We start from the raw sequence: 114706 nt of genomic DNA on the forward strand, positions 1-114706 counted from the left end.
GCGCCAGGGCCTGGGCAAATGGTTCGCCTCCACCGGGTGGCGCCACCTGATCGGCGTGGCCCTGTGCATCTATGCGGCCTTCCCGCTGCTCTACGTGCTCTCGGCCTCGCTGAACCCCAATGGAACCCTGCTGTCTTCCAATGGATTGTTCACCACCATCGGCTTCAACAGCTACGTGGAGCTGTTCCAGAATCAGCAGCGTCCCTTCGGCGCCTGGTTCATCAACACCTTGGTGATCGGCCTGACCACGGCGGCCGCTTCGGTGTTCCTCGGCGCCTTGGCTGCCTACAGCTTCTCGCGGATGCGCTTCACCGGCCGCCGCGTGGGCCTGGTCAGCTTGCTGATTGTGCAGATCTTCCCGCAGCTGCTGGCCGTGGTGGCGATCTTCATCCTGCTCACCTCGCTGGGAGATGTCTTCCCGGTCTTGGGCATCGATAACCAGATCGCATTGATCATGGTGTACCTGGGCGGGGCACTGGGTGTGAACACCTATCTGATGTACGGCTTCTTCAACACCATTCCGGTGGAAATCGATGAAGCGGCGAAGATCGATGGTGCTGGCCATGCCCGCATCTTCTTCACCATGATCCTGCGCCTGGTGGCACCGATCCTGGCCGTCGTGGGCCTGCTGTCCTTCATTTCCAGCACCTCGGACTTCGTGATCGCCTCGGTCATCCTGGTCTCCCCGGAGAACCAGACGTTGGCTGTGGGCCTGTACTCCTACGTCTCGGAGGAGTTCACCTCCAACTGGTCGGTCTTCGCCGCCGGTGCGGTACTGGCAGCGATCCCGGTGATGGCATTGTTCCTGTTCTTGCAGAAGTACATTGTCGGCGGCCTGACCGCCGGCGCAGGCAAGTAGCCGGCAGCAGCTGACCGCTTCGGGCAGATGGGGCAACGCCACTGGCGTTGCCCCATTTTGCCTGCGTCAGCCCATGGGCCGGAGCACGTAGAGTAAAAGGCATGAAGCCCTACTTGCCGCGCGCCGCCCGCAACTACCTGGAGCAACTTCGCCGTGCGCTGGATTTCTTGTCTTTGCAAGAACGCAACGAAGTCATTGAAACCACCAAGCAGGAGATTCTCCGCCTGCCTGGCGGCGGACGCCGCAAGAGCGATTTGATCCGCTTGCTCGGCGAGCCTGCCTCGCGTGCGCTCAAATTCGAACGCCATGAGCCCGAAGCCCTGGAAGTGGGCAGCGGCAAGTACTTCCTGACGCGTATTCTGGCGTGGCCAATATTCGCTCTCGCACTGCTGACCCTGATGGTGGTGCTTTTCGCCCCGCCGCAAGCCGCCTTGGCCAACGAACAGAGCTTCGGCTTTGTTGCCGGGGGAGTCGGCGGCCTGCTGGGGCAACTCGAATTGCTGATCGGATCCCAGCTGATTTGGCTGGCGTTCATTCCGGTCATCCTCAGCCTGGTTCCGTTGTGGCTGCCCAATAGTGCCGGCACTACCATCCACATCCTCGGGGCTGTGATCATGACCGTTATCTGCGCGGCCGGTGGCGGACAGCTCTCGCTCTTCTTCATTCCGGTGACCGTGCTGCTCTGGGCACAGGTTTTCACCCCGCTGCTGATGATGCGCGGTTCCATGGCAAGCCCCGGGCCCGGCTGGCTGGTGTGCGCGGCGGTGCTGCTGATCCTGGTCCTGGGGTTTGCCAGCTACCAAGGCTTGGCCAGCTTCAGCGCTGCGCCATGGCTGATCCTGGCTCCGGCCGCGCTGCTGGCCGTGCTGGCGATGCTGCTGCCCTTCCGCTGGAAGCTGGCTCATCTTGCTCTGGTCGCAGCCGGCCTGCTGGTGATGGCCGCTGGATTCGTCGCTGCGCTGCCAGGAACCTACGGGGCGGTCCTGGCGTGGCCGTGGCTGGCTGGCGGCATGAGCTTCGCCGTAGGACATCTTGCGCTAGCTGCCGGCATGTGGCACGAGCGAGCCAGGAAATTGCTGGCCCTGTTTTAGGAGTTTTAATACTTGTAGGCGCTTAATGGGAATTTACAGAGAAAATGCGTATATCCTCGTGACATGGCCGAGAATAAGGAAAATTCCTCTCCTGAACCGACAAAACGTGGTCGCGGGCGCCCGCGCAAGGACTCTGAGTTCCAGTCCCTGAGCAAAGAGCAGCTGGCCCAGAAGGCTCTGGAAATCGCCGGTGCCGAGGGCTACGACGCGCTGACCATGCACCGTCTTGCGGCCGAATTCAATGTCACCCCGCGGGCGTTGTACAACTACGTGGCGGATCGCCAAGAAGTCATCAACCTGGCGGTAGGGCGCTTCATCTCGATCAATCCGCTGATCGAGTTCGACTGCAACGACTGGAAGCTCGGGGTGACCGAAGCGTACAACGCGACGCGCCGGGCCTACCGGGCCTACCCCCGGGCCTCGCAATTGACGCTCGACGAAAAGCTCAAGGTGGAGCCCGGCCCGTTCCGCAATGAATTGATGGAACGGATCCTCGCCTTCTTCGTGGATATCGGCCTGACGCTCAAGCAGGCAGTGGCCATGGTCCGCGCCCTGGAACGGGATGTCCTGGGTTTCGTGATGCATGTGGATTACTACTATGACCGCCGCTCGAAGGACAGCCCGGACTACGTGAGCTCGCTGGTGCCGGTCCAATTGCTTGACGCCTACCCGGAAGTTCCGGCACCGCTGGCACGCCAAGCGCTCGAGCTGCCGCAGCAGGACAGCGATGACCTTTTCGGGGAAGTCGTCGAGTTGCGGTTGCTGGCTATTGCGCAGATGCTCGAGCTCAACCGGGCCGCCGAAGACCACAAAGAGTGAAATAAGCACTTCGACAGGGAATATTAGCCAGCTGGCCAACGCTGTAGGTTGAAGGACCGCAGGATTGTGCGGCCTGGAATTCGTTTGAAAGTTGGCCCATGTCCCAGAGCAAGCCGCATCCGGTACCAGTTGCTGAAGAACTCTCGGCCGGAGCACGATGGCGATTGCTGGGCGTGCTGCTGGCAGCGATGTTCATGTCGCTGGTTTCGGTCAGCATCGTCAACGTGGTTCTTCCTGCCATCGGTTCCACCCTGCACGCCACCGAAGCGGACCTGCAGTGGGTCTTGGCAGGATATGCGCTGACCTTCGGCGTGGTGCTGGTTGCTGCCGGACGCGCCGGCGACCTGCTGGGCCGTGGCGTGATGTTCGTGGCAGGCCTGGCGATCTTCACAGCCGCCAGCATCCTCGCAGGGCTGGCCGCGGATCCACTGGTATTGAACATTGCCCGCTTCATCATGGGCGTTGGCTCGGGCCTGCTCAACCCCCAAGTGATGGGCATGATCCAGCAGCACTTCCGTGGCGCGGCCCGCGGCCGGGCCTACGGGCTGCTGGGCACCGCCGTCGGCTTCTCGGTAGCTATTGGGCCGGTGCTGGGCGGATTGCTGATCAACTGGTTTGGCGAAGACGCCGGCTGGCGCGCCACGTTCTTGATCAACGTCCCGGTCGGCGTGCTGGCCATTGTCCTGGCGCTGCTGTGGCTGCCCAAGCCGCTGTTCAACAAGCCAGCGGGCAAGGTGGATCTGGACCCGGTTGGCGGCCTCCTGCTGGCGGTTGGCATTTTCGCCCTGCTCCTGCCATTCGTCCAGGGCCGCGAAACCCCATGGCTCTGGTCGCTGCTGGCCTTGGCAGTGCTGGTCATGGTGCTCTGGGTCTGGTGGGAGAAGAAGTACAAGAAGCTCGGGCGCGAACCAATGGTGGAATTGGCCCTGTTCAAGATCCGCAGCTTCACCAACGGCACGCTCATCGCTGGCCTGTACTTCATGGGTGTTTCCAGCGTCTGGGTGCTGGTGGCCATTTACGTCCAGCAATCCCAGGGCTTCAGTGCCCTGCAGGCAGGGCTGATCTGCCTTCCCGCGGCCCTGCTCTCCGCCTTCAGCTCCGACATCGCCGGACGCTATGTCATGACCGTGGGGCGAAAAATGGTCATTGGCGGCATTCTCAGCGCCCTGTTCGGCCTGCTGGCCACCATTGCCGTGGTGGTCCTGGAGGATCGCGGGCTGCTGAGCATCTGGTGGATGCTGCTTTCGCTGGCCTTCATCGGCGTAGCCCAGGGCTTCATCATTTCGCCTAACCAGGCGCTGACCCTCATGGAAGTTCCCGTGGCCAACTCCGGCAGCGCTGGCGGCTTGATGCAGACTTCCCAGCGCGTGGGCACCGCGGTGGGCATTGCGGTGATTACCGCTGTCTTCTACGGCATGAACCACGTAGCCGGGTACTCGATCGCCATGGCGCTCTCATTCGCTGCCATTTCCCTCTTGGTCCTGGCCACCTTGCTGGTCGGTATCCTCGATCTGCGCCATAGCCATGCTGCCCGCAGCAAGCCAGTTGCCGAAGAAGTCGTTCACGTCAGCACCGGCGTGCAGCGTACGGTGACCGGGGCAATCGAGGTTGTCGGGCCGAAGGAGCCTACCCAGCCAGTAGACTCCCAGCCGTAATCCGGTGCTGGCCAGCGGGTGGGCCGAAGACCTAGGCTGGGGGATATGAAGCGATTCTTCCTGCGCACCGCGGCACTGTCTTTGGCTTTTGGCGTTGCCGCCTGCGGGGCGACCCCGGGCGAGCCGGGCGCCAGCCAGCCAACTGAAAGCGAGACCAGCGTGATACTCCAGGATCCGGTCGGCTTGTGGGGCAGCAAGGATCAGGGCCAGCCGTGGCTGGAGCTGTCCGAGGATGGCAAGGTCACCGGCAGCGATGGCTGCAACCGCCTCGCCGGTACCTGGAGTGCATCCGAGGACCTGGAATTCGCCACGCTGGCTTCGACCAAGATGTTCTGCGAAGGCGTGGATGACTGGCTCTCGCGCGCTGCCTCCGCCAAGCTGGAGGACGGCGGAAAGATGCTTGTTCTTGACGCAGACGGGAAAGAGCTAGGATCCCTTGCCTTTGGTGGCAAGGGATCCTAGCTCTTTGCTGCTTCAGCCTGAACTATGCGCTGACGCGGTATCCGGAGATCATCGGGCACTCGAAAGGATCCCGGGCCGATAGCCCGACCTTGTTCAGGTAGGTGATCACCTGTGCGTAGGATTCGCGGACACTGGCCACGGTGTACGGCACCTGGTGCTCGTCGCAGTACTGGCGCACGATGCGCGAGACGCCGGCCAGGTTGGCGCGCGGCATGGACGGGAACAGGTGGTGCTCCACCTGGTAGTTCAATCCGCCGTAGACGTGGGAGAGCACGCGGTTTCCCCAGCTGGACTTGGCCATGACATTGCGTCCGGTGAGTACCTGGCGGGAGAAGAAGTCGATGCGGGCGTCCTGGGGAACCATCGGCATGCCCTTGTGGTTCGGGGCGAAGGAGGCACCCATGTAGATGCCGAAGACTGCCAGCTGCACGCCGAGGAAGGCGAAAGCCATGCCCACTGGCAGGAAGTAGAACACGATCGCCAGGTAGATGGCGATGCGCAGTGCAATGCCGGTCATTTCGCGCTTGCGGTTTTTGACCCGGCCGGCCTTGAACAGGTACTTGATCGAATGCATATGCAGGTTCAAGCCCTCAAGGGTGAGCAGCGGGAAGAACAGGTAGCCCTGGCGGTTGGTGATCCACTTGAGCAGGCCGCGCTGGCGCTTGGCGTCCTCGGTCTGGAAGGAGATGGTGTCCCACTCGATGTCCGGATCCTTGCCCACGGTATTGGGGGTGGCGTGGTGCTTGTTGTGCTTGTTCATCCACCACTGGTAGCTGATGCCCACGACGATATTGGCCAGGAACTGGCCCAGCTTGTCATTGCGCTTGTGCGAAGCCAGGATTTGGCGGTGTGCCGCCTCGTGTGCCAGGAACGCGAATTGGGTGAGCAGCAGGCCCAAGGCTGCGGCCATCAGCAACTGGAACCAGCTGTCGCCTAGGAGGATGAAACCGGTAACGGTGCCGGCTAGCAGCACCGTCAGCACGATGCCCAACCCGAGATAGTGCCCGCGGCGGCGTCCGACCAGTCCAGCTTCGGTGACCAACTTCTTGACGTGGAAGAAGCTCTTGGGATCGCCCGGCTTGACCGTTGGCCCTTGGGGATGGAGTGTTGCAGTGCTGCTCAAGAAAATATCCTTGGGTACTAGGCGTCGACCTCGCAGTCGAAAGAACTGAAAAACTCGGCTCCCATAGTGCCAATCCTACGTTGGATAGCTGTGAACTTGCCAGTGCAATAAGTGCCCAAGTGAGGCCCTAGAAATGGGCCGTTAGTTGACCCTGTGCAACTTCCCATCGGGCGTCCAGTCGCACATTCTCCAGCAAGCGCCGATCATGGGTGACCAGCAGCAGTGCTCCGGTGTACGCTTCCAGGGCTTCTTCGAGCTGTTCGATGGCCGGCACGTCCAGGTGGTTGGTCGGCTCATCGAGCACCAGCAGGTTCACCCCGCGGGCCTGGAGCAGCGCCATGGATGCGCGGGTTCGCTCGCCGGGGGAGAGCGAATCCACCAGGGCCGAGGACTGGTCGGCCTTCAAGCCGAACTTGGCAAGCAGGGTGCGCACCTCCGCTGCGGAGTACTCGGGCACTTCCAATTCGAAGGCTTCGCCCAGTGGCAGGTCGCCGGGCAGCTGGGTGCGCGCCTGGTCGATTTCTCCGATATTCACCGAACTGCCCAGGGATGCCGAGCCGCTGTGCGGGGCCAGCTTGCCCAGCAGCAGGTTCAGCAAGGTCGACTTGCCTGCTCCGTTCGGGCCGGTGATGCCAATCCGGTCCCCGGCGTTGACCTGCACCGAAACCGGTCCGAAAGCGTAGTCCCCGTGGGATACCGAGGCCTCGTTGAGCGTGCACATCACCGAGGACCCGCGTTCAGCCGCGGCGATGGAGAACTGCAGGACCCATTCCTTGCGCGGTTCGGCCACTTCGTCGAGCCGGGCGATGCGCGATTCCATCTGGCGCACCTTGGCGGCCTGCTTTTCCGAGGACTCGGAGTTGGCCCGGCGGCGGATCTTGTCGTTGTCCGGCGCCTTGCGCATGGCGTTGCGCACGCCTTGCGAGGACCATTCGCGCTGGGTGCGGGCGCGGGAGACCAGATCGGCTTTCTGGTTCTCGAACTGCTCGTAGGCCTCACGGGCATGGGTGCGGTTGATGGCCCGTTCGGCAAGGTACGAGTCGTAGCCGCCTTCATAGGTGGCTACCTGGTTCTGGGCCAGGTCCAATTCGATGATGCCGGTGGTGCAGCGGGAGAGGAACTCGCGGTCATGCGATACCAGGATCACCGGTGCGCGCAGGGAATTGATGAAATGCTCCAAATGCTCCAGGCCCTCGAGATCGAGATCATTGGTCGGTTCATCGAGCAGCACCGCATCGAAGCGGGAGAGCAGCAGGGCTGCCAGAGCCACGCGGGCTACCTGGCCGCCGGACAGGGCAGTCATCTCGGTTTCTACCGGGAGGGTGAAGCCGAGCTTGGCCAGCACCTCGGGGATGCGGTCTTCCAGATCCATGGCGCCACAGGCCATCCAGTGGTCGAATGCAGCGGTGTAGGCGTCATCCGCACCGGGCTTGCCGCTGCCAAGTTCTTCGGCGGTGGATTCCATGGCGGTGGTGGCGGCGGCGCAACCGGTGCGGCGGGACAAATACGCGGTGATGGTTTCACCTGGAATGCGGTCGTGTTCCTGGGGCATCCAGCCGATGAACGCAGAATCCGGGGCGGTGCTCACCGTTCCGGCCTGCGGGGCCGCGGCCCCGGCAAGCAGCGAGAGCAATGTGGACTTGCCAGCGCCGTTGGCACCCACTACGCCGTAGACATCACCGGGTGCGGCGGTGAAGTTCAGATTCGAGAAGAGGGTTCGGTGGGCGTGGCCGCCAGTCAGGTCCTTGGCCACGAGCGTTGCAGTCATGGCTCCAATTCTAGTTCCAGTCGGACGCGGAATATTTCCGGTGTGCCCTAGGCAATACCGGGCGAGAGCATTAGTCTATTAGCATGCATGCAGATAATAAGATTTATGCTCCGGATCCTTCCTCGGATTTCGTGGAGCTGGCCGCGGAAGTCTTCGGCTTGCTGTCCGATGCCACCCGGATCCGGATTGTGCTGCATCTGCGCCGTGCCGGTGAGCTCTCGGTCAACGCGCTCGCAGAGCTGGTCGAGAAGAGCCCTTCGGGGGTATCCCAGCACCTGGCCCGTTTGCGCATGGCGCGCATGGTGACCACGCGCCAGGACGGAACCAAGGTCCTGTACAGCCTCACCGATGAGCACCCGGTGCGTCTGGTCAGCGAAGCGATCAAGCAGGCGGAGCATTCGGTATCCAACGGACAGCTGCCGTTGCACCACGAAGCCCCGCAAGGCTAGCGGCAAAAGATACGGGAGTCGGCAAAGATGCTCGCAGTACTCAGGGACCAGGCGTACGCCAAGCTCTTCAGCGCCCAGATGATTGCGCTGCTGGGTACCGGCCTGCTTACCGTTGCCCTGGGCCTGCTGGCTTTCGATATTGCCGGCAGCAACGCGGGATTAGTGCTTGGGCTGGCCTTGACTGTGAAGATGGTCGCCTATGTGGCCGTTGCGCCTTTGGCCAATGCCCTGGTTTCCCATATTCCGCGCAAACCCGTGCTCATCGGGTCCAACATCATTCGTGGACTAGTGGCGCTCTGCCTCCCATTCGCCAGCGAAGCGTGGCAGATCTATGTGCTGATTTTCGTACTGCAATCAGCATCGGCGACCTTCACCCCCGCGTTCCAGGCGGTCATTCCCTCGATCCTGCCCGATGAGCGGGATTACACCCGGGCCTTGTCGCTGTCGCGGCTGGCCTATGACATGGAGGCGTTGGCCAGCCCGATGCTGGCGGCCGCGCTGCTGACCGTCACCAGCTACCACAACCTCTTCGCCGGGACCGTGCTCGGCTTTGCCGCGTCTGCTCTGCTTGTTGCCGCGACGCGCTTCCCGGCGATCCCGCCGCCCCAGAAGTCGCTCTTCTTCCATCGCCTCACCGGGGGAACCCGGGCATTCTGGGCGGCACGGGAACTGCGCAGCCTGATGGCGCTGAATCTGGTGGTCGCCGCGATCTCCGCCATGGTCATCGTCAACACAGTGGTGCTGGTGAAGGGGGATCTGGGCCGTTCGCAGGTGGATGTGGCGCTGCTGCTCGGAGCCTACGGTGCAGGTTCGATGGCGGTGGCACTGGGCATGCCGGGGTTGCTGGAGCGATTCGAAGACCGCAGCGTGATGCTCGCCGGCGCCGTGATGATGCCGCTGCTGCTGTTCATCGGTGCCGCTGTGATCGGCTGGGGCGAGGGTTCTGGCCAATGGGCCGGGCTCCTTGGCCTGTGGCTGGCCCTGGGTGCGGCGACCGCAACCATCCTCACGCCCTCGTCGAGACTGCTGCGCCGCAACAGCACCGAGCAAAACCGCCCCGGTGTTTTTGCCGCGCAATTTTCCTTGTCCCATGCATGCTTCTTGCTGACCTATCCGGTGGCCGGCGTCCTGGGCGCTTCGATCGGCCTGTGGGGTGCGGCTCTGGTCCTGGTCGGCATCGGAGTGGTCGGTACGGTGCTGGCATTTGCCTCGTGGCGCCCGGAAACGGTTTCGGCGCACCGTGCTGATCCGATACCCAACGCCAATTCTTGAGCTGTCGTCTTCGGGATTTATGCGCGGCTGCACGGCAACAGGCCGGTGGATCGTGTTCCAAGTACCGAACAGCGGCGGAGCGGTGCGCCCATCCTGCCACCGCCGGTCGGCCAATTACTAGCTGGCGAGGCACGGGCGCCGATGACACGGTGGTTGCCGTGTCTCGCGGGACGGTGAGATGAATCCGCTTATTTCAAAAATTTCTTGCTGTGTTGTGGCTCACTTGCTACAGTCTTACCGCTGAAAGGGATTCCGATCCCATTCAGTGGGAACACTTACCTTCAGATTAACATGAAAAGGGATCATTCTGATGGACGATCAGCTGAACCTCGGCGAGAACAACCTTCCGTTAGCAGGCGTGCGCGTGCTGGAACTTGGAAACTTCATTGCTGCTCCCTTCGCTGCCCGGATCTTTGGCGATTTCGGCGCGGAAGTAATCAAGATCGAGCGGCCTGATGGGGGAGATGAACTGCGCGACTGGCGCAAGGCCCGCGGTGAAACCTCCATGCTCTTCCGCACTATCGCGCGCAACAAGAAATCTGTCGAGCTCGATTTGCGCAGCGAGCTAGGTGCGAGGGCAATTAAGGAAATCATCAGGACCACAGATGTGCTGATCGAGAATTTCCGTCCTGGCACTTTGGAAAAGTGGGGGCTTGGCCCCGAGGTGCTCAGTGAAATCAACCCTGAACTGGTGATCGTGCGTATCTCGGGCTACGGTCAGACTGGACCCTATAAGGACCGCGCCGGATTCGGCAGTTCTGCTGAATCATTTGCCGGATTGCGCTACATCACCGGCGAACCCGACCGTCCCGCAGGACGGGCCGCCGCCTCCTTGGGTGATACCGTCGCAGGTCTCTACGGAGTCATCGGCGCCTTGATGCTGATGCTCAACAAGGCCAAGGGAGGGAGCAACCAGGAGCAGAACGTCGTCGATGTGGCACTGTATGAAGGTGTCTTCTCGCTGCTCGAATCACTGGTCCCGGACTACGACGCCTACGGCATGGTCCGCGAGCGTACCGGCGGCCGGCTTCCAGGAGTGGTGCCTACCGGCTCCTATACTTGCCAGGATGGCCTGGAGGTGGTTATCGGCGGGAACTCCAACTCGGTATTCACCAGGTTGATGCGCGCTGTCGGGCGCGAGGACCTGGCCAGCGACCAGTCGTTTTTAACCACCGAGGCTCGCGGTTCCCGCGAGGCAGAGCTCAACGGAGCCATCGAGGCATTCACCGGATACCTGCCGCTGCCGCAGGTGCTCGACGCGTTGGATGCGGCCGGGGTTCCGGCGGCTCCGGTCTACGACGCTGCCTCCATCGCCCAGGACGAGCACTACCTTGCCCGCGGCATGATCGAGACCCACGAAGTGAAGGTCGACCAGAAGCCCGAACTGATCCGCTTCCCGGGCGTGGTGCCAAGGATTCCCGGCCACCAGGGCGAGGTCAAGTGGGTCGGCCCGGACCTGGGGGAGCATACAGAGGAAGTCCTCAAGGACCTGGCTGGCTTCGATGAAGGGCAGATCCGGGCCATGGGCAACAAGGCGGTGAAATGATGCGGATCGAAATCACCGACGTGTTCTTGCGTGACGGATTGCAGGACGAACCGGTCATCGTTTCCACGGCCGGCAAGGTGAAGATCGCCCGAGCCACCATGGACGCAGGTGTCGAGCGCATGGAGATCGCGTCATTCGTCAACCCGAAGCGCGTGCCGCAAATGGCCGACGCCAGCGACGTGTTGTCCGCGCTGTCCATGGAATCCAGGGTGCGTTTCACGGTCCTGGCCCTGAACGGCCAGGGCATCGCCCGGGCGGCAGCTGCCGGAGCGCGCGAAGTCCAGGTGGTGGCGTCGGCCAGCCAGGCGCACAGCAATGCCAACGCCGGTGCTGGCATCGAGAAGTCACTGGCCTCGCTCGCGGGCGATGTCGCAGCCCACCCGGAAACCGGATTCCACGCCGGGATCTCCACCGCCTTCACCTGCCCCTACGAGGGCGAGATCGACCCCTCTCGTCTCCTGCAACTGGTACGCGCCTTCAAGTCCATGGGCATCACGGACATCGGGCTGGCTGACACCCTCGGAACCACGCCACCGCAACGCCTGATCGACAGCGTGAAGCACATCCAGGACGCTGAACCCGACCTGGCCTACTCGTTGCACCTGCACAATGCCCACGGCCTGGCCCTGGACACGGTGAAATTGGCCATCGATGCGGGCATTACCCGCTTCGATGCCGCACTGGGCGGTTATGGGGGCTGCCCATTCGCTCCGGGCGCGGCAGGAAACCTGTCCACAGAAGAGCTCGTGGATTTTCTGCACGCCGAAGGGCACATCACAGGAATTGATCCTTCAGGGCTCGCAAAGGCCACCGATCTGGCCCGCGCAACGATCTCCAACGCACCACCTGTCCAAACAGATTCCCTCTCCATCCACTAGGCAACCAGGCCTGCCTTCACGGCTGGCCATGCAACGGCCTTCCGCGCAAAGACGCCGGTAGCCTTGCAAGCCACGAAACATCGGGAGAATACGATGTCAAAGACCAACCAGGAAGCCCAGCTTCCGCGTTCCATCCAGGGTGAAGACCAAGACCTTCTGCGGCGGCTGAACGAAAAGGCCCAGCTGCCCAAGGGCGCCCACCACGCCAACCCCCGGCACTTCGCCATCTCGGGCCTGCCGATCTGGCTTTACCTGACCATGGCCGCAGTAGTGCTCATCGCAGCCGTGACCGGCAAGCTTCCCGGCGGCATGTTGCCAGGCTTCGCCGTCGCGATGCTGCTGGGCGGCCTGCTGATCTGGTTCGGCAACCTGTTCCCGATAGTCCGTGACTTCGGGCTGCCGACGATCCTGTGCACCTTCGTCCCGGCGCTGGTGATGTTCTACGGGTTCATGCCGGAGGCGATCGTTACCGTGGTCACTGACTTCATCACCACCCACGGGTTCCTTGACTTCTTCGTGGCCGCGGTGATCGCCGGCTCGATCCTCGGCGCGCCGCGCGCCCTGCTGCTCAAGGCAGGTCCGCGCTTTGCGATCCCGCTGGTTTCCTGCATCCTGATCTCCTTTGCTGCAATCGGACTGATCGGAGCCGTAGCAGGATTCGGTTTCTGGAACGCGATGCTCACCGTAGCGGCCCCGATCATGGCTGGCGGCCTGGGCCTGGGGGCGGTGCCGATGAGCGAAATGTACGGCGCCCAGACCGGGCAGGATTCCTCGGCATTCATGGGCGACCTGATGTCGGCTGTGGTCGTCGCCAATGTCTTCTGCATCCTCTTCGCCGGAATCCTCAACGGACTGGGCAAGCGCAAGCAGCTGTTTATCGGCTTCAGCGGCGACGGCGACCTGATGCGCGTGAAGGGAACCAGCAAGGAGCTGTCCAACCCGCCCAAGCGCACCATGGCGAGTTTCCTCACCTTGGGCAAGGGACTGGTGCTGACGGCAGGGCTCTACGTGCTGGGGGAACTGCTCGGCGGGTTCTTCGCATTCCTGCACCCCTACGCCTGGATGATCATCGTTGTGGCCGCGCTGAAGATCTTCGGGTTGCTACCCAAGGATATCGAGGAAGCCACCACCGACTGGGGCGAGATGATCACCTCGGTGCTGGTCCCGGCGCTGCTGGTGGGCGTGAGCATTTCCTACATCGACATCAACGAGGTCCTGGCTTCGCTGGGCGACCCGATGTTCATCGTGCTGGTGGTCATTACCGTGCTGATCGCCGGACTGAGCGCCGGAATTGTGGGCTGGCTGCTGAAGTTCAACTTCGTCGAAGCGGCCATCACCCCGGGCCTGGTCATGGCCGACACCGGCGGTTCGGGCGACGTGTCGGTACTCAGCGCGTCGGAGCGCATGCACCTGATGCCGTTCGCGGCCCTTTCCAACCGCATCGGAGGGGCCTTCGTGCTCTTCTTGACTACACTGCTGGTGCCATTCATGGGCTAGCGAACCGCGGCGTGCTCGCCAAGGATCCGGTCCCCGCATCGATGGCGGGGCCGGATCCTTTTGGTGATTGCCGGGGTGGCGCTACCTCTGGTAGCTGAAGGCCGCGGAGATCCTCGCTGCGGTGCCCGCTACCAGCTGGCCGTGATCGGTGCCGGGGGAGACTTCGCATCGCGAGAGCGGCATGGCCAGGCAGATCGAAGCAACGATGTGATCACTCTGGAGTACCGGTGCGCTCACCGATCCCAGCCCGGGAGTGCGCAGCCCCACGGATTCCACCCAGCCGTGGCTTTCGATCGAGGCCATGGCCTCCTGGTCGAAGGCCAGCAGCCGTCCGCTGGAACCATGCGGCAGGGCGAGGCTTGCTCCTGGGGGCAAGGTCGCCTTCAATTCGTGCCGGGAATCCACGGAGCTGATGCAAACCCGATGATCGCCGCGGCGAATCCATAGTTGCGCCGTCTCACCGGTCGCATCGCGCAGTTCGGTGAGGTGTCCGAGTCCGACCAGTTCAAGCCGGCTGCGCACGAACCGCCTCCCCAGGCTGTAGTTGCCCGACGGCTCGCGCTTGAGGAAGTCGTACTCGACTAGGCTCAGTGCCAGCCGGTGGGCGGTGGAAGTGGACAGTCCGGTTTGGCGGGCCAGCTCGCTGGCCGTTGCATCACCGAATTCGAGCGCGTCGAGGAGCTGGCAGATGCGTTCCAGCTGCCGATTGGTCGTGGGTTCTGTCATGGAGCGGGCCTTTCAGGGTAACGGGTAAACGGGCGGTGGCGTGGTCGGTGCTCGGGGATTGAATCAGTGATTCCTACTGTATGGGAAGTGGATTTCGCTGGCCAGTAATGAACACTGCCCTGGGGTCTAGTGATCCTCGATACGTACTGATATTGTATTCCCGCAGAATAGAAATTGAATCCCACTACATAGGAATATCAGGAGGTTGTCATGGCCAATTACAGGATTACGGTCATTCCCGGTGACGGGATCGGGCCGGAAGTCGTCGACTCGGCGCTGAAGTTGCTCGGAGAGGTCCAGGAGCAGTTCGGGTTCACCCTTGACTACGTCACCTACGATTTCTCAGCTGACCTGTACCGGCGCACCGGGCGCAAGATCACCGCTGCCGACATGGACGAGATTGGAAAGAGCGACGCAGTGCTCTTCGGGGCCATGGGGCTGCCCGACGTGCGAGACGAAGAAGGCCTGGAACTTGGAGCGCAGGTCGAGATGCGCGCCCACTACAAGCTGTTCGCCAGCCTGCGTCCGGTCAAGCTCTCCAAGGGTGTTCCGAACGCGGTACGGGCTGAGAACATAGACATGCTGGTGATCCGTGAGACCTCCGAGGGCATGTTCGCAGGTCTGCACGACAAGCATGAACCAAGCGATGTGGAAGCCACCGACCGGATGACCATCACGCGGGCGACCTGTGAAACGCTCTTTGCTGAGGCCTTCGACCAGGCCCGGTCCCGCCGCAAGCGCGGCACCCCCGGCCGGGTGACCCTGCTGCATAAGTCCAATGCCCTGCGCAGCAACGTGCTGATGGAAAAGGTCTTCGACGAAGTCGCAGCGAAGAATACCGACATCGATAGCAGCAAGTACTATATTGACGCCGGTTCGATGTACATGGTGACTGATCCGGGGCGGTTTGACGTGATCGTCAGCGAGAACATTTTCGGCGACATCACTTCGGAAATTGCCGCCGGTCTAGTTGGCGGACTGGGCGTGGCACCTTCGGCTGATGTGAGCCGGACCCACGGGGTCTTCCAACCGTCGCATGGCAGCGCGCCGGATATCGCCGGCACTGGCAAGGCCAATCCCACAGCAATGATCCTCTCTGCCGCCATGATGCTCGACTGGCTGGGAGAAAAACGCGAGGATGAAGCGCTCGTCTGCGCTGCACGCAGCATTAACTCCGCTGTCCAAGAGGTGCTCGCCACCGGTCCGCGCTCGGCCGATCTGGGCGGGAATGCCAGCACCGGGGAAGTGACCGACGCGGTACTCCGCGCCCTGCAAGCCTCCGCAAGTATCCCGGCCGGATCCTGAAAGGATAATCATGACCTGGAAAGTCCTATTCATCAACCCATTAAATGACTACATCGACGGCCTGAAAGCATCGACTCCCGAAGGGTTCGAGCTGGTGGTATTGCCAGCTGGCACCAGCGTGGAGGAGCTGGTAGCCCAGGCAGCTGACGCAGACTTCATCATTTCGGGCATCGAGGTCCCCGAAGAAGTCTTCCGTGCAGCCACCCGCGCGAAGTTCATCCAGTACATGAGCTCGGGCTACGGCCAGCTGCCGTTGGGGGTGCTCAACGACCTGGGCATTCCGGTGGCGCAAATGAAAACCCATTCGATCTCGGTGGCCGAGCACGCGGTGAGCCTGATCCTTAACTTGTTGCGCCGTATTCCGTCCTCGATGCAGCTTTTGCGCGAGGGCAAATGGCGCCAGGACCTGGATGAAGCCTCCTATGCGGAACTGTATGGCAAGACCGTGGGAATCGTAGGCCTGGGAAATATTGGGCGTTGGGTTGGCAAGGTGGTGCACCATGGCTTCGGTGCCAACGTCGTCTACTACGACAATGCCCAGATCCCGCTGACAGTGTCCGAGCTGATCTCGGCACAGGCAGTGTCCTTGGAGACGCTGATGCGCGAATCCGATGTGGTCTGCGTAAGCCTTCCGCTGAATCAGGGGACCGGCAAGCTCATTGGACGCGAGGAACTGGCCATGATGAAGGCGTCCGCCGTGCTGGTCAATGTCGGTCGCGGCGAGGTCATCGATGAAGAGGCATTGATTGACGCCTTGCGCACCGGGAGCATTGCCGGTGCCGGGCTGGATGTCTTCGAACTGGAGCCGCTGGAACTGGGCAGCGAGCTATTGAGCCTGGACTCGGTGATCTGCACGCCCCATATGGCGGGGGTGGGCTGGGAGAATGTGCAGCGGAGGCTGGCCACAGTTTGGGACAACATCGATGCCGTTTTGCGCTCAGAAGTTCCTCTTGGGGTCGTCACCGAAACCAGGCGCGTCCCGATAAGCGGTGCCGTAGGTTGATCCGCCGGTTGGCCAGGCCTGTCTATCCTGAACAGGAAGACCGGTTTGGCTGACTAGGTCCTGGGACTTCACCGCGCGGAGCGCAGCGTTTCCAGGACCTGGTCCTGGCCCACTTGCCCGAAGTCCTCGTAGAAGGCTCCGACGGCAGTGAAATTTTCTGGGGTGAGCAGTTGGCAGATGCCATTGACCAGGGTGCCAATTCGGCAGCCGTTCCAGGCGAAGCCACCGGAACTGCCAGCGTGATGGAGGCGGGATCCAGGTCCTGGATAAGATCCAGCGCGGCCTTCATCGTGGCGCCCGTGGCCATTCCGTCATCGCAGAGCAGCAGGTCGCGCTCGGCCAGATCGGGGCAGTAGTCCTTGAAGGTGCCGGCCAGGGCCCGCAGGTCGGCACCGGTGCCGCGTTCGACGGATTCGAGTTCGTCCTTGCCGAAATACTGCAGAGCCCGGCGGTAGATCGCCTCGTTGATGTGGCGAGCGCTGCTAATCCCGTACCGGGCAATGGCGCCGAATGCCAGTTCGGGATTGCGCGGCACCCCGAGCTTGCGCACTGCCACCGCGCCCAGGGTGGCCCCGAGGGCCTTGGCCACTTCATGAGCGATGGGCACTCCGCCGCGCAGCAAACCCAGCACGGTGTATTCGCCGGCGGGCAGCAGGGTGGATAGCTTCATGCCCAGCGCGGAGCCGGCATGGCTGCGGTTTTCGAACACTGTGCTTCTGCCTGTTGCCATAGTTCAAGTCTTGCCCAATGGCGCCCGATTGCAAGGGGGCTGCGGGAAATATCCAGCATTCCGAGTTCTGCGCGGTGATCAGGTGCCGCCACCGGATGCCGGCGAAGAAGTGCTGGCCGTGCGTGGCGGGGATCTTGGCAAGGAGCTATTTCCGGGCAGACCCGGGGTGAACCCAGGACTCGGTGCCTTGCTAGAGACCCAGGAGGGACCGGGTGCGCTGGTATTTCTCGGCCAGCCGCTGCCGGGTAGCCTGATCCAGCTGGCTTGTGCGTTCCGGGTTGGTGTTATCGGCCAGGTCCGCCTGCTTGACCAGCAAGGCCAGCGCATTGCCGCGCACTCCGGCGCAATATTCTTCCAGGCTCTGCCCGGGCCGCTTGCTCAGCAATTCCACCGCCACGATGACCGTATCGGGAAGGCCTGCGGCACGCAGGTCCGCCGCGCTCACGTCGCAATCCTCGATCACATCATGCAACCAGGCGGCCGCGATGGCTTCTGGCGAACCGCCGAGGTCGCGCGCGTGCCCGGCCACTCGTGCCGGATGCCCGATATACGCGGCGCCGAGCTTGTCGACCTGTCCTTCGTGGGCGCCGGACGCGATGTCCTTGGCCGTATCGATCATCGATTCGCGCTCGCGCATAGTCCGCCTCGCTGGGTAGTTCCTGTCGAGTCCCACTCTACGCAGGGCGGCCGGCATTTGGGGAGGAAGCCTGATCCTCGATCTTCCACGTGCCTGCAGGGTGCAGCCGGCCGCCCGCGGCGGGGCGGCAGTGGCGAGGGCAGCCAAGCCAAGGGCCGGTCCAGCAGCCGTTGCCGGACCGGCCCGGTGTCCCAGTGCGGAACTAGCTGGAGGCTTGTCCCAAGTTCTGGAACTTTTTCTGCCGGCGCTCCAACCGATCTGCCTCGGGAATGGCAAGGGCCAGGGAGATTTCCGCAGCAATAGCCGTTCCGAGTTCCTGGCAGAACTCGCGCGGCCGGGTGGCAGCGTCATCGAACTCGTCCACCACGTGGTCCACCAGGCCAAAGGCGCACAGCGAAGCAACGCCGATCTTCTGCTGGCGGGCCATATCCGGGGCATGGCTGGTACTGCGGTGCATGATGGCATTGGCGCCCTCGGGCGGCAACGGCGAGAGCCAGGAATTGCGGGCTGCGATGGTCCGGTCCGCCGGCAGCAGCGCCAGTGCGGCACCGCCGGTACCCTGGCCGAGGAGCACCGACACCGAGGGGGACCGCAAGCCGATCAATTCGCTGAGCGAACGGGCAATCTCTCCGGCCAACCCGCCTTCCTCTGCCTGCACCGAGAGCTCGGCGCCGGTGGTGTCGATGATGGTGACCAGCGGCAGGCCGAGTTCCTGGGCCAGCTGCATCCCGCGGCGGGCCTCGCGCAGCGAAGCGGGCCCGAGGCTGGCCGTGTCCGGGTGCCGCGTCCGCTGCTGGCCGAGCACCACGCAGCGCTGTCCTGTGAACCGCGCCAACGCCAGCATCAGTCCGGGGTCCTTCTCTCCCTGTCCGGTTCCGTTCAAGGGCAGCGCGTCGTCAGCTGAGGCCAGCAGCATCCGGGTGTCCGGTCGGCGCGGGTTCCGGCTGGCCTGCACAGAGCGCCAGGCGTCTTCGTCCGCACTGCACGAGATGCTGCCCACCGGTGCCGGGAAAGCGCCGGAATCTCGTACCGGCTGCAGGATCTGCAGTGCCCGGTCCACTAGCTGCGGAAGGTCCTGCGGCGGGACAACCGCGTCGATCAAGCCCTTGCGGAACAGGTTCTCCGAGACCTGGACACCCTCCGGGAAGTCCTGTCCGTAGAGCGCCTGGTAGACCCGTGGACCCAGGAAACCCAGTAGCGCCCCTGGTTCGGCAACGGTGATGTGCCCCAAAGAGCCCCAGGAGGCCATGACACCGCCGGTGGTGGGATGGCGCAGGTAGACCAGATAGGGAAGTCCTGCCGCCTTCAACGGATCTTGGCACTCCAGTCCAGTCGCCAGTCCTGCCGCTACGCGATGCGTTACTTGCTGGTTTGCTTGTGCGGGCTCAGCGCCACCGCTCACTTCCGGCTGCAGCCCCCAGTTCTGCAACGAATAGCATTGAACACCTGTTCTCATCTTGTGACAGTAATGTGTGATTGACGATAGTGTGCGGCGCACGGTAATGTGAGCGGCATGGAAGAGTTCGACACCCAACTGCAAGAGTTGCGACGCGGCACCGTTGTGCTCGCTTGCCTGCAGCTGCTGCGCAGTGCAGGATACGGCTACAGCCTGCTGGAGCAGCTCGACGACCACGGTTTCTCCACCGATGCCAACACCTTGTATCCGCTGCTGCGGCGTCTGGAGAAGCAGGGTTACCTAACCAGCGAGTGGAACACCGAGGAGGCCAGGCCACGCAAGTTCTACCGAACCTCGCCTGACGGTATCCGTCTCGCCGACACGTTGACCACGGAATGGCGATCACTGGCAACGGCGATCGCCTCGCTCACCGAAGAGGAGCACTGACATGACTGCCACATTGACCGAACGCTACATCTCGGCCACGATCCGCAGCCTCGAGCCCGGCATGCGGAACGACATCCGCGCAGAGCTCGAAGCCTCCATTGCCGACGCCATCGAGGCGCGCGTAGCCCAAGGCGAAGCCTCGCAGCAGGCGGAACGCCGAGTCCTGGCCGAACTCGGCGACCCCGGCATCCTCGCCGCCGGCTACGCAGACCGGCCGCTGCACCTGATCGGGCCGAAGTACTACCTGGCTTGGTGGCGCCTGTTGAAACTGCTGCTGTGGATTGTGCCGCTCTGCGTGGCAGGGGCAATGGCGCTGGGTTTGCTGGTCTCTGGACAGGACGTGGGCGAAAGCATCGTCCAGTCGCTTTCCGTCGGGCTGCAGGTCATCGTGCACGTGGGCTTCTGGACCACGCTCGTGTTCGTCGTGCTCGAGCGCACTGGCGCGGACACTGGCGTGAAGTGGGATGTCGACCAGCTGCCGGAAATTCCCGAGGATGGCGCGGGCCGCAGCGAGTTGATCGCGTCACTGGTATTCCTGGGCGTCGCCGCCGGCGCGGTGGTGTGGGACCTGGTCCGCGGATTCTTCCCGACAGGCGGTGAACCGATCCCGATCCTCAACCCGGGGCTGTGGCCGTGGTGGATCGTCGTCCTGTTCGCACTGATCATCCTCGAGGCCGTCTTCGCCGTCGCGCTGTTCCGCCTGCGTCGTTGGACAACTGCCATGGCGGTGCTGAACACCGTGCTCGCCTTGGCCTTCGCGGCTTGGGCGCTGATCCTGCTGCTGCGCGGCGAGCTCGTCAACCCGGAGTTCCTCTCGTTCGTTGCGGTTGCCGGAGGCGACGGGTTCGCCGCCGGCAACGCACAGGCCGCTGGCAATGGCGGCATCTTCCGCATTCTCGCCGTGCTGCTCGGGTGCGGAATCGCGGCCGGCATTGGCTGGGATATCGTTGACGGCTGGCGCAAGGCCGTGCGGGAACGGGGCACAGCCCGGGGCTGAACGCGCTGAAGGGCAGGTGGCAACCTGATCAGGGTCTCGCCGATGGACTAGGAATTAGCGTGGCCAGCAAAAGCAGAATCCCGGGGCATCAGCGGAATTTCGCTGATGCCCCGGGATTCTTGTGTTGCAGCTCAGGGAAGCTGCCAAGCTCTGGGTCTAGAAGAGCTTGCCTGGCTTAGAGCTGGTTGCCCAGCTTGAAGCCCTTGGAAGCCTGGCCATGGTACGAGCCGTCTTCGTCACCGGCACGGGTGAAGGAGAAGCCGTCGGCGCCAATGGTGACTTCCAGCTCGGAATCATCGGTGCGCTCGATGACTTCCTGCACGTTGCCATCCAGGTCCAGGACCTTGGAAGCTTCGGTGTACCACGATGGAACAACCGGGTTGCCCCACCAGTCGCGGCGCTGGTTGTCGTGCACGTTCCAGGTGATGGTCGGGTTGTCCGGATCGCCGGTGTAGTAATCCTGGGTGTAGATCTCGATGCGGTGGTCATCTGGATCCAGGATGTACAGGTAGAACGCGTTGGAGACGCCGTGGCGGCCGGGGCCGCGCTCGATGCGGTCCGAGATGCGCAGTGCGCCCATCTTGTCGCAGATCTGGATGATGTTGTGCTTCTCGTGGGTGGAGAAGGCCACGTGGTGCAGGCGCGGGCCGTTGCCGCCGGTCAAAGCGGTGTCGTGCACGGTGCCCTTGCGGTGCATCCAGGCTGCGTAGGTGGTGCCTTCGTCGTCCTGGATGTCCTCGGTGACGCGGAAGCCCAGGTCCTCGAGGTAGGCGCGGCCGCGAGGCACGTCCGGGGTGACCTGGTTGAAGTGGTCCAGGCGGACCAGTTCGCCGGCCGAGTACAGGTCGTAGCGCATGTGCAGGCGCTCAACGTGGGTGGTCTCGAAGAAGAACTCGTACGGGAAGCCCAGTGGATCCTCGACGCGCAGTGCATCGCCGATGCCCTTGACGAAGCCTTCCTTGCGGCGCTCGGTGCGGCAGCCCAGTTCCTTGTAGTAGGCCTCGGCCTTGTCGACCTCTTCGGCGCTGCGCACACGGAAAGCCATGGCCTTCAGTGCTGCCACCGGGCCCTTGGTCAGCACCAGGTTGTGGTGGATGAATTCCTCGAAGGAACGCAGGTAGATCTGGTTCTCGTCTTCGTAGGATACGTGCAGGCCCAGTACGTCCACGTAGAACTTGCGCGAGCGCTCCAGGTCGGTGACGACCAGTTCAGCGTAGGCGCAGCGCAGGATATCCGGTGCTGGAACCGAAGGGGTTGGGATCGGGTTTGCGATCTCTTTGCTCATGATTTGCTCCTTTGCAAGCAAGAAAACTAGGGGCGGGAAGCGCGTGCTTCCTAGACGCCGAACTTAGGGGAGTGCGCTTCGTTCAGGGTGATCTGGATGGACTGCTGGGTGGTGTAGAAGTCCACCGAGCGGTAGCCGCCTTCGCGGCCCAGCCCCGAAGCCTTCACGCCGCCGAATGGGGTGCGCAGGTCGCGGACGTTGTTGGAGTTCAGCCACACCATGCCCGAATCGATCTGGTGCGCGAAGTTGTGCGCGCGCTTCAGGTTGGAAGTCCACACGTAGGCTGCCAGGCCGTACTTGGTGTTGTTGGCCAGTTCTAGTGCTTCCTCGTCGGTGTCGAACGGGGTGATGGCAACAACCGGGCCGAAGATCTCGTCCTGGAAGATCTGCGCATCCGGGGCAACATCGGCGAAGACGGTCGGAGCAACGTAGTTGCCCTCTTCGAAGCCTTCGGCGCGGCCGCCGCCGGCCAGCAAGCGGCCTTCGGTCTTGCCGATCTCGATGTAGCCCATGACCTTCTCGAAGTGGTTAGGGTGCACCAGTGCACCGACTTCGGTCTTCGGGTCGCTCGGCAGGCCAACGCGGATGTTCTTGGCGCGTTCTGCGAACTTGGCTACGAAATCATCGTAGATATCGCGCTGGACCAGCACGCGGGAACCGGCGGTGCAACGCTCGCCGTTCAGCGAGAACACGCCGAAGACGGTGGCGTCCAGGGCAGCTTCCAGATCAGCGTCGGCGAAGACCACTGCAGGGGACTTTCCGCCCAGCTCCAGGGACAGGCCCTTGAAGAATGGCGCGGCCGCGGTGGAGATGGTGGCGCCAGTGGAGGAGTCGCCGGTGAAGGACACCAGCGGCACATCCGGGTGCTTGACCAGGTAGTCGCCGGCCACGCCGCCGGAACCGAAGATCAGGTTGAAGACGCCCTCTGGAAGGCCGGCTTCGCGGAAGATTTCTGGCCACAGGCCAGCGGAGAGCGGGGTGTAGCTGGCAGGCTTGAGGACCACCGAGTTGCCGGTGGCGATGGCCGGAGCCAGCTTCCAGGATTCCTGCATGAACGGAACGTTCCACGGGGTGATCAGCGCGGCGACGCCAATGGGCTTGCGGTTCACGTAGTTCATCTGGCGTCCTGGGACGCGGAAGGAGTTATCCACCTGCGCGACGATCAGGTCGGCGAAGAAGCGGAAGTTCTCCGCGGCGCGGCGGGCCTGGCCCTTGGCCTGGGTGATCGGCAGGCCGGAGTCGTAGGACTCGAGCAGCGAGAGCTCTTCGTCGCGGGATTCGACGATGTCAGCGATCTTGTGCAGCACGCGGGAACGCTCGCGTGGCAGCATCTTGGCCCAAGGGCCTTCCTTGAAGGCCTTGTTGGCGGCGGCAACTGCCAGGTCCACGTCTTCGGGCTGTGCCGAAGCCACGGTGGCGTAGTTGGTGTTGCTTACCGGTTCCTGCACGTCGAAGGTTGCTCCGCCGATGGAGTCAACGAATTCGCCGTTGATGTAGTGCTGCAGGTGGGTCGGAAGGTTTTCCGGTACGAAGTGCTTGCTCATGGCAGTTCCTTTCGTGCTGTTCCGGTGTTTTCACCGGATGGGTTGTGGCAAATCTATGAAAGTTCTCGGTGCTGCTGGCTAGATGGCGCTAGGTGCCATGCCGGCCGCTTTCAAATAGGCGTTGAGCGTATTCGAGCGGTGGTCCCGGCAGGCGGCTTCGATCTGCGCCGGGGTGGCGTGGTTGCCGATCAGATCCAGCAGCGCCTCATGCTCTTGGACCGAGGCGCGAGCCCGGTTGGGAATGTGGGTGAAGCTGCTGGCCCGCATGGCCGCCAGCCGGCGCCATCCGCGCTGGACCAGGTCCAGGATGTGCGGATTGGGGCACTGGCCGTAGAGCAGCTGGTGGAATTCGGTATTCATCCGGGTGAAGGCCACCGGATCGAAATCCGCCAGGCATTGGCGCATGTTCTCGTTCAGCGCCCGTGCCTTGGCAAGCCAGGCGGCATCCATGGCATCGGCAGCCAGCGCGGTAGCGGCCGGCTCGATGACCATCAGGGTCTGCATGGTGTGCAGGTACAGGGTGGAATCCACGTGGGCCACCGTCGCCCCGACGTTGCGGGTGAAGTGGACCAGGCCCTCGGCCTCCAGCCGGCGGATCGCCTCGCGCACCGGAACCACGGAGCAGCCCAGCTCATCGGCAATGGTGCCCAGCACCAGCCGGTAGCCGGGGGAGTATGCCCCGTTGACGATGCGCTCGGAAACCAGCTGGTAGGCGGCTTCGGACTTGGAGGCGGTCATTACAGCGACCATGAGTCCAGATCCGGGCTGCCTGCGTCCTTCCAGGCGTTGTACTTGCTCTTCCACGCATCATTCATCGGGAACAGGCCCTCGATGCCGTGGCCGCGCTGGACCATGGCGAAGATGAATTCGTCATTGGATTCGGTCACCGCCGCTTCAGCGGCCACCTCGGCCACCATTGCTGGCGGGATGACCACGATGCCATCGGAGTCGGCCACGATCACATCGCCTGGCTGCACCGATACGCCGCCGCAGGCCACGGTGATGTCCTTGTCCCAGGCCACGTGCTTGCGGCCGAGAACCGCTGGGTGGGCGCCGTTGTAGAAGACCGGGATCTGCAGGTTGGACACGGCGTCCAGGTCCCGTACGCCGCCATCGGAGATGATGCCGGCGGCGCCGAGCTGCTGGGAGCGCAGGGCCAGGATGTCGCCCAGGGTGGCCGAGCCGGTCTCGCCGCGGGCTTCCATGACCAGGATCTCGCCGTCATTGAGCGAGTCGATGGATTGCTTCTGCATGTTGTAGCCGCCGCCGTGGGCCTTGAACAGGTCCTCGCGGTTGGGGATGTAGCGCAGGGTGCGGGCGGTGCCGATCACGCGCTGCATGCCCTTGGTGGCACCGGGGACTTCGATGTTCACGTTGTTTAGGCCGCGCTTGCGCAAGGTGGCGGACAAGGTGGCGGTAGCCACCGAAGCCAGCTGCTCGCGGACCTTGTCGGTCAGCACGTCCTTGCCGGTGATGATCGGGGCCATGCCGGCGGTCTCGCGATCGCCGTAGGCATCTTCCTTGTCCTTGTCGGTGACCTTTGGCTGGTTGCCGAAAGCGGCGAAGGCCGCAGTGCCCTCGACGGCGGTGGTCTCCAGCTTGCCGGTCGTGGCGCCGGAGACCAGATCGGTGACCTCGACCTCGACAACGTCGCCGGGGAAGAAGACGGTGGAGCCGGCCGGGGTGCCGGTGAGGATCATGTCACCTGGCTGCAGGGTCATCTGCTGGGACAGGTCGGCGATGATGGTTGCGAAGGAGAAGAGCAGCTCGGAGGTGTCGGCGTCCTGGGCGAGCTTGCCGTTGACCCAGGTCTGCACGCGCAGCTTGGCAGGATCCAAGGTGGCAGCATCCAGGGCGTTGGGACCCACCGGGGTGTAGCCGTCGCCGGACTTGGAGCGGATGTTCGAGCCCTTGTCCGCGTACTTCATGTCGTGCACGCCGAGGTCGTTCGATGCGGTGACCTGCCCGACGTAGCCCCAGGCTTCGTCTACCGAGACGCGGCGAGCGGTCTTGCCGATGATCAGTGCGATCTCGCCCTCGAAGGCGAGCAGCTCGGTGCCAGCTGGGCGTTCCACGGTGGAACCGCTGGCGGCCAGCGAGCTGGTGGCCTTCATGAAGTAGCTGGGGAACTTCGGGGTGCGTCCGCGCTGCGCCGCACGCGAGGAGTAGCTAAGGTGTACGGCCAGGATCTTGCCTGCCTGCGCGAAGGTCTCTTCGGTTACTGGGACAATATTGCTCACCGTTGATCGGCCTGCTTTCATCGAACATCATCTCGTACATCAAATCGTATACGATCAGTGTGCGCCGAATCTCAAACGGTGTCAAGCGGGCTTTGGAAATCTTTGGAAATGATTACCGTGAAGGCCTGGGAATCCGCAAGATCACGCCGAATTCTCCGGGAGCGGGAATGTTTCGAAATGGGCAATTGCGGGGCGCCGGAATGGATGTACTGCAGCACACAATCGATAGCTGGAATCCTGGCTAGCCAGTCGATCTGATGCCGGATTCCCTGCATGGCCATCGTTGCCCTGTAGTCGGCAAAGGATGCCCGACCGGCGCTATCCTCTTGCCAGCTGGGCGGCAGGGGCAAGCTCGCTCGCGAACCGAAGCCGAGCTACGGCAGGCGCTCTTTTGCCGATCGTGGAAATAGGCCATTTCACTGAGGGTGAGGGCAAGTGGAGTCATGGATTGTTCACGAGAAATATTCCGTTGCTTCCTCCTGCATGCCGGGTAATTGTAGATAGCCTGTATTTATGGGGAGTGTATTTAATATCCGAAACTCGCTGAGATGAGAGCGCAAGGAAAAAGATGTCTTCAGGTCAAAACACAGGCGTGATTGATTCGACGCTGCCGTTGCACCCCACCGAGGTCCACGCAAATAGCTGGATGTGGGGATCCGTGGCGTTGGTCGCCAGAGTTCCGGCATCTTCGATCACGGAACCTGATGGAAACTTGTGGTGGGTCCCGTCGAATGCCGCGGATATCACGTGGAAGATGTTCTGCAAAGATCTGCATAGCTGTGACTGTTAGCTTGATTTGGCGGTTTTCGCGCAGCTACTCAGGGCGGTTCAACCGATTCCGATAACGAGCGTGGAACGCGCAACTTCAACAACGTCATCGGTAATAGTGTCCAGCTCATTGATCTTCATTACCCTCTGCATCTGTGCGAAGAGCCGATCAATCAGCCGGAAATTACCGCGCGTGATGCGCGCGATCGCCACGACAGCTTGCGTATCGGTGAAGTCCTCCAAATCCAGGGTTTTGCCGAGGGCACGCCACTTTCGTTGCAGGACGAAATGCATTTCATCCTGCGCAAGCGGACGGTATTCATGGGCGAAGCCGACACGGCTATAGAGCTGAGGATATCGGCTGAACTGCTTTTCTATGCCGGGCATCCCAATCAGCATCAGAGCGATATTGTTCCTGTCATACCTATCTCGCAGCACTTCCAAGGCAGTGGCGTTGAGTCGTTCCGACTCGTCGACGATGATCAGCTCCACATGCTTGTCTTGATTCATCGGACCGTTCGTGACGCCTAGAGTATCGAGATGTTGGTGAATGCAGATCGAGGTCCGATTAGTGATCAGTGAGAGCTCTTCTTTGATTTGCTTAGGCGTCGTCAATACCCCTGGGGTGAAGAAGACGGTCCGCGTTTTGGCTAGATCCTTATAGATTTGGAGGTCACTGTCCTCCCGGCGACCCCATTCCTCTACTAACGCCGCGGCTTTCGGGCTCCAGTTGGCATAGCGTTTAGCCGAGAGGGTTTTGCCGATTCCAGCTTGTCCGTAGCAGATCCCGATGGTCCGCTGCCGGCGCACAGCATTGGCGAACTCAGTGAAGCGGCGATGCTCCTTTGTTGCGATAAAAGTTGAGGGTGCCATTATTCGTCCTCTGCGTAGGTGCGCAACTTCGTTTTCTGCGCTCGGTGGACCGCCGGATCAGGCTGGGATACCTCCGTTGCTGGTTGCCCGGCCGGTAGAAATTCTGCGACGGTGGCGATTCGTTCTTTGATTTGTCCGCGCAATTGACGCTTGCGTGCGGAGCGTGCCTTCTGGATGTCCTTGAACGTCACTGTGGCTCGTTCATGCGCGGGATCCACGGCTTTGCAGATGTGCTGGCCACGGTGAAAGACCTGGATCTCGGCAACGTCCCGCGGGTCATAGCGGAGAATGACGGATTCTCCGACGTAGGCAGCCAGGAACGGGGAAATGTAGCGTAGCCCTTGGAAATGCACGCCATCGCGGTGGACGATCCGTGGCTTGGCGACCGTGAGCAGCAGCAGGTTCAGTTCATCGATGGTTTCAGGCAGACGCGGTAACCAACCGTTGCCCTGCCACGCTGTTTGAGGCGTTTCCTTGATCTCTTGGTGCTCGCGCTGGTGGTAGTTCTGCCCAATGAACTCACCCAGCGCCATGTCCAGTTCACCGATGGACAGCCCCGGCTTGGGGTTGCGCACATTGTGCAAGTAGCCGGGCAGCCGGGCTAAGAGTTCGGTGTTGAGGGTGCCGAAGAATCGTTCAATCTTTCCCCTGCCCTGCGGCCGGGCCACAGCGGAGAAAATGATTTCGAAGTGCAGGTCTCTGGCGGCCTGCGCCAAGTGGTGGCTCGTGAAATCGGTTCCGTGGTCTACATAGAGCACATCAGGGATTCCGCACATCGCCCAATCTGCTGTCTTTTTGGGCCAGATCGCCTCACGCAACGCCAATGCCGTATTCAAGGATGAGGGAGCACCGGTGAAGAGCATGTACCCGCAGAGGGCTCGCGAGTAATCATCCATGATCGTGGTGAGCCACGGTCGGACCGGCTGGTGGCCAGCGTCAAAAACCAGGATGTCGAGCTCGGTATGATCGGCCAGCCACACCGCGTTCGGACGTTCGGCGCGGCGGCGCCAGACCAATTCATATTTATCGCGGTACACCGCCGTACCTTGCTGCGCCAGCGTCATCATCCCCGGATCTATCGCGCCGACGATCGAGCGGACGGTGGAGTAGGAAACCGGTGCCCATCCTTGGTGGAGCGCTACCTTGTTGACTTGTTCGTGGATGGCTGCCGTAGTCCTGGGCGGTTTAGCTAAGGCGAGGCCTTCGACCAGGTTCACGAATTCGCTGGGCATCCGGCGTCCGCGTTTGCCCGGTGCCACCGGTTCCAGACCGGGCTTCCCGTGGAGCTTGAAGCTCTGGTGCCATCGCTGCAGTGTCCTCAGGCCGATATGGTGTTCCCCTGCCAGAACCGTCAACGGCACTCCGTCTTCGACGTGTTGCCGCAGTATTTCCCAACGTGCTGTTGCCTTAGCCAGGTAGTCACGAGGAGTTCCTGCTTTCTCGGTACTGCTGCCAATCTGGTCTTGCCCCAGCGGTACGTCCCTGCGCGTTTCGCTTCGCAGGGACACGGCCGATCACAGACTCTTGGAAGATGCGGGCTCTTGGCCCAAGTGGCGGTAGAACGTTGCGCGGCTCCAGCCAACCAGGCGTGCTGCGTCTTCGGCGGTGCGTCCCCTGGTGCGGGCATCTTTGGCGATCGCGAGCTTGTCGGCAATCACCGCCGGGTCCGAGACCGGCCGGCCGAAACGGGTTCCGGATTACCGGGCGGCGGCAATGCCGGCGTTGACTCGTTCAATGATCAATTCGCGCTCGTATTCGGCCAACGAAGCAAGCATGTTCAGCATCATCCGACCGGTCGATGTGGCCGGGTCGATGCCATCGGAAATGGAGCGGACATTAATCCCGCGCTCCCGCAAAAGGTTCACGGTATTCAAGACATCGATCAGGGAGCGACCCAGCCGGTCAACCCGCCACACCACGACGGTGTCGCCGGCTTCGGCATAGTCCAGCAGCTTCTTCATCCCGGGCCGATCGATCGCGCTGCGGCTGCCGGAAGTCACGTCGGCGAACACGTCGCGCTTCTGCACCCCTGAAGCAACCAGGGCATCGAGCTGCAAGGCCGCGTCTTGGCTCGAAGTGCTCACGCGCGTGTATCCCAAATGTCTCACCTGCCCCAGTGTGGCTCAAAAACCCTGCACGGCAAGCAGGTAAGACGTTTTACGTTGGGACGACTTTATAAGACGGTTGGACTCCTTGCCGTTACGGAATATTGAGACGGCATGGCCGGGCTGAGGAGAGTGTCTCAATAATCTTTTGTTTTTTGAGACCAGTCAATTGGCTGGTGCGCGGACGCTGAATGCGCATTTGTGTCGATCGGCCTTTGCGTGGCGGCTCCGGCCGCATCGGGGGTGGTCGGAGCCGTGGGTCAGTGAGGGGTGGCATGATGGCCCGGTCCGCTTCCCCCGACTCAATTGAATATGTTGGGCATCAAGTGGACACGGGTAGGTCTTGTCCGGAGCCCTGGTTAGCGCAGGGAGACACGCACTGCAGCGGCCTTGGGCACCTCTCCCTGCATGATGGGGATGGCGAAGGCATCCGTGGCGTTACCGTACTTCACCTCGTAGGCCGCATCAATCAGGGCTTCGTCGTCGGTTCCGGCGTCCTCGAAAACGACATCGTAGCTGACGCCGGCGACGCGGACCTGCCCGGCCTTCTGCGTGATGGCGGCCTGGTACCAGCGTGAGTCCTTTCCGTTGGCCGCGCGTACATAGACCTTGCCGTCAATGACCAGTGCCCAGGTTTCGGTGGGGGTGCCGGGGGTGATGCCGTCTTCGCGGTAGGGGGAAACGTAGAAGCCTTCGTGGGCTTCGATGGTGTTGAGCTGTTCGGTGGACCATGCAGTCATGATGATGTCGTTCTTTCTATGTGGGGGGCGAAGGGGATGCAGTGTTGGCATTCCTCTTCGGGGTTCGGTGCCGGCCGTGGAGACTATGCCTGGGAGGTGGGCATGGCCCACAATTCTGCGATGGTTGCGCGGCGGTGGCGGGTCACCATGAAGACAACGCTGTCCGCGATGTCTTCCGGTTGCAGGGGTTCGGGGATCGCGTCCAGGTTCGTGGTTTTGAGAGTCTCGCGGATCTCCTCCGTGTTGTGGGAGATGAGTTCCGTGTCGACGGCACCGGGTTCGAGCACGCCGATGCGTACGTTCTTCTTGGTGACTTCCTGGCGCAGAGACTCGGTGAAGCCGTTAACCCCGAACTTGGTCATGTTGTAGACGCCGAAGTCCTTGGTGGCGGTCCGTCCGGCTTGGGAGGAAATGTTGACGATGTCGGCGACCTGACGTAGGTCGTCCTCAGCGGCGGCCAGGAGGTGCGGCAGTGCTGCGTGGGTCATGTAGAGCAGGGCCTTCTGGTTGACGGCGATCATCCGCTCCCACTCGTCAATCTCCGCCCCCACGATCGGGCCGATGAGCATCAGGCCCGCATTGTTGACCAGGACGTCAAGCCTTCCGAAGCTGTCCAGCGCCCTGACGACCGCTTGTTCGGCCTGGGAGCGTTCTGTGATGTCGGCTTCGATGGCCAGGGCGGTGCCGCCGGCGGCCTCGATGTCGGCGGCCAGGGCATCGAGCCGGTCCTTGCGTCGGGCGATGAGGACGACGGAAGCACCGTGGGTGGCGAGGCTTCGGGCGATGGCCGCCCCGATGCCACTGCTGGCCCCGGTGACGATGGCGGTGGTGCCGGTCAATGATGAATCCACGTGTGGGATGTCCTTTGGTTCTTGGTGTGGCGCAGGTTCGTCCAGACGCGCCGGCTGGCGCGTCTGGACGAGGCCACGGGGGTCTTATTGGAGCTCGACGGTCATTTCCACGTTGTCGGGGAGGTTCTCGAAGATGCTGAGGTCGGAGGTGATCTCACCCATCTTCGTCAGGGTGGGAACCGAGCTGGTTTCCTCATAGATGATCGTGATGCTGTCGGCCGGGTTGTAGTAGACGATGTCGCCCGGTTGCACGTCCGTGTAGAACGGACCGGTTTCGGTCAGTGGTGCCGAAAGCTCGCTGATGTACTCGATGCCGTAGTTGCGGAACCACGGCAAGGTTGCAGGGAGGGTGGCGATAAAGTCCTGCGACACCTGGGTGTCGTTGAGGGTCGCGGTGAGGACCACGTCGCCGGCCGTGATGGTGATCGGCGTCCCGTCGGCCGCAGCCTCGGCGGGTGCCGAAGGCGCGGTGGTGGTGGACGGAGCGGCGGCTGTGGCCGGCGTGGTCGTGGCCGGCGTTTCCTCGGCGGCAGGTGAAGAGCATGCGGTGAGAGCGACCGCGGCCGCGGCGGCAAGGACAACAAGGAGCAATGGCTTCTTCATGGGTTCTTAGGCGTTCTCGAGGGCCATGTCGGAGGACAACTCGCGGTGGGCCTCGACCTGGGCCAGGAGAAGCCGGGCCTTGTCTTCGGCACCGGCGACGACATCGGCTCCGGCAACGAATCGCAGCGGCGGGGTTTCCAGCGCAGCCAAGGTGACCAGAGCCGCGCCGAGCTTGGCGGGATCCCCGCCCTGCTGCCCGTTCATGCTCTTCCAGGCGGCGATGGTCGCGGTGGTGCGCTCCTGGTAGTCCTCGATAGAGAGTTCCGGCCAGATGGAAGACGCTCCCTCGACCAGCAGCTCGGTGCGGAAGAAGCCGGGCTCCACGATCGTGGTGTGGATGCCGAATGGCTCCAGATCGTAGCGCAGGGACTCCATCCAGCCTTCGAGGGCGAACTTCGTTGCGGCGTAGGCGGCGCAGAATTCCTGGCCGATGAGCCCGGCGGCGGAGGTGATGGTGAAAACGTGTCCGCTGCGCTGTTGGCGCATGACCGGCAGGATTGCACGGGTGACATTGAGCGGGCCGAAGAAGTTGGTTTCCATCTGCTGGCGCATCTGGCGATCGCTGATTTCCTCGAAGTAGCCGGCGTAGAAGTTGCCCGCGTTGTTCACCAGGACATCGATGCTTCCGAAGCGCTCGACAGCTGCCTGGGCGGCGGCAACCGATGCTTCGGCATCCGTGACGTCCAGCGAGAGGGCCAGGAGGTTCTCATGCTCGCCCAGGGCGGCGGTGACCTTGGCGGCGTCGCGGGCGGTGCCCACCACGCGGTGGCCTGCATGCAGTGCGGCCTTGGCCAGGTCGACGCCCATGCCGCGGGCTGCTCCGGTGATGAACCAAACGTTGCTCATGATGATGCCTTTTCTGTCGTTGAAACCGCCCAATCGGGAAGCCGATGTTTCAAGTCAACAGGCCAGCAGCCAAGTGAGCCAGACCCTGTCTATGGGTTCCCTGGCAGGGCCCCGCTACAACGTCCAGGGTGCTGTATCTTCGGAAACATGGACAACCAGCACGACCTCAGCCAGTTCCTCACCTCACGCCGGGCCAAGCTCAACCTCCAGCAGGCGGGCCTCCCCGACTTCGGCGGACGCCGCCGCGTGCCCGGGCTCCGGCGGGAAGAGGTTGCCCTGCTGGCGGGAATGAGTTCCGAGTACTACAAGCGCCTGGAACGCGGAAACGCCAAGGGCGTCTCGGAAGCCGTGATTGACGGGATCAGCCGGGCCCTGCAACTGGATGCGGCCGAACACTCGCATCTGCACGAGCTGATCCGCACGGCCAACGCCGGAACCCACCCGCAACGCAGATACCCCACCCGCAAGACGCAGATCAATCAGAGCGTGCAGCAAACCATCGACGCCATGTCCAGCGTCCCGGTGTTCGTCCAAAACGGACGCCTTGACGCAGTGGCCACCAATCGTCTCGGCCGTGCGCTCTTCTCGCCGATGTTCGACGGCGCAACAGCGCCGGTGAACGCCGCACGGTTCATATTCCTCGATCCCCGGGCGCAGACGTTCTACCGGGACTGGGAATACAACACCCGCCAGATCGTCGCGCTCCTGCGCGTCGAAGCGGCCCGCTCACCCTATGACCGCCAACTCAGCGACCTCGTCGGGGAACTCTCCACCCGCAGCGACCTCTTCCGCACGCTATGGGGAGCGCACGACGTACGCGAACACCGCACCGGCCTCAAAAGCATCCACCACCCCATCGTCGGAGACCTTGACCTGACGTTCCTGGGGCTGGATCTCACCTCCGAGCCGGGGCTCCAAATGCTGGCGTTCTCCGCCGAACCAGGCTCCGCCTCCCACGAGGGGCTGCAACTGTTGGCTAACTGGGCCATGTCACACAGCGCGGAGACAACTTCCGTGGACTCAACTGCAATCGCCAACCACCGCCTGGACAAATAGCCTGCAACGGGGAGCTATGAAAGAATCCCGACACCACACGTTGGCTTTCACGCCCTGACCTGCCGGGAGAACGCAAAGTCACTGTATCTCGGCCAGAATCAATTGACGGCTCGCACATGATGCTGAGCGTCGTCAAAAGTCGCCACGTAGCACTGCAATTCACAAGCAAGGCCCCTAAGTGTCTTGATCGATTGCCTTGCATCACACATGTGTTGCGAGGCATACATTCCAGAGTGTGGATGTTGTTCGATGAACAGCATCGGCATTGTCGACGACGAGACCACTTCCGTTACCCGCCTAACCAAATCCGTATTCCATAGGAGCCGCATGACGAATCTTTCCGACCCGCTGGACCTGCGCCATGGGCACCTTCTGCCCAACCGCCTGGTCCTTGCGCCAATGACCAACCAGCAGAGCAATTCGAACGGTACCCTCTCCGATGACGAACTTGCCTGGCTGGTCGCCCGCGCTGAAGGTGAGTTCGGCCTTTTACAGACCGCGGCCGCCTATGTGCACCGGGGCGGACAGGTCTGGCCCGGCCAGCTCGGTATTTCCTCCGACGAGCATCTGCCCGGCCTCGAGCGCCTTGCCGCCGCTGTCTCCGCCGCTGGTGCCCGGTCCTCTGTGCAGCTCCATCATGGAGGCGTGCGTGCGGAGAAGACACTCACCAGCCAGGAAGTCGTGGGTCCGTGGGATGATGCGCAGACCGGCGTGCGAGGCATGACGACAGGTGAAGTTCAGCAAGCCGTGGAAAACTTCGCCGCGGCCGCCGCCCGCGCCGAGAAAGCCGGAATCGACGGTATCGAAGTGCACGGAGGCCACGGCTACCTAGTCGGTCAGTTCCTCGACGCCTCGAACAATCTCCGAACGGATGGGTATGGCAGTGACCCCGCTGGGCGAAGCCGCTTCGCGAAAGAAGTTGTGCAGGCGATCCGGGAACGCACCGGCCCGGACTTTCACATCGGGCTCCGATTGTCCGTTGAACGTTACGGTTTGGTCTTGGCGGACATGGTCCAGCTCGTCGGCGAGCTCTTCGCCGGCGGGAACATCGACATCCTTGACCTGTCGCTATGGGACGTGGCAAAGCTTCCCGCTAACGCCCCCGAAGGCAGCCGAACACTCCTCGAGCACTTCCTCGATCTGCCACGCTACGGAACAGCCCTCGGTGTCTCCGGACACCTAGCTGACGCCGCGGCGGTGCAGCGGGTACTCGACCAAGGGGCCGACCTCGCCTACATCGGCAAAGCCGCTATTTCCGACCACGCCTTCGCGCGCAGGGCAATTGCCAACCCCGGCTATCGTCCTCCGTCCTTCCCCGTGACACGGGACCACCTCCGCGTGGAAAAACTGGCGGAGCCGTTCGTGACCTACTTCGCCAGCAACTGGCCCCAGCTGGTGGATGACTGAAGTTATCCATCAGCTCCGTTGCGTCGTGGGAAAGGCTGTAGCAATGTCGCGATGCTCGCACGAATGAACCTGTATGAACCCCGACGCTATCGGAAGGAATCGATGGAGCAACATGCACCGCATGGCGTTCAACAAACGGGACGATGCAAACCGCCAGTTCAAGTTGTGATTTAGCCGCCAAACGAAGTTAACGGTCACATGCATAGCGAAACCTCTGAGTTTCTCCAAAACGACGCGGGAAATCTGCATAAAGCATCAAAAAGCTGGTTCGACAAGACTTCGGTCGGACCTCATTTCCTGGCCATGACTGCCGACGCGAAGCAAGCACTATCGGGTGCTCCAACGTTTGCTTTCGACAACCAGAAGGAAATCAGCAAGCTGACCGGCGCCGGTATCCGGATCGCTGGAATTTCACGTTCTCGTAGTGAGGCGGAAACAGGAGCCGGCAACGCTGAATACGTCGCCTTGCACCTGAAGCTTTCGAAAGAGGCATTGCAAACCCCCGGTTGGGTGACCTCTGCGCTGCACCGGCCGACTCGTGCTGGGCTACTGCCGGGCACAAACATCGATGGCAAGGACTTGCGAGCGGGTGTAAACAACGCCTTGCGTTCAGCAGGCTTGGCAGTAGAACTGAATAATGGCGGCGCTCTGCAATCAAAAGACAAGCAGGATCCATGGGGGAACATCTATACGATCTCCACTTTTATTCCGCAAGACAAGATTCCTCAGTGCCAAAAACACTCGCACGGACCGAGCGCGATGGACAACCCTGCAGTGCGCTGGGCGCATGCACTGAGCATTGCTCAAACCGCCACGCCTAAGCCAACTTTGAGCGACTGGTCCGACCTCGGAGTTAGCAAAGCCCAAGTCTCCCTTGGCCCGTCAATTGGTTGGTGCAGTGATCGGGGGATGGGGATTGTTGCCCAGTCCCGTCCGGATGGGGATTGTTGCCCAGTCCCGTCCGGATGGCGATCCTGAACACTGGATCGCAGAGACTGGGCATACGGTGGCCTTAGCGCATTCAGTCTTCGTCGATTTGGCGGTCTTGACGATGCAGCAAGATGAATTCTTGACCCAGCGCGCGGGACACCTGGCCAATCTAGCGGCAACCGGAAACCTTGAGGATTCCGCTGCTTCGCTTAAGCGATACAAGGACATTCAAAAAAGGTTTATCGAGTTCCACGGCAAGCGCTGGTTGCAGGAGATACCCGGACGTGAATCTGCAACTCGGGTGCTGCAAGCCATGCAGAACGTGCGCATGCTGGAAGAAAGAATCAAGCATTCACTTATCGAGCAGAAATCCATCATGGATTATCTGGAAGCCAACCAGCGCGCCGAAGAAGAGCAGGTAAATCGCGAACGAGCCGAACAACTGCGCGAAGAGGCGGTTAAGCGTGAGAAGTTCAGTCACCGAGTGAATATTTTTGCGTTTATATTCCTGCCGGCCACACTGATTTTCACCGTTACCGGAGGTCTGGGGATCCAGTTATCCACACTTTGGGGAACTATTTGGATCGGCATCGCTGCTGTCACTACTATCGGGCTGATTGCTTGGATGAAGACGGAAGATGGAAAGAGGAAGAAGGATAGAAAACGCGCGTCCGGAGCGCATCGCGCAGCGACGAATCCCTCCCTGCCGTGAACAAGGGATAAACAGATCAGCTCAACACAGTTCGCGGCCACTGAGCTGGAGAAGAACCTCTTGGTTTGAGACCTCGGCGACGGAGGCTTTCTCAACGGTCCTCGGCTACCGCAGTTAATCAGCCGACTCACCAGGGGTACGCAGAAGGCGCTGGAACGGAAGTCATGATTCCGTTCCAGCGCCTTAGCGGCATCTGCATATTAGACGCGAATAGCATCCACAATCTTGACTCGGGCTGCCACCAGCGCGGGAAGCACACCGGTCAGTGCGCCTACGGCGATGGAAACTCCCATGCCAAGTAGGGCCGCACCGATAGGGAATGCCGGCATTTGATCCAGCTCGGTAGCCATCACCATATTCAGCAGATTCTCGTTGGAGACCAAGGCAACGGAGATGAGCACGCCAATGCCACCTGCTACGGCCGTGGCCACGACGCTTTCCATCATCACCGAGAAGAATACGCGTCCGGTTGTTGCACCGAAGCTGCGTCGGATACCCACTTCGCGGATACGCTGCTTCATGGTCACCATGGCAACATTGAGCAGACTCAGGGAACCAAGCAGCAAGATGATGATTGCGATCCCGGCAACCACCATGGTCAACATCTTCAAGCTCTCATCAGCACCCCACATCAGATAATCTTCGCGGTGCGCATCAACTGTGAGACCAGGAAGTTCTGCCTGCATTTGCTGGCCGAAGTGCATGGCCAGCTCTTCGGATCCCTCGATGGGCACCCACAGCTTGTAGCTGACCTCATTGAGCGGAGCTTGCATGCCGAACCAGTGCTCATAGGTGGCCGGCAGCATCCACAGCTTGCCGCCCATGCCGTAGCTAGATGCTTTGGTGGTTCCGATGACCGTAACTGAGACGGTGTTCCCATTGCTCATCAAATCCACGGTTAAAGGCAGTCGCTGGCCTTCCAGTCCCAATTCTTTGATGAAGGTGTGGTCAACCACCGCCGCTGGGGCAAGATTCTGTGCATCTTCGGCTTCCAGCCAGCGGCCGTCAGTAACAACTAACCGGTGCATTGGAGCGTAGTCGGGATCAACCACCATGATCTCGGCATCAAGGCTCAGCCCTTGGGCTGAAGCTTTCTGGTCGTAGCTGCGTCCCATCATGGTGGTGTACTCGACCTTGAACCGGTCACTGGTCTTTTGAAAGGCCTCATCGATTTGGTCGTTGCCCGCAGGACCAGCATCCGAGTTCGGGTCGTAGGCGTAGACAACAATCATTGCTGGCCGACCCTCGCTTTCAAGGCTTTCGGTCATCATCTGACGCGCCATGCCAGCTCCGGCCAATGCCGTAGTCAACGAGGCCACCGCAATGGTGACACCAACCAAGGAGAGCAAGACGCGCAACTTGTGAATACGCAGTTCCTGCCATGCCTCCAGCAGCGCAGCAACAAAACCGGTTCCTAAGCGAGTTAAGGATTTCATCTTGCCGCCACCTCACTGAGCGGATGCAGCCGCCCGCCATCCAACTGCAGCTGTTCTCGGGCCAAGGCCGCAACATTGCTGTCGTGCGTGATGGTGATCAGGGCAGCGCCGGAATCAACCGTGGCGGAATCCAAGAGATCCATCACCGCACGTCCGGTAGTGACATCCAAGGCACCGGTGGGCTCATCGGCCAGTACGACTCGTGGCCGGCGGACCAGCGCGCGAGCGATGGCCACACGTTGCTGCTCACCACCGGAGAGGGTCTGGGGCATTGAATCCAAGCGTTTGCCCAGTCCCACGCGCTCCAAGGACTCTGTTGCTAGCTTGCGCCGATTCCAGAAGTCGCGTCCACCGGCGTACATCAGTGGAGCCATGACATTTTCCAGGGCAGTGCGTCCTGGCAGGAGGTTGAACTGCTGGAAAACGAAACCGAGGTCGCGCCCGCGTGCATGGGCCGCCTGTTTGGCGCTCAGCCGGGTCGCATCCTTGCCTCGCCACAGCAGGCTGCCGTTGGTGGGCCGATCAAGCAGGCCAAGGATATTCAGCAGCGTGGACTTGCCCGTACCCGAACGGCCGACAATGGCTATGTGATCGCCTTCGGACACCGTGAGATCAATCCCGTTGAGGATATGCAGCTCGCTGTCATCGGGCAGCAGGACGCTGCGCGTGACATTCTCGAGCTTCAGCAATGGCTCACCACTCATCTGAGTAGGACTCCATATCCATCATTTCTTCAGGTGCCGGGGTGGATCCTGGGACGAAGCGGAGAATTTCCGTCTCATCCTTCAGTCCTGAAATCACCTCGATGACCTTTCCGTCGGTCACGCCAAGCTCTACCTCGGTGCGGATTTCCTTGCCGTTTTCATCCAGCCTCCACACCGCACCCTGGCCAACCAGGCCGCGAACAGCCGATACCGGTACGGTCAATACGTCCTCGGCGGTGCCTGCATCAATTTCCATGTTCATGCTCAGGCCGTCGAAAACCACGATGTCTGCAGGTACGGCACAAGAAATCTCGCTGCCCGAAGAGCTCTCCGTGGATTCTCCGGATGCCATTGGATCCATCTGCGATTCCATGTCCTGGTCTGCGGAGCCGGCGCTGGTTTTCTTCGAAGCGCTGTCACCGACAGACAGGTCCTTGCAGGTGAATGGCTCCGGTCCGCCGTCAATGGTGATCGTTGCTTCGAGGCTTTCATCGAGCAACCGGTAGCGGTCCAGCGGATCGATCGAACCGGCGGCCAAGAATTCTTGGGGCTGGATCGCGCCGAGTCCTGTGCCCTTGGTGACGTCATCGCCAACCTCGATCTGGAAAGCGCCGACCTTGCCTGTGGCCGTTGCGTAGACGTCGTGGTACTTCACCACTGGCGCAGCTTCCTGCGGTTGCTGCTCGTCTTGTGAACCTTCACTATCCGAGTCGTTGGCCTCAACGCTCTCTGGCTGGGATTCGGCGCGGACCTGGAAGATTCGATCGCCGAGTGAGACATTGTCGCCTGGCTTGACGAAAGCCCAATTGACAACGCCGTCCACGGGCGCATTCAGCTCTTTCGATTCGGTGAGCTTAATGGTTCCGGGAATGGACAGCTTGTTCTCTACCGTGGCTTTCTCAGCAAAGATGGTCTCTGCCGGGATCTCTCCGGTGGGGAACAGGTCATCGTCGGCGCTGGCAGTGCCGCCGGCAAACGCGAGTTTCACGAGGCTGACGGCGATCAAGGCGCCGATAACTAGCCATGCAGCGGGAAGGAATATGCGACGGAACGCGCGTCGTTGGCTCATAGGGTTGCTCTTTTCACCATTCAATGATTACCAAAGTGTTCAGCAACTACCAAGCTCAAACGGAGAAAACACGCAACCTTTATAAGATTGAGATTTATTTTTACTTTGCAGGTCAGACCGGGTACTCAAATTAGTAGTTGAAGGTCGTAGTGAAGCTTCTCGACGTCCCGGGGTGAAGCGGGGCAGTCTCCGGGGCTCGATGCCGCGGAGCTCTTCGGTGGATGTGGAGCTCCCGAGGCATAGTGCCATTGCTTCTGTACTGGCGCCGGGGTCGGCAGGATTGTTCCAGGCCGGTTTCTGCCAAGCCTTTCGGGTGCCGCGGGCGAGCGGGGGTGCCAAAGCCGCTGTCGCAGAGCATCGACCTTCATTGCTGTCCGCTAGGGCCTGAATCGTGAATTTGGCAGGTGACAAGCACGTTTAATCCATGGGCAAAGAAGTGCACCGATTGCTTCATTTTCAGCCAAGTTTATTTCCTTCTATTTGCTGGCACAAAGCCGAATGCCGGCGTAGGATGTCGGCATATCGTTGTCTTGAATTGGGGGATTTAAAGACGAATTGAAACACTCGCATTCATTTCGCATCTTTAGATGCATTGGGGAACTTATCCTGAGCAGTTGAGCCACATGGGGTGGCTGAATCATGGGCCAGGCTTTCATTATCTGAGGTCAAAGCCTTACTATAGCTCGCTCTTTTTCGGGTGGATCGCTCCTGCACGCCGCGCGATCCACTCAGGACATTCTTGTATGGGGGAGAAATGTCTAGGCATCAAAGGCGTGGCACTTTTGTGCCAAATTTGCGCCGTAAAACAGCTTTAAACAGATTATTAAAAGGATGCTTGGCGATAATTTCGTCGATTTCCTTGTGCTTTGCCATGACCATTCCGGGCATGGCAGTTGCTGCCGAAACTTCTGTTGGGGAAGAAGCCGAGGCCACACAGCAGGGGACTGAACCGGAGAACTCTGAATCGGTCCTTGCCACCGGCTCGGCCGAGGAAACCAAGGCCGAAGCCGACGAATCGTCCACGGCTGACACGGGGGAAGAACAGCCTGCTGCTAAAGCAGAAGTCAGTGCCAAGACCTCGGCGCCAGAGGAAGAAGCAGCGGCCGAACCCGAGTCCGCCCCTGCACCGGCACCGGCAACTCAGAAGCCAGAAAAGCCAAAAGCTGTGGAAACCACGCAGCCGGCACCCGAAGCGCAACCTGTGGAATCAGCTGCGCCCAAGACAGAGAAGAAGCCAGTGGACAAGGCTTCACCGGAACTTGCGCAGCCGAAGGCCGAAGTTTCGGAATCGGAAGATTCTACCGGGTCCTCGACAGCGGCCCGCGAGCCGATCACGGCCGCTGCCCTTGAGTCAGGTGCTCCGCGGATTTGCGAGTACAACGAAGGAGACGGCTCGGTCGACACCTTCATGCAGAAGTCCGATGAGATGCCCGCCTATGCCAACGGCAATGTCCACGAAGGGCTCTATGAGGGCGGTGTGGTCCACCAGCGCTTGGAAATGACATTGCCCGCCGGCGAAAACGAGCTGGTCATCGAGTACCAGGTCAAGCAGGCCGGCAAATGGGCCTATGACTATTTGCTCAACGAGACAGTGGACGGTGCGAACATCACCGGCTGGACTGTCGATGAAGGCGCCGGGAACGACCGCGTCGACACCGTCTTCATCACATTGATGGTCGACGGAGAAGAAGGCGACGAGTCAAGCGTCACCCTCTACTTCGATGCGCATATCGCCTCGGAGCTGGATCACGGCCCGGGCACCGGTGCTTCCTCAATCAACGGTTCGCCGTACCACGTCCTGATCTCGTCGTTGAACTGCAAGTCCATTGGACAACGCGACAACCAGATCCAGGCCGGTGCGGTCCAAGCCGGTTCCGTAACCGTCATCAAGGACGCGGTTCCTGCCGACGGCACGGATTTCGACTTCACCCTCGCCGAGGACCGCTTCGGCGACTCGACATCATTCAACCTCGATGACAGTGCCGATTCCGATACCGGCGCGAGCTTGCCGCAGAGCGTCACCTACACCGTGGCGCCAGCTACGATCACCGTCACCGAAGAGGACTTGCCAGCTGGCTGGAATCTTTCCTCGATCGCCTGCACCGGCGCCTCGGCTATCCGCAGCGGTTCGGCCATCACTTTCAACCTGGGCGACAACGATGAAGTCACCTGTACCTTCACCAACACGAAGACCACCTACGACGAGCTCACGGTCCACAAGGATGTGCAGGCATCCTATGACCGCGACTACGACTGGGATCTGGACAAGTCGCTGGCCGAGGGCCAGCAAGCCACAGTGAAGGCCACGGCCACCGGAGTGGACGTCGACTACAACGTGGTCGCCACCGCCAGCGAGGCCCAGGACAGCAACTTCCAGCTCTCCGGCACCATTACCGTGATGAACCCGAACGACACGGAGATGTCCGGGATCACGCTGGCCGACCAGCTCGATGGCGCCAATTGCGTCATCTCCGCTGGCGGATCGCCGATCGCCAATCCGGTGACCATCCAGCCCGGCGAGAATTCCTTCACCTATGAATGCAACCTGCCCGGGGGAACCAGTGCCGCCAGCGCCGGTACCAACACGGTGAGCGTATCCTGGGACCCGGAGGTCTACTATGGCACCGCTGGTCAAGCCAGCGCCTCGGCCGACTACGATTTCGCGTCCGTCTCGCCAACGGTGACCGACGATGAAGTCACCGTCACCGATAGCGAAATCGACCTTTCGGGCATCGCCGGCGGTAACACCGTTACAGCGGGGGAAAGCCCGAAGACCTTCGCGTACACCATCGAGTGGGACGGCGTGCTCGGAGAATGCACCGACTACCAGAACATCGCCAGCCTCGCCGCAGACGACGGTGAAACGCTGACCGACAATGCCACCGTGGAAGTTTGCATCGGCCAGGACCTGGCTATCGAGAAACTGGTCGTGTCCAGTTTCAACCGCAGCTACGACTGGAGCATCGCCAAGGACGCAGTAGGCGAGCAGCCATTCACCGCGGATCCGGAAACCGGCGAATTCACCGCGCAATACTCCGTCACTGTCACTCCCGAAAGCTATTCGGACAGCGACTGGGCCATGAGCGGAACCATCACGGTATCCAACCCCAATGACTGGCAAGCCATTGACGTGACCGTCACCGACCAGGTCGATGTGGGCGGGGACGCAACCTGCCAGGTGGTCGGCATTGCCGGCGAACCGGACACGCTGGACGCCGATCCGGTGGCACCGGGCTTCCAGGCAACACTGGATGCCTCCCAAACACTGACCTTCAGCTACAGCTGCACCTTCGGATCGCAGCCGAATTACGAGGGCAGCAACACCGCCGAAGTGACGTGGTCCTCCAGCGAGGCCTCCACCGCTTCGGGCAGCGCCACCGAAGTTGTACCGGTGGATGCAGGCGACTGGACGCAGACACCGCTGAACCAGACGGTGACCGTGACCGACCCGCTGCATGAGTTCGATCCGGCCTGGACCATCAATTACTCCGATGGCCCGCAGAGTCGGACCTATGAATACACCTGGACGGTGGAGGAGGCCGGCAAGTGCCAGAGCTTCATGAACACCGCCACGATCACCGGAAGCAACCAGCTGGTCAAGAGCGATGACGCCCAAGTCGAAGCGTGCCGCCAGGCAGGGCTGACCGTCACCAAGGACGTGACGGCCTCCTACGACCGCACCTACTTGTGGAGCATCGACAAGCAGCTGGCCGAGGGCCAATCGCCAGATGCCGTCGTCGAGGAAGACGGAACCGCTACCGTTCACTACACGGTGCTGGTGGACAACACCGGCTACGAGGATTCCGGGCAGCAGCTTTCCGGAGCCATTACCGTGGCCAATCCCAACGAATTCGAAGACATCGAAGTGACGATCAGCGACGAGAATACCCTCTCGGCCGCCTGCACCATCGTGGCCGAGGACTCGAATCCGGGGATGGAAGGCATGCAGCAGGTGGTGCCGCGCAGCGGCTCGATCACCGTGGACTACAACTGCGATGCATCGGCCGTGGCGGAGGCCGACTACACCGGCCACACCAACACGGCGGTGGTCACCTGGGGTGATGGGCTGCAGGCTGAGAGCCAGCCGGTACCCATCGACTTCACCCTGGATGAGAGCACCGATGAATCCGTTGGCGTCTGGGATGACCAGGCTGATCCTTCCGGGGACCCGGTACTGCTGGACACGGTCCACTACGCCGACGCCCCGCAGAGCTTCAGCTACGAGATCACCTACGAAGTGCCGCGCGATGAATGCCTGGTCTTCACGAATACCGCGTGGGTGGATCTGGCCGGCGAGGACATCGAGGACTCGCAGGACGTGGGCATCTGCGACCAGAAGAATCTGGTTATCACCAAGGACGTGGACGCCAGCTACGCACGCGACTACGACTGGTCGCTTCACAAGCACGTGGACCGCAGCGAATTCACGGTCGCCGGCAACGGCACGGTCACCGCGCACTACACGGTAGTGGCCACCGCCGGCGAAGCGCAGGACAGCGCGAAGCAGGTGTCCGGGACCATCACCATCAGCAACCCGAACACGCAAGTCGGGGACCTGGTGGCAACGGTCACCGATGTGCTCTCCATCCCGTCGGCCAGCTGCACCATCGAGGGCACCGATGCGGATGGAAGCGCCGGCGGTTTCCAGCTCGTGCTCGGTGACGGGGAAAGCACCACCCTGGGCTACAACTGCCAGGTCCCGGCGGACACCGACATCACCGCCCAGTACACGAACACGGCAACCGTGGCCTGGGGCCAGGAGCGCCAGGCTGAAACGGACGTCGATTTCGGGTTCGAGCAGGCCCTGCTGACCGACGGTGAAGTCGCCATCACCGATGACCAAACCGTTGAAGGCCAGGAAGTGGTGCTGGGCACCGCGATGGCCGGGGAATCGCCGAAGGCCTTCGAATACGACCTGGAACTGCAGGGCGTGGCCGGAACCTGCACCGAGTACACCAACACCGCGGTGCTCGATGAGGCCAACGGCGAGGGCGAGGAGAACACAGCTTCGGCCAGCACCACGGTGTGCGCCGGAGCAGATCTGGATATCGCCAAGAACGTCGTGACCTCCTTCGACCGCTCCTACCTGTGGTCGCTGGACAAGGAACTGCTCTCCGGGCAACCGCTGGCAGCCAACCCGAATACCGGCGAAGCCACGGCGAACTACCGGATCACCGTGACCCCCGAAGGCCACGAGGACGGCAATTGGGCAATGAGCGGAGAAATCACGCTGGCCAACCCGAACGACTGGCAGGACGCGCCGGTCACGGTGCAGGACTTCGCCGATGTCGGCGGAGACGCGGCCTGCACGATCACCGGGGTGCAGGGCGAAGCGGTGGCGGACATGTCCGCCGAGCAAGCCGGCTTCCAGACGGTGATCCCCGCAGGGGCCCAATGGGTGATGGCCTACTCGTGCACCTTCGCATCCCAGCCGGACTACAAAGGCAGCAACACCGCCACCGTGGACTGGGACGCCCAGGCGCTGAGCACGGCCAATAGCCAGGACTCGGACACCGTGGGGATTTCGGAACAGGACTGGAACCAGACGCCGCTGAACGACACGGTCACCATCACGGACAGCGCCCACGAGTTCGATCCGGCGTGGACAGTGGATGTGGCCGATGGGCCGCAAAGCCGGGACTACTCGTTGACGTGGACCGTGGAGGAGGCAGGCACCTGCCAGGTCTTCGAGAACGTCGCCACGCTCACCGGCGATGACGGCTTCACCGTGACGGACAATGCGCTCGCCGAAGCCTGCCGCGAAGCGGCCTTGGAGATCAGCAAGACCGTCGAAGCCGCGTACGACCGCACCTACCAATGGCAGATCGACAAGGTCTTGGCCGAAGGCCAGGACCAGGAGATCACCACCAACGGGGCGGCCAGCGAACCGGTGGACTACGTGGTCAAGGTGGAGAACACCGGGTACGAGGATTCGGGATGGGTGCTGGAAGGCCAGATCACCATCACCAATCCGAACCAGTACACGGGCATCGACGCCACGATCCAGGACGTGGTCGATCTGGAAGGGGTCACCTGCACCACCTCTGAATCGCTGGTGGGCATCCCGGCCAACGGGACAATCACCGTCGGCTACAGCTGCGATGTCTCCGCAGGAGTCGATCCCGGCTCCTATAGCGGCGGCACCAACACCGCCACGGTCAGCTGGGGCGATGACCGGGCATCGAGCACGCAGGTGCCCATCGAATTCGCCATTGATTCCCGCATCGATCGGCAGGTCGAGATCTGGGATGACCAGTCGAATCCCCAGGAGCCGGTGCTGCTGCGCACCGTGGACATCGATGATTCGCCGGTGCTCATCGAGTACCAGCTGGAGCATGATGCTCCGGCCGGTGAATGCATGAGCTACACGAACACCGCCTGGGTCGATACCCAGGCAGGGGAGGATCCGAGGGATGAGGCGACCGTGCAGCTCTGCGGCTTGCTCGATCTGATGATTGCCAAGGATGCCGAAGCCAGCTTCGATCGGACCTACCTTTGGGACCTGGAGAAGAAGGTAGACCGCACCGAGGTCACTGTCGCCGAGGACGGCACCGCCGACTTCTCCTACACCGTTTCGGCCATTCCGGACGGAGCGGAGGATTCCGGCCATGAAGTGCACGGCATGATCGTGCTGGTGAATCCGAACCGCTTCGCAGCAGCCTCGACGGTAGCCACCATCACCGATGAGATCAGCATTGAAGGGGTCACGTGCACCATCGACGCCGAGGACGCCGATCCGCAAACCGAGGGTCTTCAAGTCGCGGTCCCGGTGGGCAGCGACGGAGCCGGAGCCACGGTGCAACTGCCATACAGCTGCTCGGGTACCCCCGCCCAGCTGCACGGCAGCAATACCGCCACCGCAACCTGGGGCGAGGGTTCGGTGGCCACGTCAACCGCACCGGTGGACTACCTGCTGGATGCTGAAACCGATCAGCAGGTCACCGTCATCGATGACAAGACCAACCCCGAGTCGCCGGTAGTGCTGGGCGAAGCGATCTGGAATGCCGAAGGCACCCCGGTCGACTTCGACTACACCCTGCGCCACCAGGCCCAGGCCGGCACCTGCACCGAGTTCACCAACACCGCGGTGATCCAGCAGACCGGGGCCGAGGATTCGACCACCGTCACCCTCTGCGGACAGAAGGCCCTGGGCCTGCAGAAGACCGCTCAGGGACTGGTGGATCTGGATTACGAATGGGAGGTAGATAAGCGGATCGACCAGAGCAAGCTCACCGCGAACGAGGATGGAACCTTCACCGCGCACTACTGGGTTCAGGCTCGCAACACCGCAGCCGTAGAGCAGAACTTGCGGCTGGCCGGTGAAGTGATGGTGCAGAACCCGAATGATTTCGGTTCCATCACCGCCACCTTGGAAGACCGGATCGATACCGCTGGCACCAGCTGCCGGATCGATCTGGAGGATGCCGATGAAGCGGCCGCTGGATTGCAGGTCGTGCTCGATGCCGGGGAGAACTTGGGGGCCCGGTATGAATGCGACCTCGCTAGCTGGCTCACCACCGATGCCTTCGAAGTAGCAGTCAATACGGTGATTGCCACCTTCGATGACCGCGAAGTGCGTGCCGAGGCACCGATCGGCTTCACGATCGACGCAGTCACGGACGAATCGGTGAGAGTCACCGACGACATGATGGATCCTGGCGCCGAACCGAAGGTGCTCGGAGAAGTCCACGTCCCGCAAGCTCCCATGCAGTTCGAATACGAACAGGTGCTGGAACCCGAAGCGGGAACCTGCACGGTATACACCAATACCGCGGCAGTGCATGAGAGTACCGACGGCAACGGCAAGGACGAATCCTCGGTGGACCTGCAACTGTGCATTGAGCAGGGCCTGATGATCGCCAAGAGCGCCGACGCCCAGTACGTCAGGGACTACGACTGGTCGGCCCGCAAGGAGGCGAAGGAAACGAAGTTCGAGGTTGACCCGGACGGGCAGGCCACGGCCAAGTACACGGTCCAGGCGATGCTGGAGGGCTACGAAGACCAGGACTTCACCGTCAGCGGTGAGATCACCGTGGCCAATCCGAATGACTTCAAGGACACGCAAGTGCTCCTGGAAGACAAGCTATCCATCGCCGGGGCCAGCTGCTCCATCGAAGGATTGGCGGAGGGGAAGCTGGAGCTTGCGGCCGGGGAAACCCGCACCGTGAAGTACAGCTGCACCTTCGAAACACCTGTTGCCGAGGCCGACTACACCGGCCACGAGAACACGGTGAACGCCAGCTGGACCGACGTGGAAGGGACAACCCGCACGGTCACTGCCAAGGCTCCGCTGGAATTCGAAGCGGCAACGGCCACCGATGAAATGGTGACGGTCTTCGATGACTACACCAGTCCCGGCCAGCCGCGGGAACTGGGCACGGTCAAGGCCGAAGAGCAGAGCAAGAAGTTCACGTACGAACTGGTCTTGGACGGCGTAGCCGGCAAGTGCCAGACGATGACGAATACGGCCTCGATACCGGAGAAGTCCGGCGAGGATGGGAACAATTCGGATTCGGCGGACGTGGAAGTTTGCTCCGAGGCTCCGCAGGCAGCGCCACCGGCACCACCGGTTCCTCCGGCTCCGCCAGCGCCGGCAGCGCCGGCAGCACCACCTGCCCCGCCAGCACCGCTTGCGGCAACCGGCCTTGACCAGGGCTCGTTGTGGCTGGCAGGGGCTGCAGGGATGGTGATTATCGCCGGAGCATTGATCCTGCTTCGGTACCGTCGCCGGAACCCATAGTCCGCGCGCCAGTTGGATGCCGGCCTTGCCTCTCGCGGCAGGGCCGGCATTCGGCGTGCGGGGGAACAATCCCTGCTGCTTCAGGGCTAGTGCCTTGGAAGCAGAACAGGCCCGGTCCGCTTATTCGCATAAGTGGTCCGGGCCTGTTGCCGTGGTCAAGCCTTCTGGCTAGATTTGGGCCGCGCTTTGGGCTGCGGCTTCACGCTCATCGGCTTCGCGCATGGCACGCTCTACACGATCCACGTCGCGAACCGCACCCTTGTCAGCGGACAACGCCATGGCGGCGTAGGCCCGCAACGCAGGGGAGACCACGCGCTCGCGGCTCTTCGGGCGGTACCCGGTGGTAGCGATCAAGCGCTCGCGGCGTTCTGCCAAGACCTCGTCAGAGACGTTCAGGGTCAGCTCGCGGGTCGGGATATCGATGGAGATGGTATCGCCATCTTCCACCAGGGCGATCATGCCGCCGGACGCGGCCTCGGGGGAGACGTGCCCGATGGACAGGCCCGAGGTACCACCAGAGAAGCGGCCATCGGTGATCAGTGCGCAGGCCTTGCCCAGGCCGCGGCCCTTGAGGAACGAGGTGGGGTAGAGCATTTCCTGCATGCCCGGCCCGCCCTTGGGACCTTCGTAGCGGATGACTACTACGTCGCCTTCCTTCACCTGCTTGTTCAGGATCTTCTCGACGGCTTCATCCTGTGATTCGCAGACCACTGCTGGGCCGGAGAAGGTCCAGATCGAAGGGTCAACGCCAGCGGTCTTGACCACTGCACCGTCCACGGCGATGTTGCCGCGCAGTACGGCCAGGCCGCCGTCCTTGGAGTAGGCGTTCTCAACCGAGTGGATGCAGCCTTCTGCATCATCGGTGTCCAGCGCCGCCCACCGCTCGGACTGCGAGAAGGCGGTGGAGGAGCGCACGCCGCCCGGGGCCGCGTGCCACAGGTCAAAGGATTCCTCCTTGGCCTTGCCGCTGCGGATATCCCAGTCATCGAGCCATTCGCCCAGGGTTGCCGAGTGAACCGTGTGCACGGTTTCATCCAGCAGGCCGCCGCGGCGCAGCTCGCCGAGGATTGCGGGGATGCCACCGGCACGGTGGACATCTTCCATGTAGTAGATGGTGCCGTTGCCCGCAGCGTTGGGTGCAACCTTGGCCAGGCACGGGACACGGCGGGACACTTCATCGATCTCATCGAGGCCGAATTCCACGCCGGCCTCGCGGGCGGCGGCCAGCAGGTGCAAGATGGTGTTGGTGGAACCGCCCATGGCGATATCCAGCGCCATGGCGTTGCCGAAGGCCTTCTTGGTGGCGATGCTGCGTGGCAGCACCGTCTCGTCGTCTTCGCCGTAGTAGCGGTTGGCGATATCGACTACCAGCTTGCCGGCGTTTTCATACAGGTCCTTGCGGGCCGTGTGGGTAGCCAGGGTGGAGCCGTTGCCCGGCAGGGACAAGCCCATGGCCTCGGTCAGGCAGTTCATCGAGTTGGCGGTGAACATGCCCGAGCAGGAGCCGCAGGTCGGGCAGGCCGACTCTTCGATGCGCAGCAGGTCTGCATCCGATACGTTCTCGTTCACGGCCTCGGAGATGGCATCCACCAGGTCCAAGGTGCGCACGGTGCCATCTACCAGGGTGGCGCGGCCGGCTTCCATCGGACCACCGGAGACGAAGACCGTAGGGATGTTCAGGCGCAATGCGGCCATCAGCATGCCCGGGGTAATCTTGTCGCAGTTCGAGATGCAGATCAGTGCGTCGGCACAGTGGGCATTGACCATGTATTCCACGGAGTCGGCAATGAGGTCGCGCGATGGCAGCGAGTAGAGCATGCCTCCGTGGCCCATGGCGATGCCGTCGTCCACGGCAATGGTGTTGAATTCGCGGGGGATGCCACCGGCGGCGGTGATGGCGTCGGAGACAATGCGGCCTACCGGCTGCAGGTGGGTGTGCCCTGGAACGAATTCAGTGAAGCTGTTGGAGACAGCGATAATCGGCTTGCGCCCGAGGTCAGCGCCGTTCACGCCGGCTGCGCGGAACAGTGCGCGAGCGCCGGCCATATTGCGGCCATGGGTGACAGTGTGTGAACGAAGTGTGGTCATACCTAAAATCTCACCATATATTTGCCCTCAAACCCAGACGGTGACGATACTAGTAGTACTACTACCATGCAATGAGGTTTACCCTGTGACTCCAAGTCAAAGACGTCGCGAAGAACTCGCCGCGTTCCTCAAGGACCGCCGGGCCCGGGCTGACAGGGCTTCCCATGGATTGCCGGAGATCGGACGCAGCCGCGTGCGCGGCCTGCGCCGCGAAGAGGTCGCCACCTTGGCCGGTGTTTCTGTTACTTGGTACACCTGGCTTGAGCAGGCCCGCGACATCAATCCCTCGCGCCAGGTTCTGCAGTCCTTGGCACGGCTGTTCCGGCTCACCCCGGTGGAATCCTCGTACCTGTTTTCTCTGGCAGGGCACGGTGAGCTTGACCCGATTGGCACCGGCGGCATGACTCCAGCCCTGCAGCGTTTGCTCGATGCGTTGCAGTTCCCGGCCTTCCTGCTCTCCGCCGACTGGACCATCCTGGGCTGGAATGAGGCCTATGAACAGCTGTATCCGCGGGTGGCTTCATTGGACAGCGAAGATCGGAACCTGTTGTGGCTCGTTTTCACCGATGCGCAATTGCGTGAGATGCTCCCGGATTGGGAAGTGCAAAGCCGCGGTTTCGTGGGAAGCTTCCGTGCCGAAACGCGTGGATGGCTCAGCCCGTCGGGGGAGAGCGGCATCGTTGCGCGGGTCTCTGCGGCCTCCCCGGAATTTGCCGCGATCTGGAATGAACGCGACGTTGCAGGTTTCCGCACCGGTGAACGGGTGTTCCGGCATCCTGAATTGGGGCTGACGCGCTACGAGCAGCACAACCTGACTCCTACCGAAGCCACGGACTTGACCCTGTTGATGTACACGCCGCTTTAGCGCAGGTGGGCTCGCCGAAGTAGCGGCAGGGAATCGGAAGAGATTCGAGATCGCTAGGCTTGTACGCATCGAATCATTTAACCGCTAAGGGCCACAGCGCTGATCGGAACGTGCAGCGAACAAGAGCACTTCCATTTTCGGTTCCAGTTCGGAAATGCAATAGTCGGCGCTGAGCTGGCTAAGGCTCGTCTGGAAACCCGGACGAGCTTTAGCCCGGATAGTTGAGTAGGCTCAAGGCAGCGGAGGCATGCATTAAAGGAGTGGCCGGAGCTAAAAGCTCACGAACTCAAGCGCTCTCGCTTTGAACTCCCGGCTGGTCACAGCGTTGGCGTGATTGCGACCTGCCAGCCACAGCACTTCATTGCGTGTTCCTGCGTCCTTCAGAAGGCGACGCAAATGCGGCATGGTGGTCGCCAGATCGTCCTGGTCTCCGGCGACCAGCAAGGTTGGAACTGACGGCACCTTGGCTGCCGGATCGTAAGGCTCGGATTTGATTGCTTCTATGAGCTCAAAGAGCGCTGATAGATCATTGAACGGTTCAGCCTCGGCAATCCGCATGATGGCGGCGGTGTAGTCGTCATGGATCTTTTCGCCCGTCTCGACGTAGGCACGGGCCTGGCCCAATTCGAAGGCGGCCAGCGGATCACCGGCTCCTGGACCCCCGATGACCAAATGATTCACCAAATCCGGATTGAAAGCGGCGAACTCCCAAGCCAGCCGGGAACCCAAAGAGTAGCCGATGACGTCCACGGGACCATCATCCAGATCCATCACTATGGCAGCCAGGGCCTGGCGAATTTGGCTTGGCGCCCAGCTGCCGTCATTGCGGCGAGGATCTTCTCCATGGCCGGGCAAATCAACCAGAAGGACATCTCGTCCTGCATCAGTGAAATATTTCAGCCAACGCGAGCGGTCCCAATTCAGTTCGCCGGATGAGGCGAAGCCGTGGATGAAAAGCACGGATGGGCTTTTCACCTCAGCGTTTGCGCTAACCACTCGAAGATTCAGATCCAATGTCATGCCATTGATCATAGGCCATTCACCCTCGAAATGTGATCTGGGCTAGCGCCTGAAGAGCGTTAATGTCAGAATGACTCTAACGAATCCGAATGTGCTGAAAACGAGGCAAATAAGAAATGTCATCCGTACCGGGTTGGGCGAACGTCGACGAACGCCGCAACCTCCCGCCCGCTCTTGCGGTTTCCACTGTGATCCTGGGAATCCGTGAAGGCAAAGATGGCGGACCCGACAAGCTCTGCTTGCCAGTGGTACGCCGCATTCGCCAACCCCACACCGGAATGTGGGCGCTGCCAGGCGGACCCGTTGATCCGCGCGAATCCCTCGGCCAAGCGGCCGGGCGCAACCTTGCCGAAACCACGGGCCTGCGCCCCACCTATCTGGAACAGCTCTACACCTTCGGCGATATCGACCGCTCGCCAACCCACCGCCTAGTCACCATCGCCTACTTTGCGCTGCTGAACGCAGATCAAGTGGGCGCCACCGTCCAAGACGACAACGTGGCCTGGTTCGATATCGATGATCCGCAGATTGCCCAGATGGCTTTCGACCACCGGAAGATCTTGGACTACGCCATGTGGAGGCTGCGCAACAAAACCGAATACGGGCAGATAGCCCATCGGCTGCTCGGCGAACGCTTCACCCTGGCGGCCCTGCGCGGAGTCTATGAAGCCATCCTCGGACGCCGTCTGGACCCTGCGAACTTCCGCCGAACGCTCAAGAGCACGGCATCCATCGAGGAGACCGACGAATATCTGGCTGGCGGACAGCACCGGCCACCACGGCTATACCGCTACGTTGGCCACGGACCTGACCCGTTGGAAGTCGACCCGCTGCACGACTAGCAAGCACCATCCATACTTTTCACCGTCATCCTGCAAGAAACGGACGAACCCATGAGCACCCAAATCACTGACAACGCCAACGCCTCGGTAGCCCAGAACATCGCTCGGCTCAATCTGCTGGCTCCGGCTTCCACCTGTTCCACCGACCTGGCCTCCAACCCGTGGGACACCCCCGCAGGCTACGGGCCAGGTGCCTCCCAGGAGGATTCGGTTCCAACGGGTTACCCGGTGCAGGGTTCGATCCCGGAGGAATACCTGGAGGCCAGCGACGCTAAGCTTGATACCCGCATCTTGGCGGCCAAGGAAACCCTGGGGGACAGGGCAGTGATCCTCGGGCACTTCTACCAGCGCGATGAAGTCGTGAAGTACGCAGATTTCGTGGGTGACTCCTTCCAGCTGGCCAACGCCGCATTGACCCGCGACAAGGCCGAAGCCATCGTGTTCTGCGGGGTGCACTTCATGGCCGAAACGGCAGATATACTCAGCCGTGAGGACCAGTCGGTGATCCTTCCGAATCTTGCTGCAGGCTGCTCCATGGCGGACATGGCAGACGGTCCGAGCGTGCAACAGTGTTGGGAAGAGCTCACCGCCCTGTATGCGGATGAAGCCGATGACGGGCGGATGCCGGTCATTCCGGTGACTTACATGAACTGCTCTGCAGAGCTCAAGGCCTTTGTCGGTCGCAACGGAGGACTGGTCTGCACATCCTCCAATGCTGCAACTGTTCTTCAGTGGGCTTTCGAGCGGGGACGCCGTGTCCTGTTCTTCCCGGACCAGCACCTTGGGCGCAACACCGCCAAGGCGATGGGCATTTCCCTGGAGCAGATGCCGATGTGGACCCCGCGCAAGGAATTAGGCGGGAACGAAGCCACCACCCTGCTCGATGCCAAGGTCATTTTGTGGCACGGCTTCTGCTCCGTGCACAAGCGCTTCAACCCCGCGCAGATCGCCAAGGCGCGCGAGGATTTCCCCGGCGTGCGCGTGATTGTGCATCCCGAATGCCCCATGGAAGTTGTGGACGCGGCAGATGAAGCAGGCTCTACCGACTACATCCAAAAGGCTATTGCCGCTGCTACCGAGCCAACTGCTTTTGCCATCGGCACCGAAATCAATATGGTCAACCGCTTGGCTGCCCAGTACCCGCAGCACAACATCTTCTGCCTGGACCCGGTGATCTGCCCCTGCTCCACGATGTACCGAATCCACCCGGGCTACCTTGCCTGGGTGCTCGAAGAGCTGGTTGCCGGACGAGTGGTCAACCAGATTTCCGTGCCGAAGGAACAGCAAGGGGATGCAAAGATCGCCCTGGAGCGCATGCTAGCTGCCAAGCCATGAGCCAGGGGCAACAAGAACCGAAGAAGCTGGTGATCGTCGGCTCCGGTGTGGCCGGCCTGTGTGCTGCCTTGCAAGCCGTAGAGCTGGGCATCCAGCCGGTATTGCTGACCAAAGGCAAACTGGGGGACTCGAACTCCGAGCTCGCGCAGGGCGGGCTATCAGCTGTTACCGGAGCATCCATGGCCCAAGGCGACTCCGTGTCCAAACACGTTGCCGACACGCTCAAAGCTGGCGCTGGCCACTGCGGCGTGGGACCGGTGGAACACCTGTGTACCTCAGGCGACGAGCTAGTGCAGGCTTTGGAATCCTATGCAGTGGCCTTTGACCGCGATGCAGACGGTGCCTACCAGCTTGGCCTTGAAGCCGCGCACAGCGCGCACCGGATTCTGCATATCAACGGGGATGCCACCGGCGCTTCACTGGTGCAAACCCTGGTTGGTGCCGTGCGCCAGCAGGAGACTGCCAAGAAGCTCAGTATTATCGAGGACGCGCTTGCCACCGAACTGCAGCTGCAGGACGGAAGAGTCTCAGGGGTGCACTACTTGCGCCACGATGAAATGCAGCTGCTCTCGTCCAGCGCCGTGCTGCTGGCTACCGGCGGACTGGGCCAGTTGTACTCAGCGACCACCAATCCCCGAGGAGCAACCGCCGACGGCCTGGGACTGGCCGCCCGGGCAGGTGCTGTCATCGCGGATGCCGAATTCGTCCAGTTCCACCCAACGCTGGTTGACCCTGCCCGATATCCCGAAGCCGGAATGGTTTCCGAAGCCGTCCGTGGCGAGGGCGCCATCCTGGTCAATGACGCAGGGCAGCGGTTCATGCCTGGAATTCACCCGGATGCTGAGCTGGCACCTCGTGATGTCGTGGCCCGAGGCATCCATGAGCAGATCCAAGCCGGGCACCATGTGTACCTTGATGCGCGGGCCGTGGAAGAAACGCGCGGCGCAGGATTCCTCGCTCGCCGTTTCCCATCCATCACCGCCAAGCTCGCGAATTGCACCGCGGGCGGCTCCGGCCTGGACATGGCTCATGACCTGATTCCGGTGGTAGCGGCCCAGCACTACTTCATGGGCGGGATCTACACCGACACGTCAGGACGAACTTCTGTCCCCGGTCTTTATGCGGCCGGCGAATGCGCCAACACGACAGTTCACGGCGCCAACCGCCTAGCCAGCAATTCGTTGCTGGAGGCCATGGTTTTTGCGCGGAACGCGGTTGCCGCCATGGCCGGTGAAGCTTCCGACACCGGGTGCGATATCAGCGGGCTGGTGGTCCAGGAGATCAGCGCGCCAAGCCCGGAAGCACCTCTGGATCTTGAACAGTTGCAAACGGCAGCCAGCAGCAAACTTGGTGTCTACCGCACCGGCGTGCAGCTCGAAGAAATGGTCCAGCTGCTAGCAACGAGCGCGCCTGTAGCTGCCACTGCCCGCGAGCAATCGGAACTGCGCAACCTGTGGACCACCGCACGGATCATCGCCGCAGGTTCCATGGCACGCACCAAAAGCCTGGGTGCGCACCATCGCTTGGATTCAACGGAATTCACCAGCAGCCAGCCAGATGAGGGTGTGCGCTATGGCTGGACTCTGCACCCAAGCGAGCTGGACAATGAAAATCTTTTGAGCAAGGAATTGAACGCGTGAACACTTCGACCCATCCGGTACCGAACGCCGCCATGGACCGCATCATCGAGCTGGCGCTCGCCGAGGACAATCCGCGCGGCGACATCACCGCGCTGACTATTGTTCCCGAAGGTGCGACAGCGACTGCTGTGGTGCAGGCCCGCCAGCCAGGCGTACTCTCCGGAGGTGCGGTATTCACCCGGACAATGCAGCTAGTGGATCTGCAGCTGGAGGTGGAACAGCTGATTGCCGACGGAGACACGTTTGCCGCCGGTGACAGCCTGATCAAGGTCACCGGGCCGGCGGCGAGCTTGCTGACCGCTGAACGCGTGGGGCTCAATCTCCTGCAGCGCATGAGTGCCATCGCCACGGCGACCGCTGAGCTCGTCGGCCTGGTTGCGCATACCAAAGCCCGCATTGTCGATACCCGGAAAACTACGCCAGGCCTTCGCGTCCTTGAACGCTACGCAGTGCGCTGCGGTGGGGGAGTCAACCACCGTGACAACCTGTCGGATGCTTTCATGGCCAAGGACAACCACCTGGCTTTGCTGGATAACGGAGAGCAGCTTACGGCGGCTTTGAAATCCGTACGTGCGCGGCTGGGGCACACCACGTCGATGGAAGTTGAAGTGGATTCGATTGCGCAGATTCCAGCAGTGCTCGCCGCCGGCGTGGATATCATCATGCTGGATAACTTCGATCCGGCGGACATTCCCGCAGCCATTGAACTGATCAACGGGCAAGCGGTGGTCGAAGCCAGCGGAAATATCAACGCCGCAACAGTCGTGGCTGTCGCTGAAGCTGGTGTTGATGTCATTTCCTCGGGGGCCATCACGCATTCGGTGAAAGCGATTGACCTTGGACTGGATATGGTTATTGCATGATCTACATGGATGCCGCATCCACTGCGCCGCCTCGCCAAGATGTACTCGACATGCTCAATCCGTTGCTGACCAAAGATTTCGGCAATCCGGCATCATTGCATGAAGCAGGCCAGCAGGCCAAGCGGGCTAACGACTGGGCAAGAACCCAGGTGGCTAGCCAGCTGGGCGTGGCAGCTGAGGAAATCTATTTCACTTCCGGCGGCACCGAGGGGGCCAATGCTGCCGTGATCGGGGCGGCCTTGGCCAACCCCCGCGGACGCGTGGTGGTCTCCAGTTCCATTGAGCATCCAGCGGTACTGGAAGCCTGCAAGTACCTTGTTGAATTCCACGGATTCGAACACCGCATCATCCCGGTATCGGCCACGGGGCTGGTCGATCTGGATGCGGCCGGCCAGCTGATCGATGCAGCTGTTGCCGTGGTTTCGGTGATGGCAGTGAACAATGAAGTCGGCACCATTCAACCGGTAGTGCAGGTTGCCCAACTGGCCCGCAACGCTGGGGCGATCATGCATACGGACGCCGTGCAGGGCGCCGGCTGGATTGACCTCAAGCCGTTGTGCGCCGCTGTGGACGCATTGAGCATTTCCGGGCACAAGCTCGGCAGCCTCAAGGGCAGCGGAGCACTGTACCTGTCCGCCACGCATCGCTTTGTGCCGCTGCTGCACGGTGGCGGACAGCAGGGCGGAATGCGTTCGGGAACCGAGAACCCGGCCGCTGCCGTGGGCATAACTGTGGCATTGCAGGCAGCGACCGCACAGCGCGAAGCAGGACTGGGCGCGAGCTTTGGCCCGTACTTGGTTGAACGGATTCTCAAGGAGCTCAATGCCAAGCATCCGGGCAGCGTCCAGCTGACTGGGGATCCGGAACATCGTGTTGGAGGCATAGTCTCCTTCGTTTTCCCGAAGACCGCAGGCGAAACTGTGCTGATTGAATTGGCCCGCAGGGGAGTCCTGTGCTCTTCAGGTTCTGCTTGCGCAGCGGGCTCGACCGATCCTTCGGCGGTGCTCACTGCGATGGGCTATGAAGAAGAACTGGCTCATACTGCTGTCCGTCTTTCGTTCACGCGCACCGCGAAAGAAAATGAGATCAGCCAGGTGGCCTCGGCTGTAGTTTCCTGCGTCTCCGGGCTCTTGAAGTAGCCAATTCGATAATCTCTGCAGGCTCGATTAATTCTGCGAGCCGCAGCAAATATGCCGCGAGTTCTCTTCGCATATGGTCGTGCATTAGTGCTTCGGGAACGGAATATTCCCCAAAAGCTGTGAAGGCAAGTTCCAACTAATGGGGAATATCCGAGTTCGCCTGATTAGCAGTCGTCTGTCTCTGGCTGATCGCCGGTGGCAGCTGCGGGTAGTGCCCGGTGGCGTTCGGCGCGCTTCAATCCTGCCATTCGTCCGCTAGCGGCACCGGCCAGTGAAGAGCCGAGATTCTTCGCTTTGGATACGCCAGCTGATGCCCCGGACAGGCTGCCTTTCACCAAGTTGCTATCGCGCACGGAACCCGCCACCTTTTGTGCCTTGTCGAGGGCGGACGCGCCTGCTGAGGTCAGTGTCGTGGAAAGGCCGTGTTCAGCCTCGGCCGCGTCCAAATCATGCAGCGCAGCCAAGTACTCTGCCGCGTCAACCAGCGGTGGCGGGAGTTCGCGCAGATGCTGCTTGAGCCTACTGGACTGCACCTTGAGCGTGACAAAAGTCAGCCCACCGGAGACCACCCCGCCAACGACGGGAACAATCTTGCTGACACTCTTGGCGAAGCTTTGCTTGGTGACATTGACGCCAATCAACTTCAGCGTTTGTTTCATCGGACCGTACCATGCTGTTTTAGTTAGAGCCTGTTTCGCGAGATTCTTCTGGATAGCCGGTCCAGCTACCTGGGAAGCAAACCGGCCGACCGTGGTAGACGCACCGCTGACTCCCATCATCACGCCGAGGAAACCGGCGAGTTTTCCCAGTGTTTCATCGTCGATGTGTTCCACGTCGTCCAGGAAGGATTGCCAGCCGTAGGTGTAGGCGATCTTCTGCATGACCCTGAATGCATGGATGTAGAACTGGGTGATGTCCGCCGGGATCGTACCGAACATGAAAAGCCCGCCAGGCAATCCACTGGCAAATGACAAGGCAGTGGACTTGCGAGTTTCGAAATCAATGGAATTGGAAGCAATATCGTCAAGGATCTCTGGCCCGATCCCCGCTGCGGCTGGGTTGGTCGAGACTGCGCGTTCTATCTGCTCGCGGCTCAAGCCCCTCTTGTGGAGCTCTGCAGTGAGAAAGTGCTCGCGGTCGATTTTCACACCCCTGAGCCGGATAACTTTCTTGAGGAAAACGGTAGCGAATTGCTCGGCATCCAGATTTTGATCCTTGAGCATGCTGGCAAGGGTCTCGTCAGCTTCTGGACCAGACTGCGTAGCACTTGGATCAGCAATGCCTAGCTCGGCCTCCTGCTGGCTGGCAAGATCCGGCTTCTCATTCGTATTCTCCTGCAATCTATTTCCCCCAAATGTATGTGCTGGAAACCAGCGGTGCGAAGTGTAGGCGAGTCGCTCACAGCTTATCCAATACGCGCCAGAAAGCAGGATCCTAGGGGAACCATGAAGCGGCGAAACCACCTGCGAATTGGTGATCAGTGAACCTGCCGTTGTTCGACACAACAGATGGAGGCCCGCACTTAGAAGTGGGGTTGCTGCACCGCAGCCCAAGAAAACGGTAAAAGAGAAATAGACGATTCATTCGAAAATGAATCGTCTATCTCTCAATCTGCGGATGCGCTGGTGTGGTCCAACCAGCTAGCGCAAGTACGTGCCGGAGACCCAGCCGTTCTTCCCGGCATACTTCACCGGGTACCAGCCGGACTTCTTCGAGCCGCGGATGGTCACCGTCTTTCCCTTGGGAATAGTGAGGATGACACGCTTGCCTGTTCCCGCGCCACTGCGCATGTTCAGGTTCGCGATGGTCTTCTTAGACGAGGACTTTGAGCTCTTGGGATTGGTGGTCTTCGGTGCAGTCCCGGAGGAGGAGAAATTGCTCAGGTAGGTGCCCGAGACCCAGCCATTCTTCCCTGCGTACTTCACCGGGTACCAACCGGACTTCTTTGCGCCGCGAATGGCGACCTTCTTGCCATTCGGAATAGTCAGCACGACGCGATGGCTGGTGCCTGCCCCGGCACGCATATTCAAGTTCGCAGTGGTCTTGGCAGACTTGGCATTGCTGGTGCTCTTCTGAGGCGCGCTCTTCTTCGAATCCTTCTTCGGTGCTGCCGGCATCGAGATGTTCTTCAGGTACTTGCCCGATACCCAACCGGTTTTCGAGCTGTAGCGAATCTGGTACCAACCGGACTTCTTGGATCCGGTCAGTTGGACGCTCTTGCCTTTCGGGATGGTCAGCAACAGCCGGTTTCCGGCGCCTGCCCCGGTGCGCATATTCAGATTCGCGGTGGTCCGCGCTGTGCCCTTGGTCTGCTTGGGAGTGCTCTTGGCTTTATTGCCAGAAACCCCATAGTAGGCTTCGAGGCTCTTGGCGCCGGAGTTCTTCACGCTCTTGGCCAAGGAGGTACCCAGGTAGCGGAAGTGCCACGGCTCGTAGGAGTAGCCCGTGACGGATTCCTGGCCCTTCTGGTAGCGCATGATGAAGCCGTACTTGTGTGCGTTCTTGCCGACCCACTTGCCCACAGGAGTGTTGGCGAAGCAGGCCTGCAAACCGCAAGCGCCGTTGGCATTTCCCACGTCAATGGCCAGGCCAGTCTGGTGCTCGCTGGTGCCCGGTACAGCGGAGATGCGTGAAGCGTAGCTCTTGCCATAGATGCGGGTGTAGTAGTTGAACAGCTCAGCCTGGCGGTTGTATGAACGATAACCGCTGACAGCCCGGATCTTGACACCGTCCTTCGCAGCTGCCTTGGCCATCTTGCTGTAGGCCTTGGCCGCCGAGGACTTCAGCCGGACGTTGGTGCCCTTGACCGCTACCGTCTTCGGTGCGTACTTAACGGGACTGAGCGGGTACTTCTTGTTGACGAAGACGTCATCCTTGCTCGGATTGCGCTGGATTCTCTTGGCGGCAATCTGCAGTCCGCTATCAACTGCCAGTGCCTGAGCCTGTACCGCTGAAGTTGCTGGAGCAGGGGCTGTGGCTAGTGCCGGGGTTGCCGGAAGCACTGTTGCAAGCAGTGCGGCCGACAGGACGGCAGCCATTGAAGTCTTGAACGCCCGAGGCAGTTTCATGGAACTCTCCGATAGAGGTGACAAGCGATGCGACCATCATTCCATCATCTATCCATGACTCGTTCAAGACGTTACTGCAAACGTTAGAGAAGGAATGGTCTCGTTGGGCCAATCTTTTGAATCAACTAGCGCGGCAGTTCCGCCCTTGGCGCCAGAGGCCGGCAACCAGTGGCTGCTGGCGGTGCGGATATGGATAAACGGCCTCCCACTTGAGGCACCGCAAGTATTCCATGGGCCGTGGCCGCAGGGTCTTCGCCACTGGGTTTTCCAGTCGGCCAGGCGTGCCGCAAGGAGCGCGGCCTGGGAAAATGCTCGCTGAACTTTGCTTGCAAGAAGTCGCAATCCTCACGCCAGCCGCCTGGACAATGCCCCGTTCCTGGAGTCAAGTTGGTGGAAGAACGCGAAGGGCCAATTTTTCTAGCTCGGCGAGATTTGGTAGGTTTGCGTGCATGCGTATCCGTCCAGAAGTCTTCGATGACCGAGCTGCGGTGTATGCAATAACCCATGCTGCGTTCTCCGGCATCGATCCGATGGTTGAGCCTGAGGAAGTCGGACTGCTGCAGCGTCTATTCGACTGCGACCAGTACGATAACCGTTTCTCAATCGTTGCCCTGGATGACACAACGGTCATTGGGCACGTCATCGCTACATGGGGCGAAGTGGACGGGGAACCGTTGCTGGGACTTGGCCCGCTAGCTGTCGCCCCGGAATACCAGCACCGAGGTGTCGGGTCGATCCTGATGCAAGAAATTCACGACAAGGCCGAGCAGGAAAGCATCAGCGGTATCGTTCTGCTGGGCGCCCCTGGCTACTACCGCCGCTTCGGCTACGAAGCGGCGCAAGGTCGCGGGATCCTGCCTACGCGCACCTCATGGGGCGAGCACTTCATGGTGCGGGTCTTCGACGATAACCGCCTGCCGCGCGGCAACTACCGCTATGCCAAGCCGTTTGGCGTCTAAGCGCTAATTTTCGCTGGGAATTTTCCCATATCTATTGTCACTAGTGCTCTTCGGGCGTAAACCTGTCTTATGGAACCACATGAAGAGCTTCGCGAACTGTCCTTCACCGTGTCGGGAATCATTTCCAAATCGATCAGGCAAGTATACGAAGCTGTGGCTGATCCAGAACAGCTTTCCCATTACTTCACTACCGGCGGAGCATCCGGGCACATGGAAAACGGTGCCACCGTGACCTGGGACTTCCATGATTTCCCCGGCCCGTTCCCGGTCAAGATCGTGGAAGTGGAAGAGCCAAAGCGTATTGTCCTGCAATGGGGCGGCCAGCAATCCACTGCTGCCGATGGCATGAATACCGTGACGTTCGAATTCGCTTCACTGGAAGACAGCACCCGAACCAAGGTGACCATCAGCGAGGCCAGCTGGGTGGCGACCTCCGAAGGAGCCAAGGCTGCCTTTGGGAATTGCGAGGGCTGGACTGGGATGCTGGCCGCGATGAAGGCGTGGCTGGAATACGGGATCAACCTCCGCGAGGGGTTCTACAAATAGCCGGGATCGGCAGCTAGCGGCGGCGCTGGTAGTAGACGTGCGTGGCAAGCGTCGTTTCGCGCCGTGACACGCGGTCCATATGCGTTTCTATATCTTCAACGCTGATCGGTTCGCCATGCCCGAGGCGGATGGGCGCGATATGCAGCCGCAGCTCGTCAATGAGGCCGGCTCGCAAGAACTGCACAACGGTGTTTGCTCCACCGGCGATGGCCACTGGATTCTCTCCCGCCGCTTCCTGGGCTTCGGCGAGGGCTTCCTCGATCCCATCGGGGACGAATTGGAAGCTGGTCCCGCCCTCCAGGCAGAGCATCGGCTTCGGATGGTGGCTGAGCACGAAGACCGGGGCATGGTACGGAGGGGTCTTTCCCCACCACCCGATCCAGTCGGCGTTTTCCTCACCGGCTGGAGGGCCGAACATCTTGCTCCCCATGATGAAAGCCGAGGCTTCGGTAATAGCGGAAATTTCCGCTTGGTTCTCTTCGAGGCGCTCGAACTGCCAGCGGTGCAGGGCTTCGGCTCCCTCGCCCAGCGGATTATCCATGCTCTGATGGGGTCCAGCGCAGAATCCGTCCAGGGAGACGGTGACATCGCAAACTACCGAGCCCATGGCAAATGCCTCGATTCAACCTACATGCCGGCGGGAGAGTGGCTACTCCTACAATGAACCTGCCCGGAGGCAGAATCAAGCCCAAGTCCGGGACAATGCACCCGGACGCCTAGCTCTCCACGTCTTTTGGCGCACCGGCAACATTCCACAGCGACAAGTGGTATTTCCGGATCAGCGCTGCTTCCAGGAGCAGGGCCGCCTTGCGGTGGATGCAGGTGACCCACCGGCCTTCAAGGTTCAAGCGGTCAATGGCCAGGCGTGCCACTTGCTGGATTGAGCGGGATTCACCGCGGTCCGCCTCGATTGCCAGGTCCCGCAGCCACTGGGGATCCGCTAGTCCTTCGTCAAAAGCGTATTTGCCCATGCCGGAGGTCGCGCCCTTGCCGCTGGAATAGATCTTCAGTCTTCCGCGAAGTCCCTTTCCGCTGCGTTCGCCAGCCTGGCCCACGTAGATTGGCTCATGTTCCGAGGCGCCCGCGCGGCGGAACATGTAGACACCCGGGGCCACTGGCGCCGAGTCGGCGGTGGCTTCAAAGGAGTCCCACGGCGACCAGTCCAGGGATTCAATGACCTGGTCGTCAATGGGCGTGAGGGAAATTTCCAGCCCCGGCGCGCCGGCGAACTGAAGCTGGGTCTGCAAAGCGGCGGAGACATGCCAATTGCCACCTGGCTGAGGCGGCTTCTGGATGGCGCCCTTGGGACGATGCTGGCGCAGATAGCTGCGCAACTCCTTGGTTTCTACGCCAAGGGTGCTGGCAGCTTCTTCCAAGCTGAATAGCTTTTCGTCCTTCAAGAGTGTTCTGCCTTCTGTGCGCCGTGATTGAACAGTTGATGCTGAATCAATTTAATCCCATGGAATGCCCGGGAGCCCGGAAGGAGCTGCCTATGGCATGTCCTTCCGGGCTGGGGCAAAAGCTACTGCACCGCTTCACGCAGTTTGGTGCTCAAGCGTTCCAACTCATGGAATTCTTCTTCGGTCAGTGCGGTGCCCAGCAAATTGTGCAGATGCTTGACGTGCTCCCTTCCGATTTCCTGCTGGAGCTTGCGGCCTGCCTCGGTCAGCGAGAGCTGCATGGCACGGTGGTCATCCGGGTCGGCCTCGCGAACTACCAGCCCCTGGTCTTCCAATCGGGTGACCATGCGGCTGAGGCTGGGCTGCGAAATCAGCAACTGCTTGTTCAGGTCGACCATCCGGCTTTTGCCGCCGGGGCAGGTGCGCAAGTTGAACAGCACGTCGTACTCGCGCATGGACAGCTTGCCGAACTCCGGCATTGCGGTGATCTGGCGCATGACCGCCACCTGTGCCCGGAAAAGAGCCTCCCAGGCATCGGTGGCGACCTTCAATGAGGCTGCTGGATTACTGGTCCCGGTCACTTGCTACAGGCTCCTTGGTGTTTGCTTGCTCAGCTTCCAGTTTAGCGTCGCGAGCAGCAACCAATCCCGCATGGGTAGGAGCCGGGGTAAGGTCCTTCGGTGCCCGGGAATCCATTTCCTTGCGCAGTTCAGGCAGCACGTACTCGCCGAACAGGTCCAGTTGGTTCAGCACGGTCTTCAGCGGCAGGCCGGCATGGTCGATGAGGAACAGCTGTCGCTGGTAGCTGCCGAAGTACTCCTGGAAGGACAGCGTCTTCTCCAGCACCTGCTGCGGGGAGCCAACGGTCAGCGGGGTCTGGGAGGTGAAGTCTTCCAGCGACGGGCCGTGGCCGTAGACCGGGGCGTTATCGAAGTACGGGCGGAATTCCTTGACTGCCTGCTGGGAATCCTTGGCCATGTAGAACTGGCCGCCCAGACCAACCACGGCCTGGTCGGCGCGTCCGTGCCCATAGTGCTCGTAGCGCTCGCGGTACAGGTTGATCAGCTGCTGGTAGTGCTCCTTTGGCCAGAAGATGTTGTTGGCGAAGAAGCCGTCACCGTAGTAGGCGGCGATTTCTGCTACCTGCGGGGTGCGGATCGAGCCGTGCCAGACGAATGGTGCCACGTCATCGAGCGGGCGCGGGGTGGAGGTGAAGTTCTGCAGCGGGGTGCGGAACTTGCCTTCCCAGTTCACCACGTCCTCATCCCACAGGCGGCGCAGCAGGTGGTAGTTCTCCACGGTCAGGTTGACCGAGTCCTGCATGTTCTTGCCGAACCATGGGTAGACCGGCCCGGTGTTGCCGCGGCCCAGAACCAGGTCCACTCGGCCATCTGCCAGGTGCTGGAGCATGGCGAAGTCCTCGGCGATCTTCACCGGGTCATTGGTGGTGATCAGCGTGGTCGTGGTGGAAAGGATGATGCGCTCGGTCTGGGCGGCAATGTAGGCCAGTGTGGTGGTAGGGGAGGAGGAGAAGAACGGGCGGTTGTGGTGCTCGCCGATGGCGTAGACGTCCATGCCGATTTCTTCGACCTTCTTGGCGATCGCCACCGATGCGTCGATGCGCTCTTTTTCGGTAGGGATGCGGCCGGTAGTCGGGTCGCGGGTGATGTCGCTGACTGAGAATACTCCGAATTGCATGTCCACTCCTGTCTTCCTGGTGCAAGCGTTATGTCCTGCCACCAATTTATATGCGTATGCATGTAATAACAAGTTGATGCGTCAAATATTCCCGGGCTCCTCGGAGATCTTTCTTCCTGGGGTGAACCGGCCGGCGGGTGCCCGTCACACTGCCGGCAACGTGCAATGAGTCAATGGGCAATAAGTCAACGGCGGGTGGGGATGAAACCTGCACCCCAGAACAAGTTGCCTTGCTCGTGGGACGGTTCCAAAGAGGGCTGCCCTGGCGCGCACCGGCAATTGCGCCTGTGCTTGCGCAACTGGCGCAAAGCCCGTCGCAGCTGGCGCGCGGTCAGCGCGGATCCGGTATCCGTACCGGATTGCTGCTCCTGGATGCGAGCGAGCAGGATGGTGCATGGCGGAATCTGGGTTGCGTTCATGAGTTGGCCTTTCGTAGAAGTTCATACGACAGCCAACAGGCTCCAGCTAACTTGAGGTCAAGCGGCCGGACCTGAATAATTTCTCATATGACATCCTCCGGCCAGTCCGCAGTTCCAACAAGGAAAAGCCAATTAGGCATCGGGGATCTCGCTCGGCGCGCGGGAGTATCAGTGGCCGCGATCAGGTACTACGAGTCGCGGAACCTGATTTTCTCCACGCGGACCAACGGGAACATGCGCGTGTTCCCCAAGCACACGCTGCGCAGGCTGGCGATTATCGCTGCTGGCCAGCGCGTGGGCCTGACCCTGGCTGAAATCGCCGGCACGTTGGGCGAGCTGCCCGAGGACCGGGCGCCACGGCAGAACGAATGGGAACAGCTCAGCACGCATTGGAAGAAGATCATCGATCGCCGCATGCTCCAGCTCGAATCGCTGCGGGATTCGCTGGATGGATGCATCGGCTGCGGATGCCTGTCGATCAAGAATTGCTCGCTGGTCAACCCCGGGGACGAGGCTGCCGCGGAAGGCGAAGGCTCTCGCTGGATCCGCAAACTCGATGCGAACTCCAGCCACGGGGTTACCGGCGCCGTGGAGTGACGATTCCGCCCTGATAGGCAATCAGGGCGGCCTCCACGCGGTTGCGCGCACCGAGCTTGAGCAGGATTGCGGTCATATGCCCCTTGACCGTCACCTCGGTGAGCACCAGCCGGGCGGCGATCTCCGCGTTGGACAGGCTCTCGCCCACCAGCGCAAGGACTTCGCGTTCGCGCACGGTCAAGCCGTGGACCAGGGACCGGGCCCGGGACTGCGCGGCGGTGTCGATCCCGCGCACCTTGTCGATCACTCTCCGGGCAATGCGCGGGGAGAGCGCCGCGGCGCCTTCGGCCACCGCATGGATGGCGCCGAGCAGTTCCTCGGGTCCCGAGCTCTTGAGCATGAATCCGCAGGCTCCGCCGGACATGGCCCGGTTGATGTATTCCTCCTCGCCGAAGGTGGTCAGGACCAGCACCTTGGTTTCCGGAGCCTGGCCCAGGATTGCTTCCATGGCTCCCAGTCCGTCGAGTTGCGGCATGCGGATATCCATCAGGATCACCGAGGGGTCCAGGCGCGCGGCCAGTTCGATGGCGCGCACCCCGTTCTCCGCTTCCCCGGCAATGAAGATGCCCGGGTCGCTGGACAGGATTGCGCGCAGCCCGGCGCGGATCAGCGCATCGTCATCCACCAGCAGGACGCTGACGGGGGTATCCATGCTCATCTGCAGTTCCTTTGGCTAGCCGGCGGGGTAGAGGTGGTCGGTGGAAACCAGTACGTTTTCGGTGAAGCACAGGCGGAACATCTCGCTGCCCAGATCCAGCAGCCCGGTCCGGGCCGCGTAGTAGCGGCACTGCGCATCTCCTGGCGGTGCCGGCTCGTCGATCACGGGAAGCGGCTCATCCAGGCCTGGGGCGTGGACCAGCGAAGCAACCTGCCGTGCGTCCATGCCCACCGAGAGCTTCTGGAAGTCCGAGGGGTGCAGGGCGGTGGCCTGGTAGGTGGCATGCTGCAACAGCAGCAGGGCCGCGGCAATCACCGTGACGGCGAGGACCGGCATCAGCACCAGCATAGAGGTGCTCGTGCGCTTCACCGGCGGCTGCACCCCGGCAGGCGCCGGGTGCGGGGATGCCTGGGCAATGGAAGCGCGCAGTTCGAAACGCTCCTTGGTGCGGTGCACCGCCAGCGAGCCTCCGGCAGCTTCGAGGGTGCCGCGCAGCGAAGCTATCCCGGTGGCCCCAACCCGGCTGGGAGGCAGGGGGCCATGCAGCGGATTGGAAATGCTCAGCACCGCCTGCTCCGAGCGCGTATCGAGCTCGAGGTCCACCTCGGCATGCGGCGCGTACTTCGCCTCATTGGTCAACGCCTCCTGGGCCACCTGGCGCAGCACCGCGGCCCACCGGATGGATCCGGGGGCCTGGAGCGAGGGGCCCTTCCGGGAGAAATTGATCTTCATGCCCTTGGCCCGGGCCTGTTCGACCAGCTGCTCCAGCGATGAACCTGCCGGGCCCAGCGGCGCTTGTTCGCCGTCCTCGTGCAGCACCCCGATGATCTGGTGCAGATGCTCAATGGACTCATCGGCCTGCTCGCGGATCCGCTTTGCCTGTTCGTAGGCCGGCGTCCCCTGTTCCAAGGACACCTGCAGCCCGCCGGTGGACAGTGCCAGCAGCGCCAGATCGTGGCCCAGCTGGTCATGCATGGCTTCGGCAATGCGCGCCCTTTCCCGCAGCTCGGCTTGCACCACCACATGCCGGCGCTCCTGGCTGCGGAACAGCACCGCATTGCGCCGCGCCCGGCCCGCCCACCAGGGCAGCAGCGCGAAAAGCACCAGGCCCGTAAGGATATTCAGTGCGAAGGCCAGCAGGCTCAGGTGCGAGGACCATGCCAGCGTCACCCCGGAGGCCAGCGTCCCTGCCCCGAGGGCCAGCAATCCATGGGCCAGCGCGGAAACATGCCGTCCGGCCAGGTAGCTGCAGGCCGCGGCCAGGGGAGCGAGCACAACCCAGGCCCCGTTCGTGGAGATGGGAACCAGATAGGCGCACAGTGCCAGCAGCAGCAACAGGACCGGCTGCTTCCACGAGGTAGTCATGATCAACATGCTACGCAGAATCGGCGCAGCCAGACACCGACCAAGGTAGGGGTTCGGGGCCGCGCGTTGGCCGACTTCCAGCCGGTGCGCGGCGGCCCGGGCGAATCCTAGGGTTGAGCGCAGAACCAAAGGAGCACACCATGATCGCACTTGAAGCGCTGAGCAAGGACTTCGGCGCCACCCGCGCCGTCAATGCGCTGACCGCCACCATAGAACCCGGGCAGGTGACCGGATTCCTCGGACCCAACGGGGCCGGCAAATCGACCACCATGCGGATGATCCTCGGACTGGACGCGCCCAGCAGCGGGCGGGCACTGGTCAATTCGGTTCCCTACGCGCAGCTGCGCTACCCGCTGCAGGTTATCGGAGCGCACATCTGCGGCACGGCGGGGCACCCGGGGCACACCCCGCGCACCTTCCTCGCGTCCCTGGCGCAAAGCAACCGGATCCCGGCAACCCGGGTGGATGAGGTACTGGCCGACGTCGGGCTGCAGTCCGTGGGCACCCAGCGGATCGGCGGATTCTCGCTGGGCATGCGCCAGCGCCTGGGCATTGCCGCGGCGCTGCTGGGCGATCCGCAGATCCTGGTCCTGGACGAGCCGATGAACGGGCTGGATGCCGAAGGGATCGTCTGGATCAGGCAGCTGCTGCGCGCCCGGGCGGATCGCGGCGGGACCGTCTTCGTCTCCAGCCACCTGATGAGCGAGGTGCAGCAGGTCGCGGACCAGCTGATCCTGATAGGCCGTGGAGAGCTGATCGCCCAAGCCCCCACCAGGGAGCTGATCAGGCAATTCACCCAGCAGGTCATTACGGTGCGCTCGCCGCAGCTCGCGGCGCTCGCCGGACTCCTGCAGCGACCGGGCATCGAGCTGAACGCTGGCGAGGACCGGCTGGAGGTCATCGGCCTGCCGCTGGAAAATGTCGGTGGGCTGGCCTTCGCCCATGGCATCGAGCTGCATGAACTGAGCGTTGCCCACGGATCGCTGGAAAACGCCTACAACCAATTGACGCATGGCATGGTGGAGTACTCCGCCGAATCAGCTAGGGGAGCGGGAAGCAAATGAGCACGCTGCAGATCAAAGAGTCCGCATCCGGATACCCGGGCGCAGGGCTGCTGGCGGCGGCGCGCGCCGAGGCCGCTAAATTCTTCGGGCTGCGGTCGCTGCTCTGGCTTTATGGCTCGGGAATCGCGTTGTCCATCGCCTTGGGGTGGCTGCTGGGTGCCAGCGCGAAAGCCAGTGGGGACAATGGCTTCGACACGGCGATGCCCGCCCCGCTGATGGTCTTCGCAACCCTGCAATTCGGCCAGCTGTTCTTCGCTGCCGCCGCGGCCCTGCACATCACCAGCGAGTACTCCAGCGGCACCATCACCACCTCCTTGCAAGCGGTACCGCGCCGCGGGCTGCTGCTGGCAGCGAAGTCGCTGCTTCTCTCCGGGCTCGGTTTCGCTGCCGGGGTGGCCGTAATCGGCGTGGGCACCATCCCGGCAGCGCTCAGCGCGGGGCCGTACGGTACCTTCACCTTCTCCGACCTGGTTTCGGCTTGCCTGGGCGCCGGAACCTACCTGGCGCTGCTGAGCTTGATGGTGCTCGGGCTCGGGCTGCTGTGCCGGAACTCGGCCGAGGCGATCGTCTCGGCGATCATGCTGGTGACCGGGCTGCCGCAGATCCTGCAGCTGATTCCCTTCTCATGGGTGCAGACGGTGGCCGACTACCTGCCCAGCAATGCGGCGACGTTCATGGCCACCGGCGCCACCGAACCCTATGGGCCGACGGTGGCGCTGCTGGTGCTGGCAGGCTGGGCCGTGGCCCTGCTCGGAGCCGGATATGTTTCGCTGAAGCGGCGCGACGCCTAGCCGCAGGCAGCGCACAGCGGGGTATCGGGCATGATGCCCGATACCCCGCTGTGCGCACGTGGCTGGCGTTGCTAGGCCTTGGACCGAAGCTGGGCTCGGTCCCGCCATGCGGCGGTGCTCCATAGGGCAAGCGCTACCAGCGCTGGCTGGAAGAAGAGCCGGGCAAGCCGTTTCCCGTCGGTGTCCAGGCCGAACGCGTCGCGTCCCTCCTGCCACTGGGCGAGATTGCCGGGGAATACCGCGACGAAGAAGAGCGCGGCGATCCAGCCCACGGCGACCCGCTTCTTGAGCAGCGCCAGCAGGGAAAGTCCCAGGCCGATTTCGGCGACACCGGAAAGGATGACCGTCAGGTCCGGATCCAGCGGGACGAAGTCCGGGACCTGGGCGCGGAATTCCTCGCGGGCAAAGGTCAGGTGGCTGACCCCGGCGAAGCCCAGGAATGCCCCGAGCGCAATCCGTGCGCCGTGCCGGGCAATTCCCAGGGGCTTCGCCGCCGGGGACCTAGTCATCGCTGACGCTGACCAGGACATCGATGTTGCCGCGGGTGGCGTTGGAGTAGGGGCAGACCTGGTGGGCCGCATCGGCCAGTTCCTGGGCCAGTGCGGGTTCCATGCCGGGAATGATGACTTCCAGCTCAACCGAGAGCTTGAACCCGTTCTCTCCGTCGCGGTTCAGGTGGACTCGGCCGCCGACGCTGGAGTCCTCGATCTTGACCTTGCGGCCGCGCGCCACCATATTCAATGCCGAGTGGAAGCAGGCGGCGTAGCCCGCGGCGAACAGCTGTTCCGGGTTGGTGCCGGCTCCCGAGCCGCCCAGTTCTGCCGGGGAGGCCAGGGCCAGATCGAGCTTGCCGTCCGGGGTCTGGACGCGGCCTTCGCGGCCTTGGCCGGTGGACAGGGATTCAGCGATGTACAGGGTTTCCATGAAACTGCCTTTCGATGAGGGTGAAATCTGGTAGCTATTTTCCGGAGGGTTGGTCCGGAGCGGGGATTTGCTGCATGGAGGCGGTAATGCGGTGCAGGGATGCCAGCAGCGCTTTGGCGCTTTCCATATCCGGCAACCCGGTGCCGCAGGCGATCTGCGCCGGGATATGCGCCAATTCCTTGCGCAGTGATACGCCAGCGGGGGTCAGGCGGACGTTGACGACGCGGCTGTCCTGGTCATCGCGTTGGCGTTCGATGAAGTCCTTTTGTTCCAGCCGGCGCAGCAGCGGGGACAGGGTCCCGGAGTCCAGCTGGAGCATCTCGCCGATTTCGCGCACCGGCTTATCGCCTTCGGACCACAGTGCAACGAGCACCAGGTACTGGGTGTAAGTCAGCTGCCAAGGGGCGAGCAGCTCGGTATATGCGCGGGTGGTGGCCCGGCTGGCCGAGTAGAGGGAGAAGCACACCATGTCGTCAACTATTGCCATGGAATAATGATTGCACGCAATTCAATTGTGCGCAACTTAAATTATCGATTCGCCAGGCGTGGCGCTGCGCGGACCGCAGGACGGGGGCTTTGAATTCGAGCCGGACCGGCACTGGAATCGGGGGACAGTGACGGGCCGGAGCACCGGCAGGGATCTTGTCCCGCCGGCTGATGGGGGCATGTTTCGCGCCCTTGCGTTGGCGTCGCTAAGCTGGGATCCATGAGCATCGGCAACTACCTGGCGAAGGCCGGAGGGCGCACCTGCCCCCGCCTGGCGGTAGTCCGCTCGCTGCTGCTGATCAGCGCGGTGCTTTTCGGCTTGTTCTCGATGCATGTGATGCATCATGGAGCCTCGGCGCAATCCCCGGCCCCAGCCCCGGTCGCGCAGGCGCATCCGGCTCACACCCAGCCCGCGCACCATGCTCCGCCAGCCGATGCGGGCGGCGGGGAGCAGGGCTGTACCGACTGCCCGATGGGCCATGAGATGGCCGCCGCCGGTTGCGTCTTGGCGTTGCTGGCCATGCTGCTGTTCCTGCGGCCGCCGCAGACCGTAGCCGTTCTCCGGGCGGTGTTCCCGCTGACCTTGTGCGTGGCATCGGAACTGCGGGGGATCGCGCCGGATAAACCTGATCTGGTTGCGTTGGGGATCTGCCGAACGTGAGAACTTGGCCGGTCGATGCACTGGCCTCCAGCTAGTTCCGGCGCCGCCGCAGGCGTACGCCGCTCACGTTCCAGATCCACTAGGAGAATCACCATGAACAAGCAGACCCTCATTTCCAGCGCCCTCGTACTGGGTGCAACGCTCGCCCTCGCCGGATGCGCAGGGGAACCAGCAAGCACCGAGGCGCCGAGCGCCTCGGCCTCCGGTTCGCATTCCGGGCATTCCATGGACCAGTCCGCGTCGGCCAACGACGCCGATATGGCCTTCGCCGCGGGCATGAAGGTGCACCACGAACAGGCGATCGAGATGTCCGGCATCCTGCTGGGCAAATCCGGGATTCCCGCCGAGGTGGCATCCCTGGCCGAAAGGATCCAGGCTGCGCAAGGCCCGGAGATCGAACGCATGGACCGCTGGCTTTCCGAGTGGAATATGTCCGGCGGGATGGATCACGGGAGTATGGACCACGGCGACGGGATGGTCCCGGAAGAGGGGATCAAGGCGCTGGAAGACGCGACCGGCTCCGACGCTGCCCGGCTCTTTCTCGAGCAGATGATCATGCACCACGAAGGCGCCGTGGAGATGTCCAAGACCGAGATCAGCGAGGGAAGCTACCCGGCGGCCCTCGACCTGGCCCAGCAGATCGTTGATTCCCAGACCAAGGAAATCAATGAGATGAAGCAGCTGCTTGAGACGCTGTAGCCCGGAATTGGAGACAGGAAGGTTGGGAGTGGCCATGTCTGGAATATTTGCCGGCGGCAAGAGCTACCGTGCCCGCATTGCGGCCACGGGCGCCGGTTCGCTGCTCGCGCTGGCCGTGCTGGCCGGATGCAGCACCGCTGCGGCACCCGTTGCGCAGCCCGAGCCTACGGTGGTTGCAGCAGAGGACACCGGTCAGTTCCTCGCCGACCTTGGACTGGAAGGACTCGACGCCAAGGCGGCCATCGACCGGCTCGATCGCTTGCCGCAGGAGCAGCGGCCGGAGAACTTCACTGCCATGGTGCAGCCAACGCAGCTGGTGCTGGCCGATGCGTCGGGACGCACCGCGAACCTGCCGCTGCCGGAAGGCCAGTACTATCTTTCGGCCGCGCCCTATGTGGACCAGACGCACAGCTGCCATTTCCATAGCCTCACCACCTGCCTTGGGCAGCTGCAAGGCAAGGAAGTGGGGGTCAAGGCCGTGAACGCCGAGACCGGGGAGGTGCTGGTGGACCAGGGCATGGAAACCTTCGACAACGGATTCATCGGCCTCTGGGTTCCGCGGGGAATCACGGTGGACCTTGAATTCATCTGCCAGGGGAAGAGCGCCAAGACCACGGTGTCCACCGCCGGGCAGTCCAGCGCAACCTGCCTGACGGAGCTGCGGCTAGTCTAGGGCCAGCGGCCGCGGACAGCGCGCAAACGGACTCGGGCCTGCAACCACGAAGGTGGTTGCAGGCCCGAGTCATGGCGTCGCCAAAGCCTAGTCGTTGGGCTTGGGCGGTGCCTGCTTCATCAGCTCTTCGAAGGCCCGGCGTTCCTTGCGCGAGACCGGGATCTGGCCGGTCAACGGGTTGACGACCTGGCCAGCGGCTTCGGCAGGCGCGGGCTTAGCCGCGGGGCTCTTCCCGGCATCTGCGGTCTTCGAGGCCTCCGTGGCCGCGGCTTCTGGCGCAGCGCCCGGAACGATCTTGGCGCTGGCGCTGTCCATCGCCCGGGACAGGTCCTGGGCAGCGATATGCTGCTGCGCCGAATGCTTGCGCGCGCGGCGGGCCTTGGCGTTCTTCTCCTTGCGGGACTCGACCAAGCGGTAGAGCACCGGCACCAGGATCAAGGTGAGCACGGTGGACGAGACCAGGCCGCCGATCACCACCACGGCCAGCGGCTGGGAGATGAATCCGGACTGGCCGGTCAGGCCCAGGCCCATCGGCACCAGCGCGAAGATGGTAGCCAGGGCGGTCATCAGGATCGGGCGCAGGCGCTGGCGGGCGCCGTGCATGATGGCATCCTCCAGGGACATGGCCGGTCGCTCGGCGCTGTCCTGGCGGTACTGGTTGATCAAGTCGATCAGCACAATCGCGTTGGTCACCACGATGCCCACCAGCATCAGCATGCCGATCAGCGAAGGCAAACCCAGCGGGATCCCCGAGATCAGCAGCAGGCCGATAGCGCCGGTCGCCGCGAAGGGAATCGAGACCAGCAGGATCAGCGGCTGGATCAGCGACTTGAAGGTGGCCACCATGATCACGTAGACAATCGCGATGGCTGCCAGCAGCGCCAGGTACAGCTGGTTGAAGGACTCGGCCTGCTCGGTTGCCGCGCCGCCGATCTCCGCGGTGGCGCCCTCGGGCAGCTGCACCGAGTCCAGGCTCGCGGCGACGTCCTTGGACACCTCTCCGAGCATGTTCTCCACCGGAGCCAGGGTGACCGTAGCGATACGCTCGCCGTTGGAGGTGGTGACCTGCTGGACCACCTTGGCACGCTCAACGGTGGCCAGATCCTGCAGTTCCCTGATGCCGGTGGCGGTAGGGATCTGCAGCTCGCGCAGCTTCGCCAGGCTGTCCAGATCCATCCCCTCGCCGATCTGCACCGTCATGTCGGTGTAGTCCAGGCGCAAGGTGCCTGCCGGAACAGGGGAGACCTGCGAAGCGACCATGCCAGCGAGCTGAGTCTCGGTCAATCCCGCCTCGGCAGCCTTCTGCGCATCGATATCGATGGACACCTGCTCGCGTTCGGCAGAGAGGTTATCGGAGATTTCGGTGACGTTCGCGGTACCTTCCAGTGCTTCGCGCATCGTGGAGGTCGCCTCGCGCAGGATCCCCTCGTCCGGGGCCTTGATCTCGATGGTGACATCGCTGGACATCATGGCCGAGGAGTTCGAGCCGAAGCTCAGGTCCAGGTCCTCGGCCAGGTCCAGGCCTTCCACCTGCTCGCGAACCGTGTTCGTCAGCGCTTCCTGGTCGGCATCGGCATCGGTGATCACGGTGAAGCTTGCGGTATCCGAGCCGGAGGAGAACATGGCAGCCATGCCGCTGGCGGTGCCCACGGTCAGCTGGACATCTTCGATTCCCTCGATATCAGCGAGCCCGGTCTCGATCTTTGCCGCTTGCTTTTCGGTGGTTTCCATGGAGGTGCCCGAAGGCATCTTGGCGGTGATGGAAATGGAGTTCTCGCCGGTGGAGCCCAGCAGGTTGGTGTTCAGCAGCGGGGTCATGGCCACGGTGCCGGCAAGAACCAGCACCGATGCCAGCAAGGTGATGACCGGGTGCTTCTGGGTCCCCTCCAGCACCGGAATGTAGGCACGCTGCAACCACGACTTGTCTTCGGCCACATGCACGGTATGGGTTTCGCCGCTGCCCGGGCGGTGCGGTAGGAACCAGTACGCCAGTACCGGAACAATGGTCAGCGATACCAGCAGCGACGCCAGCAGCGCGATGGTCATGGTCAGCGCGAACGGGCTGAACAGTTCGCCGGCCATGCCGCCCACCAGGGCGATCGGCAAGAAGACCGCCACGGTGGTCAGGGTCGCCGCGGTAATGGCGCCGGCCACTTCCTTGACCGCCAGCAGGATCGACTGAGCCTTGGATTCGCCATGGGACAGGTGGCGCTTGATGTTCTCGATCACCACAATCGAGTCATCCACCACGCGGCCAATGGAAATGGTCAATGCGCCCAAGGTGAGCATGTTCAGCGTGTATCCAAAGGCATTCATCCCGATGAAGGTGGCCATCAGGGACAGCGGGATGGAGATCGCGGTGACCAGGGTGGAGCGTACCGAGAACAGGAACACCAAGATGATGATTACCGCGAAGCCCAGGCCCAGGGCGCCTTCCAGCGCCAGGTGCTTGATCGAGTCCTCGATGAAGGGTGCCTGGTCGAAGATCGTGGTCAAGGTGGCCTTGTGGCCCAGCTCGGACTGCAGGTCGGCAAGCATTGCGGTGACCGCGTGCGAAATGGCTACCGTGTCTCCATCGGGAGTCTTGGTGACCTGGATGGACAGGGTCTCCTCGCCGTTGGTGCGGGTAATGCTGGTGGCCTCATCGGCCTTGACGGAGACCTCGGCGACGTCCTTGAGCAGCACCGGACCGCCATCGGTGACCAGCGGGATCTCCTTGATGGCCTCCAAACTGTCCGGGGTGGAGCCGGCGATGACCGGCAGTTCCAGGCCATCGACGTCCATGTTGCCAATGGGCATGGGGGAGCCGGCGTTCTCGATGCCGTCCTTCAGATCCGTGACGGCCAAGCCGGCATCGCGCATCTGGTCGTCTTTCGGGATCACCGCAATGTGCTGGGAGGCGCCACCGGAGACCGAGGCCTCGCGGACCCCCTCGATCTTCTGCAGCTTGGGCAGGGTCAGGCGCTCCACGTCGTCGTTGAGCGCTTCCAGGGACTGGTCCGAGGAGACGGCCAGGGCCAGGACCGGGAAGTCCGCGATGGAGCCGGCGAAGGCGGTAGGCTCGACATCCTCGGGAAGCTGGGCCTTGGAATTGGCAATGGCCCGTTCCACCTGGGTCCGGGCACGGTCCATGTCCGTGCCGTATTCGAAGGTCAGCGAGATGCGGGTGAAGCCGGTCTGCGAGGTAGCGGTGGAGGATTCCAGGCCCTCAACTGCCTGCAAAGCGGTTTCCAGCGGTTCGGCCACCTGCTCGTCGATCACCTCGGGGCTGGAGCCCATTTGGGTTGCCATGACCGAGATCTGGGGGAATTCCAGGGCGGGGATCAGCTCCTGCTTGAGCGATCCCATGGAAATCACGCCGAAGACGGCGGCGAAAACCGTGATGAGCGCAATGAGCGCCCGGTTTTTCAATGACAAGATGGCCAAGCGCTGCATGCGGGTGTGGTCCTAGCTGTGTCGCAGTGGGAGGGGCTGATCTCAACTTTAGTTGGTTGCCATTGCTCAACAGTCACCGGGAGATGTAAAGCACGCAAAATCATCCCAATGGATTACCCCGAAGCTGCTTGGGGCCCGCCCGCATGTGCCAATGCTGCCGATGCCGCGGCGCGCGCAGCGCTGCTGGAGCGCCTGCCCGATTCTAAGGGAAGGCGGTGGCTGCTAGCCGCATGGAATACTGGGGACATGAGTCTGCAGATGCCGATTGCGGTGCAAGCCACCGCGCAGCAAGGGATCCGGCGGCTAATCAGGATCAGGTACCGCTATTTCAGCTACGCCCTGCGCTACGCCGACGGGCGGGAAGTCTCCGGCCTGGGCTGGGCCGAGGCCGATAAATTGCTGCAAGGGCACCGGTATCCCGCCGATGCCTCGTGCACGCGCCACGGCGCCGAACGCCATTGCCCCGGCCTTGGCGCCGGTGCCTGGGTGGACTACCCCTACGGCGAGCCGCTGGACCGGCCATAGCCCGACCAGTGCCCGAATATGCGAGAACCGCCCACCAAAGCTGGTGGGCGGTTCTCGTTGTGCTTGGTGCCTACAGTCCCAGGGACTTGTCGGTGGCTGCCTTGACCTCAGCGTAGAGTGCTGGGTTCTCGTTCAGCTTCTGGCCGTAGGAAGGAATCATGTCCTTGAGCTTCGACTCCCAGCCTGCGAACTGCTTGGGGAAGCAGCGCGAAAGCAGCCCGACCATGATCGGGGTAGCGGTCGAAGCGCCTGGCGAAGCGCCGAGCAGGCCGGAGATCGAGCCGTCCGAGGAGGTGATGACCTCGGTGCCGAACTGCAGCACGCCGCCCTTTTTGGCATCCTTCTTGATGACCTGAACGCGCTGGCCAGCGGTGATCAGCTCCCACTTGGAACCATCTGCATCCGGGAAGTACTCGGCCAGCGCCTCGTCCTTCTTGGAGCGGGACTTGAGAACTTCCTTGATCAGGTAAGTGGTCAGATCCAGGTTGTCCTTGCCGACTGCCAGCATCGGGATGATGTTGTGCGGGCGCAGGGACAAGGGGAGATCCAGCTGGCCGGTGGACTTCAGGAAGTTCATCGAGAAGCCGGCGTAGGGGCCGAACATCAGCGAGCGCTTGCCGTCGACAAAGCGGGTATCCAGGTGCGGTACCGACATTGGAGGAGCGCCCACCGAAGCCTGGCCGTAGACCTTGGCGTGGTGCTGGTTGATGACGGTCTCATCGGTGCAGCGCAGGAACTGACCGGAGACCGGGAAGCCGCCGAAGCCCTTGATCTCGTCGATGCCGGCCTTCTGCAGCAGCGGCAGTGCGCCACCGCCGGCACCGACGAACACGAACTTGGCCTTGACGTTCTTGACTGCGCCCGAAGCGTTGTCCTTGACGCTCAGTTCCCAGCCGGCGCCCGAACGCTTGATGCCCTTGACCTTGTGGCCGTAGTTCACCGAGGCGCCAGCGGCGCCCAGCGAGTCGGTCAGGTCCCGGGTCAGGCGGCCGAAGTCGACATCGGTACCGGAGGAAACGCGGGATGCGGCAACCTTCTGCGAGGCATCGCGGCCCTTGGCCACCAGCGGGGTCCACTGGTTGATGGTGTCCAGGTCGTTGGTGATTTCCAGTTCCTCGAACAACGCATTGGGCTTCAGTGCCTCGTAGCGGGTCTGCAGGTACTTGGAGTGGTCCTCGCCGATGACGAAGGACATATGCGGCAGGGCGTTGATGAAGCTGTTGTCGGCAACGCGGTTGTTCTCGACGGCCCACGAGTAGAACTGGCGGGAAACCTGGAACTGCTCGTTGATGCCAATGGCCTTGGCCGGATCGACCGATCCGTCAGCCTTGGCAGCGGTGTAGTTCAGTTCGCACAGTGCCGAGTGGCCGGTACCTGCGTTGTTCCAAGGGGAGGAGGATTCCTGCCCGGCCTTGTCCAGGTTCTCGAAAAGACCAATGGACCAGGTTGGTTCCAGCTGGTTGATCATGGTGCCAAGGGTGGCACTCATGATGCCGGCACCGATTAGTACTACGTCAAAAGATTCGGTTGACGTTTCAGAAGGCACGAGGATCTCCATCGACAGTGATACTTTGCTCTCTCCCAGAGTAGACCTATATCCCCGGGGGTTAGAAATCGTTAACTGGGTTAACGGTCACTAACTTGAGATAGACGGCGAGTTTGCCATCTGCACATCCGCGTAGCACTCGTTGAGCATCGGCGATGGCGGATAGAAGGTGACGTTGCCGTTAAACGCCAGCGCAGAGATCGGAAAGACCAGTGGGAGCGCGGGCAGATCCGCGTTCAGGGTCTTGAGGATATCGGCATAGGCGGCGGTCCGTTCCTCCCCGGAAGGGATGGAACGGGCCAGCATGATCTGTGAGTCAAGTAACGTCGAGGTGTATCCGAACTCATTCTCCTTGGCCGCCAAAATGCCGGAAAGGAAGTCGTCTGCCGAACGGTAGCCGCCGGAGAAGCCCAGCAGGTGCAGTCCCTCGAAGTCCTTGGACCGCACGGTCTGCACGTAGCCGTCGGTCCATGCAATCGGGCGCGGCTTGATGCGGATCCCCACTGCGGCGAGGTCCTCGGCGATCTGCGCGAAAGTGCGTTCAGGCAGCGGCAGGTAGTTGCGCGAAACCTGCAGCGGGTAGGCGAACTCGATCTGTTCGCCCTTGTAACCCAGCTCGGCCAGCAAGGTCTTGGCCTTCGACGCATCGTGGTTCGGCGTATCTTCCGGTGCCGGAATGCTCAAGGCAGAGGGCAAGAGGGTCGAAGCGTGCTTGGACCCTTGCAGGAACAGCTTCTCAGCCAGCGAGCTGCGGTTGACCGCGTGCGCAATGGCCATGCGGAATTCCGGCTTGGCCAGCCACTTATTGCGCTGGTTCATGCCGAGGTAGAGCACGGAGAAGGGATCGCGCTGGACAACCACCTTGGCATTGCGCACCAGCGTGCGCATGATGTCCACCGAGACCATGTCGAAGCCGTCGATTTCATCGGCCAGCAGTGCGCCTTCGCGATTGTAGGGCGAAGGAACAGCAGAGATCAGCGCAACCTCGGGATGCGCGGTGTTATTGGACAGCCGCGGTTGATTCCAATAGTCCTTGAAGATCTCCAGGCGCACCACATTGTTCTCATGGGAAACGAAAGTGTATGGCCCGGTACCCACCGGGTGGGTGGAGAGCGACTCGGCCGGGTTCTGCCCGGGGCCGCCGGTCAACGCGCTGGGCGCGGCAATGGCCATGCCCGGCAAGGTCAGCGCTTCGATCAGCCCTGGCAGCCGGCGGCGCAGGTTCAAGGCGACCAGGTACTTGCCGGTTGCCTTGACGGATTCGAAATAGCTTGCGGAACCGGCTGCGGACTTGCCCTCGAAGAGCTTGGTGTCGAACTTCTTGGTCAGCTCTTCAAGCTGCTTGGTGCGCAGCTGCTGGGTGGCCAGTTCCTCTTCGCTGGCGTCGGCAGCGCTCTTGAACTCTTCTTCGAGTTCCTTGGCGGTTGGAAGCTTGGGGATGTCGCTGTCGAAGTGGAAAACATTGGCAAAGCCCTGGCTGGATGAAGCGCGCAGCTGCGGAGACAAGTTTTCCCAGCGGTTGAAGTTGGCGACAACTGCTTCTGCGGTCAATTCGGTGCCGTCGTGGAAGAGCACGCCTTCGCGCAGGGTGAAGGTGTAGCGCAAGCCATCAGGGCTTTCGGTCCAGGATTCGGCCAGGCCGGCTACGGCGCCACCGGTATCGGGATCGATATCGACCAGCGTCTCGTACACCTGGCGGGTGATCCGGAAGGATTCGTTATCTGCCACGATGGCCGGATCCAGCTTGACCGGGGGAGCGGCTGCTGCCAGGCGCAGGGTCCGGGGAATGCGCGGTGCGCTGGCCGAGGCTGTGGGCGAAGCGGAGGACGCGGGCCCCGGGTTTCCGGTGCAGGCGGTCAGTGCCAGTGCGGTAGTCGCCAATGTACCGGTCAGCAATGCGCGTCGTGATACGAGTTTCAATGGCAATTCGGGCACTGGGATGACTCATCTTCCTATGGCAGGCGGTACTGCTTCGCGCAGGGAACAAGCAAGTAAATGTGCGCAAAGGTATTTATCAAAGATAGCGCACCACGGCCACGGCTCCGGGAGCCAAAACTCCCGGAGCCTTCAACTGTCGCTAAATTGTTAGCTGCGGTGCACGAGGTTCTCGCCGTCGTTGCCCGCGGCCCAGGCCTGCACCTGCTTCTTGAGCAACTTCACCATGCGCGGGAAGAACGCCTTGGTGTTGCCGCCGTTGTGGGGAATGACCAAGGCATTGGGGTGCTGCCACAATGGGTGATCGGCCGGCAGGGGTTCTGGATCGAATACATCCGATGCCATATTCAAGCGGCCCGAAGCGACTTCTGCCACGATTGCCTCGGTATCCACCACCGGGCCGCGCGCGACGTTGACCACGGTTGCACCGTCGGGAAGCTTAGCCAGCAGATCAGCGTCAACCAGATGATGGGTGGAATCGTTGAGCGGCACGATCAGGATCAGCACTTCGATCTCCGCCGCGCGCGCTGCGAGATCCGAAGTTGCGAAGACCTCGCCATGCTCATCGGTGCGGGCCGTGGAGCCGAAGCGCAGGAGATTGACCTCGAAGGGCTCCAGGCGCTTGCGGATCTCTTCGCCGATGCCGCCCACGCCAACCAATGCCACCGTCCGATCAGCCAAGCCGGGCCACTGCTGGGGATTCCATCGGCCTTGTTGCTGGTCTCGGACCGCGTGCGGGTAGCCGCGCAGGGATGCGATGGCCAGGCCGATGGCCATCTCGGCGGTAGCCGCCGCGTGGACGCCGGCCGCGGTATTGATATTTGCGCGATCGCCAATCAGGTCAACCATTCCGTCGAAGCCGGTGGTCTGGGTCTGGACGATCTTGACGTTCGGTGCCTTGCGGATGTTCTTCAGCGTCTGGGGATTCGACATATAGGGAAGGATGGCAATGTCGATTTCTTCCAGCGTAGTTCCGGGGGTGCTCTCCAGGTCCCAGAGCACAGCTTTGAGGTTTTCCGGGATCGGACCGACCGCATCAATCAGATCTTGTGTCGGGAATGAAATCGTTCGTTGGGTGCTCATGGAAACACTGTACAAACCCCATCCGCGCTTTGGTAGTAACCCCTAGTCATGTCCTGTAATGAAGGTCACCGCAGAATACTGGCCCCCGAATTTGCGCTGAGGGAAATTGCTGGTAAAGTTTTATCTCGTTGCGAAAGCGCGAAGCCCGAAAAGCTTCTAGAACATCGCAGCGGGCGCCTCTAGCTCAATTGGCAGAGCAAATGACTCTTAATCATTAGGTTCCGGGTTCAAGTCCCGGGGGGCGCACGAACAATTTGTTCGGTTCACCAGACAACTTGTTTTCATAAATAAATACGCGCTTTTAGCTCAATTGGTAGAGCAAATGACTCTTAATCATTAGGTTCCGGGTTCGAGTCCCGGAGGGCGCACAAAACAAAGGTCAGGCTTCGGTCTGGCCTTTTTTGTTTGTCCCGGTGGACCAGCCAGCGCTTGACGCGGGAGTACTTTGGCCTGTGGCCCCCAGTAGGCTGGCCCGCGCCGGAGCCGGGAGGGGATTGGGGAAAGGGGGTCCCAGGCCACTGGCAGGAAAGTGGCTAGCTGCGGCTGAACCTTCGGGCGACGCCACGCTGCGGCTTCCTGGAAATCATTGCTGAAGGTGCGCCCGGGGTGCCGTGCGGACCGGAACCGAGGGGGAGTGCTGGCCGCGAGTGGCAAATCCTGGAGTTGCCCCCGCCGTGCCAGGGTGGATAGCTAGGTCCGGACCGGAAAACTATGTGTGTTTTAGATTACTTTCAAGCCGAGCAAATAGTGATATTATGAATCTGACTTGGACATTTATGTTCTCAGGTCGGGTACTGGCCGATTTTTGCTTTTGCACCATTTCTGCCTATGATTGTCTACGTCGCAAAGACGAGTTCTGAAAAAGAACTAGTCAGAGCGAGGAAGCGCTTTTAGCTCAATTGGTAGAGCAAATGACTCTTAATCATTAGGTTCCGGGTTCGAGTCCCGGAGGGCGCACAGTAGATCCGATCTGATTCGTCAGGTCGGATTTTTTGTATACGGCAAAGAAAAGAGGATCAGCTCATGAGTACTTCCGAAAAGACTAACCGTCTGTCCATCGGTGACCAGGCCCCTGATTTCACCTTGCAGGACGCTGCTGGCAAGTCTGTTGCCTTGGCTGATTACCGCGGCAAGAAGACCATCGTGTACTTCTACCCAGCCGCATCCACCCCGGGCTGCACGAAGCAGGCCTGCGATTTCCGCGATTCACTCGAATCCTTGCACTCCCTGGGTTACGCAGTTCTGGGCATTTCCCCGGACAAGACCGCCAAGCTGGAAAAGTTTGTCGCCAAGGAAGAACTGAACTTCCCGCTGCTCTCCGACGAGGACCACGCGGTAGCTGAAGCCTACGGCGCCTGGGGAGAAAAGAAGAACTACGGCAAGGTCTACGAGGGGCTGATCCGCTCCACTATCGTGCTCGATGAAGAGGGCAAAATCGCGCTGGCGCAGTACAACGTTCGCGCCACCGGCCATGTAGCCAAGCTGCGCCGTGACTTGGGCATTGATCCCAAGTAGACCCCTTGTTTGGCTGATTTCATATCAGGCAGAACTTCCGCTACACTAAATGAGGTCGCCTTCGAGGAAACAGTGTTTCCGGTGTAGCGCTAGCGAGTATGGCGGAATTGGTAGACGCGCTGGATTTAGGTTCCAGTGTCTTCGGACGTGAGAGTTCAAGTCTCTCTACTCGCACCAACTGAACCCTGCGGTCTGATTCCATCGGCCGCAGGGTTTTTGCATGCATCCGCAGCGGTTGACCAAGCGTATGATCCAAACAAGGCAAGCGGCCGCGATCCGAGGAGGAGGGGCACCATGGCAGCCAAGGAACTGCCCACCATGTATGGACTTTCTGAATCCGATCCTGGCCAGGACCTGATCAAGAGGGCAGGCATCGCTCCTGCCAATCTGGAGCAAATCGACCGCATCATGGCTGAAATGGGCCGGATGCGCCAGATCGAACGCCGCATCATGCGCAGCTCCCAGCAGTTCATGAAGCTGAACGAAACCGATATGCGGGCGATCCGCAAGATGATCTCTGCCAAGCATGCGGGCCAATCCGTCACCCCGGGTGCGCTGAGCCAGTATCTGGGAATTTCCAGCGCGTCGGTCACCAAGATGATTGACCGCTTGGAAGCCCACGGCCATGTGCGACGCACCAGGCATCCAACCGACCGGCGTTCGCAATGCGTCGAGGTTATCGAAGAAACCCATCTGGCAGCACGCGAGCAAGTGGGGCGGCACCATGCCAAGAGATTCGAAGTGGCCAACGCGATGAGCCCCGAGGAACGGGACGTAGTGATCCGGTTCCTTGCCGGGACCTCCGATGCCTTGGAAAGCAGCCTCGATTCAACGGCTGCCTGCGAAGCGGAGTAGTCCCGGGGACGTACCGGATCCTCAGCCAGCCGCCTGCTTTTCCGCGGCGCGCACGATGTTCTTGATGGTGGCCGGGAAGATGGCGCCATGGAACGGGTATACCGCCCACCAGTAGCAGCGTCCGGCCAAGCCCCGCGGGAAGAATACCGCTCGCTGGACCAGTTCGCTTCGCCCGTCAGCTCGCTTGTCGATCCGGTAATCCAGCCATGCTTGGCCCGGGGCGCGCATCTCCGCGCGCAAGCGCAGCAAGCTGTTTTCCTCCAGGGCTTCCACGCGCCACCAATCCACCACATCTCCTAGTGCCAGCGTGCTGTGCGAGCGGCGTCCGCGCCGCGACCCCACGCCGCCTGCCAGTTTGTCCATCAAGCCGCGCAGCTTCCACAGGGCGGGGAAGGCGAAATACGGTGATTCCCCGCCGAGCCGATGCAGCACGCTGAAGAGCTGCGCCTCGGTTGCCGTGGTGCTGATGCGGCGGATGTCGGTGTAGGCCTTGCGCCCTGACCAATCCGGATCAGAGGGCAGCGGTTCGGCGGGTGCCGAAATCGGCTGGGCGGTAGCCCAACTGGTTTGCACCGCGTCGGCATCCATCTTCTCCAGTGCCAGCTGCACCGCTCGCGGATAATCGCACAAGCCCTGGGCCGGCGGGGCAATCAGCTTGTCGATGTCCCGCGAGCCCATGACGCAATCATGCTGCAGCGACTGCACCAGCGCGGAAGCCAGGGTGTGCGGCAGCGGCGTCACCAGATTCACCCAGTGCGAAGCCAGCCGCGGGGTGAGCAGCGGCAATGGCCAGACTTTCGGCTCGCGCAGGCCGGCCACCTGGGCATAGATCTTCATCAGCTGCGCGTAGCTGTAGGTGCCGGGGCCGCCGATGTCATAGGTTCCCTGCGCGGGCTGCGCCAGTTCGGCGCAGGCCGCCAGGTAGTGCAAGGTGTCGCGGATGGCGATGGGCTGGACCTGGTTCAGTACCCAGCGCGGGGCCGGCATCACCGGCAGCACATCGCTCAGGTGCCGGACCATTTCGAAACTGGCCGAGCCGGAGCCGATCACCAGGCCCGCCTGGAGCACCAGGGTGCTGGCGGCCGCTGACAGGATCTGCCCCACGGCCACGCGCGAGGCCAGGTGCTCGCTGAGTTCGCCTGCAGGATGCAACCCGGAAAGATAGACCAGCTGGCTGACGTCCTGTTCGCGTACGACCTGCGCCATGACCTGCGCGCACGCTTTCTCCTGCGCCGCGAAATCCCGGGTCCCGGACATCGAATGCACCAAGTAGTAGAGCAGGTCCGCGTCCTTGCAGAGCTTGGCCACGGCGTGCTCATCTTGCAGGTCGCCCTCGACGATCTCGACTTGGCCGCGCCACGGGGTATCGCGCAGGCGCTGCGCATCACGGGTGAAAACCCTGACCTGGTGCCCGTTGCGCAAGAGCAGGGGCACCAGGCGTCCGCCGATATATCCGGTCGCTCCGGTCACTGCGATCAAGCTCATGGCGTTCGAACCCCGCGCTTGCGCCACGCGATCACCATGGATCCGAGCAGGAGCATTGCTGCGCAGCCCAGCGCGGAGTACCCGGCCAGTTCGGACTGGTTGCTGCCGGCCAGCCGGCTCACGCCGATCCAGCCCAGCCCCCAGGCCATGGCCAAGGCGGTGAAGATCCTGCCCGAGTAGGCGGTCGTGCCCAGCCCGATGGCCGCTGCGACCACCAGCAGTGCCACTGCCGCTCCTGGTGCCCAGGAGGCGTCCTGGCCAAAGCCCAGGGAGAGCAGCCATGCAGAGGTGTTGGCGATGCTGGCCACGCAGACCCAGCCCAGGTAGATGCCGAAGGTCAGCCACATGATCCAGTATTCGGTGCGCGAAGCCGGGGTGCCTGCCACCATGATGGTCAGCATCCAGGCCAAGCACGCGACGAGGATGAAGATCACCGCGACGCTGGCCCCCAGCCAGCCTAGCTGGACCACGGTAATCCATGCGGCGTTCAGCAATGCGGAAAGCAGCGCGGGAATCCGCAGCTTGGCAGCCCAGGCCGAGCGGCGTCCGGCGGGGGTGAGCTGGAAGATTCCGTAGACGGCCAGCCCGGCGTAGATCACGCTCCAGATGGAGAAGGCCGGACCCGCGGGGGCCAGCAGCGTCGAGTCAGCGCCCAGATAGCCGCCGGCTGCCTGCTGGACCGGAGTTCCGCCCAGGGCCCCGCTTCCGATGAATGAAACGGCAATGGCCAGGACCAGGGCAATCGCCGTGAACACCGGCAGTGCCCAGGATGTTGCTGACGCGGGGGCTCGATAGGGAAAATTCGGGGAATCCGTGGAACTGCTCATCGTGTGCTCCTGATGTCGGTTGAAAATTTTCCCGCTTCGAGTCGACAAAACGAGATAGTTAAACCATGATGTATCTAGAAAAGCTAAATATCAACTACGCGAGAGAAGTTATCATGGATTGTTCACGTCCGCTGATTGCCTCGGAAGTGTTCCGGTTGCTGCTCAAGCTCCAGCGGTCCTATGCACTGAGCGAAGCGCGCCTGCGCCACAGCCTTGACCTGAACGATACAGATTTGCGTGCGGTGAACCTGCTGCGTTCCATGCAAACGCCCAGCTCCGGGGAACTGGCCCGCGAACTGGGAGTGTCATCGGCAGGAATCACCTCGGTCCTGGACCGGCTCGAAGCCCGCGGGATGGTTGAAAGAAGGCACCATGCCGCGGACCGGCGGCGCACCCTGGTGGCCCCGGGGAGCAATTTCCCGGTGTCCACCGGGCCAGGGCAGGTGCTGCTGCGCAATCTGCACACGTTCTACGCGCAGCTGGACGAGCCGTCCCGCAGGAATCTGGGCGCCCTGCTCGAAGAAGCCCGGCGAGAGCTGGAAACGCGGGACACCGTGAGCAGCGAAGAGAACCAAGCAAACCCCACCACATCCTTTCAGTAGGGAACCATGAGAATGCACACCACCACACACCAGGCCCCGCAGGCCGCAGCGGCTGGCGCGCCAGCCTCAGGCGGGCTCATCGATGCACCCACCCGGCGCGCCATCAGCGATCGGCTGGAACTGCTGGCCACGCAGGCCCAGCACCGCAGCGCCGCCTACTCCGCGCAGACTGCGCTGCTCTGGTCCCGGATCTCCGAACGGCTGGCTACCGGCAAGCTGATGCGCCCGGGGCTGGTAATGCTCGGCTACCGGGCCTTCGGCGGCCGCAATGAGGCCCGCGCCATCGACCTGGGCTGCGCCTTCGAGCTGCTGCACGCCGCCTTGCTGATCCACGACGACGTGGTGGACCGCGACTTCGTGCGCCGCGGGGAAAAGACCATCTCGGCGCTCTACCGCGACCACGCCATCGCCAGCGGCCGGAACCGGGCCGACGCCGAGCATGCGGGCAATTCCGTGGGCATCATCGCCGGGGACCTGCTGATCAGCGAAGCGATCAAGCTCGCGGCCAGGGCCGCGGCCGGAAGCGACAGCGAAGCCGGGGTCCAGCAGGCCTTCTTCCAAGCCATCGAGCAGGCAGGGGCCGGAGAGCTCGAGGACCTGCTCTACTCGCTGGCCCCGGCTCCAGCCACCACCAGCCAGGTGCTGCGCATGGAACAGATGAAAACCGCGGCCTACTCCTTCCAGCTGCCGCTGCAGGCCGGAGCGCTCCTGGCCGGGGCGCACCCCGGCCAGGCCGAGGCCATCGGCGCGGTGGGCTGCCAGCTCGGGGTGGCCTACCAGATCATCGATGATGTGCTGGGCACCTTCGGGGACCCGGCACGCACCGGCAAGCCGGTGGAATCGGACTTGCGCGAATTCAAGAGCACCATCTTGCTGGCCCTGGCCAGCGAGCAACCCGAATTCGCCAAGCTGCTGGGCGGATTCCGCGAAGGAACAGTGGATGCCGGCCGGATCCGCCAGGAACTAGCCGCGCAGGGGGCCGAGCGCTTCGCCCGGCAGCTGGCCCAGCAGCTGTGCTCGCGGGCCACCGGCTCCGCGGCCTTCCTGGACCTGCCCGAAGAAGCCCGGACGCTGCTGCGCGAGTGCACCGGCCTGATCCTGGATCGAAGCAGCTGAACGCCATGAAACCCTACAATTCCCCTCACAGCACCGCAGGCACCGCCGCCTTGGAGCACTATTCGCGCACCGCCCAGCGCAGCGCCAGGGTGGTACTGGGCGAATACTCCACCTCGTTCTCGCTGGCCTGCAAGCTGCTGGATGCCGCCAGCGCCAGGCACATCGCCAATATCTACGCGCTGGTGCGCCTGGCCGATGAAATCGTGGACGGGGTGGCCTGCCAGGCCGGCCTGGACAACCAGGCCATCGCCGCCTGCCTGGACGAGCTGGAAGCAGAAACCCTGCGCGCCATGGAACGCGGGTACAGCACCAACATGGTGGTCCACGCTTTCACTATTTCCGCCCGGGCCACCGGCATCCACGCCGAGCTCACCGCCCCGTTCTTCGCCTCAATGCGCGCGGACCTGGGCACCGGGCAGCATGATGCGCGCAGCTTGCAGGACTACATCTACGGCTCGGCCGAAGTCATCGGGCTGATGTGCCTGCAGGTCTTCCAGGCGATGCCCACCGCGCCGGACTTGACGCCTGCCCAGGCGCAGCGCGCCAAGCACGCCGCCCGCAGCCTGGGCGCGGCCTTCCAGAAGGTCAACTTCCTGCGCGACCTGGCGGAAGACAGCGAAGATTTGGGACGCAGCTACTTTCCCGGCCTGGACCCGGCAGGATTCGATGAGCCAAGCAAGGCGAAGCTGGTTGCGCAGATCGAGCAGGACCTGGCCCAGGCCCGTGCCGGCCTGCCCTACCTGGCCCCGTCCGCTGCCCGGGCGGTGCGCCTGGCCCATGACCTGTTCCGCGAACTGAACTCCCAGCTGGACAAGGCCCCGGCCTCCCAGCTGCTGCGCACCCGCATCTCGGTCTCCGCCCCGCGCAAGGCGCTGATCGCCGCCCGCGTGCTGCTGGGCACCCGGGGCACCACCGGCCGCAAGCCAAGAATGGAAGTAGCAAGCAGATGAACCACGCACAAAGAGAAGTCGTAGTCATCGGGGGCGGATTCTCCGGCCTGGCCAGCGCCGGGTTGCTCGCCGCCCGCGGCTGCAAGGTCACCTTGATCGAACAGCAGCCGCATCCAGGCGGACGCTCCGGGCGCCTGGAGCGCGACGGGTTCCGCTTCGACACCGGCCCCTCCTGGTACCTGATGCCCGAAGTCTTCGAGCACTGGTTCAAGCTCATGGGCACCAGCGCCAGCGAACAGCTGAAGTTGCGCGAACTGGCCACCGGCTACCGCACCTTCTTCCAGGACCGCGAAGAACCGGTGGATGTCGGAACCGGCGCTGCGGCCAGCGGACTCTTCGAAGCCCTGGAACCGGGCAGCGGCCCAGCCTTGGAGCGGTACCTGCGCACAGCGAAGGAGGGTTATGAATTGGCCTTGGAGCATTTCCTCTATGACGATTTCAGCTCGCTCACCTCCCTGCTGCACCCAAGGATCCTGCGCCGGACCCCGCAACTGGCCCAACTGCTGGCCTCCAGCCTGGAAAGCCATGTCGCCCGGCGCTTTTCGAGCAACGAGATCCGCCAGCTGCTCGGATACCCGGCGGTGTTCCTGGGCTCCAGCCCGAGCCGCACCCCTGCGCTCTACCAGCTGATGAGCCACCTGGACCTCACCGACGGGGTGAAATACCCGATGGGAGGCTTCGCTGCCGTTGCCGATGCCATGGCCGAACTGGCACGGAAACACGGCGCGGCCATCCATTTGGGCGCCACCGCAACGGCCATTGAAACCAGCGCAGGAAAAAATCCCCGGGTCAGCGCGGTGCGCTGGATCGACGCGCACGGCAAGCAGCAGCGCACCCCGGCGACCCAGGTGATCGCAGCCGCCGATGTGCGCCACCTGGAAGGCCATTTGCTGCCCGAGGAGCTGCAGACCCATACCGCCAAGAGCTTCCAGCGCAAAGACCCCGGCCCCAGCGCGGTGCTGCTGTGCCTGGGCATCAGCGGCAAGCTGCCGCAGCTGGAGCACCACAACTTGCTGTTCACCACCGATTGGAAAGAGAATTTCTCGCGGATTCGCCAAGGGCGGATGCTGGAGGCGGAAACCAGCATCTATGTCTGCAAGCCCAGTGCCACCGACCCCTCGGTGGCCCCGGAAGGCTGCGAGAACCTGTTCATCCTGGTTCCGGCTCCGGCCATGCCCGAATGGGGGATCGGCGCAGCCGATGGGGCAGGAGATGCCGCGGTGGAAGCGGTGGCCGACGCGGCCATCGACCAGCTGGCCGCATGGGCTGGCATCAAGGATCTTCGCGAGCGGATCGTAGTGCGCCAGAGCATCGGCCCGGGGGACTTCCTCCAGCAGTACGGCGCCTTCAAAGGCGGTGCGCTGGGCCTGGCCCATACCCTGGGGCAAAGCGCCATGCTGCGTCCGGGCAACCGCAGCGCCAAGGTGGGCGGGCTGCACTATGCCGGCAGCACCGTGCGCCCTGGAATCGGCGTGCCGATGTGCCTGATCAGCGGGGAACTGGCTGCCAAAGCGGTGCTCGGGATCAAGGCCGCGGGGCCCATGGACGAAAACTTCGCGGCCACGGTGCGGCAGGAGGCAGGAACATGATCTACCTGGGCATCTTGCTGGCACTGCTGGCCTGCATGGGGCTGCTGGACGCGAAGGGAAAGCTCTTCATCTTCCGCCACCCGGTGCGCGGGCTCCTGGCCCTGGGGCTGGGCACCGGATTCTTCGTGCTCTGGGATGTGCTGGCCATCAGGCAGGGCATCTTCCTGCACAAGGAATCAGAGCTCATGACCGGAATCATGGTGGGCGAGCAGTTCCCTGTGGAAGAAGTCTTCTTCCTGGTCTTCTTGTGCTATTGCGCCATGATTGCCTTCACCGGGCTGCCAGTGCTGGCCGGCATGCTGCGCAACCGGAACCAGAAAGCACCCAAGCGCACGTTAGGGGAGAACCATGTTCCTTGAATTGAGCTTCTGCTTCCTATTTGCGGCCATGGCCGTCTTTGCCGCCGGTCTGGCCGCCAGCAAGCAACGCCTGCGCTCGGTCGCCAAGCCGCTGGGCGCTGCCATGGCCTTGATGCTCGTGCTCACCGCGATCTTCGACAACCTGATGATCTACGCCGGGCTGTTCGGCTACGGCAGCGGGACGCTGTCCGGGGTGCATCTGGGCCTGGCCCCGATTGAAGACTTCTTCTACGCCGCCTGCGCGGTCTTCCTGGTTCCCGGGCTGTGGTGGCTGCTCGGTGCCCGCAGCCACAGAAAGGACGCTTCATGATCCGCGGAATCGTATTGAGCTCACGCCCCATCTCCTGGGTGAATACCGCCTACCCGTTTGCCGCCGCCTATCTGCTGGCCGGCGGCGGGATCGATTGGCGCTTGGTCCTGGGCACGGTGTTCTTCCTCTTCCCCTACAACCTGCTGATGTACGGCGTGAACGATGTCTTCGACTACGAGTCGGACCTGCGCAATCCGCGCAAGGGAGGAATCGAGGGGGCGCTGCTGTCCAGGCAGAGCCATAAGTCGCTGCTCATCGCCTGCGTCCTGTGCGCCGCGCCGTTCCTCGCGGTGCTCGTGGCGGCCGGGGATGGCGCAGCCAACCTCGTTCTGGCCGTGTCGATCCTTGCGGTGCTGGCCTACTCCGCGCCGCGGCTGCGTTTCAAGGAAAGGCCCGGGCTGGACTCGCTGACCAGCGCAGTGCACTTCGTCTCCCCGGCGGTCTACGGGTGGGTGCTGGCTGGCGCCAGCGTGCAGGCCGAGCAGTGGCTGGTCTTCGGCGCGTTCCTGCTCTGGGGGATGGCCAGCCATGCCCTGGGCGCAATCCAGGATATTGTTCCCGATCGCCAAGGCGGGCTGTCCTCGATCGCCACCGCCTTGTCGGCCCGCACGACCATCTACTTGGTCTTGGCTGCCTACCTGCTGGCCGGAGTGCTCGTGGCGGTGGGCCTTTCGGGGATTGGCCGCTGGGCGGCGGTGCTGGCCCTTCCCTATGTGCTCAACGTCCTACCCCATCTTCGAATCAGCGATGCAAGCTCGGGTACGGTTAATCGAGGATGGAAGAGATTCTTGTGGATCAACTACCTGTGCGGTTTCCTGCTGACCATGCTCCTGATCTTTTCGGCACTTTTCACCTACTAGACCCGGATGGGGATTCAAGGATTTCAATGGACGTCATTTTGCTTTCGGATCAAGGCCAGCCTATTGGCACGCACCCGAAAGAATTGGTTCACACCACGGATACCGTGCTGCACCAGGCATTCTCCTGCCACGTGCAGAATCAAGCCGGCCAGGTGCTGGTGACGCGTCGCGCCCTGTCCAAGGTGACCTGGCCAGGGGTCTGGACGAACTCCTTCTGCGGGCATCCCCAGCCCGGCGAGAGCTTCGAAGAAGCCATTACGCGCCACGCGGCCCATGAGCTCGGCTTCAAGGTCAGCCGCATCGAATCGGCGCTGCCGGACTTCCGCTATCGCGCCGTGGATGCCTCGGGCATTGTGGAAAACGAAATCTGCCCGGTCTTCACCGCGATAATCGGCAGCGAGATCTCTGCGAACCCGGACGAAGTCATGGACTACTGCTGGGTGGATCCGGCACAACTCGGTGAAGCCCTGCGCGCCACCCCGTGGGCCTTCAGCCCGTGGCTGGTGATGCAGGCTGCAGGGATGTCCCTGTACCAGACCAAGCAAGGCTGATTCCGGGCCCGCCGCAGGCGTGGAATCCGTGCAGGGTGATTCCTGTGGAATTGTCCGGGTCATTGGCTATGCTCGATTGCATGGTGCTTCAAGTAATTTCTGCCGGTATCCAGCGGCACGGCGCGGCCATCCATGCGTTACGCAGGGCCAGTGTGGTCGCCGGTGGCCTGGTGCTGGCTTCGTCCCTGGCCAGCTGTGCCCCGCTCCAGTTCGAAGCATCCGCGCAAACTCCTAGCGTGAGCCAGCAGATCGCGGCCTTGCCGAAGTATGCCGACAACCTCCAGGAAGTCGAAGGGCGCCAGGAATGGGCGGATCAGAAGATCTTCCAGTACCTCAATGGCCAGGGCGCCGCAGGCTTCCATTCATTCGCCCAGGATTCCATCCAGTACGCCACCGTGGGGTGGCTCTCTCCGGTCCAGGGCGTGCTCGCCATTGTGGTGGAGGGCAGTGATTGGATCGCGGAGGGCAGTGCTGCCGGCTATGCCGAGCGGGTCATGACCTCCGTCGGCTACGAATCAATCGAGTTGGACCGGGTTGAGATCCTCACCGTCGAAGGGCAGCTGCTCGCCTCCGACTACCGCGGGAATCATCCCGGGGCTTTGTAAGCGAAAAGGCCATCTCGCCGCGTAGCTCGTAATGGAGCTAGCTGGCGGGATGGCCTTTGCTATGGCGAATTCTCTTGCTGGTTATACGAAGTTCTCGGTGCCTTCGATGGTGTTCATGAAGTGGTCCATGAAATCAGCGAAGTCCTCTGCATCTGATTTCTGGTCAATGGTGGCACCAATGCTGATGGCATCATCGACATGCAAGTCGATGCTCGGCGCTTCGGGAATGCTGAAGCGGAACACCCGGCCCGAAGAGATCGCGATTTCGTAGCCGCCATCGCTGAGCTCGGCGAGCTGGTTCACATTCGTATTGTTGATGTTGATCGCATCCTCGGATGCTTCCAAGCTGCTGGCATTCACTGGCGCAATAATCAGTTCCGCTGGTTGGCGCCGATATCCAATGACCTTGAGCCCTCCGGAGCCGGCGATGCCGGTGCCCGCCACGAGATTGTAGCTGGCGAAGTTGGGGATCTGCGAGTCGAAGGCCTCATGGAGGCGGGCCTTTACCTGCTGGGTTGGATTTTCGTCTGGGCGCTTGTCCATAACCAATACTCTACCGATAACTTTGGACAATTTGACCAGTCGCAACATTTATCGAAATGTGTCATCGGCACGTCATGGGTTATCTGATTGGTCATATTGACTTCTAGAATGGGATTAATGAGCCAGGATGCTAATTGAGTCGTCAAGCCATGCGCCCGTGTGGCCATCGACGGAACTCATGCCTTTCCCGGCTCAACGCTGCAAGCGAAACCAACTGCCTGGCAGGTGGCTTCCTTGGAGCAAGGGGTGCGCAGCGCGAGCGATGCGCGTCCAAGGCAGCTGGTGCTTGTCTCCAGCTAATCCCGTTTCGACAGGCGCTGTTGGTGCCTGGGAAGCGAAATAACCAAGTCTTGTTCGCGGTGTCGCGTCCAAGGTTTGGACATCCGTCTCATATAATGAGATAAACAGGGTGTCTAGTTGCTCTTTGCCGTGAGGTGGAGAAAACTAGAGGCATGCAAACAAACACCGATGTACTACTAGTTATCAGGCGCGGAGCCTGAGACACTGTCCAACACCACGGACAGTACGTCGGTAACGCGCAAGCCCCCTTTCGTCAGTAGTGACGGCCGCGGGGCGTTTTTTATGCGCAAACGAAGAGATAGATATGGAAAGGATCCCGATGAGCAACTCAACACCCGCCAATCCGGCGTCGGTTGCGAAGTCAATCAATCGAACCAAGGATGCCGCCGCCGCTGTCTCTTCCGTCGTGGAGGCTTCGAACCCGGTACAGGGTCCGAATAATATCGTTGCTCCCACACAGATGACGGGCTCACAAGCCATCGTCCGCTCGCTGGAAGAACTGGGCGTCAAAGACGTCTTCGGATTACCAGGTGGGGCCATCCTTCCCACCTATGATCCACTGATGGATTCGACCAAGATTAACCACTTCTTGGTCCGCCACGAACAGGGTGCCGGCCATGCCGCACAGGGTTACGCCATGGTGAGCGGGGAAGTGGGCGTATGCATCGCTACTTCCGGACCAGGCGCAACCAACCTCGTCACCGCACTGGCCGATGCCAATATGGATTCGGTACCAATGGTGGCAATCACCGGTCAGGTCAATAGCGCTTTCATTGGCTCTGACGCATTCCAGGAAGCAGACATTGTCGGCATCACGATGCCGATTACCAAGCACGCTTTCCTGGTCACTAACGCGGAAGACATTCCGCGCACGCTGGCCAGCGCGTTCTACCTGGCGCAGACCGGCCGTCCCGGTCCGGTGCTGGTGGATATCACCAAGGATGCCCAGCAGAGCGACATGACCTTCTCATGGCCGCCAAAGGTCGACCTGCCGGGCTACCGCGTGGTCACCCGCGGACACAACAAGCAGCTGCGCGAAGCCGCCAAGCTCATCGCTTCGGCAACCCGCCCGGTGCTGTATGTTGGCGGTGGCGTGATCAAGGCCAACGCCCATGAGCAGCTGAAGGAATTCGCGGAATTCATCAACGCGCCGGTGGTCACCACGCTGACCGCACGCGGTGCCTTCCCGGACTCGCATGAACAGCACGTGGGCATGCCCGGCATGCACGGTGCCGTCTCTGCGGTCACGGCACTGCAGCAGTCGGATTTGCTCATTACCCTCGGCGCCCGCTTCGATGACCGCGTCACCGGCGTGCTCTCCACCTTCGCGCCGAACGCGAAGGTGATCCACGCCGATATCGATCCTGCGGAAATCTCCAAGAACCGCGTGGCCGATGTGCCGATCGTCGGCTCGCTGGATGAAATCATCCCGCAGCTGCACGAGGCCTGCGCCTCGCGCTTCGAGAACGAAGCCCAGCAGGACCTGGCCGGCTGGTGGGGACTGCTCAACCGCCTGCGCGAAACCTACCCGATCGGCTACACCGAAACCCACGACGGCCTCTCTGCTCCGCAGAATGTTATCGGGCGCATCGGCGAGCTGACCGGTCCGGAAGGCGTCTACGTGGCAGGCGTGGGCCAGCACCAGATGTGGGCAGCGCAGTTCGTCAAGTACGAGCGCCCGCGCTCGTGGCTGAACTCCGCCGGCCTGGGCACCATGGGCTACTCGGTGCCTGCCGCCATGGGCGCCAAGGTGGCGCAGCCGGACCGCGTGGTCTGGGCCATCGACGGAGATGGCTGCTTCCAGATGACCAACCAGGAACTGGCTACCTGCGTGATCAACCGGATCCCCATCAAGGTTGCCATCATCAACAACTCGTCGCTGGGCATGGTCCGCCAGTGGCAGACGCTGTTCTACGATGGCCGCTACTCCAACACCGATTTGAACACCGGCCACGGAACCGCCCGGATTCCGGACTTTGTGAAGCTGGCCGACGCCTACGGCTGCGTGGGCCTGCGCTGCGAACGCGACGAGGATATCGACGCGACCATCCAGAAGGCATTGGAAATCAATGACCGTCCGGTAGTCATCGACTTCGTGGTCTCGGCCGACTCCATGGTGTGGCCAATGGTCCCATCGGGAGTCAGCAACGACCAGATCCAGATTGCCCGCGGCATGACCCCTGAATGGGAAGAGGAGGACTAGGACATGGCAAAGCATACGCTTTCGGTACTGGTTGAAGACGTTCCCGGCGTGCTCACCCGCGTCGCCAGCCTCTTCGCCCGCCGTGCCTTCAACATTCACTCGCTGGCCGTTGGTCCCACGGAAATTGCCGGCATCAGCCGCATGACCGTGGTGGTGGACGCCGAAGGGGATTCCCTGGAACAGGTCACCAAGCAGCTGAACAAGCTGGTCAACGTCATCAAGATCGTGGAACTGCTGCCGGAAACCTCGGTGCAGCGTGACCACATCATGATCAAGGTGCGCGCCGATGCGGCGACGCGACTGCAGGTCACCCAGGCCGCGGAGCTGTTCCGCGCATCGGTGATCGACGTATCCACGGACTCGCTGGTCGTTGAGGCCACCGGCAATGCGGCGAAGATCGAAGCACTGCTGGCAGTACTTGAGCCATTCGGCATCCGCGAGATCGTCCAGGCCGGAACGCTGGCCGTGGGACGCGGAACAAAGTCGATGAGCGACCGTGCCCTGAAGACGCTGTCCGCCTAAGCGCACAATGACTTCAAGAGACACGAACTACAAATTTAGGTATTTGGCACCTAGCTTAGAAGAAAGCAACAGTGCCTAAGCACAAGACTTCTTTACCAGAAGCACAAATAAGGAGAATTACAGTGGCTGATCTGTACTACGAAGACGACGCAGACCTCTCGATCATCCAGGGCAAGAAGGTAGCTGTCATTGGCTACGGCTCCCAGGGCCACGCCCACGCATTGAGCCTGCGCGACTCGGGCGTCGAGGTTATCGTCGGCCTGGCTGAGGGCTCCAAGTCCCGTGCCAAGGCCGAGGCCGAAGGCCTTAAGGTAGCTACCGTTGCCGAGGCAGCGGCTTGGGCAGATGTCATCATGATCCTGACCCCGGACCAGGTCCAGGCCCAGGTCTACACCGAGTCGATCGCCGAGCACCTCGAAGAGGGCAACGCGCTGTTCTTCGGCCACGGCTTCAACATCCGCTTCGGCTTCATCCAGCCACCAGCCAACGTCGACGTTGCACTGGTTGCTCCCAAGGCACCAGGGCACACCGTGCGCCGCGAATTCGAAGCCGGCCGTGGCATCCCTGACCTGATCGCCGTGGAGCAGAACTTCACCGGCGGCGCCAAGGAACTGGCACTGTCCTACGCTGCAGGCATCGGCGGCACCCGTGCCGGCGTTATCGAGACCACCTTCACCGAAGAGACCGAAACCGACCTGTTCGGCGAGCAGGCTGTGCTGTGCGGTGGCACCTCCCAGCTGGTCCAGTACGGCTTCGAGGTCCTGACCGAAGCTGGCTACAAGCCGGAAATCGCCTACTTCGAGGTGCTGCACGAGCTGAAGCTGATCGTCGACCTGATGTGGGAAGGCGGCATCGCCAAGCAGCGCTGGTCGATCTCCGACACCGCTGAGTACGGCGACTACGTCTCCGGCCCACGCGTGATCACCCCAGAGGTGAAGGAAAACATGAAGGCTGTGCTGGCTGATATCCAGTCCGGTGCTTTCGCCAACCGCTTCATGGAAGACCAGAAGGCTGGCGCTCCGGAGTTCAAGGAACTGCGTGCCAAGGGCGAAGCGCACCCAATCGAGACCACCGGTCGCGAACTGCGCTCGCTGTTCTCCTGGATCTCGGATGCATCCTCGGATGACTACGTAGATGGTTCGGTAGCCCGCTAAGCATGCGGCTGACTGCATAATCTGCACACACTAAATCGACCTCGGTTGCTTCCCATATGGGAAGCAGCCGAGGTCGATTTTTTTAGTCTGCTGGGTCGGATACCAGCTAGGCAGGTTTAGAGCTTCGAAGCCCGGTAGCCGGCCTTGCGCGCATCAGCTGCAGTCTTGAAGCATTCTTCTGGCTTCGTGATGTTGTAGAAGCGCTGTCCCTTGACGTGGTACTTCCACTCCTTCTGGCTGCCGGTGCGGTTGCCCTTCACCGGGTAGCCTGCAGGGCAGTTCTTCGCCTTCCCGCTCATCTTCACGGAACGCTTGGCGGCCGCCTTCTTCACCAGCAAGGTCTGCGTCTTCTGCACGGTCGAGGTCTTGCCCTTGAGCTGGTACTTGACCGTGGTGGTGACCTTGTAGGTGCCCGCTGCAAGCTTGACGGACTTCTTCTTGCTGGCGACGGTCTTCTTGCCCTTGGCCACCTTCAGCAACGCCGACTTGATCTTCACGTTCTTTGCCTTGGAATAGCTTGGCTTGATGGTTGCCTTGGCTGAACCCTTGACTGTTTTCGTGCCGATTTTCTTGATCGCTACCGCAGGAGCCTTTTTCTTCGCAGCAACGATGCTGGCAGATGAAATGCTGGTGGGCAACGGAGCGGCCGAGGCCGCGGAGACACCGGAGAATACAAGTGCTCCCGAAGCGATGACAGCGAGTGAACGCTGAACTAATTTATTCAATTTCTCCCCATGGAAAGTCGAGCGAGCATGGGCACTGATCGGTCCCATGTGCTGATTCTAATCTGGACTGGGAATAGAAACTATGGCTGGACGCGATTGTGATCGATTGCGGCTAATGCAGTCAAAGCGTTACTCGATCAGTCGAGTGTTTTCCCAATGATTAGTTGAAGCCCTTGCTAGGCTCGGGCAAAACCATGCAAAGGAGCGCGCCCGTGCCACAGGAAAGCAACTACGACGATTTCGCCCAGGACTACGCTGACGAGAACGAATTCAGCATGCTGAACGCCTACTATGAGCGGCCGGCCACCTTGGAACTGGCAGGAGAGGTTGCCGGCCGGAACATCCTGGATATCGGCTGCGGCGCCGGCCCGCTGTCGGAACAGCTCATGAGCCGTGGAGCGAGCGTCTCGGGCTTCGACACCAGCCGGGCAATGGTGGACCTGGCACGCCAGCGGCTGGGCGAAGATGCCGACCTGAAAGTGGCGACATTGGGGGAGAAGCTCCCGTATGCCGACAACAGTTTTGACGATGCCATTGCTTCCTTGGTGTTCCACTATTTGCCGGACTGGGACTACGCACTGGAGGAAGTCCGCCGGGTCCTCAAGCCCGGCGGCCGGCTCATCATGTCGGTGAACCATCCGATTCTCTACCCGTTCAACCACCGAGGCAAGGACTACTTCCAACTCACCCAGTACACCGACGAAGTTACTTTCAAGGGGAAGCCTGCCGAACTGACCTATTGGCATCGGCCTTTGCATGAAACCATGAAGGCACTGATCTCCGCAGGGTTCGCGGTGGAGCGTGTTTGGGAGCCGCCGTATGCCAAGGATGCGCCCGAAGGCGTGATTCCAGAAGCCTTGCGTGAACGCGACGCGTTCTTGAGCTTCCTGTTCTTCTCGCTGCGCTCGACGCGCTAGCCAGCGCACTGCTTCCGGGTGCCAACGGCGTCCGGAAGCCGCGAAGCCCTCGAATGTCAGCTGATAGCCGGCATAGCGGCAGGACGCGTTGAATGATGGGGATCGACGAAACTGTTTTCTGCCAGCTGAAGCAAGTAATCGCCATACCCGCTCTTGCCCAACTCCCGGCCCAAAGTGCGCAACTGGTCATCGCAGATGAACCCCTGGCGCCATGCAACTTCCTCGGGAGAACCGATCTTCAAACCCTGCCGCGCTTCGACAGTGCGCACGAAGTTGGAGGCGTCGTTGAGCGAATCGAAGGTTCCGGTATCAAGCCACGCAGTTCCGCGGGCCAGCACCGTGACGTTGAGGTTGCCCTCTTCGAGGTACAAGCGGTTGATGTCGGTGATCTCAAGCTCTCCACGGGCCGAAGGCTGCAATGTCCGGGCTTTGCCAACCACGGAATTGTCGTAGAAGTACAATCCCGGAACAGCGTAGTGGCTTTTCGGGTCCAGCGGCTTCTCTTCCAGCGATACGGCCCTTCCGGAGCTATCGAACTCGACGACGCCGTAGGACCTGGGATCCTTGACCCAGTAGCCGAAGATCGTCGCGCCGGTCTGGTCGGCGTAGCTTCCCAACTGGGTGCCGAACCCCGGTCCATGGAAGATGTTGTCACCCAGCACCAGCGCCACGGATTCCCCTCCGATGTGCTCGGCGCCAAGTATGAACGCTTGGGCCAGGCCTTCAGGCCGGGCTTGCACGGCATAGGACAGAGTGATGCCGAACTGCGAGCCATCGCCGAGCAAGGACTTGAACTGCCCCTCATCCTGCGGCGTCGTGATGACCAGGATGTCCCTGATTCCAGCGAGCATAAGCGTGGTCAGCGGATAGTAGATCATCGGCTTGTCGAAGACAGGCACCAATTGCTTTGAGATGCCTCGCGTGATCGGGTGCAAACGAGACCCGGTTCCCCCAGCTAGAATTATTCCCCTCATGGCTATCGAGCCTAATGAAGCGGGCAGCGATCTTGTCAGAGTAGTCATACTCGAGAATTGCTAGGAAGCTGCTTGGCCGCGGTGCCCACTGGCTACATTGGTGAGATGAAAAGAATCCTTGTAACTGGGGGAGCAGGATTCATTGGGGCAAATTTCGTGCACCATATGATTGCGCATTCCGACAGTGAAATCACCGTATTGGATAAGATGACCTACGCCGCCAACCGGCAGTCGCTGGAAGGCTTGGACAGCAAACGCGTCAACCTTGTTGTTGGCGACATCTGCAACTACGTGTTGGTCAACGAACTGGTGCCGCAGCATGATGCTGTGGTCCACTTCGCGGCAGAGACGCACAACGATAATTCCTTGCATGACCCGCGCAGCTTCGTGAATTCCAATGTCTTGGGAACTTTCGAACTCCTGGAAGCCGTGCGCAACCACGGCGTGCGCCTGCACCATATTTCCACCGACGAGGTCTATGGAGACCTGGAACTCGATGATCCGCAGCGCTTCACCGAAACCACGCCCTACAAGCCATCCAGCCCTTATTCGGCTACCAAAGCCTCCAGCGACCTGCTGGTCAAGGCCTGGGTCCGTTCCTTCGGGATCGAGGCGACGCTATCCAACTGCTCGAACAACTACGGGCCGTACCAGCATGTGGAGAAGTTCATCCCGCGGCAGATCACCAACGTCCTGGGGGGATTGCGGCCCAAGCTCTACGGCAATGGAACAAATGTGCGCGATTGGATCCACGCCAGCGACCACTCCTCGGCGGTGCAGCTCATTCTGGAAGCGGGCCAGACCGGGCGCACCTATTTGATTGGTGCGGACGGAGAGAAGAGCAACCGCGAAGTGCTCGCCCTGATTCTGGAGCTGATGGGCAGGAAAGCCGATGACTTCGATGCGGTGGCCGACCGGGCCGGCCATGACCTGCGCTATGCCATCGATTCCACGGTGCTGCGCACCGAGCTTGGCTGGCAGCCGCGGTACACCGACCTGGTGCAGGGCCTGGAGCAGGCCATTGGCTGGTACCGTCAGCACTGCTCCTGGTGGGAGCCGGCCAAGGCACAGACCGAGCAGCGCTATGCGCAGCAGGCCGATGCGTTCAAGGTTGCCAGCTGATGGGCGGCGCGGCACAGCTACGGGTAGAGGACAGCCCGATTCAGGGACTCAAAGTGGTCAGCCTGCCGGTGCACCGCGATGAGCGCGGCTGGTTCAAGGAAAACTGGCAGCGGGAGAAAATGGTGGCTGCGGGTTTGCCGGACTTCCGTCCGGTGCAGAACAATGTCTCCTTCAATGGCCAGCGCGGGACCACTCGCGGATTGCACGCCGAGCCATGGGACAAATACATTTCGGTGCTGTCTGGGGAGATCTTCGGCGCCTGGGTGGACCTGCGTCCCGGGCACGGTTTCGGCAGGCTGTTCACCGCTCAGGTGGGCGAAGGCCAAGCGGTCTTCGTGCCCCGCGGGGTGGCCAACGCCTTCCAGACCCTGGCCTCGAATACCGTGTACTCCTACCTGGTCACCGAGCACTGGACCGAGCCAGCCCGGTTGGAATACAGCTACGTCAATCTGGCCGACCCGGATTTGGACATCCCCTGGCCCATCAGCTTGGATGAGGCCATAGTTTCACAGGCGGACAAGGAGCACCCACCGCTGGCGCAGGCGAAACCAGTGCAGCCCAAGAAAATTGCGGTGCTCGGCGGGAACGGCCAGCTCGGACGTGCCTTCGCCCAGCTGGCGAAGTCAGATGAACGGATCGCTTTGTATACCCGCGCCCAGACCGACTTGCAGTCCCCGGGCTTCGCGGCATCGCTGGACCTTGCAAATTGCAGCCACGTGGTCAACGCGGCGGCGATGACCTCAGTGGACCGGGCGCAAACCCCTGCGGGCAGTGCCGAAGCGTGGCAGGTCAATGCCGTGGCCGTGCGCCAGCTGGCGTCACGATGCGCCGAGCGGGGGGTGCCGCTGGTGCATGTGTCCACCGACTATGTGTTCGATGGCGCGCAACGCGAGGTTGATGAGTTGCATCCGATCGCGCCGCTCGGAGTCTACGGCCAAAGCAAGGCCGCCGGCGAGCAGGCCGTGCTGGCCCACACCAGAAACTATGTGGTGCGCACCAGCTGGGTTATCGGGCAGGGCAACAATTTCGTGTCCACCATGCGCCGGCTCGCCGAGCAGGGAATCACGCCCAGAGTGGTCGATGACCAAATCGGCCGGTTGACCTTCGCCAGCGAGCTGGCCCGCGGCATCATGCACTTGATTGATGCCGGCAGCGCCCCGGGTACCTATCACCTGCAGGGTGGCGGCGAACCCGCCAGCTGGTACCAGGTCGCCCGCGAGGTCTTCGCCTTGTGCGGCCATGACCCGGATTCCGTGCAGCCGGTTTCCACCCGGGAGTATGCCTTGGGCCGGCCGCAGTTGGCACCCCGGCCGGCGAACAGCACGCTGGACACCGCAAAATTGCAAGCGACCGGCTTCGCGCCGAAGCCGTTAGCCGACTTGATGGATCAGTTCCTTGGCCCGAATCGCGTAACGCCATAAAAACCGGGTAGGTAAAAATCGGGTGTGGTCCCAGTGAATGGCAGGTGAACGGCCAGAACCCCTCATCCAGACTCGGCAATCCTGCCCAAGGTGCGAGTTATTCCAAGTCAACTAGAAAAGTCATGGGGACTAACTCGTTGTTCCCGAGTGAAGGCGAAGTGCTGTGCAATCACTGGGAAAAGAAGAAAAAGTGACTGAGCTTCATTTATCCTGCCGAACCCAGTGTTCTCGGTGCCTTTAAGTCCTAGGATGGGGAAATACGAGGAAGAGTCCTGACAGATTCTTTCGCGGTTAATTTGGGGGGAACGAACCGATTGGGGCGGTTTGAATAATGGAATATTCACGAATTCTCTCGCTGGCGGGCACTCGCAATGCTCAAGCGCAGCGGGGAGATAGCAAGACAACTTCGAAACTCTCGCGGATTTCGCAAGGCATTTTGGGCAGAGTCCTGAACGACCCGCATTGCGCCGGAGCTGTGGTCTCCGGACCAGTGGGCAGCGGTCGAAGGGCGCAGTTGGAAACCGACTTGGGCCAGATGGCCGAGCCGCCGAAGCTGATCCGGCTGAACGGAAGCAACTTCGGCACGAAAGTGCCTTTCGGTGTGCTTTCATTCCTGCTTGCCCAAGTCGACGTGGCCGGAGCTTCGAGCCGTCATGAGCTGATCCACCAGCTGGGCCGGGTGCTGTGCACCGACCAGCGCCCGTCAATGGTGGTGCTCGGGCGGCCTGAATTGATCGACGAGCAATCCAGCTCCTTGCTCGCCCAGCTGGCCACGATGGGCAAGATCAAGCTTTTCGTGATCTGCGAACACGTGCAGGATCTTCCTGGGGACCTGTTCGCCTTGTACCGTTCGGGCCGGCTGGCGCACCAGCGTGTCAAGCGCATGGACAGCATGGAAACGCACGCTTTCGTCCAGCAGGAATTGGAAGGGCGGGTCTCCGCCTACGCCTCGGCAACCCTGTGCTACTTGGCCGGGGGCAACCGCTCGCTGATGCTCAAGTTGATGCACAGCTGGCGCGAAGACGGCCATCTGCTGCAGCACAACGGTACCTGGGCCTTGCGGATAAACGCGCTCGATTCCGGGCCTGCGATGCAGGCCCTGCACGTTTCGCTGACCCATGGGCTCGATGACGGTGAACGCGAACTGCTCGGGGCCCTGGCACTGGGCGGGCCGGTGGAACTCAACCGCATCCGGCGTTCGGGCCTGACCTGCGAGCTTGACGGCTTGCTGAACCGTGGCCAGGCCAAGTACCTGCCCGGCGCCGCCTACAAGGTAGGCATATCCAATCCGCTGCTGTCCCTGCTCGTGCGCGCCGAATCCAGCAATCAGGCTCACCCTCACGGTGTGGAACTGCTGGCCAAGTTGCACAAGGACCCATTGGCTGCCCGGATCCTTGCGCAACTGAAATCCCTGAACGACCTTGGCGACTACGAATCGCAGCTCAGGGTGGCAGAAGACTTCCAGCAGCAGGGCTATCACGCCGAATGCTGGCCAACTGACCCGCGCACCCGGGTGGCCATCGTGGAGATGCACGTGCGCGCGCAGGCCATGCTCGGCCAGCTGTCCAACGGACTCGAAGCAATCGACCTGGCCAGGGCGGGACTGGCCCAGGCCGTCAGGGAGTCCGGTCCGCGCGAATCCCTGGATACCGCATTCCAGGAACTGGAACTGCTCAGCACGTTCGCGACCTTATTCAGCACCGAGATGACCAAAGAAACGAGCATCGCCGGCAGCAGCGAGTCACTGCTGTCTTCGTCAGGCTGGATGAGCGAGTCATTGCACCTGCGGTCCCTGTCGTTGCAAGCTGCCAGCTGGGCGGCGCAGTCGCGACAGGCCGATGCCATGAAGCTGGTCAGTTACGTGGACGGGGAACTGCGCAATATCCGCTTCAACGGCCCGACGGTCTCGAATTTCCATTCCGAGGACGCAGCAGACATAGAGTTCCAGCTGCTCCAGGCCGAATTGCTCTCCGGAGTCTGGAACGCTGCATCAGCCCGCGCCCAGCGCCTGGCCGAAGGGCAGTACATCAGTCCCTTGCTCATTTCCTACGGGGACATCATGCGGGGGATCCTGCTGGGACTGGGCAATGACTACGACGCTGCCTTGCGCCTGCTGGAACCGAACCTGCACCAGGTGCAAGTGGCCGGAGACCGGGGAACGGAAGCGCTGATTGGGTCGGTCATTGCCTATGCGCTGGCTTGCTCCGGGAGGCGGGTGGAGGCATCCGCACTGGTATGCCCTGAATACGGGACCCCCGGAGCGATGCAGATGCCGCTGAGCTTCTACTCCTGGGCGGCAGAAGTCTTCTCCTGCCTTGCGTTGGCCGAACTCGGCTCGCCGCAGGCTGCAAGGCTGCGGCTGGCAACCTTCGCCCAGCGTGCCCGCGGCGGCCAGCACACCCTGCTCGAAGCGCTGACCTTGGGGTTCGCCGCGCGGCTGGGAGACCAGCTGGTGCTGCCGCAGCTGCGCAGCGCCGCCAGACGCTGCGAGGGCCTTGTCGGACAGAATCTGGAGGCGCTCGCAGACGCGGCGGCGGCCAAGGACTCGCCGCGCTTGGCAGCGGCTCTGGACAGCATGGTCGAGGCCGGGCACTTGCTCATGTCCGTGCCATCGAACAACGAGTTCGTCGCATCAATGGAAGCCAGGGACCAGCGCAAGCTTTCCCGGACAGTCAACGGCCGCAAGCGGGCCTCGGCTCCGCAGATCCAGCAGCGCGACGAGCTGCAGTTTGAAGCCATCGAACAGCAGCCTGGCTGGATGCGCGAGCTGACCAAGCGTGAGGCCCAGATCGCCAAGATGGCCATAACTGGCAAAACGAATTCGGAAATTGCCAAATTCAATGGCGTCTCGATTCGCACCGTGGAGGGGCATCTGTACCAGGTATATTCCAAGCTCCAGGTCCGCAATCGCCAGGAGCTCACTGCGCTTGACCGCACCAGCCGCCGTACCGCAGGGCTGCGATGAAACAGCATCAACTGATTGCCAAGACCAGGACAACTGAATACAACCAGCTGCTGCAGATCCTGCAAGGGCCAGGTCCTGCCGGCGTCTTGCTGCTGGGCGAGCAGGGCGTGGGCAAGACCAGCCTCGTGGAGGCAGTGCTGGCTTCCCCGGGCATGGGCGAGCCGGTCATGACGCTGTATTGCACGCCGTCCTTGAGCACTATTGCCCATGGTGCCTTGTCGCCATATCTGGGGGCCCTGGAGAGCATCGACGAGCCGGTGAGCGTGCTGCGCGAGCTGAATCGGAGCCTGCTTTCCAGCCGCGGGCAGGTTGAACCGCATATCGTTGTGGTCGAAGACGCGCAGTTCCTGGACCCGCAGTCCTGCTTTATCCTCTCTCTGCTGGTGGAAAACGCCGACGTGAAGGTGCTGGCCCTGGGCAGCGGGTCGCTAGAAGCGGATAGCCCGCTGGGCGCGCTGGCCGAGCTGGGATCCTTCACTACCATGGCCCTGCAGCGCCTGGACCGCAAAGGAGTGCGCGCGGTGGCCGAAGGCGTGATCGGACGCAAGCTCGCCGAGGGCACGGTGAGCCTGATCGACGTGGTCACCGGCGGTAACCCCAGCTTCGTTGAAGCCTATGCTGCATCCTGCCTGGAGCAAGGCACGCTTTTCCACGATGACAGGTTGCTGCAGAGCCACGGGCTCCACGAGCCGGTATGGATCGTGGCCCGCGCACTTCCGGAAATCGATACGCCAATGTTGACGCTGGGCCGGGAAATCACCCGGACCCTGTCCGTTCAGGAGCAGCAGTCGCTGTTGCTGTTGGCTTTGGCTGGCCCGCAGCCCCCAGAAGTGCTGGAGCAGTGCGGATTGCCTTACCAGCGGCTGCTGAAAATCGGTGAGCTGATGCAGCAAGGCCCGGCAATGGTCTTGAAATCCAAGCTGATGCAGCGGATCGTCCGCGCCTTGGCCACCGAACATGACATCGCACAGCTGCATGACCTGTGGGTTACCGCGGCGGTCTCGCTGGGAAAGGAGCCAAACGCCCGCGAGGTGCTGTGGTCCTTGGAAACCGGTAAGCAGGTGCCCATGAAGTTGGTCCTGGATCTGGCCGAGCAGGCCGCTCGGGAACTGAATTTCGGGTTGGCCCTGCGCCTATGCGTCCTGGGTAAGCTCGCCCGGCATCATGGGCAAGGAGCGCTGCTCGAAGCGCGGATGCTGCTGAGCATGGGGCGGCACCATGCCGCGCGCGCGCTGTTGCTGCGCCTGATCGATCAACTGACCGATCTGGCGCTGCTGGGGCAGGCCTACGCCTACCTGCTGGAGGTCACCACGAATATCGGAACCGATGGCGTCGAATTGGGGCGGATCCTGGACGATTGGAAGCATCGGGCCCTGGGGCACGCGGACGCAGAAGAGGTAGCCAGCTTCTTGGCCCTGCATAGCGCAGGGGCCAGGGTCCTGGATTTCTGGCTCAGGGTCAATACCGCCCGCGGTCCACTGCCGAGCGTTTCCGAGCTGCAAGAATTCCTGGAAGACCGGCTGCTGCCCGCGCAGGTGCGCTTCATCGGCATGATGATGCTCAGCGACCTGCACACGTCCGCCGGCCGGTGCCAGCAGGCCCTGGATCTGATGGAACCGGCTTTGCAAGACCTCAAGGAGTACCCGGCCCCGCAGGCCATGTACGAGGTCCGGGTGTTCTTCCGCATTGGCTGGAACCTGCTGTTCTTGGGACAATACGAGCGCGCCGCGGCATTCATCGACTCCTACCGCCATCCCCGGCTCCGTTCCATCCAGTACTACCAGGGGGCAATCTCGCTGCTCGACGGCGTCAGCCACCTGCTGCAAGGCAGAGTCCAGCTCGCCATGGCCAAAATGGCCGAGGCCGTGACGGAACTGCAGATTGCGGACACCACTCAACTGCTGGCCTTGGCCAATAAACTGTACCGGCTGCTGCTTGCCCGGTTGGGCTTTCCGGTGCCTGAATCCCTGGTGATCGGGCCCGGGTCCTCCAGTTCCAGCGGGACGATTTCGCTGAACGGACAGCTGGGCGAGGAGTCGTCGAAGCAGCGGATACTTGCACGGGCCTTCGCTGCGGGTCTGGGTTATCCGTATCCGGGTGAGTCGCTGGAGTGCTTCCCGCTGGTGGAACGCGAATTCCTTTTCAGCATGACCCGGCAGCTGGGGGACCAGGAGCTGGCCGATTCCCAGATGGGTGAAAGACTGCGTGCCTTGGCTGCGGGGCAGCAGGGATCGCGAGCGGCGTTTATGGCGCGCCTGATGGACTTGCGAGGCTCAGAGCTTGGCGAGCCGCTGGAGCAGCTGGCCCAGGACGCCCTGGCCAAGAAAGAATACCTGGTGGTGATCGAGGCCTGGGCCCGGGCGGCCGAACGCTACGCCCAGTCCGGGGACCAGCGGCGCTGCGGCGCCTTGCTGCGCCGGGCCGCCCAACTGATCGACCAACAGGGGATGGACCCGGGAAAGTACATCGCCCGTGTCCTGGCGCTGACCGAATTGACCGCCCGGGAAGCGGAAATCGTCGGCTTGGCCCGGCAGGGATTGAATAACGCGCAGATTGCCCGGACCTTGACGGTCTCGCAGCGCACGGTGGAGGGGCATCTCTACCGGGTATTTTCGAAGTTGGGGATTACCGAGCGCGCGGAATTGGATCACGCAGGGCTTGAAGCGGGTACAACCGGCAGGTAGCACGTGCCGGTTTGCGCAAACTTGGAGTAGGTACCACCCGTGCCCGGCCCAGCACAGGTGGGTAATGTGATTTGCGGGAGCTGGAGACTTACGCAGGCGTTCTTTTGCGAACGAGTGCCTATCCGTAGGGTGCGCGGTCGGTGCCGTGGCGGCGAAGCTCTTCCCTGAAACGGGGCCGGTGGCCAGCGAATCCGCGAGGATTGCCCCCAGCGCGGCCGCCGGCTCCTTCCCGAATAGACCCTGTGCCGGCAACCCCTCTGCGCCGGTGCAGGGTTTTTCTATGCACTGCCGGTCTTTTCCAAGTAGTGATCGAGTAGGAACCAAGTGCCACGTGAGTATTTGCGGGTACGGCAGGCAATCTTTTGAGTGTTCCTCCACTCGTGCATCGGATGCTTTCGCATCCTAGGCTCAAGGTAAAGAACGGCAGCCGGGCTGGTGGGACAGCGCGATTGCCTTGTGTTTTGGGGAACTCGCTTATTTCTTGGGGGAATACAGATGCTTGACTTTGTGTTGCCGACCAGCGACCACCCTTGCAGCGTTGAATCGCTAGCCAGGGTGGGAACAAGCCATGTCGCAAATTAGCAGCAAACTAGGCGAAGATCATGTGTCTTCGCTCGGAACCTGGACGCTGCCGCGTCCAGCAATCAAAAGGGAAACCGGCACCATTGGTGCCCAAGGACGCGCCTATCTGCGCCGGCTATACGGTACTGACCTGCTGGTCATTGCGCTGGTGAGCGCCTTGCCAGCAATCGCGCAAGCCCAAAACTCGCAGATATCTCGATTGCTGGCAGGCAGCACGCAATACTATGCGTTGGCCGGCCTTCTGTTGACCGTCGCCTGGATGACCAGCTTGCAATCCTTTAAAGCCCATCGTTTGGGCAGCGTTGCCGTGGGCATGCAGGAATACAAGATCATGGTCTATTCGGGGTTGATGCTCTCGGGCTTCATCGGAGTACTTATCGTGATCACCGGCCAAGAGAGCCTGAAGATCTTTCTCGTACTTTCCTTGCCGTTGGGACTCTCCGCGCTGCTGACGAGCAGGTGGACCTGGCGCCAGTGGCTGGGACTGCGCAGCAGAAGCGGCTATGCTCTGAGCAATGTGCTGGTCTACGGCCAGCCCGCTGACGCCCCGTTCGCAATCCGCCAGATTTCCAAGAAGTCAGGACCTGCCTACCGCGTTGTTGGGGTGCTGATGGACGGCGCGGCGGATCCGGAAGCCGAACACGATATCCGCAAGGTTGATCCGGTACTTCCGCTGCTCTATGACACCGGCTCGATCGAACAGGAAATTCAGCGCTTGCACGCCGATTCCGTGGTTGTCGCCGGACCTCTGCCAGGTGGGAACGAAGCCTTGCAGCAGTTGGGCTGGCGTCTTGAAGGCACCGGAACCAGGCTCATTGTGGCCTCCTCGCTGATCGGAGTAGCCAGCCGCCGCGTGCGCACCAGCCCAATGGATGGGATGCCCCTGCTGCATGTGGAACTGGCGAAATTCACTGGGACGCGATACTTCTTCAAGCGTGCCTTCGACATCGTCTTTTCGCTGCTCGCGTTGCTGGCCCTATCACCGGTTTTCCTCCTGATCGCCTTGCTGATCAGGCGTGATGGCCCAGGGAAGATCTTCTTCCTGCAAGAACGGGCTGGCCAGGATGGCCGTCCCTTCAAGATGTTCAAATTCCGCACCATGGTCAACGATGCAGAAGCGCAATTGGCCGCGTTGCTAGAGCTGAATGAAGGAGCTGGGCCCCTCTTCAAGCTCAAGGACGACCCGCGGATCACCCGCGTTGGCCATTTGCTGCGCAAGCATTCGCTCGATGAGCTTCCGCAGTTCCTCAACGTCCTGCGTGGCGAAATGTCCGTGGTCGGGCCCCGCCCGCCACTGTTCACCGAGGTCGAAACCTATCGCGGGCACACCCACCGCCGGCTGCTGCTCAAGCCCGGAGTGACCGGCCTGTGGCAGGTCAGCGGCCGTTCAAATCTGAACTGGGCCGAAAGCGTACGACTGGACCTCTACTACGCGGAGAACTGGACGGTGCTCAGCGATTTGCGCATCATCGGGCGAACCTTCCGCGTCATGATCAAACCCGATGGAGCTTACTGATGAGTGTTGCACCCGAGACCCTGGTCCACCCGGCCCTGCGCGTCGCCGTGATCGGCGCCGGCTACTGGGGCCCGAACCTTGCCCGGAACTTTGCCATAAGCACCGACTGGGAATTAGTCGCCATCTGCGACATGGATCTTGACCGGGCCGAAGCACTGGCCCGCAAGACTGGCAACCCGTCTGTGGTCGGCTCGCTTGATGAGCTGCTGGCCCGCCACCAGATTGACGCCGTGGCCATTGCCACGCCGGCCCGGACACACCACCAGATCGCCATGCAGGCGATCGCCGCTGGCAAGCACGTCGTGGTGGAAAAGCCGCTGGCGGACAACAGCGTGCATGGCGCCCAGATGGTTGAAGCCGCGGCTGCGGCGGGCACCATCTTGATGGCCGACCACACGTACTGCTACACCCCGGCGGTGCTCAAGATTCGTGATCTGCTGGCTGATAACGAACTGGGGGAGATCCTCTACATCGATTCCACCCGGATCAATCTCGGGCTGGTCCAGCCCGACGTCGACGTGTTCTGGGATCTCGCCCCGCATGATTTGTCCATCTTGGACTTCGTGCTGCCCGGCGGGTTGTCCGCCCGCACCGTCACGGCGTTGGGATCCGATCCCTTGCACGCCGGAAAGTCGTGCGTCGGCTACCTGAGCATGGAACTGGAATCCGGCATCCTGGCGCACATCAACGTGAACTGGCTATCGCCGACCAAGATCCGCCGGATGGTTATCGGCGGCAGCCGCAAGACGCTGGTCTGGGATGACCTGAACCCGCAGCAGCGGCTGACCATTTTCGACCGCGGAGTCGATCTGGAACGCCAGGAAATGATGCGCGCCGATGCAGAAGACCGCAAGGGGGCCACGATTTCCTATCGCCTAGGCGATACATGGTCTCCGGCCCTCTCCGAATTCGAGCCGCTGGGCCTGATGGTTTCCGCATTCGCGGCCAGCATTCGTGGCGCTCGCCCGGCACCCACCGATGGGCCCTCGGCCCTGCGGGTGCTCAAGGTCCTTGAGCACGCCGATCGCAGCCGGGCCGCCGCGGCGGCCACCCTGTCCACCGACCACAGCACAGCAGCAATGGAGAATGCACGATGAACGAAAATATCAAGAACCTCGCCGGCGGACGATTCCTGGTCACCGGTGGTGCGGGCACCATCGGCTCGGAAATCGTCGACCAGCTGCTGGCCGCGGGAGCAGCCCATGTGGACGTGCTGGACAACCTGGTCCGCGGCCGGCGCAGCAACCTCGCTGATGCCCTGGCCACCGGACGGGTCACCCTGTACGTCGGGGACATCACCGACCGGGCGATGGTCCGCGAAGTGATGGCGGGCAAGGACATGGTCTTCCACCAGGCGGCCATCCGCATCACCCAGTGCGCCGAGGAACCGCGGCTGGCCTTGGATGTCATGGTCAACGGCACCTTCAATGTGCTCGAAGCAGCGGTGGAAGCCGGGGTGCCCAAGATTGTGGCCGCCTCCAGCGCCTCGGTGTACGGCATGGCCGAAGAATTCCCGACTACCGAACGCCACCATCCGTACAACAACGACACGTTGTATGGGGCCGCGAAGACCTTCAACGAGGGATTGTTCAAGTCCTTCCGCGCCATGTACGGCCTGGACTACGTGATGCTGCGCTACTTCAACGTCTATGGTCCGCGCATGGATGTGCACGGGGCATACACCGAAGTTCTGGTGCGCTGGATGGAACACATCGCCGATGGACAGCCGCCACTGATTTTCGGCGATGGCAGCCAGACGATGGACTTCGTGGTCTCCGAGGATATTGCCCGTGCCAACCTGTTGGCCGCCGGCAGTTCCATCACCGAAGGCGTGTACAACGTGGCCAGCGGCACTGAAACCAGCTTGGAGGAGCTGGCACGGACCTTGCTGCGGGCCATGGACTCGCAGCTGCCGATTGAATACTGTCCGGAGCGGGCGGTCAATTCGGTGGTTCGCAGGCTAGCCGATACCAGCGCGGCGCGTCGGGATCTGGGCTTTGAATCACGGATCGGTTTGGAAGAAGGATTGCGCAAGCTCGTGGAGTGGTGGAAGCCGCTGCGTGAGGAAATCGCAGCCGGACGAGCGTTGAAGAAGCCAGTCGCCGCAGCCAATTAGTTGAACAAAGATTTTTTGGGGGAAAAATCATGAATCGCATCAGTGTAATGAAACCATGGCTGGGAACAGCCGAAGCCGATGCAGTTGCCGAGGTCATTGCCTCGGGCTGGGTGGCCCAAGGACCGCGGACCGCCGCCTTTGAAGCAGCATTCGCGCAGCACCAGCAAGTCGCACACGCGGTGGCAACCTCCAGTTGCACCACCGCCTTGCAGCTGGCGCTGATTGTTGCCGGGGTCAAGCCCGGCGACGACGTGGTGGTTCCGTCGTTCTCGTTCATCGCCACGGCCAACGCACCCACCTATGTGGGCGCGCGGCCGGTTTTCGCAGACGTCGAGGAAAGTACGGGAAATGTCACCGCCGACACCGTCGCCGCGGTGCTGACCGCGCAAACCACTGCCATCATCGTGGTGGACCAGGGAGGCGTCCCGGTGGATCTGGCTGCGCT

General features: G+C 62.0%; 99 protein-coding genes, 4 tRNA genes and 2 pseudogenes (2 of these 105 cut by a window edge). 62 read left to right on the forward strand and 43 right to left on the reverse strand.

Going from position 1 to position 114706, the window contains the following annotated elements; all coding sequences use genetic code 11:
• The 5 genes from ACIQTS_RS15490 to ACIQTS_RS15510 form a co-directional block, all read left to right on the forward strand.
• Positions 1 to 859: the 3' portion of a sugar ABC transporter permease gene (locus ACIQTS_RS15490; protein WP_105658448.1), read on the forward strand. 56 nt of this gene lie to the left of the window's left edge; the window shows 859 of its 915 coding nt (coding positions 57-915); its start codon lies off the left edge, out of view; the stop codon is at positions 857 to 859.
• Positions 860 to 960: 101 nt separating this feature from the next.
• Positions 961 to 1950, forward strand: a complete 990-nt coding sequence (locus ACIQTS_RS15495; RefSeq protein ID WP_402473811.1) for a hypothetical protein — start codon at positions 961 to 963, stop codon at positions 1948 to 1950.
• A 63-nt stretch (positions 1951 to 2013) separates the two neighbouring features.
• Positions 2014 to 2769 (forward strand): TetR/AcrR family transcriptional regulator, encoded by a 756-nt coding sequence (locus ACIQTS_RS15500; protein ID WP_400290827.1) that lies wholly within the window; start codon positions 2014 to 2016, stop codon positions 2767 to 2769.
• Positions 2770 to 2867: 98 nt separating this feature from the next.
• The gene (locus ACIQTS_RS15505) at positions 2868 to 4424 is read left to right on the forward strand and encodes an MFS transporter (RefSeq protein WP_402473812.1); all 1557 of its coding nucleotides are present in this window, start codon (positions 2868 to 2870) and stop codon (positions 4422 to 4424) included.
• A 45-nt stretch (positions 4425 to 4469) separates the two neighbouring features.
• Entirely contained in the window at positions 4470 to 4886 is a 417-nt protein-coding gene (locus tag ACIQTS_RS15510) for an META domain-containing protein (RefSeq protein WP_402473813.1), read from the forward strand.
• Positions 4887 to 4908: 22 nt separating this feature from the next.
• Here the strand turns inward: ACIQTS_RS15510 and ACIQTS_RS15515 are convergent, their stop codons facing one another.
• Positions 4909 to 6009 (reverse strand): fatty acid desaturase family protein, encoded by a 1101-nt coding sequence (locus tag ACIQTS_RS15515; protein ID WP_402473814.1) that lies wholly within the window; start codon positions 6007 to 6009, stop codon positions 4909 to 4911.
• Between the two features lie 127 nt (positions 6010 to 6136).
• Positions 6137 to 7777, reverse strand: a complete 1641-nt coding sequence (locus tag ACIQTS_RS15520; RefSeq protein ID WP_402473815.1) for an ABC-F family ATP-binding cassette domain-containing protein — start codon at positions 7775 to 7777, stop codon at positions 6137 to 6139.
• 83 nt (positions 7778 to 7860) lie between these two features.
• Here ACIQTS_RS15520 and ACIQTS_RS15525 point away from each other — a divergent pair, with 83 nt between their 5' ends.
• From ACIQTS_RS15525 to ACIQTS_RS15545, 5 genes are all read left to right on the forward strand, one after another.
• Positions 7861 to 8226 (forward strand): ArsR/SmtB family transcription factor, encoded by a 366-nt coding sequence (locus ACIQTS_RS15525; RefSeq protein ID WP_400290838.1) that lies wholly within the window; start codon positions 7861 to 7863, stop codon positions 8224 to 8226.
• A gap of 27 nt (positions 8227 to 8253) precedes the next feature.
• Positions 8254 to 9498, forward strand: coding sequence for an MFS transporter (locus ACIQTS_RS15530; protein ID WP_402473816.1), 1245 nt, complete (start codon positions 8254 to 8256; stop codon positions 9496 to 9498).
• Between the two features lie 310 nt (positions 9499 to 9808).
• Positions 9809 to 11044, forward strand: coding sequence for a CaiB/BaiF CoA transferase family protein (locus tag ACIQTS_RS15535; protein WP_402473817.1), 1236 nt, complete (start codon positions 9809 to 9811; stop codon positions 11042 to 11044).
• Positions 11041 to 11922, forward strand: a complete 882-nt coding sequence (locus ACIQTS_RS15540; RefSeq protein WP_332595363.1) for a hydroxymethylglutaryl-CoA lyase — start codon at positions 11041 to 11043, stop codon at positions 11920 to 11922. The genes ACIQTS_RS15535 and ACIQTS_RS15540 overlap by 4 nt, the downstream gene beginning before the upstream one ends.
• A gap of 93 nt (positions 11923 to 12015) precedes the next feature.
• Entirely contained in the window at positions 12016 to 13419 is a 1404-nt protein-coding gene (locus tag ACIQTS_RS15545; RefSeq protein ID WP_402473818.1) for a 2-hydroxycarboxylate transporter family protein, read from the forward strand.
• Between the two features lie 81 nt (positions 13420 to 13500).
• Here ACIQTS_RS15545 and ACIQTS_RS15550 read toward each other — a convergent pair whose 3' ends face one another.
• The gene (locus ACIQTS_RS15550; protein WP_402473819.1) at positions 13501 to 14145 is read right to left on the reverse strand and encodes an IclR family transcriptional regulator; all 645 of its coding nucleotides are present in this window, start codon (positions 14143 to 14145) and stop codon (positions 13501 to 13503) included.
• A gap of 210 nt (positions 14146 to 14355) precedes the next feature.
• Between ACIQTS_RS15550 and ACIQTS_RS15555 the strand changes: the two genes are divergently transcribed.
• Together ACIQTS_RS15555 and ACIQTS_RS15560 are read left to right on the forward strand one after the other, a co-directional pair.
• The gene (locus tag ACIQTS_RS15555) at positions 14356 to 15450 is read left to right on the forward strand and encodes an isocitrate/isopropylmalate dehydrogenase family protein (RefSeq protein ID WP_332730790.1); all 1095 of its coding nucleotides are present in this window, start codon (positions 14356 to 14358) and stop codon (positions 15448 to 15450) included.
• Between the two features lie 10 nt (positions 15451 to 15460).
• On the forward strand, positions 15461 to 16453 hold the full coding sequence (locus ACIQTS_RS15560) for an NAD(P)-dependent oxidoreductase (protein ID WP_402473820.1): 993 nt from the start codon (positions 15461 to 15463) through the stop codon (positions 16451 to 16453).
• A gap of 22 nt (positions 16454 to 16475) precedes the next feature.
• Here the strand turns inward: ACIQTS_RS15560 and ACIQTS_RS15565 are convergent, their stop codons facing one another.
• The 3 genes from ACIQTS_RS15565 to ACIQTS_RS15575 form a co-directional block, all read right to left on the reverse strand.
• The gene (locus tag ACIQTS_RS15565) at positions 16476 to 17183 is read right to left on the reverse strand and encodes a phosphoribosyltransferase (RefSeq protein WP_402473821.1); all 708 of its coding nucleotides are present in this window, start codon (positions 17181 to 17183) and stop codon (positions 16476 to 16478) included.
• A gap of 190 nt (positions 17184 to 17373) precedes the next feature.
• Positions 17374 to 17820 (reverse strand): HD domain-containing protein, encoded by a 447-nt coding sequence (locus tag ACIQTS_RS15570; RefSeq protein ID WP_402473822.1) that lies wholly within the window; start codon positions 17818 to 17820, stop codon positions 17374 to 17376.
• 202 nt (positions 17821 to 18022) lie between these two features.
• A complete protein-coding gene (locus ACIQTS_RS15575) occupies positions 18023 to 19222 on the reverse strand; it encodes a carboxyl transferase domain-containing protein (protein ID WP_402473823.1) in 1200 nt (399 codons plus the stop codon).
• A gap of 111 nt (positions 19223 to 19333) precedes the next feature.
• Here ACIQTS_RS15575 and ACIQTS_RS15580 point away from each other — a divergent pair, with 111 nt between their 5' ends.
• Together ACIQTS_RS15580 and ACIQTS_RS15585 are read left to right on the forward strand one after the other, a co-directional pair.
• A complete protein-coding gene (locus ACIQTS_RS15580) occupies positions 19334 to 19663 on the forward strand; it encodes a PadR family transcriptional regulator (RefSeq protein WP_105658025.1) in 330 nt (109 codons plus the stop codon).
• A gap of 1 nt (position 19664) precedes the next feature.
• Entirely contained in the window at positions 19665 to 20660 is a 996-nt protein-coding gene (locus tag ACIQTS_RS15585) for a permease prefix domain 1-containing protein (protein ID WP_402473824.1), read from the forward strand.
• A 175-nt stretch (positions 20661 to 20835) separates the two neighbouring features.
• Here ACIQTS_RS15585 and hpaD read toward each other — a convergent pair whose 3' ends face one another.
• The 11 genes and pseudogenes from hpaD to ACIQTS_RS15640 all read right to left on the reverse strand — a co-directional run bounded on the left by hpaD (position 20836) and on the right by ACIQTS_RS15640 (position 32515).
• On the reverse strand, positions 20836 to 21933 hold the full coding sequence (hpaD, locus tag ACIQTS_RS15590; RefSeq protein ID WP_105661547.1) for a 3,4-dihydroxyphenylacetate 2,3-dioxygenase: 1098 nt from the start codon (positions 21931 to 21933) through the stop codon (positions 20836 to 20838).
• A gap of 62 nt (positions 21934 to 21995) precedes the next feature.
• On the reverse strand, positions 21996 to 23489 hold the full coding sequence (hpaE, locus tag ACIQTS_RS15595; RefSeq protein WP_105658032.1) for a 5-carboxymethyl-2-hydroxymuconate semialdehyde dehydrogenase: 1494 nt from the start codon (positions 23487 to 23489) through the stop codon (positions 21996 to 21998).
• Between the two features lie 78 nt (positions 23490 to 23567).
• Entirely contained in the window at positions 23568 to 24227 is a 660-nt protein-coding gene (locus tag ACIQTS_RS15600) for a GntR family transcriptional regulator (RefSeq protein WP_332488680.1), read from the reverse strand.
• On the reverse strand, positions 24227 to 25750 hold the full coding sequence (locus ACIQTS_RS15605; protein WP_181148971.1) for a fumarylacetoacetate hydrolase family protein: 1524 nt from the start codon (positions 25748 to 25750) through the stop codon (positions 24227 to 24229). Before ACIQTS_RS15605 ends, ACIQTS_RS15600 begins: the two co-directional genes overlap by 1 nt.
• 807 nt (positions 25751 to 26557) lie before the next feature.
• Positions 26558 to 27370 carry an AAA family ATPase gene (locus ACIQTS_RS15610; protein ID WP_402473825.1) on the reverse strand — a complete coding sequence of 271 codons (813 nt, stop codon included), beginning with the start codon at positions 27368 to 27370 and terminating at the stop codon, positions 26558 to 26560.
• On the reverse strand, positions 27370 to 28878 hold the full coding sequence (locus ACIQTS_RS15615) for a Mu transposase C-terminal domain-containing protein (RefSeq protein ID WP_402473826.1): 1509 nt from the start codon (positions 28876 to 28878) through the stop codon (positions 27370 to 27372). The genes ACIQTS_RS15610 and ACIQTS_RS15615 overlap by 1 nt, the downstream gene beginning before the upstream one ends.
• Before the next feature lie 6 nt (positions 28879 to 28884).
• Positions 28885 to 29478: pseudogene (locus tag ACIQTS_RS15620) on the reverse strand (recombinase family protein).
• Between the two features lie 356 nt (positions 29479 to 29834).
• Positions 29835 to 30215, reverse strand: coding sequence for a DUF2255 family protein (locus ACIQTS_RS15625; protein ID WP_402473827.1), 381 nt, complete (start codon positions 30213 to 30215; stop codon positions 29835 to 29837).
• An 83-nt stretch (positions 30216 to 30298) separates the two neighbouring features.
• Positions 30299 to 31066, reverse strand: a complete 768-nt coding sequence (locus ACIQTS_RS15630) for an SDR family NAD(P)-dependent oxidoreductase (protein WP_402473828.1) — start codon at positions 31064 to 31066, stop codon at positions 30299 to 30301.
• Positions 31067 to 31150: 84 nt separating this feature from the next.
• The gene (locus ACIQTS_RS15635) at positions 31151 to 31669 is read right to left on the reverse strand and encodes a cyclophilin-like fold protein (protein ID WP_402473829.1); all 519 of its coding nucleotides are present in this window, start codon (positions 31667 to 31669) and stop codon (positions 31151 to 31153) included.
• Between the two features lie 6 nt (positions 31670 to 31675).
• Entirely contained in the window at positions 31676 to 32515 is an 840-nt protein-coding gene (locus ACIQTS_RS15640; protein WP_402473830.1) for an SDR family NAD(P)-dependent oxidoreductase, read from the reverse strand.
• A 147-nt stretch (positions 32516 to 32662) separates the two neighbouring features.
• Here ACIQTS_RS15640 and ACIQTS_RS15645 point away from each other — a divergent pair, with 147 nt between their 5' ends.
• The 4 genes from ACIQTS_RS15645 to ACIQTS_RS15660 all read left to right on the forward strand — a co-directional run bounded on the left by ACIQTS_RS15645 (position 32663) and on the right by ACIQTS_RS15660 (position 36620).
• A complete protein-coding gene (locus ACIQTS_RS15645) occupies positions 32663 to 33571 on the forward strand; it encodes a helix-turn-helix transcriptional regulator (protein WP_402473831.1) in 909 nt (302 codons plus the stop codon).
• 249 nt (positions 33572 to 33820) lie between these two features.
• Positions 33821 to 34978 (forward strand): NADH:flavin oxidoreductase, encoded by a 1158-nt coding sequence (locus ACIQTS_RS15650; protein WP_402473832.1) that lies wholly within the window; start codon positions 33821 to 33823, stop codon positions 34976 to 34978.
• A 198-nt stretch (positions 34979 to 35176) separates the two neighbouring features.
• Positions 35177 to 35956, forward strand: a complete 780-nt coding sequence (locus ACIQTS_RS15655) for a hypothetical protein (RefSeq protein WP_402473833.1) — start codon at positions 35177 to 35179, stop codon at positions 35954 to 35956.
• Entirely contained in the window at positions 35916 to 36620 is a 705-nt protein-coding gene (locus ACIQTS_RS15660; protein ID WP_402473834.1) for a hypothetical protein, read from the forward strand. Before ACIQTS_RS15655 ends, ACIQTS_RS15660 begins: the two co-directional genes overlap by 41 nt.
• Positions 36621 to 36820: 200 nt before the next feature.
• Here ACIQTS_RS15660 and ACIQTS_RS15665 read toward each other — a convergent pair whose 3' ends face one another.
• Genes ACIQTS_RS15665 through ACIQTS_RS15675 form a run of 3 tightly spaced genes read right to left on the reverse strand, consistent with a single transcriptional unit; the run spans position 36821 to position 39829 of the window.
• Positions 36821 to 38056 (reverse strand): ABC transporter permease, encoded by a 1236-nt coding sequence (locus ACIQTS_RS15665; protein ID WP_133834727.1) that lies wholly within the window; start codon positions 38054 to 38056, stop codon positions 36821 to 36823.
• Positions 38053 to 38760 carry an ABC transporter ATP-binding protein gene (locus tag ACIQTS_RS15670; RefSeq protein ID WP_105658038.1) on the reverse strand — a complete coding sequence of 236 codons (708 nt, stop codon included), beginning with the start codon at positions 38758 to 38760 and terminating at the stop codon, positions 38053 to 38055. Before ACIQTS_RS15670 ends, ACIQTS_RS15665 begins: the two co-directional genes overlap by 4 nt.
• Entirely contained in the window at positions 38750 to 39829 is a 1080-nt protein-coding gene (locus ACIQTS_RS15675; protein WP_332488687.1) for an efflux RND transporter periplasmic adaptor subunit, read from the reverse strand. The genes ACIQTS_RS15670 and ACIQTS_RS15675 overlap by 11 nt, the downstream gene beginning before the upstream one ends.
• An 835-nt stretch (positions 39830 to 40664) precedes the next feature.
• Between ACIQTS_RS15675 and ACIQTS_RS15680 the strand changes: the two genes are divergently transcribed.
• Complete coding sequence (locus ACIQTS_RS15680; RefSeq protein WP_402473835.1) at positions 40665 to 48569, forward strand: LPXTG cell wall anchor domain-containing protein; 7905 nt, start codon at positions 40665 to 40667, stop codon at positions 48567 to 48569.
• Positions 48570 to 48737: 168 nt separating this feature from the next.
• Here the strand turns inward: ACIQTS_RS15680 and ilvD are convergent, their stop codons facing one another.
• Positions 48738 to 50657 (reverse strand): dihydroxy-acid dehydratase, encoded by a 1920-nt coding sequence (ilvD, locus tag ACIQTS_RS15685; protein WP_402473836.1) that lies wholly within the window; start codon positions 50655 to 50657, stop codon positions 48738 to 48740.
• An 85-nt stretch (positions 50658 to 50742) separates the two neighbouring features.
• On the opposite strand from ilvD, the gene ACIQTS_RS15690 reads away from it, so the two are divergent.
• Positions 50743 to 51522, forward strand: a complete 780-nt coding sequence (locus ACIQTS_RS15690) for a helix-turn-helix transcriptional regulator (protein ID WP_400290869.1) — start codon at positions 50743 to 50745, stop codon at positions 51520 to 51522.
• Positions 51523 to 51792: 270 nt separating this feature from the next.
• On the opposite strand, the gene ACIQTS_RS15695 is transcribed toward ACIQTS_RS15690, so the two are convergent.
• Positions 51793 to 52542, reverse strand: a complete 750-nt coding sequence (locus ACIQTS_RS15695) for an alpha/beta fold hydrolase (protein ID WP_402473837.1) — start codon at positions 52540 to 52542, stop codon at positions 51793 to 51795.
• A gap of 116 nt (positions 52543 to 52658) precedes the next feature.
• Between ACIQTS_RS15695 and ACIQTS_RS15700 the strand changes: the two genes are divergently transcribed.
• The 5 genes from ACIQTS_RS15700 to ACIQTS_RS15720 are packed head-to-tail and all read left to right on the forward strand — an operon-like array spanning position 52659 to position 58361.
• On the forward strand, positions 52659 to 53384 hold the full coding sequence (locus ACIQTS_RS15700; protein WP_400290873.1) for an NUDIX hydrolase: 726 nt from the start codon (positions 52659 to 52661) through the stop codon (positions 53382 to 53384).
• Positions 53385 to 53435: 51 nt separating this feature from the next.
• Positions 53436 to 54719 carry a quinolinate synthase NadA gene (nadA, locus tag ACIQTS_RS15705; RefSeq protein ID WP_402473838.1) on the forward strand — a complete coding sequence of 428 codons (1284 nt, stop codon included), beginning with the start codon at positions 53436 to 53438 and terminating at the stop codon, positions 54717 to 54719.
• The gene (gene nadB / locus ACIQTS_RS15710) at positions 54716 to 56359 is read left to right on the forward strand and encodes an L-aspartate oxidase (RefSeq protein ID WP_402473839.1); all 1644 of its coding nucleotides are present in this window, start codon (positions 54716 to 54718) and stop codon (positions 56357 to 56359) included. The genes nadA and nadB overlap by 4 nt, the downstream gene beginning before the upstream one ends.
• A complete protein-coding gene (gene nadC / locus ACIQTS_RS15715) occupies positions 56356 to 57222 on the forward strand; it encodes a carboxylating nicotinate-nucleotide diphosphorylase (RefSeq protein ID WP_400290879.1) in 867 nt (288 codons plus the stop codon). The genes nadB and nadC overlap by 4 nt, the downstream gene beginning before the upstream one ends.
• Positions 57219 to 58361 carry a cysteine desulfurase family protein gene (locus ACIQTS_RS15720; protein WP_402473840.1) on the forward strand — a complete coding sequence of 381 codons (1143 nt, stop codon included), beginning with the start codon at positions 57219 to 57221 and terminating at the stop codon, positions 58359 to 58361. The genes nadC and ACIQTS_RS15720 overlap by 4 nt, the downstream gene beginning before the upstream one ends.
• A 164-nt stretch (positions 58362 to 58525) precedes the next feature.
• Here the strand turns inward: ACIQTS_RS15720 and ACIQTS_RS15725 are convergent, their stop codons facing one another.
• The gene (locus tag ACIQTS_RS15725; protein WP_402473841.1) at positions 58526 to 59701 is read right to left on the reverse strand and encodes a hypothetical protein; all 1176 of its coding nucleotides are present in this window, start codon (positions 59699 to 59701) and stop codon (positions 58526 to 58528) included.
• Between the two features lie 300 nt (positions 59702 to 60001).
• Positions 60002 to 61429, reverse strand: a complete 1428-nt coding sequence (locus ACIQTS_RS15730) for a D-alanyl-D-alanine carboxypeptidase family protein (protein ID WP_402473842.1) — start codon at positions 61427 to 61429, stop codon at positions 60002 to 60004.
• A gap of 449 nt (positions 61430 to 61878) precedes the next feature.
• Between ACIQTS_RS15730 and ACIQTS_RS15735 the strand changes: the two genes are divergently transcribed.
• Complete coding sequence (locus ACIQTS_RS15735; RefSeq protein WP_400290887.1) at positions 61879 to 62388, forward strand: GNAT family N-acetyltransferase; 510 nt, start codon at positions 61879 to 61881, stop codon at positions 62386 to 62388.
• A 69-nt stretch (positions 62389 to 62457) separates the two neighbouring features.
• Positions 62458 to 62934 (forward strand): SRPBCC domain-containing protein, encoded by a 477-nt coding sequence (locus tag ACIQTS_RS15740; protein WP_105658050.1) that lies wholly within the window; start codon positions 62458 to 62460, stop codon positions 62932 to 62934.
• A 13-nt stretch (positions 62935 to 62947) separates the two neighbouring features.
• On the opposite strand, the gene ACIQTS_RS15745 is transcribed toward ACIQTS_RS15740, so the two are convergent.
• The 5 genes from ACIQTS_RS15745 to ACIQTS_RS15765 all read right to left on the reverse strand — a co-directional run bounded on the left by ACIQTS_RS15745 (position 62948) and on the right by ACIQTS_RS15765 (position 66451).
• Complete coding sequence (locus tag ACIQTS_RS15745) at positions 62948 to 63541, reverse strand: dihydrofolate reductase family protein (RefSeq protein ID WP_402473843.1); 594 nt, start codon at positions 63539 to 63541, stop codon at positions 62948 to 62950.
• 109 nt (positions 63542 to 63650) lie between these two features.
• Positions 63651 to 64334 (reverse strand): hypothetical protein, encoded by a 684-nt coding sequence (locus ACIQTS_RS15750; protein ID WP_402473844.1) that lies wholly within the window; start codon positions 64332 to 64334, stop codon positions 63651 to 63653.
• 122 nt (positions 64335 to 64456) lie between these two features.
• On the reverse strand, positions 64457 to 64915 hold the full coding sequence (locus ACIQTS_RS15755; protein WP_105658053.1) for a MarR family winged helix-turn-helix transcriptional regulator: 459 nt from the start codon (positions 64913 to 64915) through the stop codon (positions 64457 to 64459).
• Positions 64899 to 66032 carry an LLM class flavin-dependent oxidoreductase gene (locus ACIQTS_RS15760; RefSeq protein ID WP_105661548.1) on the reverse strand — a complete coding sequence of 378 codons (1134 nt, stop codon included), beginning with the start codon at positions 66030 to 66032 and terminating at the stop codon, positions 64899 to 64901. The genes ACIQTS_RS15755 and ACIQTS_RS15760 overlap by 17 nt, the downstream gene beginning before the upstream one ends.
• A 185-nt stretch (positions 66033 to 66217) precedes the next feature.
• Positions 66218 to 66451 carry a hypothetical protein gene (locus ACIQTS_RS15765; protein WP_402473845.1) on the reverse strand — a complete coding sequence of 78 codons (234 nt, stop codon included), beginning with the start codon at positions 66449 to 66451 and terminating at the stop codon, positions 66218 to 66220.
• 87 nt (positions 66452 to 66538) lie between these two features.
• Here ACIQTS_RS15765 and soxR point away from each other — a divergent pair, with 87 nt between their 5' ends.
• Complete coding sequence (gene soxR, locus ACIQTS_RS15770) at positions 66539 to 67048, forward strand: redox-sensitive transcriptional activator SoxR (protein ID WP_402473846.1); 510 nt, start codon at positions 66539 to 66541, stop codon at positions 67046 to 67048.
• Here soxR and ACIQTS_RS15775 read toward each other — a convergent pair.
• Together ACIQTS_RS15775 and ACIQTS_RS15780 are read right to left on the reverse strand one after the other, a co-directional pair.
• Positions 67029 to 67706, reverse strand: a complete 678-nt coding sequence (locus ACIQTS_RS15775; protein WP_402473847.1) for a response regulator — start codon at positions 67704 to 67706, stop codon at positions 67029 to 67031. The genes soxR and ACIQTS_RS15775 overlap by 20 nt on opposite strands.
• A 15-nt stretch (positions 67707 to 67721) precedes the next feature.
• On the reverse strand, positions 67722 to 69071 hold the full coding sequence (locus ACIQTS_RS15780; RefSeq protein ID WP_402473848.1) for a sensor histidine kinase: 1350 nt from the start codon (positions 69069 to 69071) through the stop codon (positions 67722 to 67724).
• 140 nt (positions 69072 to 69211) lie between these two features.
• Here ACIQTS_RS15780 and ACIQTS_RS15785 point away from each other — a divergent pair, with 140 nt between their 5' ends.
• A complete protein-coding gene (locus ACIQTS_RS15785) occupies positions 69212 to 70135 on the forward strand; it encodes an ATP-binding cassette domain-containing protein (protein WP_402473849.1) in 924 nt (307 codons plus the stop codon).
• Complete coding sequence (locus ACIQTS_RS15790; protein WP_402473850.1) at positions 70132 to 70926, forward strand: hypothetical protein; 795 nt, start codon at positions 70132 to 70134, stop codon at positions 70924 to 70926. The genes ACIQTS_RS15785 and ACIQTS_RS15790 overlap by 4 nt, the downstream gene beginning before the upstream one ends.
• 71 nt (positions 70927 to 70997) lie before the next feature.
• Here ACIQTS_RS15790 and ACIQTS_RS15795 read toward each other — a convergent pair whose 3' ends face one another.
• The 3 genes from ACIQTS_RS15795 to ACIQTS_RS15805 are packed head-to-tail and all read right to left on the reverse strand — an operon-like array spanning position 70998 to position 72337.
• Positions 70998 to 71435 carry a DoxX family membrane protein gene (locus ACIQTS_RS15795; protein ID WP_105658060.1) on the reverse strand — a complete coding sequence of 146 codons (438 nt, stop codon included), beginning with the start codon at positions 71433 to 71435 and terminating at the stop codon, positions 70998 to 71000.
• Positions 71428 to 71850, reverse strand: a complete 423-nt coding sequence (locus ACIQTS_RS15800) for an organic hydroperoxide resistance protein (RefSeq protein ID WP_402473851.1) — start codon at positions 71848 to 71850, stop codon at positions 71428 to 71430. The genes ACIQTS_RS15795 and ACIQTS_RS15800 overlap by 8 nt, the downstream gene beginning before the upstream one ends.
• 34 nt (positions 71851 to 71884) lie before the next feature.
• Entirely contained in the window at positions 71885 to 72337 is a 453-nt protein-coding gene (locus tag ACIQTS_RS15805) for a MarR family winged helix-turn-helix transcriptional regulator (RefSeq protein WP_181148888.1), read from the reverse strand.
• A 219-nt stretch (positions 72338 to 72556) separates the two neighbouring features.
• On the opposite strand from ACIQTS_RS15805, the gene ACIQTS_RS15810 reads away from it, so the two are divergent.
• From ACIQTS_RS15810 to ACIQTS_RS15820, 3 genes are all read left to right on the forward strand, one after another.
• Complete coding sequence (locus tag ACIQTS_RS15810; RefSeq protein WP_402473852.1) at positions 72557 to 72997, forward strand: hypothetical protein; 441 nt, start codon at positions 72557 to 72559, stop codon at positions 72995 to 72997.
• A 93-nt stretch (positions 72998 to 73090) separates the two neighbouring features.
• Complete coding sequence (locus ACIQTS_RS15815; RefSeq protein WP_402473853.1) at positions 73091 to 73696, forward strand: DUF305 domain-containing protein; 606 nt, start codon at positions 73091 to 73093, stop codon at positions 73694 to 73696.
• A gap of 34 nt (positions 73697 to 73730) precedes the next feature.
• On the forward strand, positions 73731 to 74369 hold the full coding sequence (locus tag ACIQTS_RS15820; RefSeq protein ID WP_402473854.1) for a CueP family metal-binding protein: 639 nt from the start codon (positions 73731 to 73733) through the stop codon (positions 74367 to 74369).
• A gap of 87 nt (positions 74370 to 74456) precedes the next feature.
• Here the strand turns inward: ACIQTS_RS15820 and ACIQTS_RS15825 are convergent, their stop codons facing one another.
• Positions 74457 to 77804, reverse strand: a complete 3348-nt coding sequence (locus tag ACIQTS_RS15825; protein ID WP_400290921.1) for an efflux RND transporter permease subunit — start codon at positions 77802 to 77804, stop codon at positions 74457 to 74459.
• A gap of 246 nt (positions 77805 to 78050) precedes the next feature.
• Here ACIQTS_RS15825 and ACIQTS_RS15830 point away from each other — a divergent pair, with 246 nt between their 5' ends.
• Entirely contained in the window at positions 78051 to 78329 is a 279-nt protein-coding gene (locus ACIQTS_RS15830; RefSeq protein WP_105658066.1) for a hypothetical protein, read from the forward strand.
• A gap of 70 nt (positions 78330 to 78399) precedes the next feature.
• Here the strand turns inward: ACIQTS_RS15830 and ACIQTS_RS15835 are convergent, their stop codons facing one another.
• The 3 genes from ACIQTS_RS15835 to ACIQTS_RS15845 all read right to left on the reverse strand — a co-directional run bounded on the left by ACIQTS_RS15835 (position 78400) and on the right by ACIQTS_RS15845 (position 82893).
• Positions 78400 to 79893 (reverse strand): malate:quinone oxidoreductase, encoded by a 1494-nt coding sequence (locus tag ACIQTS_RS15835; protein ID WP_402473896.1) that lies wholly within the window; start codon positions 79891 to 79893, stop codon positions 78400 to 78402.
• A gap of 72 nt (positions 79894 to 79965) precedes the next feature.
• The gene (locus ACIQTS_RS15840; RefSeq protein ID WP_402473855.1) at positions 79966 to 81810 is read right to left on the reverse strand and encodes an ABC transporter substrate-binding protein; all 1845 of its coding nucleotides are present in this window, start codon (positions 81808 to 81810) and stop codon (positions 79966 to 79968) included.
• Positions 81811 to 81960: 150 nt separating this feature from the next.
• Positions 81961 to 82893, reverse strand: coding sequence for a 2-hydroxyacid dehydrogenase (locus ACIQTS_RS15845; RefSeq protein ID WP_402473856.1), 933 nt, complete (start codon positions 82891 to 82893; stop codon positions 81961 to 81963).
• 173 nt (positions 82894 to 83066) lie between these two features.
• On the opposite strand from ACIQTS_RS15845, the gene ACIQTS_RS15850 reads away from it, so the two are divergent.
• The 6 genes from ACIQTS_RS15850 (at position 83067) to ACIQTS_RS15875 (ending at position 85263) form a co-directional block, all read left to right on the forward strand.
• Positions 83067 to 83139, forward strand: a tRNA-Lys gene (locus ACIQTS_RS15850).
• A 49-nt stretch (positions 83140 to 83188) separates the two neighbouring features.
• Positions 83189 to 83261 (forward strand) — tRNA-Lys (locus tag ACIQTS_RS15855).
• A 516-nt stretch (positions 83262 to 83777) separates the two neighbouring features.
• A tRNA-Lys gene (locus tag ACIQTS_RS15860) sits at positions 83778 to 83850 on the forward strand.
• A 66-nt stretch (positions 83851 to 83916) separates the two neighbouring features.
• On the forward strand, positions 83917 to 84408 hold the full coding sequence (gene bcp, locus ACIQTS_RS15865) for a thioredoxin-dependent thiol peroxidase (RefSeq protein ID WP_332595358.1): 492 nt from the start codon (positions 83917 to 83919) through the stop codon (positions 84406 to 84408).
• Between the two features lie 92 nt (positions 84409 to 84500).
• Positions 84501 to 84585: transfer RNA gene (locus ACIQTS_RS15870), tRNA-Leu, on the forward strand.
• A 117-nt stretch (positions 84586 to 84702) separates the two neighbouring features.
• Positions 84703 to 85263 carry a MarR family transcriptional regulator gene (locus tag ACIQTS_RS15875; RefSeq protein ID WP_332727839.1) on the forward strand — a complete coding sequence of 187 codons (561 nt, stop codon included), beginning with the start codon at positions 84703 to 84705 and terminating at the stop codon, positions 85261 to 85263.
• A gap of 21 nt (positions 85264 to 85284) precedes the next feature.
• Here ACIQTS_RS15875 and ACIQTS_RS15880 read toward each other — a convergent pair whose 3' ends face one another.
• Positions 85285 to 86748: an SDR family oxidoreductase gene (locus ACIQTS_RS15880; RefSeq protein ID WP_402473857.1), complete on the reverse strand. Its 1464-nt coding sequence runs from the start codon at positions 86746 to 86748 to the stop codon at positions 85285 to 85287.
• The gene (locus ACIQTS_RS15885; protein WP_400290928.1) at positions 86745 to 87575 is read right to left on the reverse strand and encodes a tryptophan-rich sensory protein; all 831 of its coding nucleotides are present in this window, start codon (positions 87573 to 87575) and stop codon (positions 86745 to 86747) included. The genes ACIQTS_RS15880 and ACIQTS_RS15885 overlap by 4 nt, the downstream gene beginning before the upstream one ends.
• A 113-nt stretch (positions 87576 to 87688) precedes the next feature.
• Here ACIQTS_RS15885 and ACIQTS_RS15890 point away from each other — a divergent pair, with 113 nt between their 5' ends.
• From ACIQTS_RS15890 to ACIQTS_RS15935, 10 genes and pseudogenes are all read left to right on the forward strand, one after another.
• Positions 87689 to 88177, forward strand: a complete 489-nt coding sequence (locus tag ACIQTS_RS15890) for a MarR family winged helix-turn-helix transcriptional regulator (RefSeq protein ID WP_402473858.1) — start codon at positions 87689 to 87691, stop codon at positions 88175 to 88177.
• A 12-nt stretch (positions 88178 to 88189) separates the two neighbouring features.
• Positions 88190 to 89293, forward strand: coding sequence for a polyprenyl synthetase family protein (locus ACIQTS_RS15895; RefSeq protein ID WP_402473859.1), 1104 nt, complete (start codon positions 88190 to 88192; stop codon positions 89291 to 89293).
• A gap of 5 nt (positions 89294 to 89298) precedes the next feature.
• Complete coding sequence (locus tag ACIQTS_RS15900) at positions 89299 to 90243, forward strand: phytoene/squalene synthase family protein (RefSeq protein ID WP_402473860.1); 945 nt, start codon at positions 89299 to 89301, stop codon at positions 90241 to 90243.
• Positions 90234 to 90302: pseudogene (locus tag ACIQTS_RS15905) on the forward strand (hypothetical protein); the annotation flags it as partial. The gene ACIQTS_RS15900 and the pseudogene ACIQTS_RS15905, both read left to right, overlap by 10 nt.
• Before the next feature lie 3 nt (positions 90303 to 90305).
• Positions 90306 to 91832, forward strand: coding sequence for a phytoene desaturase family protein (gene crtI / locus ACIQTS_RS15910; protein WP_402473897.1), 1527 nt, complete (start codon positions 90306 to 90308; stop codon positions 91830 to 91832).
• Complete coding sequence (locus ACIQTS_RS15915) at positions 91829 to 92191, forward strand: lycopene cyclase domain-containing protein (protein ID WP_402473861.1); 363 nt, start codon at positions 91829 to 91831, stop codon at positions 92189 to 92191. Before crtI ends, ACIQTS_RS15915 begins: the two co-directional genes overlap by 4 nt.
• The gene (locus tag ACIQTS_RS15920) at positions 92181 to 92501 is read left to right on the forward strand and encodes a lycopene cyclase domain-containing protein (protein ID WP_105658079.1); all 321 of its coding nucleotides are present in this window, start codon (positions 92181 to 92183) and stop codon (positions 92499 to 92501) included. Before ACIQTS_RS15915 ends, ACIQTS_RS15920 begins: the two co-directional genes overlap by 11 nt.
• On the forward strand, positions 92498 to 93361 hold the full coding sequence (locus tag ACIQTS_RS15925) for a prenyltransferase (RefSeq protein WP_402473862.1): 864 nt from the start codon (positions 92498 to 92500) through the stop codon (positions 93359 to 93361). Before ACIQTS_RS15920 ends, ACIQTS_RS15925 begins: the two co-directional genes overlap by 4 nt.
• Positions 93362 to 93387: 26 nt before the next feature.
• Positions 93388 to 93912, forward strand: coding sequence for an isopentenyl-diphosphate Delta-isomerase (gene idi, locus ACIQTS_RS15930; protein WP_402473863.1), 525 nt, complete (start codon positions 93388 to 93390; stop codon positions 93910 to 93912).
• Positions 93913 to 93992: 80 nt separating this feature from the next.
• Positions 93993 to 94517 (forward strand): hypothetical protein, encoded by a 525-nt coding sequence (locus ACIQTS_RS15935; RefSeq protein ID WP_133834691.1) that lies wholly within the window; start codon positions 93993 to 93995, stop codon positions 94515 to 94517.
• Between the two features lie 81 nt (positions 94518 to 94598).
• Here the strand turns inward: ACIQTS_RS15935 and ACIQTS_RS15940 are convergent, their stop codons facing one another.
• Entirely contained in the window at positions 94599 to 95060 is a 462-nt protein-coding gene (locus ACIQTS_RS15940) for a hypothetical protein (protein ID WP_105658083.1), read from the reverse strand.
• A 619-nt stretch (positions 95061 to 95679) separates the two neighbouring features.
• Between ACIQTS_RS15940 and ACIQTS_RS15945 the strand changes: the two genes are divergently transcribed.
• The 3 genes from ACIQTS_RS15945 (at position 95680) to ilvC (ending at position 99239) form a co-directional block, all read left to right on the forward strand.
• Positions 95680 to 97563, forward strand: coding sequence for an acetolactate synthase large subunit (locus tag ACIQTS_RS15945; protein WP_402473864.1), 1884 nt, complete (start codon positions 95680 to 95682; stop codon positions 97561 to 97563).
• 3 nt (positions 97564 to 97566) lie between these two features.
• Positions 97567 to 98085 carry an acetolactate synthase small subunit gene (gene ilvN, locus ACIQTS_RS15950; RefSeq protein ID WP_105658085.1) on the forward strand — a complete coding sequence of 173 codons (519 nt, stop codon included), beginning with the start codon at positions 97567 to 97569 and terminating at the stop codon, positions 98083 to 98085.
• A 122-nt stretch (positions 98086 to 98207) separates the two neighbouring features.
• Complete coding sequence (gene ilvC, locus ACIQTS_RS15955) at positions 98208 to 99239, forward strand: ketol-acid reductoisomerase (protein WP_013348730.1); 1032 nt, start codon at positions 98208 to 98210, stop codon at positions 99237 to 99239.
• A gap of 116 nt (positions 99240 to 99355) precedes the next feature.
• Here the strand turns inward: ilvC and ACIQTS_RS15960 are convergent, their stop codons facing one another.
• Positions 99356 to 100012, reverse strand: coding sequence for a hypothetical protein (locus tag ACIQTS_RS15960; protein ID WP_402473865.1), 657 nt, complete (start codon positions 100010 to 100012; stop codon positions 99356 to 99358).
• 164 nt (positions 100013 to 100176) lie between these two features.
• Here ACIQTS_RS15960 and ACIQTS_RS15965 point away from each other — a divergent pair, with 164 nt between their 5' ends.
• Entirely contained in the window at positions 100177 to 100881 is a 705-nt protein-coding gene (locus ACIQTS_RS15965; protein ID WP_131087980.1) for a class I SAM-dependent methyltransferase, read from the forward strand.
• 56 nt (positions 100882 to 100937) lie between these two features.
• On the opposite strand, the gene rfbA is transcribed toward ACIQTS_RS15965, so the two are convergent.
• A complete protein-coding gene (gene rfbA / locus ACIQTS_RS15970) occupies positions 100938 to 101855 on the reverse strand; it encodes a glucose-1-phosphate thymidylyltransferase RfbA (protein WP_332595373.1) in 918 nt (305 codons plus the stop codon).
• A gap of 105 nt (positions 101856 to 101960) precedes the next feature.
• Between rfbA and rfbB the strand changes: the two genes are divergently transcribed.
• The 8 genes from rfbB to ACIQTS_RS16010 all read left to right on the forward strand — a co-directional run.
• Positions 101961 to 102977, forward strand: coding sequence for a dTDP-glucose 4,6-dehydratase (rfbB, locus tag ACIQTS_RS15975; protein ID WP_402473866.1), 1017 nt, complete (start codon positions 101961 to 101963; stop codon positions 102975 to 102977).
• On the forward strand, positions 102977 to 104398 hold the full coding sequence (gene rfbD / locus ACIQTS_RS15980; protein WP_402473867.1) for a dTDP-4-dehydrorhamnose reductase: 1422 nt from the start codon (positions 102977 to 102979) through the stop codon (positions 104396 to 104398). Before rfbB ends, rfbD begins: the two co-directional genes overlap by 1 nt.
• Before the next feature lie 331 nt (positions 104399 to 104729).
• Positions 104730 to 107363 (forward strand): LuxR C-terminal-related transcriptional regulator, encoded by a 2634-nt coding sequence (locus tag ACIQTS_RS15985; RefSeq protein WP_402473868.1) that lies wholly within the window; start codon positions 104730 to 104732, stop codon positions 107361 to 107363.
• Positions 107360 to 110047 (forward strand): LuxR C-terminal-related transcriptional regulator, encoded by a 2688-nt coding sequence (locus tag ACIQTS_RS15990; protein WP_402473869.1) that lies wholly within the window; start codon positions 107360 to 107362, stop codon positions 110045 to 110047. Before ACIQTS_RS15985 ends, ACIQTS_RS15990 begins: the two co-directional genes overlap by 4 nt.
• 568 nt (positions 110048 to 110615) lie before the next feature.
• The gene (locus tag ACIQTS_RS15995) at positions 110616 to 112145 is read left to right on the forward strand and encodes a sugar transferase (RefSeq protein ID WP_402473870.1); all 1530 of its coding nucleotides are present in this window, start codon (positions 110616 to 110618) and stop codon (positions 112143 to 112145) included.
• Complete coding sequence (locus ACIQTS_RS16000) at positions 112145 to 113242, forward strand: Gfo/Idh/MocA family protein (RefSeq protein WP_402473871.1); 1098 nt, start codon at positions 112145 to 112147, stop codon at positions 113240 to 113242. Before ACIQTS_RS15995 ends, ACIQTS_RS16000 begins: the two co-directional genes overlap by 1 nt.
• On the forward strand, positions 113239 to 114261 hold the full coding sequence (locus ACIQTS_RS16005) for an SDR family NAD(P)-dependent oxidoreductase (protein ID WP_402473872.1): 1023 nt from the start codon (positions 113239 to 113241) through the stop codon (positions 114259 to 114261). The genes ACIQTS_RS16000 and ACIQTS_RS16005 overlap by 4 nt, the downstream gene beginning before the upstream one ends.
• 47 nt (positions 114262 to 114308) lie before the next feature.
• Positions 114309 to 114706, forward strand: partial view of a DegT/DnrJ/EryC1/StrS family aminotransferase gene (locus tag ACIQTS_RS16010; protein WP_402473873.1) — the start only. 739 nt of this gene lie beyond the right edge of the window; the window shows 398 of its 1137 coding nt (coding positions 1-398); it begins with the start codon at positions 114309 to 114311; the stop codon falls past the right edge of the window.

The sequence above is a fragment of the Glutamicibacter sp. NPDC090743 genome (genome assembly GCF_044769125.1).
GTDB lineage: Bacteria > Actinomycetota > Actinomycetes > Actinomycetales > Micrococcaceae > Glutamicibacter.

Coding starts and splice junctions, on each gene's coding strand:
- ACIQTS_RS15495 (WP_402473811.1), top strand. CDS start 961: ATGAAGCCCTACTTGCCGCGCGCCGCCCGCAACTACCTGGAGCAACTT.
- ACIQTS_RS15500 (WP_400290827.1), top strand. CDS start 2,014: ATGGCCGAGAATAAGGAAAATTCCTCTCCTGAACCGACAAAACGTGGT.
- ACIQTS_RS15505 (WP_402473812.1), top strand. CDS start 2,868: ATGTCCCAGAGCAAGCCGCATCCGGTACCAGTTGCTGAAGAACTCTCG.
- ACIQTS_RS15510 (WP_402473813.1), top strand. CDS start 4,470: ATGAAGCGATTCTTCCTGCGCACCGCGGCACTGTCTTTGGCTTTTGGC.
- ACIQTS_RS15520 (WP_402473815.1), bottom strand. CDS start 7,777: ATGACTGCAACGCTCGTGGCCAAGGACCTGACTGGCGGCCACGCCCAC.
- ACIQTS_RS15525 (WP_400290838.1), top strand. CDS start 7,861: ATGCATGCAGATAATAAGATTTATGCTCCGGATCCTTCCTCGGATTTC.
- ACIQTS_RS15530 (WP_402473816.1), top strand. CDS start 8,254: ATGCTCGCAGTACTCAGGGACCAGGCGTACGCCAAGCTCTTCAGCGCC.
- ACIQTS_RS15535 (WP_402473817.1), top strand. CDS start 9,809: ATGGACGATCAGCTGAACCTCGGCGAGAACAACCTTCCGTTAGCAGGC.
- ACIQTS_RS15540 (WP_332595363.1), top strand. CDS start 11,041: ATGATGCGGATCGAAATCACCGACGTGTTCTTGCGTGACGGATTGCAG.
- ACIQTS_RS15545 (WP_402473818.1), top strand. CDS start 12,016: ATGTCAAAGACCAACCAGGAAGCCCAGCTTCCGCGTTCCATCCAGGGT.
- ACIQTS_RS15550 (WP_402473819.1), bottom strand. CDS start 14,145: ATGACAGAACCCACGACCAATCGGCAGCTGGAACGCATCTGCCAGCTC.
- ACIQTS_RS15555 (WP_332730790.1), top strand. CDS start 14,356: ATGGCCAATTACAGGATTACGGTCATTCCCGGTGACGGGATCGGGCCG.
- ACIQTS_RS15560 (WP_402473820.1), top strand. CDS start 15,461: ATGACCTGGAAAGTCCTATTCATCAACCCATTAAATGACTACATCGAC.
- ACIQTS_RS15565 (WP_402473821.1), bottom strand. CDS start 17,183: ATGGCAACAGGCAGAAGCACAGTGTTCGAAAACCGCAGCCATGCCGGC.
- ACIQTS_RS15570 (WP_402473822.1), bottom strand. CDS start 17,820: ATGCGCGAGCGCGAATCGATGATCGATACGGCCAAGGACATCGCGTCC.
- ACIQTS_RS15580 (WP_105658025.1), top strand. CDS start 19,334: ATGGAAGAGTTCGACACCCAACTGCAAGAGTTGCGACGCGGCACCGTT.
- ACIQTS_RS15585 (WP_402473824.1), top strand. CDS start 19,665: ATGACTGCCACATTGACCGAACGCTACATCTCGGCCACGATCCGCAGC.
- hpaE (WP_105658032.1), bottom strand. CDS start 23,489: ATGAGCAAGCACTTCGTACCGGAAAACCTTCCGACCCACCTGCAGCAC.
- ACIQTS_RS15600 (WP_332488680.1), bottom strand. CDS start 24,227: ATGACCGCCTCCAAGTCCGAAGCCGCCTACCAGCTGGTTTCCGAGCGC.
- ACIQTS_RS15605 (WP_181148971.1), bottom strand. CDS start 25,750: ATGAAAGCAGGCCGATCAACGGTGAGCAATATTGTCCCAGTAACCGAA.
- ACIQTS_RS15610 (WP_402473825.1), bottom strand. CDS start 27,370: ATGGCACCCTCAACTTTTATCGCAACAAAGGAGCATCGCCGCTTCACT.
- ACIQTS_RS15625 (WP_402473827.1), bottom strand. CDS start 30,215: ATGACTGCATGGTCCACCGAACAGCTCAACACCATCGAAGCCCACGAA.
- ACIQTS_RS15635 (WP_402473829.1), bottom strand. CDS start 31,669: ATGAAGAAGCCATTGCTCCTTGTTGTCCTTGCCGCCGCGGCCGCGGTC.
- ACIQTS_RS15640 (WP_402473830.1), bottom strand. CDS start 32,515: ATGAGCAACGTTTGGTTCATCACCGGAGCAGCCCGCGGCATGGGCGTC.
- ACIQTS_RS15645 (WP_402473831.1), top strand. CDS start 32,663: ATGGACAACCAGCACGACCTCAGCCAGTTCCTCACCTCACGCCGGGCC.
- ACIQTS_RS15650 (WP_402473832.1), top strand. CDS start 33,821: ATGAACAGCATCGGCATTGTCGACGACGAGACCACTTCCGTTACCCGC.
- ACIQTS_RS15655 (WP_402473833.1), top strand. CDS start 35,177: ATGCATAGCGAAACCTCTGAGTTTCTCCAAAACGACGCGGGAAATCTG.
- ACIQTS_RS15660 (WP_402473834.1), top strand. CDS start 35,916: ATGGGGATTGTTGCCCAGTCCCGTCCGGATGGCGATCCTGAACACTGG.
- ACIQTS_RS15665 (WP_133834727.1), bottom strand. CDS start 38,056: ATGAAATCCTTAACTCGCTTAGGAACCGGTTTTGTTGCTGCGCTGCTG.
- ACIQTS_RS15670 (WP_105658038.1), bottom strand. CDS start 38,760: ATGAGTGGTGAGCCATTGCTGAAGCTCGAGAATGTCACGCGCAGCGTC.
- ACIQTS_RS15675 (WP_332488687.1), bottom strand. CDS start 39,829: ATGAGCCAACGACGCGCGTTCCGTCGCATATTCCTTCCCGCTGCATGG.
- ilvD (WP_402473836.1), bottom strand. CDS start 50,657: ATGACCACACTTCGTTCACACACTGTCACCCATGGCCGCAATATGGCC.
- ACIQTS_RS15695 (WP_402473837.1), bottom strand. CDS start 52,542: ATGACATTGGATCTGAATCTTCGAGTGGTTAGCGCAAACGCTGAGGTG.
- ACIQTS_RS15700 (WP_400290873.1), top strand. CDS start 52,659: ATGTCATCCGTACCGGGTTGGGCGAACGTCGACGAACGCCGCAACCTC.
- nadA (WP_402473838.1), top strand. CDS start 53,436: ATGAGCACCCAAATCACTGACAACGCCAACGCCTCGGTAGCCCAGAAC.
- nadB (WP_402473839.1), top strand. CDS start 54,716: ATGAGCCAGGGGCAACAAGAACCGAAGAAGCTGGTGATCGTCGGCTCC.
- ACIQTS_RS15720 (WP_402473840.1), top strand. CDS start 57,219: ATGATCTACATGGATGCCGCATCCACTGCGCCGCCTCGCCAAGATGTA.
- ACIQTS_RS15730 (WP_402473842.1), bottom strand. CDS start 61,429: ATGAAACTGCCTCGGGCGTTCAAGACTTCAATGGCTGCCGTCCTGTCG.
- ACIQTS_RS15735 (WP_400290887.1), top strand. CDS start 61,879: ATGCGTATCCGTCCAGAAGTCTTCGATGACCGAGCTGCGGTGTATGCA.
- ACIQTS_RS15740 (WP_105658050.1), top strand. CDS start 62,458: ATGGAACCACATGAAGAGCTTCGCGAACTGTCCTTCACCGTGTCGGGA.
- ACIQTS_RS15745 (WP_402473843.1), bottom strand. CDS start 63,541: ATGGGCTCGGTAGTTTGCGATGTCACCGTCTCCCTGGACGGATTCTGC.
- ACIQTS_RS15760 (WP_105661548.1), bottom strand. CDS start 66,032: ATGCAATTCGGAGTATTCTCAGTCAGCGACATCACCCGCGACCCGACT.
- ACIQTS_RS15765 (WP_402473845.1), bottom strand. CDS start 66,451: ATGAACGCAACCCAGATTCCGCCATGCACCATCCTGCTCGCTCGCATC.
- soxR (WP_402473846.1), top strand. CDS start 66,539: ATGACATCCTCCGGCCAGTCCGCAGTTCCAACAAGGAAAAGCCAATTA.
- ACIQTS_RS15775 (WP_402473847.1), bottom strand. CDS start 67,706: ATGAGCATGGATACCCCCGTCAGCGTCCTGCTGGTGGATGACGATGCG.
- ACIQTS_RS15780 (WP_402473848.1), bottom strand. CDS start 69,071: ATGACTACCTCGTGGAAGCAGCCGGTCCTGTTGCTGCTGCTGGCACTG.
- ACIQTS_RS15785 (WP_402473849.1), top strand. CDS start 69,212: ATGATCGCACTTGAAGCGCTGAGCAAGGACTTCGGCGCCACCCGCGCC.
- ACIQTS_RS15790 (WP_402473850.1), top strand. CDS start 70,132: ATGAGCACGCTGCAGATCAAAGAGTCCGCATCCGGATACCCGGGCGCA.
- ACIQTS_RS15795 (WP_105658060.1), bottom strand. CDS start 71,435: ATGACTAGGTCCCCGGCGGCGAAGCCCCTGGGAATTGCCCGGCACGGC.
- ACIQTS_RS15800 (WP_402473851.1), bottom strand. CDS start 71,850: ATGGAAACCCTGTACATCGCTGAATCCCTGTCCACCGGCCAAGGCCGC.
- ACIQTS_RS15805 (WP_181148888.1), bottom strand. CDS start 72,337: ATGGCAATAGTTGACGACATGGTGTGCTTCTCCCTCTACTCGGCCAGC.
- ACIQTS_RS15810 (WP_402473852.1), top strand. CDS start 72,557: ATGAGCATCGGCAACTACCTGGCGAAGGCCGGAGGGCGCACCTGCCCC.
- ACIQTS_RS15815 (WP_402473853.1), top strand. CDS start 73,091: ATGAACAAGCAGACCCTCATTTCCAGCGCCCTCGTACTGGGTGCAACG.
- ACIQTS_RS15820 (WP_402473854.1), top strand. CDS start 73,731: ATGTCTGGAATATTTGCCGGCGGCAAGAGCTACCGTGCCCGCATTGCG.
- ACIQTS_RS15825 (WP_400290921.1), bottom strand. CDS start 77,804: ATGCAGCGCTTGGCCATCTTGTCATTGAAAAACCGGGCGCTCATTGCG.
- ACIQTS_RS15830 (WP_105658066.1), top strand. CDS start 78,051: ATGAGTCTGCAGATGCCGATTGCGGTGCAAGCCACCGCGCAGCAAGGG.
- ACIQTS_RS15845 (WP_402473856.1), bottom strand. CDS start 82,893: ATGAGCACCCAACGAACGATTTCATTCCCGACACAAGATCTGATTGAT.
- bcp (WP_332595358.1), top strand. CDS start 83,917: ATGAGTACTTCCGAAAAGACTAACCGTCTGTCCATCGGTGACCAGGCC.
- ACIQTS_RS15875 (WP_332727839.1), top strand. CDS start 84,703: ATGGCAGCCAAGGAACTGCCCACCATGTATGGACTTTCTGAATCCGAT.
- ACIQTS_RS15880 (WP_402473857.1), bottom strand. CDS start 86,748: ATGAGCTTGATCGCAGTGACCGGAGCGACCGGATATATCGGCGGACGC.
- ACIQTS_RS15885 (WP_400290928.1), bottom strand. CDS start 87,575: ATGAGCAGTTCCACGGATTCCCCGAATTTTCCCTATCGAGCCCCCGCG.
- ACIQTS_RS15890 (WP_402473858.1), top strand. CDS start 87,689: ATGGATTGTTCACGTCCGCTGATTGCCTCGGAAGTGTTCCGGTTGCTG.
- ACIQTS_RS15895 (WP_402473859.1), top strand. CDS start 88,190: ATGCACACCACCACACACCAGGCCCCGCAGGCCGCAGCGGCTGGCGCG.
- ACIQTS_RS15900 (WP_402473860.1), top strand. CDS start 89,299: ATGAAACCCTACAATTCCCCTCACAGCACCGCAGGCACCGCCGCCTTG.
- ACIQTS_RS15915 (WP_402473861.1), top strand. CDS start 91,829: ATGATCTACCTGGGCATCTTGCTGGCACTGCTGGCCTGCATGGGGCTG.
- ACIQTS_RS15920 (WP_105658079.1), top strand. CDS start 92,181: ATGTTCCTTGAATTGAGCTTCTGCTTCCTATTTGCGGCCATGGCCGTC.
- ACIQTS_RS15925 (WP_402473862.1), top strand. CDS start 92,498: ATGATCCGCGGAATCGTATTGAGCTCACGCCCCATCTCCTGGGTGAAT.
- idi (WP_402473863.1), top strand. CDS start 93,388: ATGGACGTCATTTTGCTTTCGGATCAAGGCCAGCCTATTGGCACGCAC.
- ACIQTS_RS15935 (WP_133834691.1), top strand. CDS start 93,993: ATGGTGCTTCAAGTAATTTCTGCCGGTATCCAGCGGCACGGCGCGGCC.
- ACIQTS_RS15940 (WP_105658083.1), bottom strand. CDS start 95,060: ATGGACAAGCGCCCAGACGAAAATCCAACCCAGCAGGTAAAGGCCCGC.
- ACIQTS_RS15945 (WP_402473864.1), top strand. CDS start 95,680: ATGAGCAACTCAACACCCGCCAATCCGGCGTCGGTTGCGAAGTCAATC.
- ilvN (WP_105658085.1), top strand. CDS start 97,567: ATGGCAAAGCATACGCTTTCGGTACTGGTTGAAGACGTTCCCGGCGTG.
- ACIQTS_RS15960 (WP_402473865.1), bottom strand. CDS start 100,012: ATGGGACCGATCAGTGCCCATGCTCGCTCGACTTTCCATGGGGAGAAA.
- rfbA (WP_332595373.1), bottom strand. CDS start 101,855: ATGAGGGGAATAATTCTAGCTGGGGGAACCGGGTCTCGTTTGCACCCG.
- rfbB (WP_402473866.1), top strand. CDS start 101,961: ATGAAAAGAATCCTTGTAACTGGGGGAGCAGGATTCATTGGGGCAAAT.
- rfbD (WP_402473867.1), top strand. CDS start 102,977: ATGGGCGGCGCGGCACAGCTACGGGTAGAGGACAGCCCGATTCAGGGA.
- ACIQTS_RS15985 (WP_402473868.1), top strand. CDS start 104,730: ATGGAATATTCACGAATTCTCTCGCTGGCGGGCACTCGCAATGCTCAA.
- ACIQTS_RS15990 (WP_402473869.1), top strand. CDS start 107,360: ATGAAACAGCATCAACTGATTGCCAAGACCAGGACAACTGAATACAAC.
- ACIQTS_RS15995 (WP_402473870.1), top strand. CDS start 110,616: ATGTCGCAAATTAGCAGCAAACTAGGCGAAGATCATGTGTCTTCGCTC.
- ACIQTS_RS16000 (WP_402473871.1), top strand. CDS start 112,145: ATGAGTGTTGCACCCGAGACCCTGGTCCACCCGGCCCTGCGCGTCGCC.
- ACIQTS_RS16005 (WP_402473872.1), top strand. CDS start 113,239: ATGAACGAAAATATCAAGAACCTCGCCGGCGGACGATTCCTGGTCACC.